Source organism: Cryobacterium sp. TMT4-31 (assembly GCF_004403385.1).
GTDB classification, from domain to species: domain Bacteria; phylum Actinomycetota; class Actinomycetes; order Actinomycetales; family Microbacteriaceae; genus Cryobacterium; species Cryobacterium zongtaii.
On record NZ_SOGI01000028.1, the window covers coordinates 1 to 95,126 of the forward strand.

Below are 95,126 nucleotides of genomic sequence, written 5' to 3' on the forward strand. Positions count from 1 at the left end.
ACACGTTACCGCCGGTCCACACCACCAAGCCATTGGCCGTCAACTCACCATGCAGCCGAGCGATATCCGCCCGCACACGCGCGATCGCGACCTCGATCTGCGGGCCGAAGGTGCTCATACCGACACCGCGGCAGCTGCAGGGTTGCCGATTCCGGAGGCGTAAGACTCGTCTGCAGCTGCGGCCTGTGCGGCGCGCTGCGCGGTGGACGTGCTCACAGAATCGACTCCCTTGTCTGAGGTGCTACGGGTGAAACTTCAAATGTGAACGGTCACATTGCTGACCTCATGTTAGTCGCATCTGGGAAACATCTGTCAAGTTCGGATTATCACCTTTGGGTAACAGCCTTGATCAGGGGCCCGACCTGGCGCCAGATGGTGCCGGTCAGAACGCCGGCGGGCCCGTGGACGCCCGCACGACGAGCTCGGGGATGATGGCGCCGCGGCGCTCTGGGGAGACGGCGCTGATGTCGTCGAGCAGCAGCGCCATGCAGCGTCGACCGAGTTCGGGGAAGTCTTGCCGCACCGTCGTGAGCGGCGGCCAGAAATGTGCCGCTTCCGGAATATCATCGAAGCCGACCACGCTGACATCGCCCGGGATGCTCAGTCCGGCATCCCTGATGGCATGCATCAGGCCGAGCGCCATCTGGTCGTTCGACGAGAAGATGGCGGTGAAATCGCGCACCCGCAACAGCTCGCGGCCGGCGTAGTAGCCGAAGTCGGCGGTCCAGTCGCCCAGGATGGGCGCCGTGGTCGGCACATCCATCGCCCCCATCTCGTCGAGGAAGCCGCGCATGCGGGCCTCGGCCTCGATCCAGTCCTGCGGACCGGCCAGATGGTAGATATTGCGATGACCCAGGTCGATGAGGTGCCGGGTCGCGGCCCGGGCACCGGAGATCTGGTCGAAAGACAGGCCGTGTTCATTCAGCTTCCCGGTGGACTGCAAGGTCACGTATGGCACGGCGATGGAGAGCTGTTCGAGGACGTCGAAGACCCGCATCTGCGGGGCGATGACGACGATTCCCTCCACGGACTGCAGCATCAGGTGGTCAAGGGCGGCCTCGATGGTGTCCGGGTCGACGGAGGTGAGATTGGCGGTGTTGACGTAGTAGCCGGCTTCGCGGGCGGCATCCTGGATGGCGGCGATGCTGCTGGCCGGTCCGTATTGCGAACTCGACGCCGCGAGTACCCCGATGGTGCGCGACGTGCCGCGGGACAGGGCACGGGCCGCCCGGTTGGGGCGGTACTGCAGGTCCTCCATGACCTGCTGCACGCGGGCCTTGGTCGAATCACGGATGCTCGGGTGGTTGTTGAGCACTCTGGAGACCGTCTGGTGCGACACGCCGGCAAGGCGCGCGACATCCCGGATGCTGGGTGCGCGACTCTTGGGCAGATCAGCTGGCACGGGAGGAGGCCTCGTTCGAATGTGCACGGTCACAATTGTGGACGCACCCCAATTATGCACGCGACGCGCCTTGACGAAGTGCACGATGTGACGGTCACATGCCCCAGCAATGGAGCCATGTGACAGTCACAAGGGCACCTTGTCGCGGAAGCGCACTCGACTCAGGCGCTCTCGCGCACCACCAGATCGGTGGGCAGCACGATGGCGGCGGGCCGTTCACCATCGATGACTCGCAGCAGCAAACGCACCATTTCCTCGCTGATCCTCTCGAACGGCTGGTGCATCGTGGTCAGACCCGGAATGGTCATGGTCGCCACTGGGGCGTCGTCGAAGCCGCCGACGGCGACGTCGTCAGGTACCCGGCGGCCGGACGCCAGCAACACGTCGATGGCGCCGGCCGCCATCATGTCATTCGCCGCGAAGACGGCGTCGAGGTCGGGCTGGCTCTCCAGGAGCTCGGTCATCGCCAGCGCCCCACTGACCCGGCTGTAGTCGCCGCGGGCCACGAAACTCGGGTCGAAGGCCGCCCCGAGTTCGTCGGCATATGCCTCGAACCGACGCATGCCTCCAGAGGTATCTTCCGGTCCGGCGATGGTCGCGATACGGGAACGGCCGAGCCCGTGCAGATAGCGGACCATTTCCCTGGCCCCCTCGTAGTCGTCCGCGGCGACGTAACCCATCTTCCTCTCAAAGCCCAGCGGCACGCCGCAGGCGATGGCCGGCACGTTCGCGGCGATGATCTCGGAGATCAGGCCGCGCCGGCCGCTGTGCGAGGACACGAGCAGCACCCCGTCGACGTGACCGGCGGTGATGAACTCGGTCGCCCGGCGCTGTTCGTCCTCGTTACCGGCCATGATCAGCACGAGCGAGATGTCGTGTTCGGACAGCGCCTTCGACGCCCCGCGCATCAGCACCGCGAAGTTCGGGTCTTCGAAGAGGCGGTCGTGTGATTCGGTGAGCAGGAACGCCACCGAATTCGCCCGGCTGGTGGCGAGGCTGCGGGCGTGCGGGTTGACCCGGTAACCGGTCTTCTTGATCGCGCTGTTGACAGAGGCCAGCGAATCCGGACTCACCCAGTGGCCGCCGTTGAGCACCCTGGACACCGTGCCCCTGGACACGCCGGCAGCGGCGGCCACATCATCGATGGTCGGCCGGCGCTTGGCGGGTGGCGGGGTCACGAGTGAAGCCTAGCGACCGTCAGGCCTTGACCGCACCGGCCGCGAGGTCAACCTTCCAGTAGCGCTGCAGAACGAGGAACAGGATGATCAGGGGGATGATCGACAGCAGCGCGCCGGTGATCACGAGGGTGTACATCGACGGTGCGGATGCGCCCTGGTTGAGCAGGCCGCTCAGGCCGACGGTCACCGGGAACAGTTTGTCGTCGCCGAGCATGATGTAGGGCAGCATGAAGTTGTTCCAGACCGCCACGAACTGGAACAGGAAGATCGTCACCAGGCCCGGGCCCATCATCGGCAGGGCGATGCGGTTGAAGATGTACAGCTCGCCGGCGCCCTCGGTGCGGGAGGCCTCGATGACCTCGGTGGGCACGGAGGCGGCGGCGTAGATGCGAGCCAGGTAGATGCCGTACGGGCTGATGATCTGGGGCAGCAGCACCGACCACATGGTGTTGGTCAGGCCCACCTCGGCCAGCAGGAAGTACTGCGGGATGGCCAGGATGACGCCGGGAACCAGCACGCCCATCAGAAGGATCGAGAAGACGACCTTCTTGCCGGGGAATTCGAACTTGGCCAGCACATAGCCGGAGATCGCCGAGATCCAGGTGGAGGCCAGGGCGCCGACGCCCGCGTAGATCGCGGTGTTGAGCACCCAGCGCCAGAACAGGCCGTCGCGGTACTGGCTGAGCTGCACGATGTTATCCCACAGGTGGGTGCTCGGCATCAGCGTGAAGGTGGAGAACAGTTCGGAGCTGTCCTTGCTCGACGCCATCAGGACCCAGAAGACCGGGAACAGGCAGTAGATCGCACCGATGATGAGGATGCCGGTGGACACCGGGCTGGCCTTCTGCCGGAAGGTGCGGGCCGAGGCCCGCTCGGCCTTGCGCTGGGCGCGGTCGGGCCGGGTGGGCGTGAGTGTGGTTGTCATGGGTCAGTCCTCCTGGCCGAAGGCGCGTTTCTGCACGACGCGCAGGAACAGGAATGAGAAGGCGAAGGTCACCAGGGCGATGACGATCGAGGTGGCGGCGGCGGAGTAGATGTCGTCGCGGGTGAACGCATCCCGGTAGACCAGCATCAGCGGCGACCAACTGGTGGACAGCGAGTTGGTGAGCGGGCGGAGCGTGGTGGGCTCGGCGAACACCTGCAGGGTGGCGACCATCGAGAACAGCGCGGTCATCACGATCGCCGGGGCGATGATGGGGACCTTGATTCGCAGTGCGATCTGGATCTCGCTGGCTCCGTCCAGTTTGGCGGCTTCGTAGATGTCGGACGGTACCGACTTGAGGGAGGTATACATCACGATCATGTTGAATCCCACGCCGCCCCAGAGGGCGATGTTGGCGATCGCGAAGGTGACCCCGCCGGAGGAGAGCAGCGAGGGCACGTCCCAGCCGAGCTTGTCGAAGACGAAGTAGAACGGGCTCACGGCGGGGAGGTAGAGGAAGCCCCAGAGCAGGGAGCTGATCACGGCCGGAACGGCGTACGGCAGGAAGATGGCGGTGCGGGAGAAGCCGGCGGCGCGGGTGCGGCGGGAATCCAGCAGCAGGGCGAAGAGCAGCGCGAGGCCCAGCATCAGTGGGATCAGGATGAAGCCGTAGACCAGCACTCGTCCGACGCTGGCGCCGAATTCGGTGTTCGTGAGGGTCGTGACGTAGTTGTCGATGCCGGCGAAGACCGTGCTGCGAGCGCCGGAGCCGAGGCCGAGGCCGGACACCTTGGTCTTCTGGAAGCTCAGGAAGAGCGTGTAGACGATGGGCGCGGCCATGAAGGCCACGAACAGGATGATGCCGGGGGCCAGCATGGCGTAGGGCACGAGCACCCTTGAACGAAAGGTGCCGCGTCCCCGGCGAACCGTCGGGGTGCTGCTCCGGGTGGCCACGGGGGCCTCTGTCACTGTCACGGGTTGTCCTCAATCGACACGATCTGGGGTGGTGATGGATGGTGGAGGGAGTCCGCCGGCCGGTGGGCCGGCGGACTCTCCGGGGCGAGACGCGACGGTACCCGACCGCGTCTATTCGACCGCGTCTATTCGACCGTGAAGCCGCTCTTCTTCATGTCGTCGGTGGTGATCTTCTGCATGGCAGTGACGGCATCGAGGAAGGCGCTCTGGGTTTTGGCGTCGGCCGCCTTCGCGAACTCGTCGTTGTAGGCGCTGTAGGCCACGTTCACGTTCGGTCCGTAGGTGAACGGGCTCACGGTGTCGGCCACCTCCGCGGCGACCTCGTAGAAGTCCGGCTGGTTGCTGAAGAACTCCGGCGGGGAGGTCAGCGCGGCCTTGGCCTGTTCGGCGTCGGCGGGGTAGATCCCGGCCGTGGTGACCAGGGCCTGGACGGCTTCGGCGTCGGTGTTCAGCCAGGTGGCGAACTTGGCGGCCTCCTCCGGGTGGTCGGACTGCGTGGTGACGGCCGTTGACGATCCGCCCCAGTTGCCCGTCGCGGGCGCGTCGACATCCCACTGCGGCATCGGCGCGGCCTTCCAGAGGCCGGCGGTGTCTGCAGCGTTGCCGCCGAGCACGCCGGGTGCCCAGACGGCGCTCAGCCAGCCCACCTGTTCGCCGTTGTTCAGGCCGGCGTTCCACTCGGGCGTGTACATGGGCTTGTTGTCGATGACGCCCTCTTCTACGAGGCCGCCCCAGTAACCGGCAACGGTCTCGGTGGGGGTTTCGGCGATGTCGACGCTCCAGGCCTCACCGTCGATGCCCCACCAGGAGGCACCGGCCTGCTGGGCCATGCCCGTGAACCAGCCGGCGTCATTGGACGAGAAGGTGCCCAGGTACTTGGCCGGGTCAGCAGCGTGCACGGCGCGGGCGACGGCGGCGTATTCGTCCCAGGTGGTGGGCACGGCCAGGCCGAGCTGCTCGAGGATGTCGGCCCGGTAGAAGAACATCATCGGTCCGCTGTCCTGGGGGATCGCGTAAATCGCGTCGGATCCGAGCGTGACGGAGTCCCAGACGCCGTCGGCAAAGGCATCCTGGACGTCGCCGGCGCCGTATTCGGACAGGTCGGCGAGAGCGTCGGAGGAGACCAGGGTGGGGATCTTCTGGTACTCGGCCTGGATCAGGTCGGGTGCACCGCTGCCGGCCTTGATGGCCGTGAGCAGTTTGGTGATGGCGGGGTCGCCGCCGTCCTGCTTCTGCACGGTGACCTGGATGTCGGGGTTCTCCGCGTTCCAGATGTCAACGACCTCTTCGAGGTTCGGGGCCCAGGCCCAGTAGTTCAGCTCGACCGGGCCGTCGTCACCCCCGCCCGTGTTTGCCGAACAACCTGACATGAGCAGTGCGGCGGCCGTGGCCATGGCCACTGCCCCTACCCGAATTGACGTGCGCATTCGTCCTCCTTGATGAAAGCTGGGTGCTGTGTGGTGGCGCCCAGCTGTCGTATCGAGAAAACTCGGGCTCGACTGGGAGCGGTACTAGTAATTCACACATTTCTAGCCTTGTCAACATGCGGTCTTGATCTGGATTATGCCAATCGGCTGTGCTAGAACTGGGAGCGCACACAGTTGAAGGAGCCTTAGACCAATGTCGATCCACACCCCATTCCCCGCCAGAGCGCCCGCGACAGACCGGTGGTTGAAGGGCACGACCGGGCTTCGTTACGGTGGCGACTACAACCCGGAGCAGTGGCCCCGCGAGACCTGGCTGGAAGACATCAAGCTGATGAAGCAGGCCGGGATCAACCTGGTCAGCATCGCGATCTTCGCCTGGGGCATCCTGGAGCCACGCGAGGGCGAATACGACTTCAGCAAGCTCGACGACATCTTCGGCCTGCTGCACGAGGCCGGCATCGACATCGACCTCGCCACGCCCACCGCGGCCCCGCCGGCCTGGTTCTGGAAGAAATACCCGGACTCCCGGCCGGTCACCCGGGACGGCATCACCCTGGGCAACGGTTCCCGCGGCATGGTCAGCCCGTCGAGCCCCGACTACCGCCGGGCCGCCGCGGCCATCACCGAGCAGCTCGCCCGCCGGTATGCGAACCACCCCGCCCTTGTGCTCTGGCACGTGCACAACGAGTACGGTGCGCCCATCAGCGACTCCTACGACGACCACTCCGTCGCCGCCTTCAGGGTCTGGCTGCAGAAGCGTTACGGCACCCTTGACACCCTCAATGAGAAGTGGGGCACCACCTTCTGGGGACAGGTGTACGGCGAGTGGGACGAGATCGACGCGCCCCGCCAGTCGGCCTCGGTGAGCAACCAGGCGCAGCGCCTGGACTTCCACCGGTTCACCTCCGACGCGTTGCTCGAGTGCTACATCAACGAGCGCGATGTCATCCGCCGGTTCACCCCGGACATCCCCGTGACCACCAACTTCATGGCCACCAATTGCCTCTCCCCCGACTACTGGAAGTGGGCCAGGGAGGTGGACATCGTCGCCAACGACCACTACCTGGTGGCCGAACGCGCCGACAACCATGTGTTGCTGGCCATGGATGCCGACCTGTCCCGGTCGCTGGCCGGCGGCGCCCCGTGGATCCTGATGGAGCACTCCACCGGCGCCGTCAACTGGCAGCCCCGCAACATCGCCAAGCGTGCCGGCGAGATGGCCCGCAACTCACTCTCCCACCTGGCCCGCGGCGCCGACGGCATCCTGTTCTTCCAGTTCCGGGCCTCCAGGTTCGGCGTTGAGAAGTTCCACTCCGCGATGCTGCCGCACGCCGGAGCCGAGACCCGGGTCTGGCGCGAGGTCGTCGCCCTGGGCGAAACCCTCGGGTCCCTCGAGGCCGTGCGCGGCTCCCGCGTGCAGGCTCGCGTCGCGCTGCTCTGGGACACCGAGTCGTTCTGGGCACAGGACTTCGAATGGCGCCCGAGCGCCGAACTGGGCCACCGCGAACGCCTCGAGGCCTTCTACACGGCGCTGTGGAACCGCAACGTGTCGGTGGACTTCGCGCATCCGCGCGACGACCTCACCGGCTACGACCTCGTTATCGCGCCCAGCCTCTACCTCGCCGGTCCGGCGGCCTCGGAGAACCTCACCGGCTACGTGCGGGACGGCGGCCACCTGGTCGTCTCCTACTTCTCCGGCATCGTCGACGAGAACGACACCGTCTACCCGGGAGCCGCGCCCGGCGCGCTCCGGGAGGTGCTCGGCCTGACCATCCCGGAGTTCCTGCCCCTGCACAAGAACGAGACCGTCACCCTCAGCGATTCCCGCACCGGAACCGCCTGGACCGACGACATCGAGGTCTCCACCGCTGAGGTGCTGGCCCGGTACGTGGACGGCCCGGCCGCCGGCGGACCGGCCCTCACCCGCAACGCGTTCGGTGCGGGGTCGGCCTGGTACATCTCGACCAAGCTCACCGGAACCGACCTGGACTCCCTGCTGCTGGACGTCCTCAACACCGCCGGCATCGAGGCGGCCCGCGGCATCGACGGCGTCGAGACCATCATCCGGTCCACCGACACCGACGAGTTCCTGTTCGTGATCAACCACACGGATGCCGACCAGTCCTGGCCGGCCTCCGGAACCGAGTTGCTCACCCAGGCCACGGTCGACGGCACCGTCCTGGTACCGGCCGGACTCACCCGCGTGGTGCACAGCGTCCGATAGCGGCTAACTGTTCCCCGTGCGGACAACTGTTCCCGGCGCACCGGGCGCACGTGTCCGCACGGGGAACAGTTGCAGGGTCAGGGCAGCCGGGCGAACGCCCGCACCGGGAAGGTGCCGAAGTCCCGCACCCGCGGTGGCACGGCGGTGAATCGGGCTCCCCGGTCGGGGAGCCCGCCGAGCCCGGTGAGGTGCTCGACCACGGGGATCCCCGCGGCCAGCAGAAGTGAGTGCGCCGGCCGCTCCCCGCCGGACTCGGTGTCGTCGATGTTGAGGGAATCGATTCCCACCAGGGTCGCGCCGGCGGCCACCAACGCCCTGGCGCCGTCCCCGGTGAGGAACGGCGCACTGCTCGCGTAAGCTGCCGTGCCAAAGTGGCGGTCCCACCCTGTGTGCAGCAGAACGGCGGTTCCACCGAGGTTCAGGCCGTCGAAGGCAGCCGCCGGGATCCCTCGCTCCGACGCCTGCTCGCAGCGGAACACGTGTGCGGGCAGGTCGGCGAGAGCCTCGAGCGGCAGCCCGGCCAGGTCGACCCCGCCCTCGTACCGGTGGAACGGGCTGTCGAGGTACGTTCCGGTGTTGCCGATCATCGTGATGGTGTCCATGGCGAACTCGGTGCCCTCCGCGTAACGGCTGCGCGAATCCGCCCTGGTGAGGTGCGGTGTGATCACCGGCGCCGGCAGTCCGGGGTAGGTCACCAGCCCCGCGCTGATCTCGTGGCTGAGGTCGACGAAGCTGGAGGCGGAAGCCGGCATAGGAGTTCTCTCTGATCGGTCACGGGGAGGGGAAAAAGACCTGGTTGGGAGTAAAACCGCTCCCTTGGGTCCAGTGTGCCCGATCCGCACGGCCCCGCCAATGGCAGAACTGACATGGTTCATCGACTTCCCGCCACCCCGGAGTGACCGCGTGCTGCCACAGCACCACCCGGCGCCGGCCTCAGGCGCTGGGCAGGGCCTGAGCGAGGTCGGCCAGCAGGTCGTCGATGTCTTCGATGCCCACCGACAGGCGCACGATGTTGGTGGCCACTTCGAGCTCGGTTCCGCGCACCGAGGCGTGGGTCATCTCGGACGGGTAGTTCACCAGCGATTCGACGCCGCCGAGCGATTCGGCCAGCTGGAACAGGTGCATCGACTCGGCGAACCGCCGGGCCGCGGTTTCGCCGCCGCGGAACGCCAGGGAGAGCATGCCGCCGAAGGCACTCATCTGTGCCTTGGCCAGCTCGTGGCCGGGGTGGCTTTCCAGGCCCGGGTAGTAGACCTTCTCGATGGCGGGGTGGGTCTGGAGGTACCGGGCGATGGTGAGTGCGTTGCTGCTGTGCCGGTCCATCCGCACCGCGAGGGTCTTGATGCCGCGCACGGTGAGCCAGGCGTCCAGCGGCGCGGACACCGGGCCGGCCGCGAACTGGATGAACTTGACCTTCTCGGCGAGCTCGTCATCGTTGATGACCAGGCCGCCGCCGATGACGTCGGAGTGTCCGCCGAGGTACTTGGTGGTGGAGTGCACGACGACGTCGGCGCCGAGGGCGAGGGGCTGCTGCAGGGCGGGGGACGCGAAGGTGTTGTCCACGACCACGAGCACGCCGTGGCGGTGGCCGATCTCGACGAGGCCGGCGATGTCGCTGATCTTCATCAGCGGGTTGCTCGGCGTCTCCACCCAGAGGATCTTCGTTTCGCCGGGGAGGATCGCGGCCTCGACAGCGGTCAGGTCGCTCATCTCCACCGTCGTGTTGCGCACACCCCAGGCGCCGTGCACCCGGTTGATCAGCCGGTGCGTGCCGCCGTAGACGTCGTTGCCGAGCACCACGTGATCACCCGGAACGAGGACCGCGCGCAGCAGGCTGTCCTCGGCGGCGAGGCCGCTGGCGAACGACAGCCCGTGCCGGCCGCCTTCGAGTGCGGCGAGCATAGTTTCCAGTGACGTGCGGGTGGGGTTGCCGCCGCGGCTGTACTCGTAGCCGCCGCGCAGTCCCCCGATGCCGTCCTGCACGTAGGTGGAGGTCTGGTAGATCGGCGGGATGACGGCGCCGGTGGTCGGGTCGAATTCCTGACCGGCGTGGATGGCGATGGTGTTGAACTTCTGGTTCTCGGACTGGCTCATGGTGTTATCGCTTTCAGACGCTGAGGTAGGTGAGGAGGTCGTGCCGGGTGATCACGCCGAGCGGCTTGCCGCCGTCGGTGACGAGCAGCGCATCGTGTTCGGCGAACGCGGCGCGCGCCGAACCGACGGGCTCGTTCACGCCGATCAGTGGCAGGGCGTCGCCCACGATCGAGCCGACCTTGTCGGTGAGCTGGGCTTCGCCGGAGAACACCCGGCCCATCAGGCTGCGCTCGTCGAGCGCACCGACAACCTCGCCCATCACGACGGGCGGCTTGGCCGTCAGTACGAGCAGCTGTGACACGCTCGCCGAGGTCATGGTCTCGATGGCGTCGCGCACGGTGTCGTTCGGGTGCACATAGACGAACGCCGGAAGGGTGCCGGTCTTGGAGTGCAGCAGGTCGGCGACGGTGTGACCGGCGGGCGCATTCGAGAAGCCGTAACTCCGCATCCAGCCGTCGTTGAAGATCTTGCCCAGGTAGCCGCGGCCGCCGTCCGGCAGCAGCACGACCACGACGGCGTCGGCAGGCAGGTCCTTCGCGGCCCGCAGCGCCGCGACGACCGCCATGCCACTGGAGCCGCCGACCAGGATGCCCTCTTCGAGGGCGAGACGGCGGGTCATGGCGAAGGAGTCGGCGTCGGAGACCGCGATGATCTCGTGCGGAACGGCCGGGTCGTACGCGCCAGGCCAGAAGTCCTCGCCGACGCCCTCGACGAGGTAGGGCCGACCGGTGCCGCCGGAGTAGACCGACCCCTCGGGGTCGGCGCCGATGATGCGCACGGCTTCGTTCGACACCTCCCGCAGGTAGCGGCCGGTTCCGGTGATGGTGCCGCCGGTGCCGACGCCGGCGACGAAGTGGGTGACCGTTCCGTCGGTGTCGCGCCAGATCTCCGGGCCGGTGGACTCGTAGTGGCTGAGCGGGCCGTTCGGGTTGGCGTATTGGTTGGGCTTGAAGGCGCCGGGGATCTCGCGGGCGAGGCGGTCCGACACGCTGTAGTACGACTCGGGGTCGTCGGGGGCGACGGATGTCGGTGTCACGACGATCTCGGCGCCGTAGGCGGTGAGAACGTTGCGCTTGTCCTCGCCCACCTTGTCCGGCAGCACGAATACGCACTTGTAGCCGCGTTGCTGGGCCACCAGGGCCAGGCCGACGCCGGTGTTACCGGAGGTCGGCTCGACGATGGTGCCGCCCGGCAGCAGTTGCCCGTCACGCTCGGCGGCGTCGATGATGCGGGTCGCGATGCGGTCCTTCGCGGACCCGCCGGGGTTGAGATATTCGAGCTTGACCAGCACGGTGGCGGACACGCCCTCCGTGACCTTGTGCAGCTTGACCAGCGGCGTGTTGCCGATGAGGTCGAGAATGGTGTCGGCGATTTTCATGATGGGATCCTTACGTCGATCGACGTGTCGCGGGACGATGCAGGCGTGGCCGCTGGCCTGGGTGGGCGGTCCTGGTACCGAGAGTGTGAGTGTGCGGGTCGGCTAGCGAAAGCAGCAACAGGGACACGACGTCAGGGTGATCACTCCTTCACTCTAGTCGCCGCCCGGGAGGCGCGGCCAGCCTGTGAAGCATCTGTGAGATCACAAACCGAGGAAGCCCACGCACCGGTGCATGCGTTCGAATAAGTGCACAGCAAACGAAAGAGGCCCCTCGTGACCCCTGCCCCGCCCACCGGCACATCCGGATCTTCGTCGCCCAAGCCCGGCGTCAAGCAGCAACGGGCGGCGCAGCGCGCCCAGAAGCTCGAGCAGTACCACCGCGATCAAAAACGCAGCGCCCGCAACCGGCGCATCGGCCTGATCAGCGGGATCACCGTGGCCGTCGCGGTCATCGGCCTGCTGATCACCTCGATCGTGCTGACCCCGCAGAGCGCGAGCTACTCCGCCGGTGGCGACGGTGCCGACATCGACGGTGTGGAAACGTTCGAGAACGCCTCGTTGCACGTGGAGACCCCCGTCTCGTACCCGCAGACTCCGCCCGCCGGCGGCGACCACAATCCCACTTGGCTGAATTGCGGCGTCTACACCGAACCAGTGCCGAACGAGAACGCCGTGCACTCCCTCGAGCACGGTGCCCTCTGGGTGACCTACGACCCCGCCATGTCCGATGACGAGCTGGCCACGCTCAAGCAGGCGCTCCCGTCCACCTACGTGATCCTCTCGCCGTTCGACGGCCTGCCCGCCCCCATCGTGGTGAGCGGCTGGAACGTGCAGCTGCAGGTCGACTCGGCCGACGATGAGCGCATCGCCGCGTTCTTCGAAGAGCACTGGAAGAGCAACAACGTTCCCGAACCCGGCGCGCTCTGCACCGGCGCCTACGATGCCCCCGGAAAGGCGTAGCTCGGCCCGGCGTGCCGCGCTGGTCGTCACGGCCGCGATTGCGGCCGTCGCGATCGGCCTGGTCGGCTTCTCCGTCGGCCGGTTGAGCACCATCGACAATCCCACGCCCACATCGACCAGCGCCGAGGCCGGTTTTGCGCGCGACATGCAGGTGCACCACCTGCAGGGGGTCGAATTGGCCATGATCATCCGCGACCGCACCGAGGCGGCGGATGTGCGCCTGCTCGGCTACGACATCGCCACTACCCAGGCGCAGCAGGCCGGCCAGCTCTACGGCTGGCTCACCGAGTGGGACCTGTCCCAGGCTGGCCCCGAACCCTCGATGACCTGGATGACCCGGCCCGGCCGTTCGGACACCTCTCACGCGCACCCCGAGGGAACCCACACCCCGGGCGCCCCGATGCCCGGGCTCGCCACCGACGAGCAGATCGCCGGCCTCACCGCGTCGACGGGAGTCGACGCCGAGCGCCGGTTCCTCACCCTGATGATCGCCCACCACTTGGGCGCCGTCGAAATGGCCGAGTCGGTGCAAGATCGCGCCAACAACACCTCGGTGCTCGGTTTTGCGAACTCGGTGATCATCTCCCAGGAGGCCGAGATCACCCTCATGGAGTCCATGCTCGCCGACCGCGAGCCGTGACCTCAGCACCAGAAACTCGAGGTTTTCTGGGCCTATCTCACAGTTCGCGAGCCTGCACGGGGGTCTGCTCGGCGTAGAGGGATGCGTAGGTGCCACCCTCGGCGAGCAACTCCTGGTGGGTGCCGGCCTCGACGACGCGACCGTGGTCGATGACGAAGATCACGTCGGCGGTCACAATCGTCGACAAGCGGTGGGCGATGGCGATGGTCGTGCGCCCCCGGGAAGCGGTATCGAGGGCGGCCTGCACTACCCGCTCGGAGATCGCGTCCAGGGCGCTGGTCGCCTCGTCGAGGATCAGCACCTCAGGGTCCTTCAGCAGCACCCGGGCGATGGCCACCCGCTGCTTCTCGCCGCCGGAGAGCCGGTAGCCCCGCTCGCCGACCACGGTGTCATAGCCGTCCGGGAAAGACGCGATGGTGTTGTGGATGTTCGCGGCCCGCGCGGCGATCTCGAGCTCGGCATCCGTGGCCTCGGGTTTGGCGTACCGGAGGTTCTCGGCGATGGTCGCGTGGAAGAGGTAGGTTTCCTGGCTCACGATGCCGATGTGGGAGACCAGCGACTCCTGCTCGAGGTCACGCACGTCGACCCCGGAGAACAGCACCCGGCCGCCCGTCGCCTCGTAGAAGCGCGGGATCAGGTACGACACCGTGGTCTTGCCCGCGCCGCTGGGCCCGACGAAGGCGGCGAACGCGCCGGGTTCGATCGTGAACGAGACCGCGTCGAGGGTCGGCCGGGCGTCGGCGTCGGCATCCGGGTAGGCGAAGGTGACGGCGTCGAACTGCACCCGACCGGTGACTGCGGGCACCGGGCGGGCACCGGGAGCGTCGCTGATGGCGGGGGTGAGGTCGAGGTATTGGAAGATTCGCGCGAAGAGTGCGCTGGAGGTCTGCAGGTCCAGGGCCACCCGCATCAGCCCCAGCAAAGGGAAGAGCAGCCGCGCCTGAACCGTGGTGAAGGCCACGACGGTGCCCGCGGTGATGTCGGTGGCGCTGTTCGTGAGGAGGAGGCCGGCCACCAAGTAGACGATGGCCGGGATGCTGGACAGGAAGATGCTGACCATGGCGAAGAACCACTGGCCGCTCATCTGCTGGCTGACCTGCAGGTGCACCTGGTTGTCGTTCTCGTGCGCGTACCGGGCGATCTCGGCCTTTTGCCGGGTGAAGCTCTTGGACAGCAGGATGCCGGACACGCTCAGGGTCTCCTGGGTGATCGCGGTCATGTCGGAGAGGGACTCCTGGGTCTTGCCCGCGATGCGGGCCCGGACCCGGCCCACCCGGCGCTGTGCGAAGACCAAGATCGGCATCAGGATCACGGCCACGATCGTCAGCTGCCAGTTGAGCAGCAGCATTGCCACGAACGCGGCGATCACCGTGACGGCGTTGCCGAGCACACTGGAGACGGTGTTGGTGAGCACGCTCGCCACCCCGCCGACATCGTTCTGCAGCCTGGACTGGATCACGCCGGTCTTGGTGCGGGTGAAGAAGCTCAGCTCCATCGCCTGCAGGTGGGTGAACAGCCGCACCCGCAGTTCACCCATCACCGAGTTGCCCACGGTTGCGGTGAGCCAGGTCTGCCAGACGCCCAGCAGCGCGGTGGTGAGATAGGCCGCGATCATCAGCGCCACCAGCACGGTCAGCCGCTGCAGGTCCGGGCCGCCAGAGGGCGGGAACAGACCCTCGTCGAACGCGCGCTGGATCAGCAGCGGCGGAAGCACCGACAGTGCCGCAGATATCAGCACCAGGATGACGGTGACGGTGAGCTTCCGGGCGTGCGGGGCGAACAGCGCCCTGATGCGGTCGAACAGGTTGGGAATCTCGGGCGCTTCGGCGTTCTGCGCCTTCTGGGCGGCCGGGTCGTCACCGCTGACGCGGTTGCGGCGGCCACGAAACTCTTCAGGGGGACGTCCGCCCGTGCCGTGCGATCCGCTCATGGTCTCACTCTAAGACAGCGGACCGGCCCCGGAAATCCGGGACCGGTCCGTCGCAGCCGAGTCCAGTGCCGGCCCGGCCAGGTGAGGAAGTTAGCCCTTCGTGGAACCGGCCAACAGGCCGCGCACGAAGTAGCGCTGCAGGCTGAAGAAGACGATCAGCGGAACCAGGATCGAGATGAACGCGCCCGCTGTGAGCAGGTGCCAGTCCTGGCCCCGGCTACCGGTGATCTCGGCCAGCAGCTTGGTCATCGGTGCCACCGCGCCATCCGCGAAGATCAGCGCCACGAGCAGGTCGTTCCAGACCCAGAGGAACTGGAAGATGGCGAAGGACGCGATCGCGGGCATGGTCAGCGGCAGCACGATCCGGAAGAAGATCTGCCCGTGACCGGCGCCGTCGACCCGCGCCGCCTCGATGACGTCGGCGGGGATCTCAGACACGAAGTTGTGCAGCAGATAGATGGCCAGCGGCAGAGCGAACATCGTGTGTGCGATCCACACCTGCGAATAGCCGCCGGCGTCACTGATCGAGGAGACCACCGGGAAGCCGAAGATCTCACCCCGTGAGAAGAACTGCAGAAGCGGCACCAGGGCCATCTGCAGCGGAACGATCTGCAGCGCGAAAACCGCGATGAACAGCACGTTCTTGCCGCGGAAGTTGATCCACGCGAACGCGTAGGCCGCGAGGCTGGCGATGATCAGGGGCAGCAGCGTGGCCGGCAGGGTGATCGCGATCGAGTTGATGAAAGCGCCGGCCAGGTTCAGCTGGCTGTTACCGGCCTGGAGCACCTCGCTGTAGTTGTCGAGGGTGAGGCCCCAGTTCGAGAAGAGCGTCCACCATCCGGTGGTGCGCACCTCCTGGGCCGGGCGGAACGAGGAGACGAAGAGACCGAAGGTGGGCACCGTCCAGAGCACAGCGATCACGAGTGCCGCGATCGTGGCGCCCCGGCTGGTCAACCGCTTCTTGGTGCGCTTGGCCGCGGTGAACTCCCCGCGGCGTTCGCCGCGGCGGAGCTGGTTTTTGGTGTTCTTGTCGACGGGGAGCTCCACCGGAAGAATCGCGCTCATCGGATTTCCCTCTGCTTCTGAATCTGGCGGGCGTTGTAGACGACGATCGGAAGGACGAGCAGGAACAGGATCACGGCGAAGGCGGCGGACCGGCCCTGCTCGAAGTTCTTGAACTGCGTGTACATCTCGTTCGCGATGACGCTCGTGTCGTTGGAGCCTGCCGTCATGGTCCGGACGATGTCGAAGACCTTGAGGGAGGCGATGGAGATCGTCGTCAGGACAACGATGAGGGCGCTGCGGATGCCGGGAACCGTGACGTTGGTGAACTTCTGCCACGCGTTGGTGCCGTCGAGTTCGGCGGCCTCCAGCTGCTCGGCCGGCACACCCTTGATGGCCGCGGAGAGCACCACCATGGCGAATCCGGTTTGCACCCAGATCAGCACGACGATCAGGAAGACCGTGTTCCAGGGTGCGACGGCGAGGAAGTCGACGGGGTTGCCGCCGAGCCACACCACGATCTGGTTGAGCAGGCCGATCTGATTCTGGTCGGCCGGACGCGCCGTGTAGATGAAGCGCCAGATGATGGACGCCCCGACGAAGGAGATGGCCATGGGCATGAAGACCATGATCTTGAAGTACTTCTCACCGCGGCTCTTGTCGATGAAGACCGCGTAGGCCAGGCCGGCGATCGTCGATACGAGCGGGGTGATGAGCACCCAGACGATCGTGTTGAGTACGGTGCGGATGGCCTCGGGCTGCGTGAACACCCAGATGAAGTTGTCGAAGCCGATGAACTCGGTTCCCCGCGAGTTCATAAACGCCTGCACCGTGGTCTGGATGGTCGGAATGACGAGGCCGACGATCAGGAGCAGGATGGCCGGCGCGAGAAAGCCGAAGAGTTGGAAGAGGTAGCCGGCGCCGGAGCGCGAGCGGTAGTCGACGATGAAGAAGACCCCACCGAGGACGGCAGCCGCGGCGATGGCCCACCAGTACGATCCGGCAGCGACCAGGATCAGCAGGGGTGCGGCGATGCAGACGGCGAGACGGATGACGGTGTAAACGGTGCCCGTTCGCGGGGCTATTTCGACGAAGAACAGGATCGCGGCCACCAGGGCCACGAACGCGAGAATGATGATGGGGACTTGAACCAGGGGCGGCAAGTCAGCCAGCCAGGCAAGGAATGCCGACATGTGAAACCTCTCGAGTACGACTGCGGACTCACAGTGTTTTGCTGGTGGGGCGGAATACCACCGCCCCGGTACACCAGTAGGGGGTGCGGGTCGCCCTCCTCAGAGGACGACCCGCACGGTTGGGCTGTTAGACGAGCCGGTTGTCGAACCAGACTAGTTGGAGGGCCAGCCGGCTTCGATGCTCGTGAGCACCTCACCCGTCGGGGCTCCATTGATCCAGTTGACCATTCCCTTCCAGAAGGTGCCGGCGCCAACGGAGCCGGGCATCAGGTCGGAGGCGTCGAAGCGGAAAGTGGTTTCCGAGTCCTGAAGGATCTTGATGGCTTCCTGCAGGATCGGGCTCTGCGCGTTGGCCGGGTCGAGACCCGAGTTGGCGCTGATGACCCCGCCGAGGCTGACGCGGCTGTTCGCCCAGTCATCGCTGGAGAGGTACGTCTGCACGGCCTGGGTGTCTGCGTCGTCCGAGAACGCTCCGACAATCTCGCCACCACCGGTGACAGCCTGGCTGCCGGCCTCCTGGGCCGGGGTGATGAAGGCCCACACGTCACCGTCGGGACCGACCTCGCCGCCGGCATCCGTGATGAAGCCGTCGAAGAAGGAGGCCTGGTGGTGCAGGGCGCAGGTGCCCTCGGCGAGCGGCGTGGCTACGTCACCGAACGCGATGCTGTTGATCGAGCTCACATCGCCGAAGGTGGCGTTGACGTAGGACGGGTTCAGCAGGATCTCGCCGACGGAGTCGAATGCGGATGCAATCGCCGGGTCCGTGAACGGAATCTCGTTGGCAACCCACTTGTCGTAGGTCTCAGCGCCGGCCTCACGCAGAACGAGGTCCTCGACCCAGTCCGTGCCCGGCCAACCGGTTGCGTCACCAGAGCCGAATCCGGCGCACCACGGGGCGCTGCCGGTCTTCTCCTGGATGGTCTTCGTCACGGCGAGGAGCTCGTCCCAGGTCTCGGGAACTTCGACACCCCACTCGGTGAACTTGGCCGGGGAATACCAGACGAAGCCCTTGACGCTGGCCATCAGCGGAGCGCCGTAGAACGTGTCGCCGACGGTGCCGTATGCCTTCCAGTCGGACGACCAGAACTCGTCGACGTTGTCTTCAACGGACGAGGGGGCCGGCTTGAGGAAGTCGCGACTGGCGAGGTCGGCCATCAGGCCGGGCTGCGGGAAGATCGCGAGGTCTGGAGCGCTGCCGCCCTGAGCACGGATGGCGATCTGAGCTTCGAATTCCTTCGACGCCTCGTACTGGATGTCGATGTCGTTCTCTTCTTCCCAAGCCTTCCAGGACTCTTCGAGAAGCTCGGCCTCGGTGTCAGCGATGGTGCCGTAGACGGTGACGACACCGTCACCCTCGGCTCCGGCTTCGGCGCTCGTGCTGCCGGGACCACCGGAACAGCCGGCCAATGTCAGCCCGGCAATCGCGACCATGGCGATGGGTGCTGTGATTCGGCGGTGGAATGACCGCATTCTTCCTCCTCGTTGAGTGGTTGCGGTGCGCCGGGATCCCCCGGACAAACACCAAGGTGCTGCAGGAACTGCTCGTCGTGCTGGAAACGGTTGCACAAGGAACCGGTTCCACACCACAAAGTACGGCACAGATTCGTTCGACACAAGCCCAATATGGTTACAGATTGACAAAGATCGCGCTCTCATGCCAACGACGCTTCAAACCGGTCACACTTCGGTGTCGAATTTCTGGAACCGATTCCAGCCCGGCCGCCGAGGAGATATGGTGGCCAGAGCGGTTCCAACGACGGGGAGGCTGGCATGAGCGCGATCGCGGATGTAGCACGCATGGCCGGCGTCGCCAAGGCCACGGCCTCCCGGGCGCTCAGCGGCCGGGGCTACGTGTCGGACGAAACGCGTCAGAAGGTGGTCGACGCCGCCGCCCTGATCGGCTACGTCGCCTCGCCCAATGCGGCCAGCCTGGTGACCGGCCGGACCAAGAGCATCGGCGTGATCATTCCCTTCATCAGCCGCTGGTTTTTCTCCGAGATCCTGGAGAGCCTCGAGCAGTCCCTGCTCGCCGAGGGCTACGACATGACGCTCTACAACCTCCCCGCACATTCGGCCGAACGGGAGCGGGTCTTCGATTTCTTCCTCGCCCGCAAGCGGTTCGACGGTGTCATCTCCGTGGGCGTCGAGCTCAGCGATGCCGAGGTGGAGCTCCTGCACCGGCTGGGCCGTCCTCTGGTGGGCATCGGCGGTGAGATCCCCGGCGTGCATACCATCGCGATCGACGACATCGCGGCCGCGCGCCTGGCCACCGAACACCTGATCAGCCTCGGGCACACCGACATCCGTCATGTCGGCGGTGATCAGGTGGACCAGATGGACTTTGCCGTGCACACCAAACGGCTCACCGGTTTCAACTCGGCCATGCACGCCGCCGGCCTGTCCAGGGATGGCCGCTTCGCCCCCTGCGCCTTCACGGTTCCCGGGGGGTACGAGACCGGTCTGGCGCTGTTCGGTAATCCGCACCGGCGGCCGACGGCGGTCTTCGCGGCGAGCGACGAGATCGCGTTCGGCCTCATTGTCGCGGCCAGGGAGCTCGGCATCCTGATCCCGTCCGAGCTCTCGGTGATCGGCATCGACGGCCATCCGTATGCCGAGATGTTCCGGCTCACCACCATCGAACAGCACCCGCGCAACCAGGCCAGGATGGCCGTTGAGTCCCTGCTGGGTGCGCTCGAGCAGCCGTCGGCGCCGGTCACACCCGGGCTCACCAGGGCGCCGACCAACCTGGTCATGCGCTCCAGCACCAGCGCACCCCGGTGACCCGGTGACCCGGTGACCCGGCTCCGCAACTGTTGCCGTGCGCAACAGTTGGGGTGGTCGCCCCAGACCGTCAGCGGCGCGGGTTAGCCTCGAGGGGATGATTTCCGACCCTTCAGACGACGCCAGCGCCGGCACGGACCGGGATGCCACCCCCCGGGCATCCACCCGGTACGCACCCCGGCGCCCGTTCGACCTGGCGGCCACCATGGCCCCGCACAGTCGCGGTCGCGGCGACCCCACCGCCCGCGCCGATGCCGCCGGGCTCTGGCGCACCCAACGCACCCCGCTCGGACCGGCGACCCTGCTGCTTCGGCAGGCCGCCGACGGCGGCGTCGACGCCAAGGCCTGGGGACCGGGCGCCGAGTGGTGCATCGCCCAGGTACCCGCCCTGCTGGGCGACGGCGACGACTGGACCGGACTCGACCTCGGCGGCCACGGTGTTCTTGCCGAGGTCCGCCGCCGTAACCCCGGCGTCTGGCTGGGCAGCTCCGGGCTGGTCTTCGAGGCGCTGATCCCGGCAATCATCGAACAGAAGGTCACCACTCTCGAGGCCCACCGTGCCTGGTACCGGCTCATCCGCCAGCACGGCGAGGCGGCCCCTGGCCCCGCACCAGCGGGGATGATGGTCTCCCCCGGACCGGAACGCTGGCGCCTGGTGCCGTCGTGGGACTGGCACCGGGCCGGCGTCGATCCGCGCCGCTCACGCACGGCCGTTTCTGTTGCGGCCGTGGCGGCATCTCTCGACCGGCCCGTCGACGCCGTCACGGCCTCACGACGGCTGCAGTCCCTGCCCGGCGTCGGCCGCTGGACCGCCGCGGAGGTGACTCAGCGCTCGCACGGCGACCCCGATTCGGTGAGCGTGGGCGACTACCATCTGGCCGCCCAGGTGGGCTGGGCCCTGACCGGATCCCCCGTCGACGACGACGGCATGCTCGAACTGCTCGATCCCTTCGCGGGACACCGCCAGCGTGTGGTGCGCCTCATCCTGGGCAGCGGCTACCGCGCCCCGCGCCGCGGCCCGCGCATGACCATCCAGGACCACCGCTCGCACTAACCGGGCCGGCCGCACACGCTGAATGGGCGGTCACCGGGGCTCGGAGGCCGGGCGGGGCGGCGCCGCCATCCGGTCCGGCGGCGTTACGCGGTGCGGTGCGGCCATCCGCTCGCCGGCCTCGACCCTGTCGCGCAGGATGGCGACGGCGCGTTCGAGGGTGCCGACATCGTCGATGGGCAGGTCGGCAAAGTAGGGCAGCAGGGCGGCGACCAGCTCGGTCCGCCAGGCGATCAGAGCCGCGACACCCGCCGGGGTGCTAGCGATGAGGCTGGCCCTGGCATCGTCGGGGTCGCCGGCGCGTTCGACCCAGCCTCGGTCGACGAGGCTGCCCACCAGCTTGGTGGCGGTGGGCTGCGAGACCCGGCTGCGCTCGGCCAGGTCGCCTAGGCGGATCGGGCCGCTGGAGAGCAGCACGCTGAGGGTGCGCCACAGAGCGGGCGATTCCGTGCCGCGCGCTGCACGGGCCGCGACGCGGGTGAGCCGGTGGTTGACGGACACGAGGTCCCCGAGGATGTCAGGAAGTGCTGCGGGCATCCCCCCACCATATACAGGCCGAATCGCCCGCGACCCGTGAGGAAAGCCCCAGAAACTCGAGAGTTTTGGTGCTTTTCTCACGGTTCGCGGGTTAACGGCAGCGGGCGCCGCATCCAATGGATGCGACGCCCGTGCGAGCAACTAACCCCTTGCGGGGCGAGATTACTTGAGGGTGACGGTGGCGCCAGCGGCCTCGAGGGAAGCCTTTGCCTTCTCGGCAGCTTCCTTCGCAACGCCCTCGAGGACGGCCTTCGGCGCGCCATCGACAACGGCCTTGGCCTCGCCGAGGCCCAGGCTGGTGAGCTCGCGCACAACCTTGATGACCTGGATCTTCTTGTCGCCGACGGCGTCGAGGATGACGTCGAACGCGCTCTGCTCTTCGACCTCTTCGGCAGCGGCGGCGGGGCCAGCGGCTCCGGCGACGGCGACGGGTGCAGCCGCGGTGACCTCGAAGGTCTCCTCGAATGCCTTGACGAACTCGGAGAGCTCGATGAGGGTGAGGCCCTTGAACTGCTCGAGCAGCTCTTCAGTGGAAAGCTTTGCCATGATTTTTCTCCTATTAGTTTCTTAGTTACTCACCGCGGTACAGGCAGATGCCTAGTTCGCGGACTCCTGCTTTTCACGCAGCGCTTCGATGGTGCGAACAGCCTTCGACAGCGGTGCGTTGAACAGATATGCGGCTCCGAACAGCGAGGCCTTGAAGGCGCCGGCAAGCTTGCCGAGCAGAACTTCACGGGACTCGAGGTCGGCGAGCTTGCCTACCTCTGCGGCGGTCAGGGGGTTACCGTCGAAGTAACCGCCCTTGACAACCAGGAGAGGGTTTGCCTTGGTAAAGGCACGCAGCTTCTTCGCGACGGCGACAGGGTCACCGTGTACGAAAGCGATAGCGGACGGACCAACGAGCTCCTCGTCGAAAGACGTGATGCCGGCGTTGTTGGCCGCGATCTTGGTGAGCGTGTTCTTTACCACGGCGTACGTGGCGTCCTCACTGATGGACGTGCGCAGCTCCTTGAGCTTCGCAACAGTGAGTCCGCGGTACTCGGTGAGCAGAACGGCGGTCGAGCTCTGGAATTTCTCCTGCAGCTCGGCGACCGTTGCTTCCTTGTTCGCCATGGCGCTCCTCTAAATATTCATGTGCCGGTAGCCCGGGGCGCAGACATGAAAAAAGCTCCAGCGCAAGCGCCGGAGCTGAGGCCAGTTTGACTGGCTAACTTCGAACACCTGCGCGGGCCGTTCACGTGAATGAACCTTCGATCGCTTTTCCATTTCTGGGCAGCGACAACCGGCGGTCTTTGGCTGTTCCCCACCATACGGGATCCCCCTGGCGGTGCGCAAATCGGGCCAACGCCCACCCGGCTTCGCAAACTAGTTGACAAAGGTCCACTATGTATTTATAGTTGACATCTGTCAATTATCTAGCTGGAGATTCATGTCACGCCGTTCTCGCACCACCACTCCCCCGAACCGGGCCATCACGGCCGACGGTTCCATGACCAAGCGCCAGGTTCTCGAGGCCCTGTCCGGCCTGCTGCTGGGCATGTTCGTGTCGATCCTCGCCGGAACCGTGGTCAGCACCTCACTGCCGATCATCATCTCCGACCTGAAGGGTGACCAGTCCGCATACACCTGGGTCATCACCGCCACCCTGCTCGCCACCACGGTGTCCACGCCCATCTGGGGCAAGTTCGCCGACCTCTTCAACCGCAAGTTGCTCATCCAGCTGGCCCTGGCCACCTTCGTGATCGGCTCGGCACTGGCCGGCTTCTCGCAGGACACCGGAACCCTCATCGGCTTCCGCGTGCTGCAGGGCCTCGGCGCCGGCGGTCTCGCCGCGCTCAGCCAGATCATCATGGCCGACATCATCAGCCCCCGGGACCGCGGCAAGTACGCCGGCCTGTTCGGCGGCGTCATGGCCCTCGGCACCGTCGGCGGCCCGCTGCTCGGCGGCGTGGTGACGGATGCCTTCGGCTGGCGCTGGAACTTCTTCATCGCCCTGCCCGTGGCCATCGTGGCCATCGTGCTCCTGCAGCGCACCCTGCACCTGCCCCCGCGGGTCAAGCGCGTGGTGAAGATCGACTACCTCGGTGCCGTGCTGATCGCCGGCGGCGTCTCGCTGCTGATGATCTGGGTCACCCTGGCCGGCAACAACTTCGAGTGGGCATCCGTCACCTCCTTCGTCATGGTCGCCGCCGCCGCGCTGCTGCTCATCGCCGCCGTGATCGTCGAGTTCACGGTGCCGGAGCCGATCATCCCGCTGACGCTGTTCAAGAACCGCACCTTCACCCTCGCCACCGTCGCCAGCATCTCGGTGGGCGTGTCGATGTTCGGCACCTCCGTCTTCCTCAGCCAGTACATGCAGCTGGCCCGCGGGGCCACGCCCACCCAGTCCGGCCTGCTCACCATCCCGATGATGGGCGGCCTGCTCATCTCGTCCACGTTGTTCGGCACCCTGATCAGCCGCACCGGCAAGTGGAAGGCCGTCATGGTCTCTGGTTCGGTCCTCGTCGTCGCCGGACTCCTGCTGCTCGGCAGCCTGCAGTACGACACCAACCTGATCCTGGTCGGTATCTTCATGTTCGTGCTCGGCGCGGGCCTGGGCATGGTCATGCAGAACCTGGTCCTGGTCGTTCAGAACTCGATCGAGGTCACCAACCTGGGTGTGGCCACCAGCGCTGTCACGTTCTTCCGCAGCCTCGGCGGCACGATCGGTGTCTCGGTTCTCGGCTCGGTGCTCGGCACCGTCGTGGCCCAGAACATCAAGGACGGCATCGGCACCCTCGCGCCGGCCGACCAGGCCATCGCGGTGAAGACGCTGGGCTCCGGCGTCATCCCGCACGTCAACACCCTGCCTGACGCCATCCGCGTCGTCGTCGAGTCGGCCTACGGCACCGGCGTCGGCACGGTCTTCCTGCTCGGTGTGCCGCTTGCCGTGATCACCCTGGTGATGGTCGCGCTGATGCCCAACGCGTCGCTCGGTACCCAGACCGCCATCGCCCTGACCAAGGCCCAGGCGACGAAGAAGGCACCCGAAAACCTCGAGGACAACGACCTGCGCGAACTCGAAGACGCCGAGGACATGCTGATCGAAGTGGGCGCTGCCGCCGTCGGCCTCACCCCGGTGGGCCTGGCCCACCCGACCGGCTCGATCCGCGTGCAGCCCGGCACCGACCCGTCGGAAAACCCGAGCACCGGTCGCTAGTGTGATGGTCATGACCGACCACGGCGAGCTTCCCCCGGTCCCCGAGCCCGGCGTCACGGCCGCCCTGTCCCCCGACACCGCGACCGAGGCCGCCGAGGCCTTGGCCGACGTCGAGGAGCAGATGATGCAATTGGCGGCCTATGTGCGCGGCGCCCTGCGCGATTCGGCTCTGCGCATCGACCCGGCGCTGCAACCGTTCGGCCTCAAGATCCTGCGCACCCTGCGACGCTGCGGACCCACGCACGCCAGCGCGCTGGCCGAGTTGCTCGAGGTGGACCGCAGTGTGATCAGCCGTCAGGCCCGGCTGCTCGAGGACCTCGGCCTGCTCGAACTGGCCGCGGACCCGGCCGACGGGCGCGCCAGGTTCCTCGCGGCAACCCCGTTGGCGATGGAGAAGATGGCGGCCGTGCCGGGAGGCGACAAGAGCCTGCTGCACGGCCGGCTGACCGCGTGGCCCGAAGCCGACCTGCAGCAGTTCGCCCTGCTGCTGAAACGGCTGAACTCCCCCGACGGCGCACGGTAGGTCAGGCCAGGGGCAGCGCCACGCGGAAGCTGGTGCGCCCCGGCCGACTGTCCACCGTGACTTCGCCGTCGTGGGCCAGAACCACGGCCTGCACGATGGCCAAGCCGAGACCGGTACTGCCGCCGGTGCCGCGGAACCTGGAGCTGTCGCCGCGGGCGAACCTCTCGAACAGGGTCTCCTGCAGGTTCTCCGGGATGCCGGGACCGTCGTCGGTCACGGTGACCACGGCGTCTGGCCCCTCGACGCTGAGCGCCACCTGCACCCGGGTGCCCGCGTCGGTGTGCACGCGGGCGTTGGCCAGCAGGTTCGCGAAAACCTGGTGCAGGCGCGGACCGTCGCCGGCCGCCAGCACGGGCTCTTCGGGCAGGTCGAGGTCCCAGCGGTGGTCCCGGCCGGCCGCATGGGCGTCGCTGACCACGTCGACGAGCAGCATGGTGAGGTCCACGGGTTCCCGTTCCAGCTCGCGACCCTCGTCCAGGCGGGCAAGCAGCAGCAGGTCTTCGACGAGACCGGTCATCCGCACCGACTCCGACTCGATGCGCCCGAGAGCGTGGATGGCGTCGGGCGGCAGTTCCTGGCCGCTGCGCCGGGTGAGCTCGGAGTAACCGCGGATCGACGCGAGCGGGGTGCGCAGTTCGTGGCTGGCATCCGCCACGAACTGGCGCACCTTGTTCTCGCTGGCCTGCCGGGTTTCCAGTGCGATATCGACGTGGTCGAGCATCCGGTTGAGCGCTGAGCCCACCCGGCCGACCTCGGTGCGGGGGTCGGTGTCTGCGGCCGGAACCCTGTCGACGAGCAGCACCTCGCCGCGGTCCAGCGGCAGTTCGGAGACCCGGGTGGCCGTGGCCGTCACCCGTTGCAGCGGACGCAGGGCCAGACGCACGATCGCGGTCGCGAGGAATGCCACCAGCACAATGCCGGCCAGCGACACGATCGCGATGATGAGCGCCAGCTGGGTGGCCGTTCCGGTCACGCTGGCGACCGGCAGGCCCACCAGGTACAGGGCACCGGAGCGCGCCGTTTCGGCCAGTACCCGGTACTCGCCGACGTCGCCGCCGAGGTTCACGCTGAACGGAACGGACGTGCCGCCCTTCTGCACGGCGGTATCGAGTTCGGTGATGAGCTGGGTGACCTGGTCGCTACTCAGCGCCACGACGGCACCGGTGTCATCGGTGTAGCCGGCTGTGACGGTCGTGCCGTCGTAGACCAGCGCGAGGGTGCCAGGGGGTTGGGAGGGCCCATTCAGAACATCACTGGCCGTGGGCGTGGCGAGGGTGAAGTCGCCGTTCGGCCGGCGGTCGAAGAAGACGCTGGAGCGTTCCGCGGCGCCCTTGACCTGCTGGTCGAGGCCGTCCATCAGGTTGGCGCTGAGGATGGCCACGCTCACCACCCCGATGACCAGGCTGACAAGGGCAAGCAGTCCCACCACGGCCACAACCAGTCGGCGGCGCAGGGTCCAGGGCGCCCGACCGCTGCGGGTCGGGATGATGGGGGTGTCGCCGACGGGTGCTCCGGGTTTCATCAGGCGATCTTCAGCATGTAACCGGCGCCGCGCACGGTATGGATCATCGGTTCGCGACCGGCGTCCACCTTCTTGCGCAAATAGGAAATGTAGATCTCCACCACCGACGACTTGCCGCCGAAGTCGTAACTCCAGACCCTGTCGAGGATCTGGGCCTTGCTGAGCACCCGGCGCGGGTTGCGCATCAGGAAACGCAGCAGTTCGAACTCGGTCGCGGTCAGCTCGATCTGTTCGCCCGCGCGGAACACCTCGTAGCTGTCCTCGTCGAGGGTGAGGTCGCCCACCGTGATGCGGGGATCGCTGGAGTCGGAGACGGCCATCGTGGAGCGCCGGATGAGGCCGCGGAGCCTGGCGACGACCTCTTCCAGGCTGAACGGCTTGGTGACGTAGTCGTCGCCGCCGGCGGTGAGACCGGCGATGCGGTCGTCGAGCGAGTCCTTGGCGGTGAGAAAGAGCACCGGCGTTTGATAGCCATCCGCCCGCAGCCGCTGGAGCACCTGCAGACCATCGATGTCGGGCAGCATGATGTCGAGCACGATGGCCTCCGGCCGGAACTCCCGCGCCAGGGTGAGCGCGGCCCGGCCCTCCCCGGCCGTGCGCACCTCCCAGCCCTCGTAGCGGAGGGCCATCGAGAGCAGGTCGGTGAGGGTGGGTTCGTCGTCGACGACGAGCACCCGGATCGGGGAGCCGTCGGCCTTGCGAAGGCGTGGTCCGTGGGCCGGCTGCTCGTTGGTTCGGGTGCTCATGCTCCGAAGTATCCCCGCCTTTCCTATGAACCGGCTATGCGCCGCCCACGACGATCCTGAGAGAGCGGGACCCTGCGGACTCCTGGGCTAATTCATAGGCAGGCCATAGTGCAGCCATAACCGGGCTCCTTAGCTTCGAAGGCAACGGCGGGAACCTCCCTGCCGCCGGACTGGAGAATCGATGTTTGTCACGTATCTGCGACGAGAGCTGGCGGGTCGCCGCAAGCAGACCGCCATCGTCGCCATCGGCATGGCCCTCGCCATCGCCCTGGTCATTATCGTCAACGCAGTGTCGAGCGGAGTACAGCTGGCACAGTCCACCGTGCTGGCCTCGGTCTACGGCGTCGGCACCGACATCACCGTCAGCCAGACCCCGGCCGCGCCCACCGAGGGCGAAGCAGGCGCCGGCGGGCCGGCGAACTTCGACTTCGGCGCGGATGCCGGCGCCACCGCCGACGGGACCACCACCGTCAGCCAGTCCAGGCTCTCCGTCGATCGGGGCACCACCGCGTTCGACGCCACGGCGCTGGACACCGTCGGCGGCATCGACAACGTCTCCGCCGCCGCCGCGACCCTGTCGCTGAGCAACACCACCTTCGACGGCGCCCTGCCCGATTTCTCCGCCGGGACACCGCAGACCGGGGACGACGCGGCCGGCGGAACCCCGCCCAGCGGTGGACCCGACGGTGCCGGCGGCAGCTCCTTCAGCGTCGATTCCTTCACAGTGCTGGGCCTGGACCCGGCCGCTGAGGCCGTCGGGCCCCTCTCGGCCGTGAGCCTCACGGACGGACGCAGCCTGGAGACCACCGACGCCGGCACCAATGTCGCCGTCCTCGACGCCGACTACGCCACCACCGCCGAACTCGTCGTGGGCGACACCGTCGCCATCGCCGACACCGACTTCACCGTGGTCGGCCTGGTCACGGCCTCCTCGGCGGATGCCGCCACGGCCTCCAACGTCTACATCCCGCTCGACGTCGCCCAGACCCTGTCCGGCCTGACCGATCAGGTCACCGACATCTACGTGCAGGCCGCGTCCTCCACCGACATCGAGCAGATCCAGGCCGACGTCGAGACCGCCCTGCCGGAGGCCACGGTGCAGACCCAGTCCGACCTCGCCTCGAGCGTGTCAGGGTCGCTCTCCAGCGCCGCCGACCTGGTGAAGAACCTCGGCCTTTGGCTGTCGCTCATCGTGCTCGCGGCGGCGTTCCTGATCGCCATCCTGTTCACGATCTCCGGCGTCACCCGGCGCACTCGGGAGTTCGGCACCCTCAAGGCGATCGGCTGGTCGAACGGCCGGATCGTGCGCCAGGTGGCCGGTGAATCCCTGGTTCAGGGCCTGATCGGCGGCGTCGTCGGCATCGCGGTCGGCCTGGCCGGCATCCTGGTGATCAACCTCGCGGCCCCCACGCTCACCGCGGGCGCGGCCACCGCCGACCCGGCATCCGCCATGGGCGGCCCCGGCGGCAGTGCCGGCGGATTCGGTCAGGCCATGGTGGAAGCGACCACCTCCGACATCGTTCTGCAGGTGCCGGTGACCCTGTCGGTCATCCTCATCGCCGTCGGTCTCGCCGTGCTCGGCGGTCTGCTCGCCGGCGCGATCGGCGGCTGGCGCGCCTCGCGCCTGAGCCCCTCCGAGGCACTGCGCAGCATCGCGTGACCCCCTCCGTCGAATTCATCACCAGAAGTGAGCTCCCATGTATGAACTGACCAATGTCACCAAGAAATACGACCAGGGCAAGCGCTCGGTCACGGCCCTGAACAAGGTCACCCTGTCCATTCCGGATGGACAGATGGTCGCCATCCAAGGGCCGACCGGCGGCGGAAAGTCCACGCTGCTGCAAATGCTGGGCGCCCTCGACCGGCCCACCGAGGGCACCATCGAGTTGGGCAGTGCGGATCTGTCCAAGCTCGGCCAGGGGCCGTTGGGGCAAATCCGGGCGCGCGAGATCGGCTTCGTGTTCCAGGGGTTCAACCTGATCCCCACCCTGACCGCGCAGGAGAACGTGGAGACCGCGCTGGCGCCGCTCGGGGTTCCCACGGCGGAGCGCATCTCGCGGGCCGCGGCGGCGCTCGACTCCGTCGGGCTCGGCGAGCGCGGCAGCCACCTGCCCGCGGAGCTCTCCGGCGGCCAGCAGCAGCGCGTCGCGATCGCCCGCGCCCTGGTCAAGGAGCCCACGGTGCTGCTGGCCGATGAGCCCACCGGGAACCTCGACGAGCAGACCCGTGACGAGATCATGGACTTGCTCGAGGGCCTGTGGCGGGCGAAGGGGCTGACCCTGATCGTGGTCACCCACGATTCGGCTGTCGCGAAGCGTGCGCAGAGGCGCCTCCTGATTCGGAACGGAGTTGTGCGCGACGTCGCCTGATCGGCGTCGCTGCTGCCGGACCGCACAGGAAACACCCCGGACGAGTAGTCGTCCGGGGTGTTTCCATGCGGTAACTACGTGGCAGTTGTGCCGGGTTATGCGCGGCGGAACCGGCGGGCCAGCAGCAGGCCGGCGCCAAGGAGCATCGCGAGGACGCTCGCCGCAACGGCCGGAACGCTCCAGGTCGAGACGCCGGTTTCGGCAAGCTCACGCGTTGACGCCGCGGGGGTGGGCGCCGGCGCCGTTACGGCTGCCGGCGTGACGGCAGTCGCCGTCGGGGTGGGCGTGGCGTTCACCGGCGGCACGATCGGTGCGGGCGTCTCGCTCACCGAAGGCACGATCGGCGTGGGCGTCGGCGGCACTGAGGGCGTCGGGGTCGGGCAGGCGACAGTCGTGTCGGCGAAGGTGCGGTCATACCCGTCGTGCGTGCCGAGAACCACCGAATAGGTGTGCGACGTCTGGCCGTCCAGTGCGATCGTCGAGGCATAGGTCTTACCGAACTTCACCGGCGCCGAGGCGACGCCGTCGATGGTGACGGTGACCGTGTTCGGCGTGGCGTCGGCCGCAACGGCCGGTTTGCCGCCGCTGGCCGGCTTCGCGGCGATCACATTGTAGCTCTCGAATTTCATCGACAGCGACGTGCAGTCAGTGGTCACGGCCGGAGTGTGGGCGAACGCCGGCACGGCAGTCAGTCCGAGTCGGCTTGGGATTTCCAACCCATCATCCGTTCCTTCGGGCATCGGCCCGGCCGCACAAATCCGGCCTCTGCGTGCGGCAGAATGGGCAGGTGCCCCATGACTTGCTCGCCCTGTTCGACCTGGGCGAGGAGACCGGCGACATGCTCGCAGCGCCGGCGCCGGCCGCGCCCGCCGCACGGCCCGTGAGCGCCCATTTACTGCGCATCGTCGCCGACTCCACCGACAGGGTCGCCTGGCTGCGCGCTCGCAGCCAGGGCATCACCGCCACGGATGTCGCCAAGCTCGCCACCGAGAAATCCGTGCACAACGCGGCGAGGGAGAAGATCAACGGCAGCGGCTTCGGCGGTAACCCGTACACCGACCACGGTCGGGCCCGGGAACCCGAGATCGCGGCGTGGGTGCTGGCGAACTACGGTATCGAACCGAGCACCAACCTTTTCCACGCCGCGGGTCAACCCCGCCACCTGGCCACTCCCGACGGCCTGGGCCTGGCGGGCAACGGGGTCTTCGAACTCGCCGAGATCAAGACCACAAGCAAGCCCTGGCGCAGCATCCCCCGCTCCTACCTGCGGCAGATCTGGTGGCAGCAGTACGTGCTCGGTGCCGACCGCACCCTGCTGGTGTGGGAGGAGCACGATAATTTCGTGCCTCGCAACGCTGTGCCGGAGTGCCGCTGGATCGACCGGGACGACGACCAGATCAGGATCCTGGTGGGTTTTGCCGACCAGCTGATCGATTTGCTCAACCACCAGCGCGAGCGCGAGCGTGCCGCCGCCCCGCCACCCTACGACTACGGCCGCTGAGCCGGCCGGGAAGACGCCAGGATAGTGGCGCAGAATAGGCACATGCCCTTTTCCCCGGTTATGCCCACCTCCATGCGCGCCCTGGTCATCGACCGCACGGGCGGCCCCGACGAACTACACGTGGCCGAGCTGCCACTGCCCATCGCGGTAGGCGACGAGCTCCTCGTGCGCGTGGTGGCCGCGGGCATCAACCCCATCGACGCGAAGACCAGGGCCGGGTCCGGCGCCGCAGCCGCAATCGGCGGTTACCCCACGGTGCTCGGCAACGACTTCAGCGGGGTCGTCGTGCGCGCCCCCTACGACACGTTTGAGTTGCAGCCCGGCGACGCCGTGTACGGCATGGCCCGGCCGCCGCGGATCGAGGGCAGCTACGCCGAATACCTCGTGGTGTCGAGCCTGTCCGTCGCCCGCAAGCCCGCCGCGGTGAGCCATGTCGAGGCCGCCGGCATCCCGTTGGCCGCGATGACCGCCTGGGGCATGGTGAACCTCGCCGAGGCCGGGCCCGGCCAGCGGATACTCATCCACGCCGGCAGCGGCGGCGTCGGCCACTTCGCCGTGCAGTTCGCCAGGCACCTGGGCGCCCACGTCATCGCGACGGGCTCCACGGCCTCGATCGAGTTCCTGCAGCGCCTCGGCGCGCACGAGGTGATCGACTACAGCACCACCCGATTCGAGGAGAACCTCACGAACCTCGACAGTGTCATCGACCTGATCGGCAATGTGCACGATGACACCGGCACCCGCTCGCTCGCGGTGCTGCGACCGGACGGCCTGCTCGTGAACGCCCCCACCGGCAGCTGGCCCACCATGCAGGCCGACGCCGCCGCCGCGGGCGTGCGCGCCACCGGCTACAAGGTCGCCGCCGACGCCCGGGTGCTCGACACCATCACTGCACTGATCGACAACGGCAGCGTGCGGGTGAACATCGACTCGGTCTTCGATCTCGAGGACGGCGCCGCCGCACACCGGGCCATCGAGGGCGGCCACACCCGCGGCAAGATCGTGTTGCGGGTCTCCGACGTCGACGAGAGTGCCGCGTGACCGGCGCAGGCGGTTCCGCGGCCCACACAGCCCCGGCCCATCCCGACGGGCCTTCGCTGGTCTGGTTGCGTGATGACCTGCGGCTGGGTGACAACCCAGCCCTCACCGCCGCGGTCGACCGCGGTCGGCCGCTCACGCTGGTCTATCTTCTCGACGAGGTATCCCCCGGCATCCGCCCGCTCGGCGGCGCCGCCCGCTGGTGGCTGCACCAGAGCCTGGTGTCCCTGGCCGCCGACACGGCGGCCCTCGGCGGCCGCCTGGTGCTGCGCCGCGGTGCCGCGGCGACCGTGATCGCCGAGCTCGTCGATGAGCTCGGCGCCGGCGCGGTGTTCTGGAACCGGCGGTACGGCGTCGCCGAGCGCGACCTGGACACCCAGATCAAGGCGAGCCTCACCGAGGCCGGCGTCGTGGCGCACAGCTTCGCCGGCTCCCTGCTCTTCGAACCGTGGACCATCCGCACCGGCGGCGGCACCCCGTACACGGTATTCACCCCGTTCTGGCGGGCCTGCACCGCCGGCCCACCGCCACGGACGCCCTACCCCGCACCGGCATCACTCGATCTGCCCGGCGACACCGACGCAGCCAGCCCAGCGCGCAGCGCCCCCGCCACCCTGCCCTCCGACGACCTCGACTCGTGGGAGCTGGAGCCGCGCCACCCGGACTGGGCCGACGGGCTGCGCGAGGCCTGGACCCCCGGCGAAGGCGCCGCGCAGCAGCTGCTCGCAGCCTTCCTCGACGACGCCCTGCCGCGGTACGGCACCGAACGCGACCTGCCGGCGCAACAGGCCACCTCGAGGCTCTCGCCGTACCTGCGCTGGGGCGAGATCAGTCCGCACCAGATCTGGCACGCCACCGACGTCGCCCGGCGGGGCCTCACCGGCGCAGCCGCCAGCAGCGCGACCCGGTTCCTCACCGAGGTCGGCTGGCGTGAGTTCGCGTACCACGTGCTCTTCCACGCACCCGATCTGGCCACGGCCAACCTGCGCCCCGGCTTCGACGCCTTCCCCTGGCCGCCGCTGGACGAGCGCGCCCTACAGGCCTGGCGGCAGGGCCGCACCGGCTTCCGGTTGGTGGATGCCGGCATGCGTGAGCTGTGGCGCACCGGCAGCATGCACAACCGGGTGCGCATGGTCACGGCGTCGTTCCTGATCAAGAACCTGCTCATCGACTGGCGGTTGGGCGAGCAGTGGTTCTGGGACACCCTCGTCGACGCCGACCCGGCCAGCAACCCGTTCGGCTGGCAGTGGGTGGCCGGGTCGGGGGCGGATGCCGCGCCGTACTTCCGGGTGTTCAACCCCGAACTGCAGGCGGCGAAGTTCGATCCCGCCAACGAGTACGTGCGACAGAACGTGCCCGAGTGGGGCACCGGGGCCTACCCGCAGCCCATCGTCGACCTCGGCGAAACCCGCCGGGCCGCCCTGGCCGCCTACGAGCAGGTCAAGAACTCGCGACCTGTGAGTTAACCCCCGGAATCTCGAGGTTTCCGGGGCTTTTCTCACGGTTCGCGGCTCTAGAGGGCGCGCTCCAGCACGTAGTCGTCTTCGTAGCGCTCGCCCACCAGGAACCGTTTGATACCCACCTGTTCGAAGCCGTGCTTGCCGTAGAAGCGCAGGGCGCGCACGTTCTCCTGGTTCACGCCGAGCCAGGAGCCGGCGGCCCCACGCTCCCGGGCGGCATCGAGAGTGGCCGCCATCAGGGCGGCGGCCGTGCCGCTGCCGTGCGCCTCGGCGCGCACGTAGCATTTGCTCAGCTCGGCGGTGGGGCGGATCCGGATCGCGCCGGCGGCATCCGCGTCGTGCGGTTCACCGAAGACGAGCATCGTGTAGCCGGTGAGGGTGCCCGCGCCGGTTTCGGCCACGAGCAGGAGCCGGTCCGGGTCGGCGAGGAAGGCCTCGAAGTTCGCCGGGGCGAGCACACGCGTAAGGAACGCGGCGATGGCGTCGGCGCTGGTGTGCGGCGGGCAGGCCAGGGCGAAGGTGGCCTCGGCCAGCTCGGCGAGCGCCGCGGCTTCGTCGGGACGAGCCGGGCGAATCCGCACCTCGGCGGCGGGCCGGGTCGGTGCAGGGGCGGTCGGTGCGGGGCCTGTCGGTGCGGGGCCTGTCGAAGCAGGGTCTGTCGGTGTGGTCTCGGTCACCGTCCCAGCTTCTCAGTCCGACCCCGGACGCGCAAACGGCCCGGCCGGGGGTACCGGCGGGGCCGTTCGCTGACGCCTGTCGCCTACAGGTAGCGGGCGTAGGCGGCGACGGTGAGGAAGGTCGGGAACTCGGGTTCGAGCGCCGAGGCCCTGAGCACCTCGAGGGCGTCATCGAACCTGTCCCCTGTCGTACGGGGCAACGCCGCCATCTCCTCGGCGACCAGCCCGGCCACCCAGTCCGCGTCGATCCGGCGACCGTCGGCGAGGGCCGAGTTGTCGTGGATCCACTGCCAGATCTGCGAGCGGGAGATCTCCGCGGTGGCGGCATCCTCCATCAGGTTGTCGATCGCCGCGGCGCCGACGCCGCGCAGCCAGGACTCGATGTAGCGCAGGGCGATGCGCACATTGCCGCGCACCCCGGCCTCGGTGATCTGACCGCCGGCCGACGCCACATCCAGAAGGTCGGCTGCGGTGACCTGGACCTCATCGCGGGTGCGCTCCAGCTGGTTGGTCCGGTCGCCGAGCACGGCGTCGAACTCGGCCCTCGCGGTGGGAATGAGGTCGGGATGCGCCACCCAGGTGCCGTCGAAGCCGTCACCGGCCTCGCGGCGCTTGTCCGCGGCCACCTGTTCCAGGGCTCGTTCGGTCACGGCGGGGTCCCGCCGGTTCGGGATGAAGGCGCTCATCCCGCCGATGGCGTACGCGCCGCGGCGGTGGCAGGTGGCCACCAGCAGTTCGGTGTACGACCGCATGAACGGCACCGTCATGGTGATTTCCTTGCGGTCGGGCAGCACGAACCGGCGGCCCCTGGCGCGGAAGGTCTTGATGATGCTGAAGATGTAGTCCCAGCGCCCGGCGTTCAGGCCCGCGCAGTGGTCGCGCAGCTCGTAGAGGATCTCCTCCATTTCGAAGGCGGCCTGGATGGTCTCGATCAGCACCGTGGCGCGGATGGTGCCGTGTCCGAGGTTCAGGTGGTCCTCGCTGTGGCTGAAGATGTCATTCCACAGCCGCGCCTCGAGGTGGCTCTCGAGCTTGGGCAGGTAGAAGTAGGGACCGCTGCCGTTCTCGATCAGCCGGTGCGCGTTGTGGAAGGCGTAGAGGCCGAAGTCCACCAGGCTGCCGGAGGCCGGCATCCGCCGGTTGGCCCGGTCGACGAAGGTGAGATTCTTCTCCACCAGGTGCCAGCCGCGCGGGCGCATGACGATGGTCGGGGTGGACCCCGGGGTGCCGCCATCCTGCCGGTCGGAGGGGGCGCCAGTGACCCGATACGCCTTGCCGTCTGGGCCGTCGTACGACAAGGTGCCGCGCACGGCGTCGTGCAGGGTGAGCTGGCCCTCGATCACGTTCACCCAGGTGGGGCTGGTCGCGTCCTCTTGGTCGGCCAGCCACACGGCCGCGCCGGAGTTGAGCGCGTTGATGGCCATCTTGCGGTCTGTCGGCCCGGTGATCTCCACCCGGCGGTTCTCCAGGCCGGGGCCCGCGCCGGCCACCCGCCAGGTCGGGTCATCGCGGATGTGCGCGGTCTCGGGCAGGAACCGCGGGTCGCGCCCGTTGGCGGCGTCCACCCGGGTCTGCAGCCGGGCGGCCAGCAGGTCGTGCCGGGTGCCGGCGAAGCGGTCATGCAGCTCGGCGAGGAACTCCAGGGCCGCCGGGGTGAGGATCTCGTCGTAGCGTTCACCGAGGGACCCGGTCACCTCGAGGTGCGGATGGATGGTGGCGAAGCTGCCGGTGCTGGTCTCACCGAAGGCCCGCCCGGTGGTGGGCGGTGTCGGCCGTTCGGCCGTCGCCTGGGTTGTCGTGGTCATGATCGTTTTCTCCTTCGAAGCGATGCGGATGTCTGGGCCGGGCCGGCTAGAACTGCTCGGCCTCGGTGGAACCGGCCAGCGCGAGGGTGGCGCTGGTGGGGTTGAGCGCGGTGGCGATCCGGTCGAAGTAGCCGGTGCCCACCTCCCGCTGGTGGCGGGTGGCGGTGTAGCCGTCGGCCTCCGAGGCGAACTCGGCCTCCTGCAGGTCGACGTATGCGCTCATCTGACGCTCGGAGTAGTCCTTGGCCAGGGTGAACATGGAGTGGTTGAGGGCGTGGAAGCCTGCCAGCGTGATGAACTGGAAGGCGTACCCGCAGGCCGCGAGCTCCCGCTGGAACGCGGCGATCTGCTCGTCGTTGAGGTGGGATTTCCAGTTGAACGACGGGGAGCAGTTATAGGCGAGCTTCTTGCCGGGGAACTGCGCGTGGATCTCCTTCGCGAAGCGCTGGGCGAGCTCGAGGTCGGGCTCGCTGCTCTCCACCCAGAGCAGGTCGGCGTACGGAGCGTAGGCCAGGCCTCGCATGATCACCACGTCGGGTCCGTTCGCGGTGTCGTAGAACCCCTCGGCGGTGCGGCTTCCGGTGAGGAATTCCTGGTCACGCTCGTCGATGTCGCTAGTGATCAGGGTGGCGGCGAGCGAGTCGGTACGGGCGATGATGATGGTGGGCACGCCCGCGACGTCCGCCGCCAGCCGGGCCGCATTGAGGGTGCGGATGTGCTGACCGGTGGGCACGAGCACTTTGCCGCCCATGTGGCCGCACTTCTTCTCGCTGGCGAGCTGGTCCTCCCAGTGCACACCGGCCGCGCCGGCCTCGATCATGGAGGCCATCAGCTCGTAGGCGTTCAGCGGTCCGCCGAAGCCGGCCTCGGCGTCGGCAACGATGGGCGCCATCCAGTCGATGCCGGGCTCGGCACCGGATGCGGCCGCCTCGGCGCCCTCGATCTGGCCGGCCCGCAGCAGCGCGTTGTTGATGCGCCGCACCACGGCCGGCACCGAGTTGGCCGGGTAGAGCGACTGGTCGGGGTAGGTCTGGCCGGACAGGTTCGCGTCGGCGGCGACCTGCCAGCCGGACAGGTAGATGGCCTTGAGCCCGGCGCGCACCTGCTGCACGGCCTGGTTGCCGGTGAGGGCGCCGAGCGCGTGGACCCACTCGGGGTTCTCCGGGGTGCCGTTCTGGTGGATGAGCTCCCAGAGCTTCTCGGCGCCGCGCCGGGCCAGGGTGCGTTCCTCACGAACGGCACCGCGCAGGGCGATCACGTCGTCGGCGGTGTAGTCGCGGCGCACACCCTCCCAGCGCGGGTCGGCCGCCCATTCCAGGGCAAGCTCCGCGGCCGTCTGGGTCTGGTCGCCGGGGCGGGCGGCGGGGCTGCCGGATGCGGTGGGGCCGGATGCGGTGGGGTTCGTCATGGTGTTCTCCTCGGTCAGCGTCATTGCGGAACTGGTGCGTGCACCCACTCTGCTGCGCGCCATCGACCGCACCCCGGGCCCAATCCGAAGAAGAAATCCTGTTCTTCCGGTTGTGTGAACAATCGCCGCATGTGAGCATGAGCACATGGTCACCGTCGATCCAGCTCTCCCGCCCCTAGCGCCAGCACCGAGCCCGTCAGCCGCCGGGTCCCCCGCACCGGGCGACGCCGAGCCGGGCGAGGGCGGCCTCGACGCGCTCACCCTGGGCCGGCGCATCCGGGACCGCAGGCACCGACTCGGCCTCACCCTCGATACACTCGCCGCGGCGGTGGACCGGGCGCCCTCGCAGATCTCGATGATCGAAAACGGCAAACGGGAACCGCGCCTGTCGATGCTGCGCCTGATCGCCGCGGCCCTGAACACCACCGTCGACGAACTACTGCGGACGGATGCGCCCACTCCCCGGGCGGCGTTGGAGATCGCTGTCGAACGCGCCCAGCGTGGGCCGGTGTTCACGGCGCTCGGGCTGCCCCGGCTCCGGGTCGGCCCCGGCCAGCCCGACGAGACCCTGCAGACCATCCTCACCCTGCACAACGAGATCGAACGGTTGCACCGGGAACGCGCGGCCACCCCGGAAGAGGCGCGGCGGGCCAACGCCCAACTGCGCGCCGAAATGCGCGCCCGCGACAATTACTTCCCCGAACTCGAGGCGCAAGCGCTCGAGCTCCTCACGGCCGTCGGGCACTCCGGCGGCCCCGTCTCGCATCAGGTCGTGGCCGACATGGCCGCACACCTCGGCTTCTCGCTGCACTACGTCGGCGACCTGCCGCACTCCACCCGGTCCGTCACCGACAAGCGCAACGGCCGAATTTATCTGCCCACCGAGCAGGCCGCGTCCCGTGACAGCCGCTCACCGATCCTGCAGGCCTTCGCCAGCCACCTCTGCGGGCACGTCGAACCGGGAAATTACGCCGATTTTCTGCGACAGCGGGTGGCGACCAATTACTTGACCGCCGCCATCCTGCTGCCGGAGACCGACACCCTGCGACTGCTGAACGACGCCAAGGCGGCCCGGCGTATCTCGCTCGAAGACCTGCGGGATGCCTTCTCGGTGTCCTACGAGACCGCCGCGCATCGGTTCACCAACCTCGCCACCGCGCGGTTGGGCATCCCGGTGCACTTCATGAAGGTGCACGAGTCCGGCACCATCATCAAGGCGTACGAGAACGACGACGTGCAGTTCCCCAGCGACGCGCTCGGCGCCGTGGAGGGCAGCACGGTGTGCCGCAGTTGGACGGCGCGCACGGTCTTCGACGTGCCGGACCGGTTCAGCCCTTGGTACCAGTACACCGACACCCCGGCCGGCACCTTCTGGTGCACCTCCCGCATCGAGAAGGCCAAGGAGGGCGACTACTCCGTCAGCGTCGGCGTGCCGTTCGCCCACGTCAACTGGTTCCGCGGCAGGGAGACCCCGAACCGGGCCGTGTCGCGCTGCCCCGACGAATCCTGCTGCCGCCGGGCGCCCGACGAACTCTCCGACCGCTGGGAGGGCCAGGCCTGGCCGGTCGCCCGCACCCCCACCAGCCTGCTAGCCGCCCTGCCGACGGGCACCTTCCCCGGCGTCGACCCCACCGAGGTGTATCAGTTCCTCGAGGCGCACGCCCCCGCCTGAGACAGAGTGTGCCGACGTGCCGCAATGTGCGCCTGGGGAGCGCCGGATGGAGAATTGTGCGGCAAGTCGCGAGCGTCCGTGCGGGCGGATGCGCACGGATGCGGGCGGATTCAGACGGCGGCGCGGGCCAGGTCGGGCAGGCGGTGCAGGGCGTCGACCAGGGGGCCGAGTTCAGGTTCCTCTTCGGCGGCGGCAAGGGCGCCAGCCAGGGCCTCGTCGTAGACCGGCCGGGCGCGGGCCAGCAGTGCCTCACCGGCCTCGGTGAGCTCGGTGTAGATGCCGCGGCGGTCGTCGGCGCAGAGGATGCGGGTGAGCAGCGCCCGGTCTTCCAGCCGGTTCACCAGGCGGGTCGTCGCGCTGCTCGAGAGGGCGGCGGCCCTGGCGAGCTGCTGCATCCGCATGTGCCAGCCGTGCTGGCGACTGAGGGCGTCCAGCACGGTGAACTCGACCACCGACAGGTCGAAGCCGGCCTGCAGGGCCCGCTCCAGCACGGCTTCGATGCGGCCATGCAGGGCGGCCAGGGTGCGCCAACCCTGCGCCCGAACCTCGACGGCGTCGTCTTCGATGCTCATTCGTGCTGCTCCATGCTCTTTCGACCCGACCCGACTCCGACTACACGACGCAAGTACACCGCGCTTGCAACTACCAGTCTATGCAGCGAGGCGGTCCGCGCCAGCGCCCGGCTACGACTCCCGGGTGATCTCCACCTTCACGAACAGCTGCGACCCGCTCGACCCCGCGTACACCCCGCGCAAGGGGGCGATGTCGTTGTAGTCGCGGCCGCGACCCACACCCACGTGCCGGTCACCGATGTCGATCAGGTTGGTGGGGTCGTAGCCGCGCCACTCGCCGCAGAACCACTCCACCCAGGCGTGGGATTCGCCGGTGACGGTCTCACCGATCAGGGCCTCCGGCCTGGGGTGAAGGTAGCCGGACACGTAGCGGGCCGGGATCCCCACCGACCGCAGCGCGCCCAGCGCCACGTGGGTGATGTCCTGACAGACGCCGCGCCTGTCGGCCCAGGCCTCACGGGCGTTGGTCTTGACCCCGGTGACACCCTGCACGTAGGCCATGTTCTCCCCCACGAACCGGCAGATCGCCAGCGCAGCGTCACACGGGTCCAGCCGACCGGCGATCTCGGCGGCTGTGGCCACCACGTCCGCCGGCGGTTCGGTGAGCGAGGTCTGCCAGGACTGTTCGACCGAAGCCGTCGAGCGGGCCACCAACGCCGCCAGGTCCGCCCAGGGCATCGGATGCAGCGCGTGCTCCCGCGGCGACACCTCCACGAGGCTGTTGGCCGTGAGGGTGAGTTCGGCGTGCGGGGTGAGCACCTCGAACGACGACACCCTGGTACCCCAGTAGTCCACGTAGTTGTGGTTGCTCGAGACCGGGCTGATGTCCAGGTTGGAATACAGCACGAACTGGTCGGGGGAGGTGACCGGCAGCATCCTGGCCTCGTTGTAGGAGGTGGCTACTTCGCCCTGATACCTGTAGCCGGTGGTGTGGCGAATCCGTAGGCGCTTCACGAGGCTTCTCCGGTCCAGGTCGGCACCGCGCTGGTCGGGAAGTACCGGTGCCCGATCGACTCCGACGCGGTGCTGGTGGCGTCCAGCACCATGTCCATGTGCCCCGGCAGGTCGTTCAGGATCTCCATGATCGGTCGGTATTCCAGCTGGCTGCGGATCTGGCCGAGCACCCGCTGCGACGATTCGGAGACGCCCAGCCGGTCTGTGCGGGGTTCGAGTTCCTGCAGGCACTGCTCGGCCCGGGAAATCGAGAACACGATCGACCGAGGAAAGAGCCGGTCCAGCAGCAGGAACTCGGCGGCGTTCCGCGCTGACGGCACGCCACGATAGGTGCGCAGATACGACTCGTATGCCCCGCAGGAGCGAAGGATCGTGGTCCAGGACGGTCCGCTGTTCTCGGTCAGTGACCGGGTGGCCAGCAGCCGCGCGGTCATGTCGGCCTGCTCGAGGCTGCGGCCCAGGGTGAAGAAGTGCCAGGCGTCGTCCCGGCTGGCGCTGGACTCGACGATGCCGACGGCCAGGGCCGCGCGTTCGCGCACCCAGCCGAAGAAGTCGTGGGTCTTGGCGCTCGCGATGTTCTTCGGCATCTTCGTGTAGGTGGTGTTCAGGCATTCCCAGAGCTCGGTGGAGACGATCTCCCTGGCCCGGCGGGCGTTCTCTCTGGCGGCACCGAGCGAATACGCGATCGACGCCGGATTGGTGCGGTCGGCCGCCAGGGTCGCCAGCACATCCTTGCGGGTGAGGTCACGGTCCGGGGGCACCGGGCTGCCCATCAGGTGCAGCAGTGACCGGCAGGCCAGGTTCTCTTCGATCCACGGGTCTTCCAGCAGCAGCTGCAGGTGCACATCCAGGATGCGCGCGGTGCCGTCGCTGCGTTCGATGTAACGGCCGATCCAGAACAGGCTCTCGGCGATGCGGCTCAGCATTCGAGGGTCCCGTCTGCGGTCGTGACCGCGGTCGCTGTGCGCTGTTGCTGTTGCTGTTGTTCCTGGTCCTGGTCGCCGCCCGGCGGGGCGTCCTGCGGGGAGTGGTCGGCGACCCTGGGCGGGATGATGGAGATCGACTGGGTATTCGCGGCCTGGTCGTTGACGAGGCCCTGGATGTTCCGGGCCGACCCCATGCTGTGGAAATCGGGCTCGAGACCGATCACCCAGGTGTCCTTGGAACCGCCGCCCTGGCTGGAGTTAACGACGAGCTCACCCTCGGGTAGAGCCACCCGGGTGAGGCCGCCAGGCAACACCCAGACGTCCGTCCCGTCGTTCACCGCGAACGGCCGCAAGTCCGCGTGCCGGGGCCGCATGCCGTCGTCGACGAGGGTCGGGATGGTGGACAACTGCACCACGGGTTGGGCGATCCAGCCGCGCGGGTCCAGGAGCAACTGCTTCCGCAGGGTCTCCAACTCGGCCTTCGACGCGGCGGGGCCGACCACGAGGCCCTTGCCGCCGGAGCCGTCGACGGGCTTGACGACCAGCTCATCGAGCCTGTCGAGTACCTCCTCGAGCGCGAGGGGGTCTTCGAGCCGCCAGGTGTCGACGTTGGGGATGATCGCGTCTTCGCCGAGGTAGTACTTGATCAGCTCGGGCAGGTAGGTGTAGACGAGCTTGTCGTCGGCGACCCCGTTGCCCACGGCGTTGGCGATGGTCACATTGCCCAGCCGCGCGGCCATCAGGATGCCCGGTGATCCCAGTTGCGAGTCGGCGCGGAACTGCAGCGGGTCCAGGAACTCGTCGTCGACCCGGCGGTAGATCACGTCGACCCGGGTGGGTCCGGCCGTGGTGCGCATCCACACCCGGCCGCCCGAGCAGAACAGGTCGCGACCCTCCACCAGCTCCACGCCCATCAGCCGGGCGAGCAGAGTGTGCTCGAAGTAGGCCGAATTGAAGACGCCGGGGGTGAGCACCACGATGTTCGGGTCGTCGACGCCGGCCGGGGCCGAGGCGCGCAGGGCCTGCAGCAGCTTGTTGGGGTAGTCGCCCACCGGGCGCACCCGCATCGAGACGAACAGCTCGGGCAGGGTCTGGGCCATCACGCGGCGGTTGGAGATGACGTAGCTGACCCCGCTGGGCACCCGCACGTTATCTTCGAGCACCCGCCAGGCCCCGATCTCGTCGCGGATGAGGTCAATCCCGGACACCTGGATGCGCACGTTGTTCGCCGAGACGATTCCGGCTGCCTGACGGTGGAAGTGTGTGGACGAGGTGATCAGGCCGGCCGGGATGACACCGTCGCGCACGGCGGCCTGGGGGCCGTAGATGTCGGCGAGGAAGGCCTCCAGTGCGAGGACCCGCTGTTTGATGCCGGCCTCGACGGTCACCCACTCCTGCTGCTCGATCACCCGGGGCACAGCGTCGAGCGGGAAAGGACGTTCCTCGCCGGCGAAGTCGAAGGTCACGCCCTGCGCCAGGTAGGAGCTGGCCAGCGCGTCCGTACGGCCCCGCAACTCTTCCTGGGTCATCCGGGCCAGAGCGCTGTACACGTCCTTGTAGGCGGCCCGCGCCTCCGAGGGGGCGAGCGATGACGGGTCAGGGAACATTTCGTCCCAGGCCGACGTCTGCCCTCGCTCACGGGGCGGTGCGGAGGTAGCGCCATAGCCACTGAAGAGGTCAACCATGTCTGGATGCTAACCGTCCGGTGTTGCCGGTTTGTTTCCTGACCGTGACGCCGCCGTGCGCCACAAAGGTTGCATACATGTTGCATCGATCAACCAGCCAAACGGGGCGACATGGGAACAGATGGCGCCCACAGACGTCTTTGTTGCATACAGTTAGCTCAAGTCCGATGCGAATACTCCGCAAGGCGGTGATGTGGCCGCACCAAGCAGATCCGAGCACTCATGCGCACAGTTGCAGGGCCCATACGGTTGGGGTTGCTGATCCTGGCCTGCCTGGCCGGCGCCGGCGTGCTGGTGGCGGCGCGGCTCAGTGGCGCCGACGGCGTGCTGCTGCATCCGCTCTCGGACCGGCTCCCCCTCGCGACCGCCGGCACGCTGGCCGCACCGATCCTCTCCGGCCTGCTGGGCCTGGGCGGGGGCCTGGTGGCCGCCCGTCGCAGCGGTTGGATCGACCCGAGGCTGCGGTCGCTGGTGGGGGCCGGTATCGGTGTCTGCCTGGCCTGGCTGGCACTCGTTCTGGTCTTCTGGTTCGCCGTCCAGGCCGAACTCATGCCGGTGCTGGAGGACGGTCCGGCGGCTCGTGCCGGCGCGAGCGCGCTGAGCTCCGTGCTGCTGCCCGCCACCGTGATCGTGTTGGGGGCCGCCACGGCCATCACGGCGTCGGTGCGCGCTGCGACTCGGGTGGCCGCGATCGAGGGACACGTGCAGACCGCCCGCAGCCGTGGCCTTCCCACCACCGCACCGGTCATCCGCCGGGTGTTCCGTCGTACGCTGCCCACCATCCTGGCCGTCCTGCTCGTCGAGTTCCTGGTGCTCTACGCCAGCGCGCTGACGGTCCAGGCCGTGTTCACCACACCGTCCCTCGCGACCATGCTGCCGTTGTTGCCCGCTGAGAGCCTCCCGTTCGTGCTCGGCGCCTGCCTATTGTGCGTAGTCGGAGTGATCATGACCGGCGTCACGGTCGCTTCGGCCGTACTCGGCCCCGCGGCCCCGCGGCAGACCCGGCCCACGCCCGGCGGACTCGCCGCCGCGCTTCTGGCGGACTCCCGTCAGGTCAAACCGGCCCTGCCTTCCACGACGTTTCGTTCGACCGACCTCCTCGATATCAGGAACCTCTGCCTGCACGACGGTTCGGCGCAGGAGCCTCGAGACGCGCTGCACGGCATCAGCCTCACTGCGACGCGCGGTCAGGCGCTGGCGGTCGTCGGCGGCGGCAGTGACGCCACCTCGTCGCTGTGCCACGCCATCGCGGGTCTGCTCCCGCTCGACAGTCCGATCCGGTCCGGGTCGATCCTCTTCGACGGCACCGAACTCGTCGGCCTCGCGGAAGGGGAGTTCCGGCACCTGCGCGGGCAGCAGATCGGGTTTCTCCCGGCACCGGCAGCGGATCGTCTGGACCCCGACGTCCGCATCGGCCACCAACTCGCCGGGATCCTAGCCGGACGCGCGGGACACTCCCGATCCCGCGCCCGCTCCGCCGCCGCCGCGCTTCTCACCGCCGTCGGCGTCGACAACGTCGAGGCCGTGTTGTGGGCGTACCCGCATCAGGTCTCGGCGCTGATCAGCCAGCGGGTGCTGCTCGCCGGTGCCCTCGTTCGCGAGCCACAGCTTCTCATCGCCGACAATCCGACCGAGGGCCTCGACACGGCCGATGAGGAGAGCTTCCTCGACTCTCTGCATGCGCTCCAAAAGCAACTTGATTTCACTCTCATCGTGGCATCGCCCAGAGCTGAGATCATCGCCAGGTGCGACCGCGTCGCGGTCATGAGCAACGACACCATCGTCGAGCACGCTTCGGTCCCCGAGTTGCTCATCGACCCCCGTCACCCGCACAGTCAGCGGATTCTCGCCGACCGCTCATCAGGGCCACGGCCGATCGGCCGCTGACCCGACGGTGCCGGCTGGACGGTGCCGGCCAGGCGGCGCCGACCAGATCAGCCCTCGGTGCCCGAGACGGCGTTGCGGGCTCCGAGGATATGCCCCCGCATCGCCACCTCGGCCCAGATCGCGTCTCCGGTGCGCAGCGCGGTGAGGATGTCGCGATGCTGGTGGTTGCTGCGCGCGCGGTACTCGGCGCCGCGCCGGCGGAAGGCGGCCGCCATCAGCGGCACCCTGGCGACGGACGAGGTGAGGGTCATCAGTTGGTGGCTGCGAGAGGCCGCAACCACGATGTGGTGGAATTCGGCGTTGAGGCTGCTCAGCGCGGCGAGGCCGGCGTCGTCATCCGCTGTCAACACGGGTTCCATGGCGTCGATCAGCGCGGCGAGCCTGTCCAGTTCCTCCGCCGTGATGCGGCTGGCCGCCAGCCCGGCGGCGCGGCTCTCGAGTCCGGCCCGCACCATGTACGTCTCGCGGACCTCCTCGACGCTCCAGGCCACGACCGTGGCACCACGATTGGGCACAAAGGTCACCAGCCCGGCCTCGTCCAGTCGGCGGAGAGCTTCTCGCACCGGGGTCCGGCTGACTCCGAGTTCCTCGGCCAGAGCCTGTTCTCTCAGCATGGTGTTGGCGCTCAACTGGCCTGACAGGATGCGGGCGCGCAGGGTCAGGTAAACCGTTTCACCGCCTGTTGACGCCACGGATTCCTCCCCCTGGGCAGAGGCACACCCCGCCGCACGTCGAGCTTTACACACCGCGGCCCCTAAAAGAGGGATACGGCGGAAAATCAGGATCGGTCGCCTCGTACTGGGGGTAGCGAGGTCATCAGGGCGCGAAAAAGGGCCCGTCTTTCGACGGGCCCTTCCTTCACGAAGGAATCCTTAGATGCTGTTCACATCGAGCGGGATGCCGGGGCCGAACGTGGTCGACACGGCGCCCTTCATGATGTAGCGGCCCTTGGAAGAGCTCGGCTTGAGGCGAACGATCTCCTCGAGTGCGGCACCGATGTTCTCGTTGAGCTGGTCGGCGGAGAAGGAAGCCTTGCCCACGACGAAGTGCACGTTGGAGTGCTTGTCGACGCGGAAGGCGATCTTTCCACCCTTGATGTCGTTCACGGCCTTGGCCACGTCGGGCGTCACGGTTCCGGTCTTCGGGTTGGGCATGAGGCCGCGCGGGCCCAGGACCTTTCCGAGACGACCGACCTTGCCCATGAGCTCGGGGGTCGAGACTGCAGAGTCGAACGAGGTGTAGCCGGCGGCCACCTTCTCGATGAGCTCGTCGCCACCGACCTCGTCGGCGCCGGCAGCGATGGCTGCGTCGGCCGCGGGGCCCGTTGCGAAGACAATGACGCGGGCGGTCTTGCCGGTGCCGTGAGGAAGAATCACGGTGCCGCGGACCATCTGGTCTGCCTTGCGGGGGTCGACGCCGAGCTTGAGCGCGACCTCAACGGTGGAGTTGAACTTGACGGAACCGGTCTCGCGGGCGAGGGTGACGGCTTCGGTGGGGGTGTAGAACTTATCGGCTTCGATCTTCTCGACCGCAGCGCGGTAGGCCTTTGACTTCTGTGCCATTTGAATCTCCTGTAGATGCATGTGCTGAGAGCGTGGTTTTCGTGAGCCTGGCTGGCTCTTCCACTTGGTGCCTGTCGGCAGATCGAGATCGATCATGCCCGTCGGCTGGTGTTCGACGAATCGAACGAAGGGGTATTAGCCCTCGACCGTGATGCCCATGGAGCGAGCGGTTCCGGCGATGATCTTCGACGCAGCGTCGAGGTCGTTGGCGTTGAGGTCAACCATCTTGGCCTCGGCGATTTCGCGAACCTGCGCCTTGGTGAGCTTGGCAACCTTGACGGTGTGCGGCGTTCCGCTGCCCTTGGCAACTCCGGCGGCCTTCTTGATGAGCTCCGCTGCGGGCGGGGTCTTCAGGATGAACGTGAACGAACGGTCGTCGTAAACGGTGATCTCAACCGGGATGACGTTGCCGCGCTGGGATTCCGTCTGGGCGTTGTATGCCTTGCAGAATTCCATGATGTTGACGCCGTGCTGTCCCAGCGCCGGCCCGATGGGCGGTGCGGGGTTGGCGGCGCCGGCCTTGATCTGAAGCTTGATCAGACCAGTAACCTTCTTCTTCGGTGCCATTGTTCTTCCTTCGTTATTGATGTTCGAGCAGCCGCGAAGGTCGCTCTCCCGGTGGCCCGGATGGGCCCCGGTGGTTCAGGGCTCTGCTGGCTGGAGGCCGGCGGAGCCTAAAGCTTGGTGACCTGGTCGAAGCTGAGCTCGACCGGGGTCTCACGCTCGAAGAGCGATACGAGCACGATGAGCTTGCCGCTCTCGGGCTTGATCTCGCTGATCGAACCGGGCAGGCCCGCGAACGAGCCTTCCTTGATCGTGATGGTCTCGCCGATTTCGTAGTCGATCTCGGCGGGCAGAACGCGCTGCGCGGCCTTGCCGGGAGCACCGGACTTGGTGGCCGGAACATCCTTGATCTCAACGAGGCCCTTGAGCATGCCGAAGGCCTCTTCGAAACGCAGCGGGGTGGGGTTGTGCGCGTTGCCCACGAAGCCGGTGACGCCGGGGGTGTGACGCACGACGGACCAGCTGTCTTCGTTGAGATCCATGCGCACCAGCACGTAGCCGGGGATGCGAACACGGGTGACCATCTTGCGCTGGCCGTTCTTGATCTCGACGACGTCTTCCATCGGGACCTCGACCTGGTAGATGTAATCTTCCATGGCCATCGACTGCTTGCGGTTCTCGATGTTCGACTTCACGCGGCGTTCGAAACCGGCGTAGGAGTGGATGACGAACCACTTGCCGGGCTGGAAACGCAGTTCCTTGCGGAAGGCCTCGTAGGGGTCTTCGTCTTCGGCGTCGACCTCTTCTTCGTCTTCGACGGCTTCGACGGCGGCCTCGGCCTCGTCGGCGTTGTCGATGTCGAGGGCGTCCTCGACGATGGCGTCGGCTTCGGGGTCGGTCGACTCGGTGAGAGCGTCCAGGGCGGCGTCGAGATCGACTTCGATGTCGGCGTTCTCGTCTTCGACGTGCAGGGCGACCTGCTCGGCGGCTTCGACGGACGTTTCGTCGGCGGCGAGGGTGTTGCCCTCCTGCGCCTCATCGTCGTTGGCAGACTGCTCGGCGGCGGTGGCCCAGTCGACGTCGTCGCGATTGGTCTCAGTCACTAAATATCAATCCTTCTTCTATTGCGTGGGCGTGAGGCCGCACAGTGTTGTTCACAGCTGTGGTGCTGGCTCACCGATCCACGTGCATGATCAGTCTGGATGCCGCTCTCGCGGCACCGGTCAACTGGGAGTGCCGAATACGTACGTGACGACGAGCGCGAACACCCAGTCGAGTGCCGATACCAGCGCCATCATGATCACGACGAAAATCAGAACCACTCCGGTGTAGCTGAGCAGTTCCTTGCGGGTCGGGGTGACGACCTTGCGAAGTTCGGCCAGGACCTGCTTGATAAACAGGGACACCCGAGCGAATGGTCCGCGCTTGGTTTCGCGGGCCACTTTGGCGTTGGCGACGATTTCCTCGCTGGGTTCGTCGATAACTTTTCGGGCCACCTGTTACACCTTTCGTGGGCCGGCGGAAAGACCACCGACTTGCAGGGCGGACAGGACTCGAACCTGCAACCTGCGGTTTTGGAGACCGCTGCTCTACCAATTGAGCCACCACCCTATGAAGCGAAACCGTCCAGCTTCAAACGACCAAAATAGGCGCAAAAAAGCTTGGCAGATTTCAACTACCGGACCAAGTCTAGGTCACGGCGAGAGCCCTGTAAAGCCAGCCCCTCTGTTCCTCGAACACGACCGCCCCGTATGCTCGTACCGTGGCACACGACATCAAACGGATTTCCACCAGAATCGGCTCCATCGCGGAGTCCGCGACCCTCAAGGTCGACGGCAAGGCCAAGGCGCTGCAGGCGGCCGGCCGGCCGGTGATCAGCTTCGCTGCGGGCGAGCCCGATTTCCCCACCCCGCCGCACATCGTCGAGGCCGCACTGGCCGCCGTGTCCGACCCCCGCAACCACCGGTACACCCCGGCGGCCGGTCTGCCGGACCTGCGCGAGGCCATCGCCGCGAAGACCCTGCGGGACAGCGGCCTGGCGGTGCCCCCGTCCCGGGTCCTCGTGACCAACGGTGGAAAGCAGGCCGTCTACCAGGCCTTCGCCACCCTGCTCGATCCGGGCGACGAGGTGCTTCTGCCCACTCCGTACTGGACCACCTACCCCGAGGCGATCCGCCTGGCCGGCGGCGTTCCCGTTGATGTGTTCGCCGGCAGCGACCAGGGCTACCTCGTCACCGTGGAGCAGCTCGAGGCTGCCCGCACCGACAACACCAAGGTGCTTCTGTTCGTCTCGCCGTCCAACCCCACCGGCGCCGTCTACTCCGAGGAGCAGACCCGCGCCATCGGCGAATGGGCCCAAGAGCACGGGCTCTGGGTCATCAGTGATGAGATCTACCAGAACCTCACCTATGACGGTGTCAAAGCGGTCTCGATCGTCGAGGTCGTCCCGGCGCTGGCCGACCGCACCATCCTGGTCAACGGCGTCGCCAAGACTTACGCCATGACCGGCTGGCGGTTGGGCTGGATGGTCGGGCCCCAGGATGCGATCACCGCCGCGGCCAACCTCCAGTCACATCTCTCCTCGAACGTGTCGAACATCTCCCAGCGCGCCGGTATCGCCGCGCTGAACGGCCCGCAGGACGACGCAGAGGCCATGCGGGTTGCGTTCGACCGTCGGCGCAAGCTCATCGTCGCCGAGCTCAACAAGATCCCGGGCATCCGCACGCCCACCCCGCAGGGCGCGTTCTACGTCTACCCCGACGTGACCGGACTGCTCGGCCGCAGCTGGGGCGGGGTCACCCCCACCTCCTCGCTCGAGCTGGCCGACCTGATTCTGGATCAAGCCGAGGTGGCCGCGGTTCCCGGTGAGGCCTTCGGCCCCAGCGGCTTCCTGCGGCTGTCCTACGCTCTCGGTGACGACGCTCTCTTGGAGGGTGTCCAGCGCCTGCAGAAGCTGTTCTCCTAGGCCCGGCTCACTCCGGACCGACTTTCCCCGGCCCGTCGATGATGACGGCGAGACCGGCCCGCAGCTCCTCGAACGGGCTGCCGCCGGCGTCGACCAGCGAGGTCGGGCACCGCACCACGATGTACATGAACGATTCCGACAGCGGCATCGCCCTGGCCGCGATCTCGTTCGTGTAACTCACGCCCGCTTCAGGATCCACGTAGTCGATACGGGTGGTGAGGAACTCGATGCGCTCCGCGGCGCCGGGCAGGTTGATGCCGAAGTCGGTGAATCCGAGTTCGCCGACCAGTGTGGCGTCGTTTCCGGCCGACAGCAGCTGCTGCTCAAGCGCATCCACGGTTGCGAGAGTGTCGGTCAGATCGTCCGTCGCGCCGGCGTCGTAGGCGCTCTGCACGTTCTGGGATGACGTCAATTGGCAGCCGAGCTCCGAATTCTCGGACTGGTTGATGCCTTGCTCGTCGAACACGGTGACCCCCCAGCCGTCCAGGATCGGGTATCCCCACGCCGGGAAGGTGCCCCCGAGGTCGACCTGGTCGTCGAGGGATACGGTGCCCTCCTGCCCGGCCAGATCGGCGCCGGAGGTTGACGCGGGCGTCGGTGCGTCGGTCGGCTCCGCGACGTCGGTGGCGGCCTCCGTCGGCACCGCGAGCACTCCGGCCCGGCCCGCGTTCACCCCGTCGACCACGCTGCCGCCGACCAGGAAACCGCTGACCACCGCACCCGTGATGGACAGCACCGCGAAGCCCGCCACCGGCAGCCACAGCCACGGCCGCAACGCGCTGCGACGTTTCTCTGGCGCGCCGCTCACCGGAGCGCCGGCCACTGCCGGGTCCCCCTCCGCTCCCGCGGGCTCCTGGTGCGTGTTGGCTCCATTGGCGTCGTTCATGGTGTTTCTCCCCCGGTTTGTTCCCCGAACCCTATCGACCTTTGGCATCCACCGGGTGGTGGATAGGCAGGTCGGTCGGGAGGGTGTTGCCCAGAATCGGCACTGGGACGATTGTGGGTACATGACTACTTCACCTCCGGCAGTGCGCGTCTCGCGGCTGAGTAAGTCGTACGGCGCGTTCGATGCCGTCAACGACATCAGCTTCGACATCCGCCCCGGCGAGACCTTTGCGCTGCTCGGACCCAACGGGGCCGGCAAGAGCAGCACCATCGAAATCCTTGAGGGCTACCGCGACCGTTCAGAGGGCGACGTCACGGTCCTGGGCGTTGACCCGCAGCACGCCGGTCTGGACTGGAAGGCCCGCATCGGCATCGTCCTGCAATCCAGCGGTGAGAGCGGCAACGCCACAGTGCTCGAGCAGCTGCGGCACTTCGCGAGCCTGTACCCCAACCCCCGACCGGTGGAGGAGGTCCTCGCCGCGGTCGGGCTTGAGGAGAAGGCGAAGACCCGCATCCACCGGCTCTCCGGCGGTCAGCAACGACGGGTGGATGTTGCGCTCGGCATCATCGGCCGGCCGGAACTGCTTTTCCTGGACGAACCGACCACCGGATTCGACCCCGAGGCCCGGCACCAGTTCTGGGATCTCATCCGCACCCTCAAGGGTGAGGGCACCACCATTCTGCTGACCACCCACAACCTCGACGAGGCGGCGGAGCTCAGCGACCGCGCCGGCATCATCGTGGGCGGCAGGCTCATCGACATCGGCACGATCGGCGAACTCGGCGGCCCCGCCGCCCGCATCCCGATGGTGCGCTGGCGGGACGCCGACGGGGTGCAGCGGGAGGCGCGCACCGAGACCCCCGCCGGCCTGGTCGCCCAGCTGGCCAGGGACCTCGGCGGCGAACCCGCCGAACTGCAGGTCATCCGACCCAGCCTCGAAGACATCTACCTGGGCCTGGTGCGCGGTCACGCGGCCGGCAGCACCAGTGACACCGCAAGCACGGAGGTACTCGCATGAGCGCGACCCTGACCCCGCAACCGACCCCACAGTTGCCCCAACCGGCCGGTCACCGCACTACTCGGCACGGGCTGTTCAGCCTGGGCCTGGCCCGCATCGGCTTCGAGATCAAGCTGTACTTCCGCTCCACCGACACCGTCTTCTTCACGTTCCTGTTCCCGTTCATCATGCTGGGCATCTTCACCGCGGCGTTCAGCGCCCAGGGCAACATCGGCACCAACCCGGACGGCTCCGGCGGCATCAGCGTCGGCGCGTATTACCTGCCCGGCATGCTGGCCGCGGGCATGCTGCTCTCCGGCCTGCAGAACCTCGCGATCGACATCGCCGGCGAGAAGGGCGACGGCACCCTCAAACGGCTCGGCGGCACCCCGCTGTCGCCGCTGAGCTACTTCATCGGCAAGATCGGCCAGGTGCTCGTCACGGGCATCCTGCAGGCCGTTCTGCTGCTGATCGTGGCCCGGTTCGCCTTCGACATCGCCCTGCCCACCGAGCCGGAGAAGTGGCTCACCTTCATCTGGGTGTTCCTGCTGGGCGTGATCACCTGCGCGTTCCTGGGCATCGCCCTCTCGGCACTGCCACGGTCGGGCCGCAGTGCGTCGGCCGTGGTGATCCCCATCGTGCTGGTGCTGCAGTTCATCTCCGGCGTGTACCTGCAGTTCAACGCCCTGCCGGACTGGATGCAGAACGTCGCCAGCCTGTTCCCACTCAAGTGGATGGCGCAGGGCATGCGTGCGGTGTTCCTGCCGGACAGCTTCGCCGCCCAGGAGCAGAACGGCGCCTGGGAGTTGGGCCTGGTGGCGATCGCGCTGCTGATCTGGCTGGTGGTGGGGCTCGTCGGCAGTCGGCTCACCTTCCGTTGGATCCGCAAGGACTCCTGATGCCCCGTGGGCATGGGATGCTTAGCGCATGAATGCCAGGCGGTGGTGGGACCTGATCGTGGCCGGCTCCCTCACCGTTCTGACCGTGATCACCATCGACCATTCCTGGGTAAGCGTGGGGGAACGCGCCGGCGGGCTCCTTTCGCTCGCGGCGATCGGCCTGGCCTATCTGGGCTTGGGTCGGCGGATGCTCCGTTCTTCGAACCCGTCGGCAAGCGCCGGTGACTCTGGATTCGACTACGCGGCATTCCCCGCCTCGGCCCGGCTCTTCCAGATCACCCTCATCGTGTCCTGCGGCGCGGCCACAGCGTTCGACCCCAGCCTGGCCACCGCGCAGACGCTGGCTTTTCCGATTCTCTGGGCCCTGTCTACGTCGTTCTCCGGCGCCGTCGTCTTGAGCGCCCTGCTGTCGGTGTCGGTCGGTCTGGGCATGTGGGTCGGCATGGGGAGCACCCCGGGCGCGGCCGTTCAGGCCGCCGCCATCGAAGGAATCTCGTTCGTCTTCGCGCTGGCGATGGGCACCTGGATCAGCCGCATCGCCGATGCCGGCGCCTACCAGCGCCGGTTGGTGGAGGAACTCACCCTGGCCCAGGACGAGCTGGCGGCGGCGCAGCGGGATGCCGGCAGCGCGGCCGAGCGTGAGCGGTTGGCCCGCGAGATCCACGACACCATCGCGCAGAGCCTCACCAGCCTGGTGATGCTCACCCAGCGCACCCGCTCCGAGCTCGCCGCCGTTCCCGGCGACACGTCGGCCGTTGCCGACAGTCTCGACCTGATCGAGTCGACCGGGCGCGACGCCCTCACCGAGGCCCGTGCCCTGGTGGCGTCGATGTCGCCGGTGCGCGCCGCCGACGGCGACCTCGCTCACACCGTGACCCGGCTCGCGGAACGCTTCGAGAGGGAGACCGGGATCCAGGTGACCGTCGAACTCACCGGCCTCGACGCGGCGGGCGCTGACCCCGGGACCGAATTGCCCCCGCTGGACCGCGCCCTCGAGGTGGTCCTGCTGCGCTGCGGCCAGGAGGGCCTCGCCAATGTGCGCAAACACTCCGGCGCCGGCGCCGCCCGCATCGCCATCGCTCGCACACCCCAGGAGGTCGCCCTCACCGTCACCGACAACGGCCGGGGCCTGGGCGCTTACCGCCCGGAGTCCGAGCACGGCTTCGGGCTGACGGGTATGCGCGACAGGGTCGGCCTGGTGGGCGGCCGGCTCGAGGTGACCGACTCGGCGAACGGCTCCGGCACGGTGCTGCGGGTGACCCTGCCTCTGTTGGTGACGGCGCCCAGCACCGGCGGGCGCGGATGATCCGGGTGCTGGTCGCCGACGACCATCCGATCGTGCGCGGCGGCATTGTGGGCCTGCTCGGCGGCGCCGACGACATCGAGGTGGTCGGCGAGGCCGCCGATGGAGCCATGGCGGTGCGTCTGGCCGGCGAGTTGCGGCCCGACCTGGTGCTGATGGACCTTCGGATGCCGCACCTGGACGGCGCCGCAGCCACCGCGCAGATTCTGGCGCAGAACCCGGCCACCCGGGTGCTGATCCTCACCACGTACGAGTCCGACGACCAGATCCTCGGCGCGATCGCCGCCGGCGCCAGCGGTTACCTGCTCAAGGCGGCCCCGCAGGCGGAGATCATCGAGGGTGTGCGCTCGGTATACGGCGGCCAGACCGTGCTCGCGCCCGTGATCGCCGCCAGGCTGGTGCAGCGGGTGCGGGCGGATGCCGTGCCGGCGCCTCGGCTGTCGGCCCGCGAGCTGCAGGTGCTGCGTCTGGTGGCGGCCGGCGAGAGCAACCCGCAGATCGCCAGGTCGCTGTTCATCGGCGAGGCCACGGTGAAGACGCACCTGCTGCACGTGTTCGAGAAGCTGGGCGTGGGCGACCGCACCCGGGCGGTCACCCTGGCGATGGAGCTGCGCCTGCTCTGACGCATCCGCTCGCCCTGGTGCCGCCTGCCAGCCAGCCGAATTATCCCGCCCACGCTCCCCAGCGCCGACATGCCGCAAAACGCCCATTGCGATGCTTCCAAAGGGACTTTTCCCGCAAGTCACGCAAGGGGTTCTCACCGACTTGCCGCAGAATCCCCTCTGGATGCCTCCGAAGGGGTTTTTCGCGCAACTCGCGGCGCCGCGGCTAGAGCAGCGAGAAGCCCACGAAGACGGGTTCAGGGTGCAGGATGACGCCGAAGTCGGCCTGCACGCGCTGCTGTACGAACCGGGCGAGCTGGCCGATCTCGTCGGCGGAGGCGGTGCCGGTGTTGGTGATGGCCAGGGAGTGCTTGCTCGAGATCGCCGCGCCGGAGCCGGGCAGCCGGAAGCCACGGTGGATGCCGGAGTTCTCGATCAGCCAGGCGGCGCTGAGCTTCACCGTGCGCAGAACCTCGACGCCCGGCATCGGCCCTACACCGGCGTACTCGTCGAGCGGGATCACCCGGTCGGGCAGCTCGATCTCGGCCTGCTTCCAGCGCGGGGCCTCGTCGGGCAGGGTGCGGGCGAAGCTTTCGGTGACGATCGGGTTGGTGAAGAACGACCCGGCGCTGTAGGTGTCGGAGTCGGCGGCGTCGAGCACCATGCCCTTGCCGGCCCGGAGGCCGAGCACGCTCTGGCGCAGTTCGGCCAGCGGCACCCGGTCGCCCAGCTGTACCCCGAGGGCATTGGCCAGCTGCGGGTAGGTCACCGGCTGACTCAGGGCGCTGCCGAGCACGGCGGCCTGTGCCGACATGTCGCGCAGCTCGAGTTCGATGGCGAGCACCACTCCGCGGCGGCCCTGCTTGAGCACCGAGGTGCGGTAGCCGAGGCCGAGTTCGGCGGCGCTGAGCCGCTCCACCTCGCCGGACTCGAAGTCGAGGAAGTCTATGGCGGCCAGGCTGTTGGCCAGTTCCTGGCCGTAGGCGCCGATGTTCTGCACCGGGGCCGCACCGCTGGTCCCCGGAATACCGGAGAGCGCCTCGATGCCGGCCCAGCCGTTGGCCACCGTGAGGGCGACGAGGTCGTCCCACGGTTCGCCGGCCTGCACACGGATGCGCACCGGGCGCCCGTCGACATCCGCGTCGGTTTCCGCATCGGCGCCGGTCTCGGCCGCCGGGGCGAGCACCTCCACACCCCGGGTGCACACGCGGATGACGGTGCCGTCGAAGCCGGCGTCGGCCGCGACGGTGTTCGAGCCACCGCCGAGCAGCACCCACGGTTCGTCGGAGCCCCAGGCATCCAGGGCCGTCTGGATCAAGCCGGCCTCATCGGCCGGCGCGACGAGGTGCGCGGGGGCACCGCCGACCCGCAGTGTCGTCAGGTCGGCCAGGGTCACGGGCACCGGAACAGGCGCGGCTACAGGGTCGGTCATGGTCGCCTAGACCAGCGAGACGCGCGCCTGCGCCTTGCCGAGAACGGTGACGGAGTTGAAGGTCACGGTGAGGTCGATCCGCGCCACGCCGGCATCCGCGTCGAGCGCGCCCACCTTGGCGACCACGGTCACCACGGCGCCGAGGTCGGGGTCCACCGGCACCGGCCGGGTGAAGCGCACCTGGTAGTCCAGAACCCGGGCCGAGTCGCCGACCCAGTCGACGACGGGTTGGATAGCCAGGCCCATGGTGAGCATGCCGTGCGCGAGCACGCCGGGCAGCCCCACCGCGTGGGCTACGTCGTCGCGGTAGTGGATGGGGTTGAAGTCGCCAGAGGCACCCGCGTAGCGCACGAGGGAGTCCCTGGTCAGTGGGAAGCTGCTCTCGGCGACGATGTCGCCCACGGTGAGGCTCTCGAGGCTGGGCGTGACGGGTGCGCTGGTGGTCATTCGTCTCCCCTGACGACGAGGGTGGAGGTGGCGGTGACCACGTGGGCGCCGGTGGCATCGACGATTGTCGACTCCGCGGTGACCATCGAGTGGCCGCCCAGGCTCTTCACGCTGGCGACGCGCAGCGTTGCGGTGAGTTCGTCACCTGCCACGATCGGGCGACTGTAGCTGAACCGCTGGTCGCCGTGCACCACCCGGGTGAAGTCGATGCCGGCGTCGGGCTCGGCGAGCAGCTGGGCGAGGGTCGCCTCCTGCACCACCACGGCGAATGTCGGCGGCGCGACGATGTCGCTGTGCCCCGCGGCACGGGCGGCGTCGGGGTCGAAATTGATCGGGTTGGTCGCGAAGACTGCACGCGAGAACTCGCGCACCTTCTCCCGGCCGACCAGATACGGCGGCACGGCGGGAAAGACCCGACCCTGGATTGCTGGATTCACGGACACGTATCGAGTGTACTTGCGCCCCGCAGAATTGTTCGGTCGGGCCGGTTAGGGCAGACTTGGCCCAGTGGATTACGTACAGGTCGCACTGACCGCCCCCGAGGTTGCCCCCCTGCTCACCGGCCTGCGCCAGGAGTACGACGCCCGCTACGGGCACGGCGCCGGCGAGTCGGTGCTGGATGTCGACGCCGGCGAGTTCGAGGCGCCGACCGGAGCGTTCGTGGTGCTCCTGGACGACGGCACGACGGTCGCGGGCGGCGGCATCCGGCGCATCGACGACACCGTCGTGGAGATCAAGCGCATGTGGACGAACCCGGACTACCGCCGCCAGGGCTACGCCAGCCGGATGCTGCGCGAACTGGCCGGCCTCGCCCGCCAGCTCGGTTATCAGACGGTGCGGCTTGAAACCGGGCACGCCCAGCCGGAGGCGCTGGCGCTGTACCGTCGGTTGGGATTCGCCGAGATCGGCAGCTACGGTCCCTACGAGAACGCGACGGCCTTCGAGCTCGACCTCGACGCTGTCACGACGAAGCCCCGCCACTGAGGCCGTAGCGGCCGGCAGTGACGGGGCGTGCGTGCGCCGGGCCGTCAGGGTCAGACGGCGGGGATGACCAGTCCGCCCCAGGTCTCCTCCATGTAGGCCTGCGTCTCGTCTGAGAGCAGCAGCTCCGTGAGCTTGACGATGCGCGGGTCGTTCTCCAGCTCTGGCGTGGTGGCCAGCACGTTGAAGTACGGGCTGTCCGAGCCCTCGATCAGGATCGCCTGGTCGGCGGAGAGGCCGGCCGGCAGAGCGAACGAGATGGTGACGAACGCCACGTCGACATCCTGCACGGCCTGCGGCAGGGTGGCGTTCTCGATCTCGCGGAACTCGTACTTGTTGGGGTTGTCGGTGATGTCGGCGAGTGAGGTGGGCTCATCCGTCGTCTCGATCAGGCCCTCGGCGGCGAGGATCTTGAGCGCGCGGCCCTCGTTGGTCGGGTCGTTGGGGATGGCGATGGTGGCGCCGTCCTTGAGGCCGTCGAGGGAGTCCACGGTGTTGCTGTAGAACGCGGCGCTGGGCAGGTAGATCTCGCCGACGCTCACCAGGCTGCCGCCGGCCTGCTCGTTGTAGGTCTTCAGGAAGGTGGCGTTCTGGAACAGGTTCGCGTCGATCGAACCGTCGGACAGGGCCACGTTGGGGGTGTTGTAGTCGGTGAAGTCCTGGAAGGTGATGTCCAGCCCGGCGTCGGCGGCCAGGTTGTCCTGCACGAACTTGAGGATGTCGCCGGCCGGGGTGGCCAGGGCGCCCACCGTGATCGTGCCGAGGTCGTCGCCGGCTCCGGTCGTGGCGGGCTCGTCGGTCGTTCCCGCGCAGGCGGTGAGGGCGAACAGGGCGGAGAGGGTGACGGCGGCACCGGCAAGGCGCGTTCCGCGGGAGGTGAACTGCATGGGAGGGCTCTTCTCGTGGGTGGTGGTGGCCACGCCGTCATGCTGACGCGGCGCGGTCGGGTGGGGTCGGGGTTACGCGCCGGTGACGGCGCTGGCACGCAGGGCCGGCACGGTCTTCTCCGCGCGAGTCGGCCGGGACCTGTGCGCGAATCGCTTGGCCAGCATCGTCGCCAGCCCCTGCAGCACCATGACGATCACGAAGATCACGATGATCACGGCGATCATGTGGATGGTGCTGTAGCGCTGGTAGCCGTAGCGCACGGCCACGTCGCCCAAGCCGCCGCCGGCGACGGTGCCGACCATGGCCGAGAAGTTGATGATGGAGGTCACCGTGGTCGACAGGCCCAGGATCATCGGCGAGAGCGCCTCGGGCACGAGGACCTTGGACACGATCTGCCAGCGGGTCGCACCGAGCGACTCCGCGGCCTCGATCAGACCGGTGTCGACCTCCTTGATCGCGATCTCCACCATGCGGGCGAAGAACGGGATGGCCACAACGGCCAGCGGCACGATGGCGGCGGTGGGCCCGATGAAGGTGCCCACCACCAGCCTGGTGAACGGGATCAGGGCCACCATCAGGATGATGAACGGCACGCTGCGACCGAGGTTGACGACGAAATCGAGCACCCGGTTGACCACCCGGCCGAGCCGGCGGGAGCCGAACGGGCTCTCGAACAGGCCGCCGGGTTCGGTGCCGACGAGCACGATGCCCAGCGGCAGGCCCACGATGATGGTGATGAGCAGCGAGACGCCGACCATGTAGAGGGTCTGCCCGGTGCCGATGAGCAGCACCTGGAACAGGTCAGACCAGAATTGCGGCAGCGATGGATCCAGAAGCACGGTTACTCCCCCACGATTTCGACGAGCATGCCCTGGCTGCGCAGGTCTGAGATGGGCGCGGCATTGCCCGCCGCGCTGCCCGGCAGCGCCAGGCGGGTGCGGCCGGCCTGGTTGCCGCCGATGGTCTCGATGGCCGCGCCGAGGATCGACACGTCCAGACCGTAGGTGCGCGCCAGCTGCGCGATCACGGGGCGGTCGGCCGACCCGCCGCTGAAGGTGATGTCGATGACGGTGTCGCCCGGCAGCGACGGCACGGCGCCGAGCGGGAAGAGCTCGTGCGCGAGGCGGGATCCGGCGGTGGAGATCAGCGAGACGATGCGCCCCTGCTCGACGATCCGGCCGTCCTCGATCAGCGCGGCGGAGTCGCAGATGCGCTTGACGACATCCATCTCGTGCGTGATCAGCAGCACCGTCAGGCCCAGGTCGGTGTTGATGGTCTTGACCAGGTCGAGGATCGACCGGGTGGTTTCGGGGTCCAGCGCGCTAGTGGCCTCGTCGGAGAGCAGCACCTTGGGGCTGCCGGCCAGCGCCCTGGCGATGCCCACCCGCTGCTTCTGACCGCCGGACAGCTCCGCCGGGTAGGCGCCGGCCTTGTCGGCGAGGCCGACCAGGTCGAGGATCTCGAGGGCACGGCGTCGGCGGGCGTCGCCGTCGACGCCGATGATCTCGAGTCCCAGTTCCACGTTTCCGCGCACCGTGCGGCCGGCCAGCAGGTTGAAGTGCTGGAAAACCATGCCTATCTTGCGGCGGGCACGGCGCAGATCGGCGGGCGAGAGCGCGGTGAGCTCGTCACCGTCGACGGTCACGGTGCCGGAGTCCGGCCGTTCGAGCAGGTTGATCGCGCGGATCAGGGTGCTCTTACCGGCACCGCTCTGACCGATCACCCCGAAGATCTCCCCTTCGGCGACCTCGAGCGAGACGTCCTGCAGGGCAGCGGTGACGGTGCCGCCGGAGCGGAAGGTCTTGGAGACGTGCTGTACGGAGATCACGGTGGTCCTGAGGGTTCGCGCGGCCTTGTACCGCAGTGATTCCGAGTGTGTCAATCGCAACGCCGCGGGCCAAATCACTGTGACGAAATAAGTCGCCGGGCCTCCGGAAGCCGCGCCGACCCTCCGCGCGGGATAACGTTGACTCGTTATGCATAACAAATTGACCCCACACCCCGATCTTCCGATCGACCTGCCCACGGCCGAACGACTCGCCAAGGCCGTCGAACACTACGGCGAGTCCACCGTCGTCGACCACTCCGTCGCCCTGATGCGCGGCAAGAACGCCGGCAAGGACTTCCTGCTCTACGTGGGCGGCCGGCACGCGCTCGGCATCCTCGAGGGAGCGCCGGCGCTGTACTGGCCCGAGCTGTGGGGAGCCCGTGCGCTGCTGCACGTCTGGAACGACTCCGCGGCCCCGTACGTCGTCGTTGGCCTGAACAACGAGGCCTGGCGCATCCGCGAGATGTGCGCGAAGGTCGTCATGCTGCGCAAGCTGGATGTCGCGCCCAAGCTCGTGAAGGCCACCACCGACGAGGTGCCCCGCGTGCGGGTCGCCGCCCTCAACGCCCTCGCCGAGCAGGGTCGCGAACAGGACATCCCCACCATCGTGGTGCGCCTGCGCGACCCCGACAAGGATGTGCGCCGCGCCGCCCAGCAGGCCCGCGATGCCATCATGACCCGGCTCAACCTGCCCAAGGAGTAACCCACGAACGCCATCCCCACTCCGAATCAGAGCACCCCGCACCGAAACGCACAGCCGTACCGACGGTATGTGGCGATCGGCGACAGCTTCACCGAGGGCGTCGGCGACGACCTGCCCGACGGCCAGGTGCGCGGCTGGGCCGACCTCGTGGCGATCGGGCTGGCTGCGGCCACCCCCGAACCGGTCTCGTACGCGAACCTCGCCATCCGCGGCAAGCTGCTCGGTCCGATCGTGAGCGACCAGCTCAAGCCGGCTCTGGCGCTGAAACCCGACCTGCTCACGGTATGTGGCGGCGGCAACGACATGATGCGCCCGCGGGTGGAGATCTCCTACGTCGTCGATCTGCTCGACCACGTCGTCGAGAAGGCCGTGGCCGACGGCATCCACGTTGTGGTGCTCAGCGGCGGCAACCCGTCCAGGCACCTGCCACTGGGCTCCCTGATGCAGAAGCGCGGCGACAGGCTCGCCGAGGCCGCCAGGGAGACCTTCGGCAAGCCCGGCGTGACCCTGGTCGACAACTGGATCGATACCGAGCTCATGAACGGCCGGTTCTGGTCGGCCGACAAGTTGCACCTGAACGCCCGCGGGCACACCAGGGTCGCGACGAATGTGCTCACCGCACTGAACGTGCCGATTCCCGCCGGGTGGGCCCAGGGCGCGGCCGGCGAGGCCCCGCCGCGGGAACGGATCCAGGACACCGCCGCGTACTACGCCGCCTACGTGCTGCCCTGGATCGGACGCCGGCTCACCGGCCGGTCATCCGGTGACGGCCGCCCGCCCAAGCGCCCCGAGCTCACCGTCGTCGAGACACCGTAGGGCGCAGGACGGGCCGTGTGGTTGCCCACGCGGCCCGTTTTTGGTGTCGAGGACGAATCAGACCTTGCGGCCCGAGATCGTCCGGAGCAGGAAGACGATGACGGCGATCACTGCGAGGACTACACCGACCCAGAGCAGGAATTGCAGGGACTCGACGAGCCCGCCGGTGATGAGCAGGACCACGGCCACGATGGCGATGATGATGACTAGAAGATTCATGTGTCAAACCTTTCCTAGAACCGAGGGTTTCCTCGTGTTCGAGATGTTAGACCCCTCACGGCGCTGATCGCGAGCTATTTCTGAGTTTTCGTCAGCGTGTCATCACCTGGTCGGCGAGGTAGCCGCCGAATCCGCCCGGCACCCGGCCGCCCAGCCGACCAGAGGTGAGCACCGGGATCAGCGCGGTACGGCACTCCCGCGCGCCGAGGGTGCGGAGCGCCTCCACCAGCAGCACGTCCTCGTCCGAGTCGACGTCGCTGAACCCATCGGCCTGCAGGTAGCGGTCGGCGCGCACACCCAGGTTGGCGCCGTGCACGTGCGGATGACCGTCGACCAGGGTGTGCGACCCGTGCCAGCGGGCACGTTCCTGCACCGGCAGTTCGTCGTCGGGCAGCACGGTGCCGAGCACCAGTTCGGTGCCGGCCTGGGCCAGGGCCAACTGTGCCGTCAGCCAGCGCCGGGGAACCGCGGAGTCGGCATCCGTCGTGGCCACCCAGGTGTGCGCCGCCGCCGCGTCGGTCAACAGGTGGGCCACGCCCTCCCGGCGGGCCGAGCCGACCGATCCCGCCGAGCACTCCAACGCCCTGAACTGCGGCCACTGCGCCACGACCTCGGCAGACCCGTCGGTGCAGCGGTCGAGGACCACGACGACCGAGATGGCCGGGGCGTCCGTGCCGAACTCGTCCTCGACGGCCTGCACGGCGTCGGCGAGCGCGGCCAGGCACCGCGGCAGCCGGCTCTCCTCATCGCGGGCCGGGACCACCACGATGAGTCTGTCGATGCGAGTCGTCACTCCGTGAGCCCCTCTCGCTGCGCCACGGAGGGTGCCGGGGACGGCTCGTAGACCTCCAACACGAAGTCGCGCTCCACGTGCTGCACGGTGCGGTCGAGTCCGGGCAGGGCGGCGAGCGCCGCGTGCACCTCGTCGCCGCCGAGCGGGTATTCCCCCACCGGGTGCCGCCAGTGGCAGGCCACCAGAGCGCCGTTCGGGGTGAGACTTCGCCGGCACCGTTCCAGCAGCACGGCCAGGTCAGCGGGTGAGCAGTAGTAGCCGATCTCCGACAGCACCACCAGGTCGAAGGTGCCGGCCGGCCACTCGGTCGGCAGGGCGCGCCGCTCCACTGTCACGCCTGGCAGGCCGGCCAGCCGCTCGCGCGCCACGGTGAGGGCCTGTTCGTTGATGTCGGTGGCCAGGAGGGTGTCGCAGCGCTCGGCGAGGTCCCGGCTGAGCACGCCGATCGAGCAACCGAGTTCGAGGGCGGCGCCGTAGCGCGGCAGCGGCAACGCCGCAAGGGTCACGGCGCGTTTGCGGGCCTCATACCAGCGGGTTTCGAATCCCCAGGGATCCGCCGACCCCGCGTAGAACTCGTCGAAGAAGCCGGCCGTGAGGCTGGCCAGGGGCGACCCGGCGACCGGTGCTGCCGGGAGGACGTCGGCCGCGGCGCCGACGAAGACTTCATGGTCCCGCTCGAAGTGGGCGGCGAAACCCGGTTGCACGATGGCCTCGTCACCGGGCCGGTCCGACAAAGGCTGCACCTGGCTGGTGTGCGCCGCCATGGCGGTGTTCTTGCGTTCCCGGGCCGCCGCGTCGAGGTCGAGGCGGCACAGTGCCGTGCCGTCCGCACCCGTGGGCCAGACCGGGTCCTCCGGCGACGACCAGTGCCACGCCCAGATCGGGTACTCCAACAGCCTGGCGCCGGTGCGGCCGGCGACGAGGGCAGCCGCCTCGCCAGCTGCCGCGTGGTCCGGATGCCCGTCCAACCGCCACGGGGCGACGATCCAGGTCCCGCCGGCCGGCCCGGGGGCCGCCTCGTCCGCCGCAACCACCTGCGACACCGCCTCCTCCAGGCTGTTGCGGTGCTGGGACAGGTCACCGTCGGGCAGGTCGAGCAGGCGCACCGTCGCCGTCGGCGCGAGCGCCCGCACCGCGTTCACCATCTCCACCCGGCGTACCGCGGCGAGATCGGCGGGGGTCAGGGTGGGCGAACGCGGATGCGAGGCCTCACCGTTCGTGGCGGCGATCACCGTGATCGCCAGCCCGAGCTGCCCGGCGACGGCGATCAGCCCACCGGCACCGAGGGACTCGTCATCGGGGTGGGCGGCCACCACGATCAGTCGGGCACAGCCCTCCAACGTGAGCGGCCGGTTCCGGTCCGACCAGTCGGCCTCGTCCCAGCGCCGTTCACTGGTGCCGCCGGTGTCGTGCGTGAAGCTCACCACGAGGCCGCCTCCTCCGCGAGCAGCCGGCGGCCTAACGCCGCATCGTCTCGCTCCGCGTGGTGCTGGCGAACGTACAGAGTGAGATCGGCCACCCGGCGGGCGTGCCGGGCATCCAGGGCGAGCGGAGCCGGGCCGAGCGCGTGCCCGATCCTGCCGAGCACCTCGTCCACGGTACGCGCGACGAGGCCGCGCACCCGGGCGGCGAGCAGCCCGCCGGCCGTGCCTTCTGCCTCACCCCGATCGATCGCCGCGGCCGCGTCAGCCAGCGCCGCGCCCGCGCCCATCAGGGCCAGGTCCACGGCGCCCAGCTGGGACAGCAGGATCTGGTCGGGTTCACGCCGCTCTGCCGCCTGCCGCAGCTGCCGGGCCACGCCAACGGCGCCGCCCCACCAGCAAGCGGCCACCTGAATGCCGCCCCAACTGAAACCCGGCCGAGAGAGGTACCAGCCGTCGTCACCGACGGGCACCGCCGGGACACCGGTGAAGTCCACCGGACCGCTGGGCACCTGGCTGAGTCCGGTCGCGAACCAGGCGTCCTCCTGCACCGCGACGCCGGCATCGGCCAGGTCCACGGCGAAGAGCCGCCGACGGGCCGGCTGCTCACCGTCCGGCGTGGTGTGCGCGGTCACGAGCGCGTGGCTGAGCGATCCGGCCAGCGAGCACCAGGGCTTCCGGCCGCTCAGCTGCCAGCCTCCCGGGCTGCGGGTGGCGCCGACCCGCAGGCCGGGGCCCTCCGCCGCGAAGACGCCCCAGCTGCTCGGCTCCGCGCCGCCCGCGCCCGGCAGGGTGGCGACCGCCTCGGCCGTGCCGCCCGGCGCCTGCTGCATGATCGTGAGGGCATCGGTATGCGCCTCGAGCACCCGGGCGGCCGTGAGGTCGGCGGCCGCCACGGTGGCGAGCGCGTCGAACAGGGCATCGGTGCGGCCGGAGCCGGGGTGCGGCAGGGTCCCGGCCGACGCGACGGCGAACCGGATGGCCCGCTCCGCGTTACCGTCCACCGCCCAGGCGGCCTCGACGAGGTGGGCCAGCCGCTCGATATCCTCCGGCGGCCGGGAGCCGCGGCTCCTGCTCACTCCCCCGACGGTCAGCACTGCGGGTGCGGCCGCGGGGCCTGGCTGCGTCGTCATGGCTCTCCCCCTGATCCGGCACGGCGGCAGCCCGGAGCATCCGGGGCCGCGTGGCGATACGTGTCAGATCATCCTGCCAAACATCACACCATGCGACGGCAGGAATCCGTGCCCGACACCTTTCGAAGACGGAAGAACGGGGATACCATCCCCCCATACGGGGGTGTTCCCCGAAGTGTGACCCTGAGGCACCGTTGATAGGGCCCGACCGAGGTCACACCCGAAACACCACCGCATGGGGCGGGCCGTCATCGGGGTGGCCTGCCCCTTCCTCTGCCCATCGGGGCTTCCGCCCCCGTTGAGCCCCACCCGGCGACTCCGAGGCGAGCGCGGCGGGTGGATGCGCGCGGCGGCGAGTGCGGAGGCGCGGGAGGATGCCGCTCACGGGCGGGCGGGTCACGCGCCGCTATGCGGGTGGCGTGCCACCCGCATAGCGGCGTATGACCCGCACACCTCAGCCGACGCCGCGAAGCCGCCGTGCCGGGCGCGCCGCCGCCACCCCGCCGCTATACCGGCACCGCCGCGGTCCCCCGCGTGAGCTCAGTCACCCGCTCGATCTGGCTCTGCACCAGGCGAGCATCCGCCACCGTCACACGGTGCACGGCACCGGTGATGGTGATCTGCGCGAGGGTCTGCTTGTCGGCGCAGGAGGCGCCCACCCACAGGTCCACCTGGCCGGGCTCGACGATGCGCTCGTGCCGGAGGCCGGTGAACGCCAGCCGGGCCGTCGGAACGGCGAAGCGCACCATGACCTCCTCGCCGGGCTCGAGAGTGACGCGGTGGTAGCCCAGCAGCTGGGCGACCGGCCGGGTGACGCTGGCGTGCACATCCCGCGCGTATAGCTGCACGAGATCGGTGCCCGCCCGCTCGCCGGTGTTGCGGATGCGCACACTCGCCGAGAATGTACCGCCGGCCGCGACCTCGGCGTCGGCCACCAGGCCGGTGCGGTCGAAGGTGGTGTAGCTCAGCCCGTGCCCGAACGGAAGCACCGGGGTGCTGTCCACACTGGTCACGTCAGACGGGCCACCCAGGATCGGGTGCAGGTAGGAGTAGGGCTGCGCGCCGGCAGACCTGGGCAGCGACACGGGCAGGTGCCCGGTCGGCGAGACCGCGCCGGACAGCACCGACGCGATCGCGACTCCACCCTCTTCACCGGGGAAGAACGCCTGCAGCACCGCCGCGGGCGCGTGCGGGCCGTCGACGGCCCACGCCACGGCATACGGCCGGCCCGTCATCAGCACCATCACCACGGGAGTGCCCGTCGCGACCAGCGCCTCCACGAGTTCACGTTGCACCCCGGGCAGCTCGAGGCTTTCCGCGTCGTTGCCCTCACCCACGGTGCCACGACCGAAGAGGCCGGCCCGGTCGCCCACGACGACCACGGCCACATCGGCGGCGCGCGCCGTCTCGACGGCGGCGGCGATCGCGGATGCGTCGGACCCCTCCACCTCGCAGCCCGGGGCCCACACGACCTCCGCCGAGGGGAACTCCTGCTGGAGCGCCTCCAGCACCGTGGGCATGGTCAGGTCCGCCGGCACGTCAGGGTGGTGCGCCAGCACGTGGTTCACGAACGAGTAGCAGCCCATCAGGGCCTCGGTCGAGTCGGCGTTCGGGCCGAGCACCGCGATGGTGCCTGGGCCCCGGTCGCCGGCGCCCAGGAGCGGAAGGACGCCGTCGTTGGTGAGCAGGATCAGGGATTCCTCGGCCAGAACCCGCGCCACCCGCCGGTGCTCTGGCGAGTCCAGGTCGATCTCGGTGGGCGCCATGGTGAAGGTCTCATCGAGCAAGCCCAGGTCCTCCTTCTGCGAGAGCACCCGCAGCACGGCCCGGTCGATGAGCGCCTCATCTGTCAGCCCGGCACGCACCCGCTCGGCCAGTGGCGCGAGGAAAGCGTCGCCGGTGGGCAGCTCCACGTCGATCCCCGCGGTCAGGGCGAGTTCCGCGGCCTCACCGCGGTCGGCGGCGACGGCGTGCATCAGCTGCAGGAATGCCACCGAGAAGTAGTCGGACACCACGACACCGTCGAAGCCCCACCGGTCGCGGAGGATCTCGGTGAGGTACTCCGGGGTGGCGCCCACGGGTGCGCCGTCGATCTCGGCGTACGAGTTCATCACCGACCGCACCCCGCCGTCGAGCACGGCCATCTCGAACGGGGGCAGGAACACGTCGTTGATCTCCCGCGACCCGGCGTGCACCGGGGCGTGGTTCCGGCCGGCCTGCGTGGCCGAGTAGCCCACGAAGTGCTTGAGGGTGGCGTGCACCCCGGCCGACTGCAGACCGGTGACGTAGGCGGTGCCGATGGTCCCGACCACATAGGGATCTTCGGCGATGCACTCGTCGACCCGGCCCCAGCGGGGGTCGCGGATCACGTCGAGCACCGGGGCGAGCCCCTGGTGGATGCCGAGCTGCTTCATCGATCCGCCGATCAGGCGGCCCATCTCCTGCACCAGGGCGGGATCGAACGCGGCCCCCCAGGCGAGCGGGGTGGGGAACGTCGCGGCTTTCCACGCCGCGAGTCCGGTCAGGCACTCCTCGTGCACGATGGCGGGGATGCCGAGCCGGGTCTCTCCGGTGAGGCGGCGTTGCTCCGCCCAGAGCCACTCGGCCCGCTCCACGGGGTCGACCGGCCGGGTGCCGTACACCCGGGTGAGGTGGCCGAGCCCGTGCTGCGTCGCCTCGTCGTATTTCGTCGAGGTGGCCATTTCCCCGGCGAGGGGGGCGACGACCTCACCGCCCTGGTCGACCCAGTAGCCGACGAGCTGGGCAAGCTTTTCTTCGAGGGTCATCCGAGCGTGCAGTTCGCGCACGCGGTCGGATGCCTGGGGCAGTTCTGGGTTAGTCACAACGATCTCTTTCTACTTCTTCAACGTCGACGAATCAGGCTGCACGTGTCGCGGGCAGCCGATCAACCCTTGACCGCGCCGGTCAGCCCGCCGACGATGCGGCGTTCGAACAGGGCGAAGAACACCAGCGCCGGAATCATGGACAGCGAGGTGAAGGCCAACACCTTTGCGGTATCCACCGAGTACTGCGACGCGAACGATTGCACACCCAGCGGCAGGGTGAACACGGCGTCGTTGTTCAGGATGAACAGGGGCAGCAGGTAGCTGTTCCAGCTGGCGATGAACGCCAGGATTCCCACGGTGATGACGCCGGGCATGGCCAGCGGCACGATCATCCGCCAGAAGAAGCCGAGCCGGCTGCAGCCGTCGATGAACGCGGCCTCCTGGATCTCATCGGGGATGGCCCGGAGGAACGGCACCAGGATGATGATGGTCGTCGGCAACGCGAACGCGATCTGCGGCAGGATGACGCCGCCGAGCGAGTTCATCAGGCCCAGGTTCTTCACCACCAGGTAAAGCGGGGTGATGGCCACCGTCATGGGAAACATCAGACCGGCCGCGAAGGTGGCGTAGAGGATGCCCCGGCCGCGGAACTTGTACCGGGCCAGCACGTAGCTGGCCATCAGGCCGAGCACCACGACGCCCAGAGTCGTAGCGAACCCGGCGATCAGGGAGTTGCCCACCAGCCGCCAGAACGTGCCACCGGTCAATACGTCGAGGTAGTTGCCGATGTTCCAGACGCTCGGCCAGCCGGACGGGTCTGTGGTGATCTGGGCGTTGGTGCGGAACCCGCCGATGATGATGAAAAGCACCGGGGCGAGCATCAGGCCGATCACCAACACCGCGACGACGTAGGCGACGGGAGTGCCCCAGCGCCGGCTCGTCTTGATCGGGGCCGGCGGGTTGGCCGGCGGCAGCGCCACAGCGGGCGTCGTGAGCGCGGTCATTTGCTCGTCCCCTTCTCGGTGATTGCGCCTTCGGTGTCCCGACTCAGCACGAAGCGCTGATAGATCAGCGCGACGACGAGGGAGATCAGGAAGAGCACGACGGCGACGGCGTTTCCGTATCCGTAGTTGCCGGCGTTCCGGCCGTTGGCGACGAGGTAGGTCGCCATGGTCGACGTGCCCGCGGTTGACGCGATGTACTGACCCCAGATGATGTAGACGAGGTCGAAGAGCTGCAGGGCGCCGATGATCGACAGGAACGCCCAAATACGCAGGGTGGGAGCGAGCAGCGGCAGGGTGATGTGCCGTTGGATCTGCCAGAACGAGGCACCGTCGATGGCCGCGGCCTCCGGCAGTTCCTCCGGAATGCCCTGCAGACCGGCGAGGAAGAGGATGACGGCGAAGCCGACGTACTTCCAGGTGATGATCACCATGAGGGTCCAGATGGCGATGTCAGGGTTCGACAGCCAATCCTGGGTGAAAGCGCCCAACCCGAGCTTCTCCAGCATGCCGTTGACCGCGCCGTTGGACTGCAGCATCAGGCTCCAGCCGGTGCCGACGACGACCTCGGAGATCACATACGGCACGAAGATCAGCACCCGGATGAGGGACTGCCCGCGGAGCTTGCGGTTCAGAAGCAGCGCGAGGAGGATCGCGACCGGCCCCTGGAGCACGAGGGAGAGAACGACGATGACGCCGTTGTGGGTGAGGGCTTCCTGGAACGTGGGGTCCTGGAGGATCGTGACGTAGTTGCGGAACCCGACGAAGTCGGTCGGCGGGCCGTAGCCCTGCCAGCTGAAGAAGCCGTAGTACGCCGCCATCACGACGGGGAAGATCACGAAGCCGAGGAAGACGATGAGAGCGGGACCGACGAGGACCGCGATCTCGACTCTGGCCCCGACCGAACTGCTGCGGCGGCGCCGCACGGGCGGGGCCACGGGCGTGGTGCCCGTGGCCCCACCGCTCGCGAGATCCACCTCTAATCGCGTCGGAGTGTTCTCGCGAACTGACATGAGTGGTGCCTAGGCCTTCTTGGCCGCGTCGTTCACAGCCTGGATCAGCTGCTCCGGGCTGCCCTTGCCCGCCAGCAGGTCGACAACGCCGACGTTCAGCGCGTTTCCGACGTTCTGGCCGTAGACGGTGTCAAGCCACTGCGAGACGTACGGGGCCGCGTTGTAGGCCGCGATGATCTCCTGCAGGTAGGGCTCGGTGACGGCTTCCTGCGCCACGGTGTTCACCGGCGGGGCGTTGAATGCCGCGTAGTACTCCTTCTGCACATCGGCGCTGCCGATGTAGTTGAGGAAGTCGAGGCACTCAGCGGGAGCGTCGACCGAGCAGGAGTAGCCGTCCACGCCACCGAGGATCGAGCCGGGCTCGCCCTCGCCGCCGTCAACCTCGGGGAACGCGAACCAGGACAGGTCGGCCAGCGGCTTCTCATCCGGGGTCAGCGATGCGATCACGCCGGGGTTCCAGGCGCCCATGAGTTCCATCGCTGCCTGGTGGTTGGCCAGGAGGCCGGCGGAGCTGCCGGCGCCCTGCTGGGCGGCGGTGGTCAGGAATCCTTGGTTGTAGGGCTCGGTGGCGGCGAAGCTCTCGAGGTCTTCACCGGCCTTGATCCAGCAGTCATCCGAGAAGTCCTTGGTGTCTGCGGCCTCGGCCAGGACATCGGGGCTGCATTCGCGCAGCGCGAAGAAGTAGAACCAGTGCGCGGCGGGCCAGGCGTCCTTGGCGCCGAGTGCGATCGGGGCGACCCCGGTGGTCTTGAGCTTTTCGACCGCGGTTTCGAGGTCGGTGATCGTGACCGGCGCTTCGGTGATACCCGCGGCGTCGAAGAGGTCCTGGCTGTAGAAGATGCCGCCGGGGAGCACGGCGACCGGCATCGCGTATACCTTGTCTTCGAGGCTGTTCGCGATGAACGAGCCATCGGGGATCTCCTCATGCACCTGGTCGGAGATGCCATCGGTGATGTCCATCAGCTGGCCGGCCGCGACCATGGCGGCCATCTTGCCGCCACCGCGCTGCAGGAAGATGTCGGGTGCGTCGCCGGAGTTCAGCGCGGTCTGCAGCTTGCCGTCCAGGTCTTCATTCTGGATCGCCTGCACGTCGATGGTGACGCCGGGGTTGTCGGCCTCGAAGTCGGCGACGGTCTTGTCCCAGAATTCCTGGCCGGGGCCGGTGGTGGAGTTCTGCCAGAGGCTCATCGTGACGTCGCCGCCCGAAGACCCTTCGTTCGAATCGGCGCTGCAGGCAGTGAGGCCCAGGGCGCTGAGGCCCAGGACCATCGTTCCCGCGAAGATCCTCTTCGCCGTGGTGGTGTGGTTCACCTTCATTGGTTCAACCTTTTCTCTTCATTGAGGGACACCATCGGTGGCCGATGGTCTTGGTGTGAAGCCGCGCCCTGACGGGCTGCTGTTCGGTTCGGACTCCGACAGGGCTGCCCTGTAGGTTCCGGATGGCCTCAGTGTCACAGCGGAAAAATAGGGTGTCAAACGTTTTCGAAATCATTTTCCAAATCGCCCTATGCTGAACCCATGACTCCCCGTGCCACGATCCACGATGTCGCCGCAGCGGCCGGCGTTTCGGTAGCGACGGTCTCCAAGGCCGTGAACGGGCGGTACGGCATCTCGGCCGCGACCACCGCCAGGGTGCTCGATGTGGTGCAGCAGCTGGGCTATGAGTCCAGCCTCGTGGCCAGCAGCATGCGTTCCCGCCGCACCAGCGTCATCGGCATCCTTGTCGCCGACTTCGAGCCGTTCAGCGCCGAGATCCTGAAGGGCGTCGGCGTGGCCCTGGCGGATTCCCGCTACGACCTGCTCGCCTACAGCGGCTCCAGGCAACGGGAGACCAACGGCTGGGAACGGCGCTCCCTGAGCCGGCTCAGCGGGACGCTGATCGACGGGGCCATCATGGTCACGCCCACCGTCGACACCACCTCAGCGGAAATCCCCGTGGTGGCGATCGACCCGCACACCGGCCGGGCCGACCTCCCCACCGTGGAGTCGGACAGCTTCGGCGGTGCCCTGCAGGCCACCCGTTACCTGATCGAGCTCGGCCATCGCCGGATCGGCTTCCTGGCCGGCCGACCAGACCTCCGCAGCGCCACCCTCCGCGAGGCCGGATACCGGCAGGCCCTCGCGGATGCGGGCATCCAATTCAACCCCGCCCTGGTTCGGGTCGGGTTGTACAAGCGGGAGACGGCCAAGGCGCCCGCCGCGTCGCTGCTGTCGATGACGGACCGCCCGACGGCGGTGTTCGCCGCGAACGATCTCTCGGCGATCGCGATCATCCAGGTCGCCGCGGAGCTCGGACTCGACGTGCCGCGCGACCTCTCGGTGATCGGTTTCGACGACATTCCAGAGGCCTCCCAGATGAACCCGGCGTTGACCACCATCCGTCAGCCGATGAAGAAACTCGGCGCCACCGCGGCAGGGATGCTCGTCTCGCTGCTGAACGGCGAGATACTGCCGCAGAACCACATCCGGCTGCCGACCGGGCTCGTGCGCCGGGCGACGACGGCGCCGCCCCAGATCTGAGTGCTCGACGTCATGGAGTCCCTGCAACGCGCGGCCTCGGAGGGCCGCCGCGTGGACGTAACAACCGCCGCCGTCCGACCTGCCTCCGTACCGCTGACGCCCCGTGCCGAGTGGCTCGGGGCGGTCCAGAAGGGGCGCCGAGTGTGAAACCCGAGGTGGCCGACGTGGAGCTCTGGCATCCCCTCGAGTCGAGCCGTTGCCACCGGCCCGGGCCGTCGGAGCCCCTCGTAGTGGGACCTGACCCGACGCGCTCGCGTCGGTAGCGTGAGGAGCATGTTCGGACGACGTAAGCCACCCCCACGGGAACAGCCCGCAGAGTCGCTCGAAAGCCCCGGCACCCAGGCGCTCATGCGCCATGTGCAATCGCAGCTCGCCGAGAAGCCGCTGCTCGGTGCGCAGATCGCGGGCAAGGAGATCTATCAGAACATCCTCACCATGGTCAAAGACGAACGCGGGGTGCAGATCGAGGTCGTCGCGACAATTCTCGGCGGCCTCGCCGGGCGCGCGTGCCTGATCGCCGGCCTTTCGGGGCAGGCGGGCACCGATCCGACACTCAACAGGCTGACCCTCAACACCATCAGCACCAAGGACGGCGGCACCTACCTTGCCGGCGACGCGATAAACCGGCAGCTCGCCGAGCGCCAGTACTCGGTGTTCGCGCTCATCGTTGGGTACCTGCGAAGCGTGGGAGAGCCGATCCCCGAGGCGCGCGAGTACTTCGTGCACAGCGCGCAGTCGTTGGGTGGGCCGGCCTTCGGGGTGCCGCGTTTCGCTCCCGGGACGGGAGTCCCCTCCACGCCTCTCGAGTACGCCGACGCACTGTGGCCCAACGTCAGCGGCTCGCTGCGACGCTACGCTCCCGACCCGCAGCTCTGGCCGACGTCGTACGGCATAGCTATCCAGCTGATGCTCGAGATGGCCAAGACTTCTGGCCTCGACCTCCAGGTGCTCGTGCGCGTCGTCATGGATAGCGCACTCGCCGTCTCCAAGGTCCCGCTGAAAGTACCTGCCGCGTAAGGCAGCGCCCGCCTGGGATCCGCCGCGGTACCGGACGAAACGCCTGCGGATCGCGGGTTCTGTGGCGGGCTCCCTGGCTGCTGCTGCGAGAATGCGCGAAAAGAAGAAAGGCCCCGTGACCGGACAAATTCCTGGTCAAAGGGCCTTTATGTGTAGCGGGAGCGGGAATTGAACCCGCGACACCACGATTATGAGCCGTGTGCTCTAACCAACTGAGCTACCCCGCCTTAGACCTTCAGAGCCTAGCTCTCAAGCCTGAGCCCCCTGTGGGAATCGGACCCACTACCTCTTCCTTACCAAGGAAGTGCTCTACCAATGAGCTAAGGGGGCAAAACCTCAAACATCTGAAGCTGAACCGTGCTTTTGGCAACCGGTAAACATTATCACCTCGCGAGACCCCTCGGTGACACAGCGGGGCCATCCGGGGCAATTATGACGCCGGGCAGCATCCAGGCCGTGAAGGATGCGCCCGTGGCGACCAGCCGGACCCCGGTGTCGGAGACCGTGCAGACAGCCGTTCCGGCCTCGGGCGGCAGCTCGCCGGCGCGGCCGCCGACCGGCAGCACCCAGTCGGGCAGGGTCACCTCTGCGGCGGCCCGGGTGGCCAACAGCAACACCGACTCGTGCCCGGTCTCCCGCACGTAAACGAGCGCGTCATCGCCCACGTGCAGCCAGCGCAGTCCGCCGGTGCTGAGTGCCTCGTGGGCACGGCGCAGGCCGATCAGTGACGCGTACAGGTCGATGGTCGCGGCGACGGGCGGCTCGGCCGCGCTGGGCCACGGCATCGGGGTGCGGGAGTGTTCGCCGTCGACGCCGGTCAGGCCGAATTCGTCGCCGGCGAAGACCACCGGGATGCCCGGCAGGGTCACCGAGAGGCCCAGGGCCACCGGCACTGCGTCGGCGTCGGCGTGGGTGCGGAACCTGGCCGTGTCGTGGGTGTCGAGGGCGTTCATGGTGGCCAGCCGGGTGCGCCACGGGAACCCGGCGGCGAAGCGGGTGTGCGCCCGGTGGAACTGCTCGCCGGTGTGCACCGGGATACTGCCCAGCGGCAGCCCGAAGAAGGAGGGCACCGGGTCGGGCCGGCACAGCCACGACCACAGCGGCCGGGTGAAGTTGGCGTAGGTCATCGCACCGTGCCAGGCGTCGCCCTGGAAGTCGACGGAGGCGTCGTTGGTGAATTCGCCCAGCAGGATCGTGTCGGGGTTCACCTCGATCATGGTGCGGCGGATGGCCTGGCGCACCTCGGCGTTGAGGTCTTCGTCGCCGAGTCGGCCGGTCATGTTCGCCACGTCGATGCGCCAGCCGTCCAGATGGAATGGCGGCTTGAGCCATTTGGCCACCACCGAGTCGGGCCCGTCGATGAACCGACGGCGGAGCTCGGTGGAGGCCCAGTTGAACTTGGGCAGCTCTGGCACCCCCAGCCAGGACTGGTAGTCGCGCTGCTCGGGGTCGAGCCAGTAGTAGAAGGCGCTCTCCGGAGCCGCCGGGGTGTGGTGCGCGGCCTGGAACCACTCGTGGCCGTGGCCGGAGTGGTTGGCGGTGAGGTCGCCGATCACCCGCAACCCGCGGGCGTGCGCGGCTTCGACGAGCCGGATCAGGGCCGCGTCGCCGCCCAGCTGCGGGTCGACCTCGGTGAAGCTGGCCGCGTCATAGCGGTGGTTGGAGCGGCCGGGGAACACCGGCGTGAGGTAGAGCAGGGTCACACCGAGACGCTCGAGGTGGTCGAGGTGCTCGGTGATGCCGTCGAGGTCGCCGCCGTAGAACTGGTGCGAACGGCCTGGCGGGAGCTGGTCGACGGCGTCGTTCCACTCGGCCGGAATCGCCCAGTCCGGCGCCTCGCGGTGATCGGCGGCGGCGGACCGCGCGAACCGGTCGGGGAAGACCTGGTACATGATGCTGGTCGCCGCCCAGTCCGGCGGGGCCGGGTGGGCGACGAGCTTGAAGTCCTCGGAGTCGAGGGTTTCGATGTCGTGCAGACCGCTGGCGTTCAGCCACCAGTGGCCGCCGTCGGCCATGCCGAGCAGAAACCTGTAGCCGTGCACCGGGTTCTCCACCACCAGGTCCGCGGCCCACCAGGCGTAGCCGTGGTCCGGCGCGCCGGCGCCCCCGAGCCGCCGGGCGTCCTCGAAGCGCGGTTCCCGGTCGGGGTTGGCCCGGGTACGCACCGTCGCCACGTCCCCGAAGGCGGTCGGGATGCGCAGCCGCACGGTGACGGTGTCGCCGAGGGCCGGCGCCTGGGTTGAGACGTAGAGCGGCGAGCCATCATGGTGCGGAAGGGCGAAGAGCGGCTTGGGGCTGTGCGGGAGCAGGTGGTGCGGGAGCGGCTGGTGCGGGAGCATCCGGCGGTTACTTGACCGATCCGGCCGTCAGGCCGCCGACGATGTACTTCTGCAACCAGAGGAACAGCGCCATCACGGGCAGGGCCGCGAGCACCGCGCCGGCCGCGAAGACCGAGTAGTTGCTCGAGAACTCCTGCGAGACGAACTGGTAGAGGCCCACCGCGAGGGTCTGCTTCTCGGGCGTGATCAGCACGATGCTGGCGATCACGAACTCGTTGGTGGTGCCCACGAACGACAGCAGTCCGACCACGGCGAGGATGGGCGCGACCAGGCGCAGGATGATGGTGAAGAAGATCCGGGCGTGGCCGGCGCCGTCGAGCTTGGCGGCCTCGTCGATGGAGGCCGGGATCGTGTTGAAGAACCCGTACATCAGGTAGGTGTTCACGCCGAGCGCGCCGCCGAGGTACACCATGATCAGGCCGATCTGGGTGTCCAGGCCGATGGCCGGGAAGATGTCGGAGATGCCGTTGAGCAGCAGGAAGATCGCCACCACGGCGAGCAGCTGCGGGAACATCTGCACGAGCACCAGCATCAGCAGGCCCGCCCGGCGGCCGGTGAAACGCATCCGCGAGAACGAGTATGCGGCCAGCGCGCCGAGAAACACGGTGCCGGCGGAGGTGATGCCGCCGATCAGCAGGGTGTTGCCGTACCAGGCCGCGTACGGCTGCTGCGGCAGGTTGAACAGGGTGACGTAACTGCCCAGGTCCACCTCGCTGAACAGGCCGTTGGCGGTGATCAGGGTGCCGCCGGGGTGCAGCGACGCGGAGAGCACGTAGAGCAGCGGGAAGGCGGAGAAGACCACCATGACAGCGCCGACCAGGTGGCGCCAGCCGGTGGCGCGGAACCACCGGCCGAAGTTGAAGGGCTGCTTGACGGGGATGTATTCCTGGTTGTCCGGGGCTGCGATGTTCGGGGCGATGGTCATCTCAGTTCAACTCCTCTAGCGCCTTGGTCTGTTTGAAGCTGATGATCGACACGAGGGCGACGAGCACGAAGATCAGGATCGAGAAGGCGCTCGCGAGTCCGTAGTCCCGGTTGGCGCCGACGAACGCAACCTTGTAGACCATCGAGATGAGGATGTCGGTGGCTCCGACGTTCACCCCCGCTGTCACGTCTCGCGGCCCACCGTTGGTGAGCATGTAGATGAGGTTGAAGTTGTTGAAGTTGAATGCGAACGAGGCGATCAACAACGGGGAGACCGAGACGAGCAGCAGCGGCAGCTTGATCAGCCTGAACACCTGCCAGGGCTTGGCGCCGTCGACGGTGGCCGCTTCCTGCAGTTCGTCGGGGATGGATTGCAGTGCTCCGGTGCAGACCAGGAACATGTAGGGGAAGCCCAGCCAGAGGTTCACGAAGATGATGCTGAACTTCGCCAGCCACTCGTTGGTGAGCCAGGGAATCTCCGCCCCGCCGAACAGGACCTGGTTGATGAAGCCGAACTGCGGGTTGAGCATGCCCGCCCAGACCAGTGCCGAGAGGAAGGCGGGGAAGGCGTAGGGCAGGATCATGACGACGCGGTAGACGTTGCGGCCGCGCATCCGCAGGTCGTTGAACACGATCGCCAGGAACAGGCCGAGGGCGAAGGTGGTGGCCACCGACAGGAACGCGAAGGCGAAGGTCCACAGGGTCACGCTGATCAGCGGACCGCGGATGGAGTCGGTGCCGAATGCCTTGGCGAAGTTGGCCAGGCCCACTTCCACCTTCCAGCCGGGCTGCAGGTCGGCGCCGTCTTCGGCGATGAACGAGCCCTGGGAGGGGTCTTCGGTGTAGACGACACCGGTGCTGGCGTCGGTCATGGTGCCGGCCGCCTCGTCGTAGACGAGGTCGGAGAGGTAGAGGTAGGCGGCGGAGCCGTCCGGGGTGCGCAGGCTGCCGTCGTTGGGGTCGTCGGAGACGGGGACCGCGAGAGCGGCGATGGCCTCCTGGTTGTTCACGATGTCGGAGAAGTTCAGCGTGGTGTAGCCGGGCAGGGCGATGGCCTGGCCGGAGGCATCCGTCTCGGCATCCGAGACGCGCTCAAGGGGCGCGTCCGGGTTGCCGACGCTGATCTCGCCGTCGGGGTCGGTGACCAGGAAGCTGTAGGCGCCGGCCTGTTCGAGCACGGTGACGGCGTAGCTGGGTGAGTCCGGCACGCGTTCCTGCGAGGAGAGGATCAGCGAGTTGACCGCGTCTTCTTTGGTGCTGTTGTGGCCCGTGCCGTAGTTGGTGAAGGCGATGTAGCCGGAGTAGCCGATGACGAAGATCTGGAAGATGATCAGGAAGATCAGACCCGGCGTGAGGTATTTGGCCGGGAGGCCCTTGGCGCGGAAGTAAATCCCGTTGACGACGATGGTGACCAGCAGCACGAGGCTGAAGACCAGCCAGTCCTGCTTGATGAAGAGCACGAAGAGCGCGTAGACGCTGATCGCGTCGACGATGCCGAGCAGCAGTACCTTGACCAGCAGCACCTTGATGCCCGCGGATGCGGCTTCGGCGATGCGGCCCGCCTGCCGGGATTTCTTGGCGGCGACGATCTGGGCCCGATCGCGCTCGGTTCCGGGGGTAGTCATCATTGTCTGCTCTCTAGCCGCCAGGCGGTGATCGTGCGGGTGCTGCGTGCGGATGGTGCGGTGCGCCCGACCCGGTGGGGCCGGGCGCACTCGGTGGTGCTGGTTATTCGATGGCGGAGGCGATGTCCGCGGTCATCTTCTGCCACAGCTGCACCGGGTCACCCTGGTTGCTGATGATCGCAGCCTCGGTGACGCCCCAGAACTGCCAGACCTTGCCCATCTGCGGGATGTTGGGCATCGGCACGGCGGTGGCGCCGACGGCGCCGAATCCGGCGGTGATGGGGTCGGAACTGGCGGCCTCGAACGCGGCGGTCAGTGCCGGCGGACGTCCACCGACCTCGTAGAGTGCGGTCTGCACGTCTTCGCTGCCGATGTAGTTCACCAGGAACTCGTTCGCCGCGATGGCGTTCTTGGTCTTGGCGCTCACCATGAAGCCCGCCACGCCCACGAAGGGCTGGGCAGCCTGGCCACCGGCCGACGGCACGGCGTCAACGGACACGTCGATGCCGGCAGCCTGGGCGTCCGGCACGTTCCACGGTCCGGTCAGAAGGAACGGCGAGGCACCGGCGTAGAACTTCTCCTTGGCGATGTCGCCCGTGAGGTTCACGCTCATGCGGCCTGCCGCACCCTCGGCGGCGAGCCAGGTGGCGAAGGCCTCTCCGCCGGCGTTGCCGACGGTGAGGTCATCGGGGTTGTAGCTGCCGTCGGCATTGGTGCCGAACACCGGGGCCCCGAAAGAGGTCTGGAACGGGTACAGGTGGTACGGGTCGGCCTCGGGGCCGATCTGTACCAGGTAGGGGAATTCGGTTCCCGCGGCGACGCCGGCGGCGGTCATCTCGTCGAAGGTGGCCGGGGCGGTGGGGGCCAGCGCGGTGTTGCGCAGCAGGGCGATGTTCTCGATGGAGTACGGAACGCCGTAGGTCGTGCCCTCGTAGCTCATGGCGGTGACGGCGACCTGCTGGTAGTCGGCCGCGGTGTCGCCGAGCTCGACGGGCTGCACAACGCCGTTGCTGACGAAGTTACCGAGCCAGTCGTGCGCGGCGACGGTGATGTCCGGCCCCTTGCCGGTGGGGACCTGGGCGATGAACTCTTCCTGGATCTTCGCGAAGTCCTTCTGCACCAGCTTGACCTCGACGCCGGACTCCTTGGTGAAGGCCGCGGCGGCGTCCTTCAGCACGGCGGCGCGGTCGGCGTCCACCCACACTGTCAGGGCGCTGGAGTCGGCCTCCGACGAGGTGTCGCCCGAGTTCGAACCGGCCGAGCAGCCGGCCAGGGCCAGGGACGCTGCGACGGCAATTGCGCCGGCGGCCAGCAGGCCATTCTTCTTCACCATCATTGGTGTGCCTTTCATAATCAACATTGACATTTTGTGCAAGCGGTTACATGTATACCTGCCATTTCCTCGATTGGCAACCCAGTGTGTGGTTATCGACAGCTCTGATGCCACATTCGCCAGCGACGTTTGTGGAAGCGCTTGCATGCATCCCAAAATGCCGTAGTGTGTCCGTCATGACAGGCACAGAGTGGTGGCGTAACGCCGTTATCTATCAGATCTACCCACGGTCGTTCGCTGACGCGAACGGCGACGGCATGGGCGACCTCGCCGGCATCCGCTCCAGGCTGCCGCAGCTCGCCGAATTGGGGGTGGACGCCATCTGGCTGTCACCCTTCTACACGTCGCCGCAGCGCGACGCCGGCTATGACGTCTCCGACTACTGCGATGTCGATCCCCTGTTCGGCACCCTGTCCGACTACGACAAGATGCAGGCCGCCGCGCACGACCTGGGCATCCGGGTGATCGTCGACATTGTGCCGAACCACTCCTCGAGCGACCACCCGTGGTTTCAGGCCGCACTGGCCGCCGGCCCCGGCAGCGAAGAGCGCGGCCACTACATCTTCCGCGACGGCCTGGGCGAGAACGGTGAGCTTCCGCCGAACAACTGGGAGTCCGTGTTCGGCGGCAACGCCTGGACCCGCACGACCGACCCGGACGGCACCCCCGGCCAGTGGTACCTCCACCTCTTCGACACCACCCAGCCCGACTTCGACTGGGACAACGAGTGGGTGCGCGCCGAGTTCCGGGATGTGCTTCGCTTCTGGCTGGACCGCGGCGTCGACGGATTCAGGGTGGATGTCGCCCACGGCATGATCAAGGCCAAGGGCCTGCCCGACTACACCCCGCCCGTCGACGGCGGCAGCATGGGCGGCGCGACCACCGCGCTCGAACCCGGCGTTGTGGCGGAGCCCGTCGCCGGAGCCCCGTATTGGGCCCAGGACGGCGTGCACGACATCTACCGCGACTGGCGCATCGTGCTCGACGAGTACGACGGTGACCGGATCCTGGCCGCTGAGGCCTGGGTCGACCCGCTCGAGCGGGTAGCGCAGTGGGTGCGTCCGGATGAGATGCACCAGGCCTTCAATTTCGCCTACCTGGAGACGCCGTGGCAGGCTCCCGCGCTCCGCCGCGTGATCGACGATTCGCTCGCCGCGTTCAGTTCCGTTGGCGCGCCGAGCACCTGGGTGCTCTCCAACCACGATGTCGTGCGCCACGCGTCCAGGCTCGCGCTCACCGCCGACAACCTGCAGGGTCACGGCATCGGCCCGAACACCGTCGGCCTGCCGGACACCGAGGTCGGACTGCGTCGCGCCCGCGCCGCATCCGCCCTGATGCTCGCGCTGCCGGGGTCGAGCTACATCTACCAGGGCGAAGAACTCGGCCTGCCCGAGGTCATCCACCTGCCCGATTCGTCGCGGGAGGACCCCACCTGGTTCCGCACCAACGGTGAGCGCTACGGCCGCGACGGCTGCCGGGTGCCCATCCCGTGGGAAGGCGCCGCGCCGTCGTACGGCTTCGGGCCGAGCGCACAGAGCTGGCTGCCCCAGCCCGCCGAGTGGGCCACCCTGGCCCGCGACGCGCAGGCCGGTGTGGAGGGCTCGACCCTCGAGCTCTACACCGATGCCCTCGCCCTGCGCCGCGCGAACGAGCTCGGCTTCGGCTCGGTGGACTGGCTGCCCTCGCCCAGCGAGGACGTGCTCGTATTCCGCAACCGGAATGTCGTGGTGGTCGCCAACACCGGCGACCAGCCCATCGAGCTGCCCGCCGGCGATGTGCTGCTTTCCAGCGCCACCCTCACCGGGCGCACGCTGCCGGGTGACACCACGGCCTGGCTGCAGGGCTGACCACCTCGCATCACCGAGTAGTCGCCACTCCCCCGCTCGCAGCTCGCTCCCAGCGAGTACCGATGCGGGGGATGGCAGACTCGAGGTGGCCACCGGCGTTCGCTGGGCCGCCGTTGATTGGGGAGCGCTCGTGACTGACCAGGTTGTCGAATGGCCCAGTGACCTCCGGGAAATCCGGACCGAGCTCACCCGGTTCATGATGTCGTACAAGTTCGCGACCGACGAGATGATGACCAAGGTCAACATCCTCAAGGAAGAATTCAGCGCGATCCATGACTACAGCCCGATCGAGCACGTCAGCCACCGGCTCAAGTCGCCGGAGGGCATCCTCAAGAAGGCCAACCGCAAGGGTTACCCGCTGGACCTCGAGGGCATCCGCGAGAACATCCAGGACATCGCGGGCATCCGGATCACCTGCAGCTTCATCTCGGACACCTACAGGGTGCTCGAGATGCTCACCGGTCAACGGGACATCACCGTGCTGCAGGTCAAGGACTACATCAAGAACCCCAAGCCCAACGGCTACAAGAGCCTGCACCTGATCGCGGCGATCCCGGTGTTCATGTCCGACCGGGTGCAGCCCGTCACCGTCGAGGTGCAGATCCGCACCGTGGCCATGGATTTCTGGGCGAGTCTCGAGCACAAGATCTTCTACAAGTACGACGGCGCGGTGCCGACCGCGCTGGTGGGTGAGCTCAAGCAGGCCGCCGACGTCGCCAACCGGCTCGACATCGACATGGAGCGCCTGCACGACCAGGTCGTGTCGTTGGGCGAAGCGTCCGAGCCGGTGACGCCGCGAGAGGCACGGCCGGCCCAGCACGGGGCGGACGGCGTCGCACCGTTCCCGCTCCCCCGGTCGCTGCTCGAGGCGTTTCTCGCAAAAGAAGCCTGACCCGGACCTCGCGAAAGCGGGCTTCTGGTCGCCTCGACGCCCGCGAAGCGGCCACCTGACCGCTCTCGCGGGATGCCTGGGGCGCGAGACCGCCGTTGATCGAGCCTGTCGAGATCAGGCGAAGCGCGAGCTAGTTGGTGTTGGCGTAGAGCCAGGCGAGCGGGTCGGTCTTGGTGCCGTTGATACCACCGAGGCGGATCTCGAAGTGCAGGTGCGGGCCCGTCGACATGCCCGTGGAGCCGACCTTGCCGAGGACCTGGCCGACCTTGACGACGTCACCGGTCTTCAGCAGCATCGAGCCGTGGATCATGTGCGCATAGACGCTGGAGACCAGCTTGCCGTCGATCATGTGATCGATGATCATGTGCACGCCGAGGCTGCCCTCGCCGTCCTCGGTGAAGCTGACCACACCGTCGGCGATTGCCTGGGTGGGGGCGCCGAGGCCGGGGTTGAAGTCCTGGCCGCCGTGGTTGACCGAGCAGCCTGCGCAGTTGCGGTAGCCGAACTGGTCGCCCACGTGCACGCCGACCGCGAACGGCCACTGGATGGTTCCGTTCGGGTTGTTGCTGAACGTGTCTTCCATACGGATGCCGCTCGCCGCCGCGACCTCGGCGATGGACTGCGACTGGTAGCTGTCCTGTTCGACGGTGATGGTGTCTGTGCCGTTGGCCAGGTTGATGACCTGGGCGGGGTCGGCGCCGCTCGTGGGCTTCTTGGCTTCGAGGGCCGCGGCCTGCACGTCGCTGGAGGACAGCAGCGCCTCGGCGGGGATCGAGGTGGCGACGGCCATCAGTGCGACGAAGGTCATCGCGATGATCGACCCACCCTTGGTGGCCAGCATGCGCATGCGGTGGTGTCCCGAACGTGCCGATGCCACACCGGGCTTGGCGGAGGACGGTAGGGCCCGGGTGCGAGGAACGAAGGCGGGCAGCGTGTGCTCCGGCTCACTCGGCTCCGTGCGGGCCTGTGACGCCGCAGCAGGCTCGCCGGCCGGCGCCTGGTCGTCGATCGCCTGCACGGCGCGCAGCTGGGCACGCAGGGCCGCGCGAGACGGCAGGATGATCGTCGTGGTCGTGGTGTTCGGGGAAACGTCGCTTGGGATCTGCTCGTAGGCCGGCTCGGCAGGCAGCGCCAGATCGCGTTCCTTGAGAACGACGGTCTCGAGGTGAGGTTCGGCCAGTCCGGCACCGACCAGGAGGTGCGCCGCGGGCGACAGCTCGGTGACCGGCTGGGGTTCCACGTCGGAGACGGCAACAAAGTCGGCGGTTTCGGTGGGTGCCGGCTCGGTTACCGGCGTCGGTTCGGCGGCCAGCTCCGCGCGACGCTCGAGCTCGCGCTGTTCGCGACGCGTGAGCGTGCGGTGCGGTGCGAGGGCCGGCTCGGTCGAATCGGTGCTGCCGAGGTCGCTCTGTGAGAGGTCACTGGAGTCGGCTGCGGGGGCATCCGACAACGGGGTGTGACGTGACAAAGGACGGGTACTTTCGGCGCGTTGGACAGGGCTAGAGGCTCGCGTTTTGACGTGAGCCAAAGTAACGAATAGATAAAGGCTAGCTTGCGGAGCGCCGGATGGCCATTTGATGTCGGCAAATCACACCCGAACACGGGGTGTATCCCTCCCTGTGGAGGATGCGCAAGGAGGGCCAGGCGTGATAGCGGATCGGGCGTCTGCCCCGCCATCCAGCGGGTGCGGAGCCGTCAGCGGCACTCCGATTCTCAAATGTCGTCGTCGGCCATAAATTGCTCGAAAAGATTCGCGAGCAGCGGCTCGGCGGTGGCGTACAGATCGGGCGCGGCCGCGATGAGAAGGCTGACGCCTTCACGGTCCGCGCCGAACGCGCCCACCCGGGCGCCGGCCTCCGTGGCGACGAGGGCCCCGGCGGCGTGATCCCAGGGGTGCAATCCGCGCTCGTAGTAGAGGTCCAGCCGGCCGGCGGCCACCGAGCACAGGTCCAGTGAGGCCGCGCCCATCCGCCGCACGTCACGGACCTGGCTGATCAGACCGTGCAGGACCTTCGCCTGGCGGGTTCGCCGGACCGAGTCGTAGGAGAATCCGGTACCGAACAGGGCTAACGACAACGGCACCCCGCTCGTCACCTGCAGCGCGCGCCCGTTCAGGTGCGCACCACCGCCGGCGCGGGCGGAGAACAGTTCGTCGATCGCCGGGTTGCGCACCGCGCCGGCCAGGGCGCTCCAGCTGGCCGGGTCGGCGTCGCCCTCGACCACGGCGATGCTCACGGCGTAACAGGGGATGCCGTAGAGGTAGTTGACGGTTCCGTCGATGGGGTCGACGACCCAGGTCAGTCCGGAGGTGCCCGCGGTGGCGGTGGACTCCTCGCCGTAGAAGCCGTCGTCGGGTCGCGCATCCGCGAGCAGGCCGCGGATGAGCGCCTCGGTCTCCCGGTCCGCGAGCGTGACCACGTCCTCCGGGGACGACTTCGACGCGGCGATCTGCACGCCTTCCGCCCGCCGGCGACGGGCGAGCTCTCCGGCCACCATCGCGGTCTCCTGGGCGAGGGTGAGCAGTTCGGTCGTGGCGGAAGGGGTCATCTGACCACGGTACGCCCGAGCGGTAACGGGCGGGTTAACGCACAAACGCGCCGGAGGCCCGGCGCGTTGTGGTGGTGCTGGTAGTGCTGGTCTTGCCCCATTCTTGCTGTGGCGAGTGCGAGATTCGAACTCACGAAGGCTACGCCGTCTGATTTACAGTCAGATCCCTTTGGCCGCTTGGGTAACTCGCCAGTGCATACCCGGCCATATGTAGCCACGTGACCGGAGACGCTCAGACAGAATACAAGCCGAAGGGCCCAAGTGCGAAATCAGGGTGGGCGGCCGGGCGCCGAACCGGTGGATATGATCACTTCACACCCCCTCTTGCACGCCGGTTAGGAACCCGAATGGTCGGAATCGACGAGGTCGCCCGTCGCGCGGGCGTCTCCACCGCCACGGTTTCGCGCGCCCTGAGCGGCAACGGCCACGTGTCGCCCACGACCAGGCTCAAGGTCAAGGCCGCGGCCCTGGAGCTGGGCTACGTGGTGTCGTCGAACGCGTCCAGCCTGGCGTCGGGTCGCATGAAGAACATCGGCGTGGTCGTGCCGTTCCTGAATCGGTGGTTCTTCTCCAGCGTCGTCGAGGGCGCTCAGAAGGAACTGCTGCACAACGGCTACGACCTCACCCTCTACAACCTCACCGGCGGCGGCGACGAGCGCCGCAGCGTCTTCGAGCACTTCCTGCTCCGTCAGCGGGTGGATGCCGTGATCGCGATCTCGCTGGAACTGACCGAGAGCGAGGTGGCCAGGCTGCACGCGCTCGGCAAGCCGCTCGTGGGCGTCGGCGGCCCGATCACGGGCGTGCGCACCCTCACCATCGACGACGCGGCCGTGGCCCGGCTCGCCACCGAGCACCTGCTCGCGCTCGGCCACACCCGGATCGCCCACATCGGCGGCACCAAGGACTACGACCTCGACTTCCACCTGCCCACCAACCGGCGCTTCGGCTACGAGGCTGCCCTGGAAGCCGCCGGTATCGGCGTGGCCCCCGAGCTGTTCCAACCGGCCGACTTCACCATCCGTGGCGGTTACCAGGCGGCGAAGCAGCTGCTGGGCAGCCCGCACGACCGTCCGACGGCGATCTTCGCCGCGTCGGACGAGATGGCGATCGGCAGCATCCTGGCCGCTCGGGACCTGGGCCTGGTCGTGCCGCGGGACGTCTCGGTGATCGGCATCGACGACCACGAACTGGCGGACTTCTTCGGCCTGAGCACCATCGCGCAGTTCCCGCAGGGCCAGGGCGCCAAGGCCGTGGAGATCCTGATGGACCAGCTGCATCCTGGCCAGCACGACCAGGCGGCCCTGAACACTCCGATGCCGTTCGAGCTGATCGTGCGCTCGAGTACGGCACGCCCCGGCGACTGATCAGAGCGCCGTCGGGCGGCATCCGGCCCTTCTCGGTAACATGGCTCTCATGGCAGATTCTACGTTCGACATCGTCAGCAAGGTCGACCCCATGGAGATCGACAACGCGCTCAACCAGGCTCACAAAGAGGTGGCGCAGCGCTACGACTTCAAGAACGTCGGGGCATCCATCGAAATGAGCGGCGAGAAGGTGCTCATGAAGGCGAACACCGAGGAGCGCGTCAAGGCGATCCTCGAGGTGTTCGAGTCGAAGCTGATCAAGCGCGGCATCTCGCTGCGCAGCCTCGACGCCGGTGAACCGTACCCGTCGGGCAAGGAGTATCGCATCGAGGCCAGCATGAAGGCCGGAATCGACCAGGAGAACGCGAAGAAGATCAACAAGATCATCCGCGACGAGGGCCCCAAGGGCGTCAAGAGCCAGATTCAGGGCGACGAACTGCGCGTGAGCTCGAAGAGCCGCGACGACCTGCAGTCCACGATGGCCCTGCTCAAGGGCAAGGACCTCGACGTGGCCCTCCAGTTCGTCAACTTCCGCTAGTTCCCCTTCCGCGAACTATGACCTAGGCCCCAGAATCTTCCGAGATCTGGGGCTTTTCTCACGGTTCGCGGATGGTCAGGGCGCGTAGGCGCGGAGCCACCGGGTGAGGGCGGCGTAGGCCGCTTCGCGCGGCACCTCGGCGGAGAGGACGACGTCGTGCAGGGCTCCCTCGATGCGCGCCACCGTCACCGTCGTACCCAGCCGCACGGCGGCCCTGGCGATGTCGTTCACCACCAGGACGCTGTCGCTGTGCCGCATCTGCTCGCTCCAGCGCGGCAGGATCGTGGACCGCGCCGACAGCAGCGTGAGGATAGGCACCTCGATGCCCAGTCCGGCCGCCACGGCGGCGTGTCCCTCGAGCACCGCGTTCAGCCAGGCCCGGGGCGGTGGGAAACCGCGCGGCGGGCGCCAGCGTGGTTCGTAGGACCACTCGCCGTCGAACTCGGACGAGACCGAGCGGCTGTAGAAGCCCAGGTCCACCTGGGGCAGGGTGCCCAGCGGCTGCACGCGGGCGCCCAGCTGCACGAGCGGCGTGATGAAGGCCCGGCCCACACCGCCGGCCTGAAACTCCAGCCACGGGCTGTTCAGCACGAGCGCATGGGCCCGCCCCGGGTGCCTGGAGGCCCACAGGCTCAGGGTGAGGCCGCCGGTGGAATGCCCCATCAGCACCAGCCGCCGCCGCGAGGGCCGTTCGGCGTTTTCGCCGTGGCCCATCGCGGCAAGGGCGGCTTCGATGTCGGCGTCGTAGGTGGCCAGGTCGGCCACGAAGCCGGGTGTCTGATGCTCCCGCAGGCTGCGCCCGTACTTCCGCAGATCGAGGGCGTAGAACCGGGCGCCGAGACCGTGCCAGTGCTCGGCGAGGCCGGTCTGGAAGAAGTAGTCCGACCATCCGTGCAGGTAGAGCACATCGGTGCCGTGCGCCGGGGCCGCCGGCGACACCAGGTCGGTCAGGGGCGGGCGGTGCCGCACCAGCGTGGCGACGACCTCCCCTTCGCCGTCGCTGCCCAGCGGCAGGGTAGCTGCCTGGTAGTCACTGCCCAGGATGTCGTCCTGCCAGGCCACAGCACGCGCGCCGTGAGCTAAGCCCCCGAATCGTTCGATTTTCGGTGCTTTGCTCACGGCTCGCCGCTTGCCTACAGTTCGGCGGGGACTTGGGCTCGGGAGACCTCGACCATTTCGTGGCGCGGGACGACCTTGACGCGCACACGGCCCTGCTCGGCGCCGAGCGCCAGCTCGTGCTGGTCGAGGTGGTGCCAGCCGTCGAGGTTGGTGTACGCCACGCCGCGGGACTCCAGCAGCTCCACGATGCTCTGCTCCTCGGGCGCTTCTGGCCGCCACCAGTTGCCGACGTCGTTGATCAGGTGCCGCACGGTCTCCATCGCGTCGGACTTGGTGTGCCCGATCAGGCCCACCGGTCCGCGCTTGATCCAGCCGGTGGCGTAGACGCCGTACATCTGCTGGCTGCCGGTGCTGGACTCGAAGCCGGGCTCACCCTTCCAGAGCACTTGGCCCTCGCGGTTGGGGATCACGCCGCGCTTCTTGTCGAACGGGATGCCGGGCAACGACGAGCCGTAGTAGCCGACCGCCCGGTAGATGGCCTGGATCGGCAGCTCGCGGATCTCGCCGGTGCCGTGCACACCGCCATGGCCATCCGGTGCGGTGCGCTCGTACCGGAAGCCGCCGACGTGGCCGTTGCCGTCGTCGGTGACCTCCACCGGTCGGGCGAAGAAGTGCAGGTGCAGCCGACGCGATGCCTGGCCGGTCTCGCGCTTCCGCCACTGGTTGAGCACCTTGTCGATCACGAAGACCTGCTTGTTGCTGGCCACCGCCGCGCGGGCGGCGTCGTCGTAGTCGAAGTCCTCGTCGTAGACGATGATGTCGACGTCGGGCAGCTCGCCGAGTTCGCGCAGCTCCAGCGGGGTGAACTTCACCGAGGTGGGGCCTCGGCGCCCGAACACGTGCACATCCGTCACCGGGGAGGCCTTGAGTCCGTCGTAGACGTTGGCCGGGATCTCGGTGGGCAGCAGGTCGTCGGCGTGCTTGGCGAGCATGCGGGAGACGTCGAGGGCGACGTTGCCGTTGCCGATCACCGCGACGGACTTTGCCTCGAGCGGCCAGGTGCGCGGCACGTCGGGGTGGCCGTCGAACCAGCTCACGAACCTCGCGGCGCCATAGGAGCCCTCGAGTTCGATGCCGGGGATGGGCAGGTTGGCGTCGTGCACGGCGCCGGTGGCGAAGATGACCGCGTTGTAGTGCTTCTTGAGGTCATCGAGGGTGATGTCGGTGCCGTAGCGCACGTTCCCGAACAGGCGGATGTCGCCGCGGTCCAGTACGTCGCGGAGCGCGTTGATGATGCCCTTGATGCGGGGGTGGTCCGGCGCCACGCCGTAACGCACCAGCCCGTAGGGGGCCGGCAGGTGGTCGAACAGGTCGATGGAAACGTCGAAGTTTCGCTCGGCCTTCAGGAGGATGTCTGCGGCGTAGATGCCGGCGGGGCCCGCACCGACGATGGCCAATCGCAACTTGGTCATGGAAGCCTTTCTAGCTGGATCGCTCGACGATGGTCTCGGCGAAGCGGGTGAGCGCCTTCTTGACCGAGCCGTTCGGCAGGGGGGCAAGGGCGGCAACGGCATCACGGGCCCAACCGTGGGCCTCCGCGAGGGTCTGGGTGGTCACGTCGTGTTCGCGCAGAGCCGTGATGGCGGAGTCGGCGGCCTCGGTAGCCACGCCGGCGCTGCTCATCACATCGGCCTCGAGGCGGGCGGCCAGGTCGGCGGCGCGCACATCCGTTGCCGCACGCTCACGCAGGCGCAGCAGCGGCAGGGTGGCGACCCCGGCGCGCAGATCGGTGCCGGGCACCTTGCCGGTCGCCTCGGGCTGCGGCGACAGGTCGAGCACGTCGTCGATGAGCTGGAAGGCGACACCGATCCGCTCGCCGAAGAGCACGACGGGCTCCTCGAATTTCTCGGGAGCGTTGGAGAAGATGATCCCGGCCTGGGCGGCGGCGGCGATCAGGGAGCCGGTCTTGTCGGCGAGCACCTGGATGTAGTGCTCGATCGGGTCCTCGCCGTCCTTGGGTCCGACGGTCTCGTGCAGCTGGCCGAGCACCAGGCGTTCGAAGGTGTCGCCCTGCAGGCGCACCGCGCGTTCGCCGAGCCTGCCCATCAGCTGGTTGGCGCGGGAGAAGAGCAGGTCGCCGGCGAGGATGGCGATGGAGTTGCCCCAGACCACCTGGGCGCTGGGCACGCCGCGGCGCTTCTCGGCATCGTCCATGACGTCGTCGTGGTACAGCGAGGCGAGGTGGGTGATCTCGATGGCGGCGGCCGCGCGGACCACGTCGGGGATGGTGCCGTCGCCGAGGTGGGAGGTGAGCAGCGCGAGCATCGGGCGCACGCGCTTGCCGCCGGCGTCGAGCAGGTACCGGCTGGTCACGGCGGCGATCTCGTCGGCGAAGACGAGTTCACCCAGCAGGGTCGTCTTCACCTCTTCGAGGCCTTTGTCGATGCTGGCAGCCAGGCCGCGGTCGGCGGGGGTGGAGAAGATTCGATCGCTCAGGCCCAGCTGCGACGTTACCGACGGGCTCCGGCGGGCCACGGGGGCGGTCAATTTCACTCTGTCAGCCTAACGATCGGATCTGGGAGTTTCAGGAGGTTGAAGCGGGGGCGTGCTCGGTCTTGATTCCGCGGTGCAGAGCCACGATACCGAGACTGAGGTTGCGGTACGCCACGGCATCGTATCCGGCGTCGCGCAGCCAGGCGCTGAGGGTGGGCTGGTTCGGCCAGGCCGCGATGGACTCGCCCAGGTAGTCGTAGGCCTCGGCGTTGGAGGACGCCAGCTTCACGATGCGCGGCATCACATGATTGAGGTAGGCGAAGTAGCCCACCCGGATGGGCGCGACGGGCGGGGTGGAGAACTCGCAGATGACCACGCGGCCGCCGGGCTTGGTGACCCTGTAGAACTCCGCGAGGGCCTTCTTGGGCTCCACCACGTTGCGCAGGCCGAACGAGATGGTGACGGCGTCGAACTCGCCGTCCTTGAACGGCAGCTGGGTGGCATCCGCCTGCACGAACTCAACGTTGGGGTTGTCTGCGTGCCGTTCGCGGCCCACCTTGATCATGCCCGCGGAGAAGTCGGCGGCCACCACGTGCGCGCCGGTGTGCGCGAGGGCCACGCTGGAGGTGCCGGTGCCAGCCGCGATGTCGAGGATCCGCTCCCCGCGGCGCGGGTTGACGGCCCTGGTCGTGGCGACGCGCCACAACGAGGCGTTGCCCACCGAGAGCAACGCGTTGGTGCGGTCGTAGTGGGTCGAGACCAAATCGAACATGGCGGCGACCTGCGCGGGCTGCTTATTTAGATCTGCTCTACTCACCGGTCCAGTCTAGATTGCGACGCGCGGCCCGGGTATCCGCGGGCGCGGGCTTAGGGTAGACAAGTGAATGCGCCAGCTCTAACGGTTGAGACCTCCCCGATTGCCGACATTCGCCAGCTGATCCTGCTGCTCGACGAGCGGCAGCCGCTGCTCTGGATGCGCCGCAACCAGGGCCTCGCCGGCATCGGCACGGCCCTGCGCCTCGAGTTCTCCGGGCCCACCCGCATGACGGATGCCGCCGCAGCCTGGCGCGATGTCGTCGCGGCCGCCACGGTGACCGACCCGCTGGCGCGCACGGGCACCGGCCTGCTGGCCTTCGGCACCTTCGCCTTCGACGACTCCTCCAGCCAGACCAGCGTGCTCATCGTCCCCGAGCTGATCGTGGGCCGCGAGGACGGTCAGTGCTGGGTCACCCGGATCTGGCCCACCGGCCAGGCCGCCCCCGAGATTCCGCTGGCGCTGCACCCGCTCGGTGACGAGTACCGCATCTCCCTGCTGCCCGGCGCCCTGAAGCCGGCCGACTACCGGGCGGCCGTCGCCGCCGCGGTGGACCACATCGGCGCCCAGGAGCTGAGCAAAGTGGTGCTCGCCCGCGACCTCGTCGGCCGGCTGCCCGCCGAGTCCGACCTGCGTCTGCTGCTGACCGAACTGGCCCTGGGCTACCCGGACTGCTGGACATACGCCGTCGACGGACTCGTCGGTTCCAGCCCGGAGACCCTGATCCGGGCCGACCACAACGAGGTCAACGCCCGCGTGCTGGCCGGCACCATTTCCCGCGGGGCGGATGCCGCGGCCGACCTCGAGGCCGCCCTCGCGCTGGCCACCTCGAGCAAGGACGGCGACGAACACGAGTTCGCCGTGCAGAGTGTGCTCGCCGCGCTGCGTCCGCACACCTCGGTGCTCACCACGAGTGAGATCCCGTTCACGGTGAAGCTGCCCAACCTGTGGCACCTGGCCACCGACGTCGAGGGCACCCTGAGCGACGGGTCCACCTCCCTCGACCTGATCGCGGCGATGCACCCGACCGCGGCGGTCGCCGGCACCCCCACGCTGGACGCTCTCGCGCTCATCCGCGAGTTGGAGCCGTTCGACCGCGGTCGCTACGCCGGCCCGGTGGGCTGGGTCGGCGCGGACGGCGACGGCGAGTGGGCCATCGCGCTGCGCTGCGCACAGGTGTCCCCCACCGGCAACATCACGGCGTACGCCGGCTGCGGCATCGTCCTGGACTCGGACCCCGACCGTGAGCTGGCCGAAACCAAGATGAAGTTCCGCCCCGTTGTCGAGGCCTTCGGCTGACAGCCGCTCGGGCGCTCGGGCATCTGCCCCCCGTGTCGTAGCCCGCAACTGTTCCCGCTCCGGACAAATGGTCCCGGCACACCGGGCGCACTTGTCCGCTTCGGGCACAGTTAGCGGCTGTTCCCCGCGGCCCGGCCGGTGCGGACCGGCCTAGGCGGGCAGGTTGTTGGCCTGGGTCACCATGAGGACGACCACGATCACGTCGACGACGATGTTGGTCAATACCGCCAGGATCGAGAGGATCAGAGCGGTCAGGCCGAGCTCCGGACGGTTCGAGCGCCGCCTGGCCAGGAGGCCGAGGATCACGCCGACGCTGCCGATGATCAGGCCGAGCACGGGCATCCAGCCGCAGAGGAATGCGACGACGCCGACGATCATGGCGGACAGGGCGAGCGTGTCTGCCTTGACCCTGGCCGGCGGAGAGGCGGCGGGTGCGGGTGGTACGGTCCTACCGGGCATGGGGCACTCCTTGGCCGTTCCCGCACGTCTGGCACGGAACGAGTGCAACGGTACCAAACCCGCCAACGCCCCGCACCGCCTGTCGCGCAGAGCGCAGCCGGGCGCACGTGTCCGCACCGGCAACACAAAAGGCCGGCTTCCAGTTAGCGGGCCAGGGGGACCTCGAGCAGGGTCGGGCGGGCCACCGGCGCCGTCAGGGCGCTCTCCAGGGTGCTGCGGGTCGCCGCCCGCGCGTAGTCCCAGCCGTAGGCGGTGGCGAGAGCCTCGAGATTCACTTGCTGCGGGGTGAAGAGCACTCTGTCGATGGCAGACGGGGCGGCGGTGGTCGCCACCTCGAGGCCGTCGAAGATGGTGCCGCCGCCGTCGTTGCCCACGATCACCTGCAGCCGCGGTCGCACCTCACCGGGCGCAATCAGCAGTGAGCCGGCGTCGTGCAGCAGGGTCACGTCGCCGACGAGCAGCCGGGTCGTGCCCGTCGACAGCGGCTGAGGGCCCGCCTGGCTGGCCAACGCGATGCCCAGCGCCGTGGCAATGGTGCCGTCGATGCCGGCCAGACCACGGTTGGCGTGCACGGGGATCTTCTTGCCCGCCACCCGGCTGTCCAGCTCGCGGATCAGCCGGGACGCGCCCAGCACCAGGCGGTCGTGCGGCCAGGAGGCGCGCCACACGGCGTCGGCGAGCATTGCCCGGGTGACCGGGGCCTTCATCGCCGCGAACTCGGCCTTGGACAGGCCGTGGGTGTTGAAGGCCGGGGCGTCGAGCTCGGTGTCCTCGGCCAGGATGCTCCGGCTCGCCATCACCCACCGGCCCACCCAGGCCCTGGCCTCGCGGGTTCCCGCTACGGCGATCGCCTCGTCGGTGGCGGCAACGGCGCGCGCGAACCTCGCTACCCGGTGCCCGGGGTTGTACCACTCGAGGCCGGCCGGGGCCACGACGATGGTCTGTACGGCTTCACGCAGCACGAGCGCCGGGATCTCCCGGCTGAGGGTGGGGTGGCCGAACACGATCACGCGTTGAACCTGGCCGCCGAAGTCGGCGTCCCCGAGCAGTTCGCGGTAGGCCACGACGAGGTTCGGGCCGAACCTGGCGCCGCTGGAGACCTCGGCGATCAGCGGCCAGCCGGCGAGTCGGGCCAGCTCCTCCGCGGCCGGCCCGGCACCGGCGCCGGCGACGACGACGGTGCGGGGACCCGGCGGCACCGGATGCGGCGGATCGGCGGGCGCCGCCGCATCCGGCCGG

At 68.3% G+C, this 95,126-nt stretch carries 85 protein-coding genes, 4 tRNA genes and 1 pseudogene; 29 read left to right on the plus strand and 61 right to left on the minus strand.

What is annotated here, in order from left to right:
- Window positions 1-382: 382 nt before the first annotated feature.
- From E3T19_RS06150 to E3T19_RS06170, 5 genes are all read right to left on the minus strand, one after another.
- Complete coding sequence (locus tag E3T19_RS06150) at window positions 383-1,402, minus strand: LacI family DNA-binding transcriptional regulator (protein WP_103460502.1); 1,020 nt, start codon at window positions 1,400-1,402, stop codon at window positions 383-385.
- A gap of 161 nt (window positions 1,403-1,563) precedes the next feature.
- The gene (locus tag E3T19_RS06155; RefSeq protein WP_088455056.1) at window positions 1,564-2,580 is read right to left on the minus strand and encodes a LacI family DNA-binding transcriptional regulator; all 1,017 of its coding nucleotides are present in this window, start codon (window positions 2,578-2,580) and stop codon (window positions 1,564-1,566) included.
- 19 nt (window positions 2,581-2,599) lie between these two features.
- Window positions 2,600-3,505 (minus strand): carbohydrate ABC transporter permease, encoded by a 906-nt coding sequence (locus E3T19_RS06160; protein ID WP_088455055.1) that lies wholly within the window; start codon window positions 3,503-3,505, stop codon window positions 2,600-2,602.
- 3 nt (window positions 3,506-3,508) lie between these two features.
- Complete coding sequence (locus E3T19_RS06165) at window positions 3,509-4,378, minus strand: carbohydrate ABC transporter permease (RefSeq protein ID WP_088457822.1); 870 nt, start codon at window positions 4,376-4,378, stop codon at window positions 3,509-3,511.
- Between the two features lie 224 nt (window positions 4,379-4,602).
- On the minus strand, window positions 4,603-5,904 hold the full coding sequence (locus E3T19_RS06170) for an ABC transporter substrate-binding protein (RefSeq protein ID WP_134408358.1): 1,302 nt from the start codon (window positions 5,902-5,904) through the stop codon (window positions 4,603-4,605).
- A 193-nt stretch (window positions 5,905-6,097) separates the two neighbouring features.
- Between E3T19_RS06170 and E3T19_RS06175 the strand changes: the two genes are divergently transcribed.
- On the plus strand, window positions 6,098-8,128 hold the full coding sequence (locus E3T19_RS06175) for a beta-galactosidase (RefSeq protein ID WP_134408359.1): 2,031 nt from the start codon (window positions 6,098-6,100) through the stop codon (window positions 8,126-8,128).
- Window positions 8,129-8,205: 77 nt separating this feature from the next.
- Here the strand turns inward: E3T19_RS06175 and E3T19_RS06180 are convergent, their stop codons facing one another.
- From E3T19_RS06180 to E3T19_RS06190, 3 genes are all read right to left on the minus strand, one after another.
- The gene (locus E3T19_RS06180; RefSeq protein ID WP_241980044.1) at window positions 8,206-8,880 is read right to left on the minus strand and encodes a cyclase family protein; all 675 of its coding nucleotides are present in this window, start codon (window positions 8,878-8,880) and stop codon (window positions 8,206-8,208) included.
- Window positions 8,881-9,061: 181 nt separating this feature from the next.
- Window positions 9,062-10,222, minus strand: a complete 1,161-nt coding sequence (locus tag E3T19_RS06185) for a cystathionine gamma-synthase (RefSeq protein WP_088455051.1) — start codon at window positions 10,220-10,222, stop codon at window positions 9,062-9,064.
- Between the two features lie 13 nt (window positions 10,223-10,235).
- Window positions 10,236-11,600 (minus strand): cystathionine beta-synthase, encoded by a 1,365-nt coding sequence (locus tag E3T19_RS06190; RefSeq protein ID WP_088455050.1) that lies wholly within the window; start codon window positions 11,598-11,600, stop codon window positions 10,236-10,238.
- A gap of 273 nt (window positions 11,601-11,873) precedes the next feature.
- On the opposite strand from E3T19_RS06190, the gene E3T19_RS06195 reads away from it, so the two are divergent.
- Together E3T19_RS06195 and E3T19_RS06200 are read left to right on the plus strand one after the other, a co-directional pair.
- Window positions 11,874-12,560, plus strand: coding sequence for a DUF3105 domain-containing protein (locus tag E3T19_RS06195; RefSeq protein ID WP_088455049.1), 687 nt, complete (start codon window positions 11,874-11,876; stop codon window positions 12,558-12,560).
- Window positions 12,541-13,200 carry a DUF305 domain-containing protein gene (locus tag E3T19_RS06200; RefSeq protein ID WP_134408361.1) on the plus strand — a complete coding sequence of 220 codons (660 nt, stop codon included), beginning with the start codon at window positions 12,541-12,543 and terminating at the stop codon, window positions 13,198-13,200. The genes E3T19_RS06195 and E3T19_RS06200 overlap by 20 nt, the downstream gene beginning before the upstream one ends.
- A gap of 37 nt (window positions 13,201-13,237) precedes the next feature.
- On the opposite strand, the gene E3T19_RS06205 is transcribed toward E3T19_RS06200, so the two are convergent.
- The 4 genes from E3T19_RS06205 to E3T19_RS06220 all read right to left on the minus strand — a co-directional run bounded on the left by E3T19_RS06205 (window position 13,238) and on the right by E3T19_RS06220 (window position 18,795).
- Entirely contained in the window at window positions 13,238-15,130 is a 1,893-nt protein-coding gene (locus E3T19_RS06205) for an ABC transporter ATP-binding protein (protein ID WP_134408362.1), read from the minus strand.
- A gap of 90 nt (window positions 15,131-15,220) precedes the next feature.
- Window positions 15,221-16,195 (minus strand): carbohydrate ABC transporter permease, encoded by a 975-nt coding sequence (locus tag E3T19_RS06210; RefSeq protein ID WP_088455046.1) that lies wholly within the window; start codon window positions 16,193-16,195, stop codon window positions 15,221-15,223.
- Entirely contained in the window at window positions 16,192-17,325 is a 1,134-nt protein-coding gene (locus E3T19_RS06215; RefSeq protein ID WP_103460512.1) for a carbohydrate ABC transporter permease, read from the minus strand. Before E3T19_RS06215 ends, E3T19_RS06210 begins: the two co-directional genes overlap by 4 nt.
- A gap of 153 nt (window positions 17,326-17,478) precedes the next feature.
- Window positions 17,479-18,795, minus strand: coding sequence for an ABC transporter substrate-binding protein (locus E3T19_RS06220; RefSeq protein ID WP_088455044.1), 1,317 nt, complete (start codon window positions 18,793-18,795; stop codon window positions 17,479-17,481).
- 300 nt (window positions 18,796-19,095) lie between these two features.
- On the opposite strand from E3T19_RS06220, the gene E3T19_RS06225 reads away from it, so the two are divergent.
- Together E3T19_RS06225 and E3T19_RS06230 are read left to right on the plus strand one after the other, a co-directional pair.
- On the plus strand, window positions 19,096-20,106 hold the full coding sequence (locus E3T19_RS06225) for a LacI family DNA-binding transcriptional regulator (RefSeq protein ID WP_088455043.1): 1,011 nt from the start codon (window positions 19,096-19,098) through the stop codon (window positions 20,104-20,106).
- 97 nt (window positions 20,107-20,203) lie between these two features.
- Window positions 20,204-21,160 carry a DNA-3-methyladenine glycosylase gene (locus tag E3T19_RS06230; RefSeq protein ID WP_088455042.1) on the plus strand — a complete coding sequence of 319 codons (957 nt, stop codon included), beginning with the start codon at window positions 20,204-20,206 and terminating at the stop codon, window positions 21,158-21,160.
- A gap of 30 nt (window positions 21,161-21,190) precedes the next feature.
- On the opposite strand, the gene E3T19_RS06235 is transcribed toward E3T19_RS06230, so the two are convergent.
- From E3T19_RS06235 to rplJ, 3 genes are all read right to left on the minus strand, one after another.
- Window positions 21,191-21,694, minus strand: coding sequence for a MarR family winged helix-turn-helix transcriptional regulator (locus tag E3T19_RS06235; RefSeq protein WP_134408363.1), 504 nt, complete (start codon window positions 21,692-21,694; stop codon window positions 21,191-21,193).
- Window positions 21,695-21,856: 162 nt separating this feature from the next.
- Window positions 21,857-22,240: a 50S ribosomal protein L7/L12 gene (gene rplL, locus E3T19_RS06240; RefSeq protein ID WP_066592329.1), complete on the minus strand. Its 384-nt coding sequence runs from the start codon at window positions 22,238-22,240 to the stop codon at window positions 21,857-21,859.
- A 51-nt stretch (window positions 22,241-22,291) separates the two neighbouring features.
- Window positions 22,292-22,807 (minus strand): 50S ribosomal protein L10, encoded by a 516-nt coding sequence (gene rplJ / locus E3T19_RS06245; RefSeq protein WP_088455040.1) that lies wholly within the window; start codon window positions 22,805-22,807, stop codon window positions 22,292-22,294.
- A 316-nt stretch (window positions 22,808-23,123) separates the two neighbouring features.
- On the opposite strand from rplJ, the gene E3T19_RS06250 reads away from it, so the two are divergent.
- Together E3T19_RS06250 and E3T19_RS06255 are read left to right on the plus strand one after the other, a co-directional pair.
- Complete coding sequence (locus tag E3T19_RS06250) at window positions 23,124-24,893, plus strand: MDR family MFS transporter (protein WP_370294255.1); 1,770 nt, start codon at window positions 23,124-23,126, stop codon at window positions 24,891-24,893.
- Between the two features lie 10 nt (window positions 24,894-24,903).
- Window positions 24,904-25,416 carry a MarR family winged helix-turn-helix transcriptional regulator gene (locus tag E3T19_RS06255; protein ID WP_240632342.1) on the plus strand — a complete coding sequence of 171 codons (513 nt, stop codon included), beginning with the start codon at window positions 24,904-24,906 and terminating at the stop codon, window positions 25,414-25,416.
- 1 nt (window position 25,417) lies between these two features.
- On the opposite strand, the gene E3T19_RS06260 is transcribed toward E3T19_RS06255, so the two are convergent.
- Together E3T19_RS06260 and E3T19_RS06265 are read right to left on the minus strand one after the other, a co-directional pair.
- Window positions 25,418-26,938 carry a cell wall metabolism sensor histidine kinase WalK gene (locus E3T19_RS06260; RefSeq protein WP_088455039.1) on the minus strand — a complete coding sequence of 507 codons (1,521 nt, stop codon included), beginning with the start codon at window positions 26,936-26,938 and terminating at the stop codon, window positions 25,418-25,420.
- Window positions 26,938-27,684, minus strand: a complete 747-nt coding sequence (locus tag E3T19_RS06265) for a response regulator transcription factor (RefSeq protein WP_134408364.1) — start codon at window positions 27,682-27,684, stop codon at window positions 26,938-26,940. The genes E3T19_RS06260 and E3T19_RS06265 overlap by 1 nt, the downstream gene beginning before the upstream one ends.
- A gap of 181 nt (window positions 27,685-27,865) precedes the next feature.
- Between E3T19_RS06265 and E3T19_RS06270 the strand changes: the two genes are divergently transcribed.
- Both E3T19_RS06270 and E3T19_RS06275 read left to right on the plus strand, forming a co-directional pair.
- The gene (locus tag E3T19_RS06270; protein WP_088455037.1) at window positions 27,866-29,344 is read left to right on the plus strand and encodes an ABC transporter permease; all 1,479 of its coding nucleotides are present in this window, start codon (window positions 27,866-27,868) and stop codon (window positions 29,342-29,344) included.
- A gap of 37 nt (window positions 29,345-29,381) precedes the next feature.
- A complete protein-coding gene (locus E3T19_RS06275) occupies window positions 29,382-30,053 on the plus strand; it encodes an ABC transporter ATP-binding protein (protein ID WP_134408365.1) in 672 nt (223 codons plus the stop codon).
- A 95-nt stretch (window positions 30,054-30,148) separates the two neighbouring features.
- Here the strand turns inward: E3T19_RS06275 and E3T19_RS06280 are convergent, their stop codons facing one another.
- Window positions 30,149-30,709, minus strand: a complete 561-nt coding sequence (locus tag E3T19_RS06280) for an LPXTG cell wall anchor domain-containing protein (protein ID WP_134408366.1) — start codon at window positions 30,707-30,709, stop codon at window positions 30,149-30,151.
- A gap of 182 nt (window positions 30,710-30,891) precedes the next feature.
- Here E3T19_RS06280 and E3T19_RS06285 point away from each other — a divergent pair, with 182 nt between their 5' ends.
- The 3 genes from E3T19_RS06285 to E3T19_RS06295 are packed head-to-tail and all read left to right on the plus strand — an operon-like array spanning window position 30,892 to window position 34,058.
- Entirely contained in the window at window positions 30,892-31,554 is a 663-nt protein-coding gene (locus E3T19_RS06285; RefSeq protein ID WP_088457818.1) for a YqaJ viral recombinase family protein, read from the plus strand.
- 42 nt (window positions 31,555-31,596) lie between these two features.
- Window positions 31,597-32,595 (plus strand): NADP-dependent oxidoreductase, encoded by a 999-nt coding sequence (locus E3T19_RS06290; protein ID WP_241980045.1) that lies wholly within the window; start codon window positions 31,597-31,599, stop codon window positions 32,593-32,595.
- Window positions 32,592-34,058, plus strand: coding sequence for a deoxyribodipyrimidine photo-lyase (locus E3T19_RS06295; protein WP_088455028.1), 1,467 nt, complete (start codon window positions 32,592-32,594; stop codon window positions 34,056-34,058). The genes E3T19_RS06290 and E3T19_RS06295 overlap by 4 nt, the downstream gene beginning before the upstream one ends.
- Before the next feature lie 47 nt (window positions 34,059-34,105).
- On the opposite strand, the gene E3T19_RS06300 is transcribed toward E3T19_RS06295, so the two are convergent.
- The 3 genes from E3T19_RS06300 to aceA all read right to left on the minus strand — a co-directional run bounded on the left by E3T19_RS06300 (window position 34,106) and on the right by aceA (window position 37,942).
- Window positions 34,106-34,729, minus strand: a complete 624-nt coding sequence (locus tag E3T19_RS06300) for an N-acetyltransferase family protein (protein ID WP_370294256.1) — start codon at window positions 34,727-34,729, stop codon at window positions 34,106-34,108.
- An 83-nt stretch (window positions 34,730-34,812) separates the two neighbouring features.
- Entirely contained in the window at window positions 34,813-36,534 is a 1,722-nt protein-coding gene (aceB, locus tag E3T19_RS06305) for a malate synthase A (protein ID WP_088455025.1), read from the minus strand.
- Between the two features lie 46 nt (window positions 36,535-36,580).
- On the minus strand, window positions 36,581-37,942 hold the full coding sequence (gene aceA / locus E3T19_RS06310; RefSeq protein WP_134408367.1) for an isocitrate lyase: 1,362 nt from the start codon (window positions 37,940-37,942) through the stop codon (window positions 36,581-36,583).
- Between the two features lie 145 nt (window positions 37,943-38,087).
- Here aceA and E3T19_RS06315 point away from each other — a divergent pair, with 145 nt between their 5' ends.
- Window positions 38,088-39,614 (plus strand): helix-turn-helix transcriptional regulator, encoded by a 1,527-nt coding sequence (locus E3T19_RS06315; protein WP_134408368.1) that lies wholly within the window; start codon window positions 38,088-38,090, stop codon window positions 39,612-39,614.
- A 110-nt stretch (window positions 39,615-39,724) separates the two neighbouring features.
- Here E3T19_RS06315 and E3T19_RS06320 read toward each other — a convergent pair whose 3' ends face one another.
- The 4 genes from E3T19_RS06320 to E3T19_RS06335 form a co-directional block, all read right to left on the minus strand.
- A complete protein-coding gene (locus E3T19_RS06320) occupies window positions 39,725-40,186 on the minus strand; it encodes a MarR family winged helix-turn-helix transcriptional regulator (protein ID WP_088455023.1) in 462 nt (153 codons plus the stop codon).
- 111 nt (window positions 40,187-40,297) lie between these two features.
- Window positions 40,298-41,140, minus strand: a complete 843-nt coding sequence (locus tag E3T19_RS06325) for a transglutaminase family protein (protein WP_088455022.1) — start codon at window positions 41,138-41,140, stop codon at window positions 40,298-40,300.
- A complete protein-coding gene (locus E3T19_RS06330) occupies window positions 41,137-42,066 on the minus strand; it encodes an alpha-E domain-containing protein (RefSeq protein WP_088455021.1) in 930 nt (309 codons plus the stop codon). The genes E3T19_RS06325 and E3T19_RS06330 overlap by 4 nt, the downstream gene beginning before the upstream one ends.
- Window positions 42,060-43,751 carry a circularly permuted type 2 ATP-grasp protein gene (locus tag E3T19_RS06335; RefSeq protein WP_134408369.1) on the minus strand — a complete coding sequence of 564 codons (1,692 nt, stop codon included), beginning with the start codon at window positions 43,749-43,751 and terminating at the stop codon, window positions 42,060-42,062. Before E3T19_RS06335 ends, E3T19_RS06330 begins: the two co-directional genes overlap by 7 nt.
- Window positions 43,752-43,973: 222 nt before the next feature.
- Between E3T19_RS06335 and E3T19_RS06340 the strand changes: the two genes are divergently transcribed.
- Window positions 43,974-45,638 (plus strand): ATP-binding cassette domain-containing protein, encoded by a 1,665-nt coding sequence (locus E3T19_RS06340; protein ID WP_134408370.1) that lies wholly within the window; start codon window positions 43,974-43,976, stop codon window positions 45,636-45,638.
- A gap of 47 nt (window positions 45,639-45,685) precedes the next feature.
- On the opposite strand, the gene E3T19_RS06345 is transcribed toward E3T19_RS06340, so the two are convergent.
- From E3T19_RS06345 to E3T19_RS06370, 6 genes are all read right to left on the minus strand, one after another.
- On the minus strand, window positions 45,686-46,330 hold the full coding sequence (locus E3T19_RS06345; RefSeq protein ID WP_133159693.1) for a GntR family transcriptional regulator: 645 nt from the start codon (window positions 46,328-46,330) through the stop codon (window positions 45,686-45,688).
- Between the two features lie 180 nt (window positions 46,331-46,510).
- Complete coding sequence (rplA, locus tag E3T19_RS06350; RefSeq protein ID WP_088455017.1) at window positions 46,511-47,200, minus strand: 50S ribosomal protein L1; 690 nt, start codon at window positions 47,198-47,200, stop codon at window positions 46,511-46,513.
- A gap of 135 nt (window positions 47,201-47,335) precedes the next feature.
- Window positions 47,336-47,767, minus strand: a complete 432-nt coding sequence (rplK, locus tag E3T19_RS06355) for a 50S ribosomal protein L11 (protein ID WP_066592266.1) — start codon at window positions 47,765-47,767, stop codon at window positions 47,336-47,338.
- Between the two features lie 107 nt (window positions 47,768-47,874).
- Window positions 47,875-48,807 (minus strand): transcription termination/antitermination protein NusG, encoded by a 933-nt coding sequence (gene nusG, locus E3T19_RS06360; protein WP_088455016.1) that lies wholly within the window; start codon window positions 48,805-48,807, stop codon window positions 47,875-47,877.
- Window positions 48,808-48,927: 120 nt separating this feature from the next.
- Complete coding sequence (gene secE, locus E3T19_RS06365) at window positions 48,928-49,200, minus strand: preprotein translocase subunit SecE (RefSeq protein ID WP_088455015.1); 273 nt, start codon at window positions 49,198-49,200, stop codon at window positions 48,928-48,930.
- Between the two features lie 42 nt (window positions 49,201-49,242).
- A tRNA-Trp gene (locus E3T19_RS06370) sits at window positions 49,243-49,315 on the minus strand.
- A 151-nt stretch (window positions 49,316-49,466) separates the two neighbouring features.
- Between E3T19_RS06370 and E3T19_RS06375 the strand changes: the two genes are divergently transcribed.
- Window positions 49,467-50,669 carry a pyridoxal phosphate-dependent aminotransferase gene (locus E3T19_RS06375; protein WP_088455014.1) on the plus strand — a complete coding sequence of 401 codons (1,203 nt, stop codon included), beginning with the start codon at window positions 49,467-49,469 and terminating at the stop codon, window positions 50,667-50,669.
- Between the two features lie 7 nt (window positions 50,670-50,676).
- Here the strand turns inward: E3T19_RS06375 and E3T19_RS06380 are convergent, their stop codons facing one another.
- A complete protein-coding gene (locus tag E3T19_RS06380; RefSeq protein WP_134408371.1) occupies window positions 50,677-51,555 on the minus strand; it encodes a hypothetical protein in 879 nt (292 codons plus the stop codon).
- Between the two features lie 121 nt (window positions 51,556-51,676).
- Here E3T19_RS06380 and E3T19_RS06385 point away from each other — a divergent pair, with 121 nt between their 5' ends.
- Genes E3T19_RS06385 through E3T19_RS06400 form a run of 4 tightly spaced genes read left to right on the plus strand, consistent with a single transcriptional unit; the run spans window position 51,677 to window position 55,377 of the window.
- Window positions 51,677-52,573: an ABC transporter ATP-binding protein gene (locus E3T19_RS06385; RefSeq protein ID WP_103460540.1), complete on the plus strand. Its 897-nt coding sequence runs from the start codon at window positions 51,677-51,679 to the stop codon at window positions 52,571-52,573.
- Window positions 52,570-53,451, plus strand: a complete 882-nt coding sequence (locus E3T19_RS06390; RefSeq protein WP_088455011.1) for an ABC transporter permease — start codon at window positions 52,570-52,572, stop codon at window positions 53,449-53,451. Before E3T19_RS06385 ends, E3T19_RS06390 begins: the two co-directional genes overlap by 4 nt.
- A gap of 28 nt (window positions 53,452-53,479) precedes the next feature.
- Complete coding sequence (locus tag E3T19_RS06395) at window positions 53,480-54,757, plus strand: sensor histidine kinase (RefSeq protein ID WP_134408372.1); 1,278 nt, start codon at window positions 53,480-53,482, stop codon at window positions 54,755-54,757.
- Window positions 54,754-55,377 carry a response regulator transcription factor gene (locus E3T19_RS06400; RefSeq protein ID WP_134408373.1) on the plus strand — a complete coding sequence of 208 codons (624 nt, stop codon included), beginning with the start codon at window positions 54,754-54,756 and terminating at the stop codon, window positions 55,375-55,377. Before E3T19_RS06395 ends, E3T19_RS06400 begins: the two co-directional genes overlap by 4 nt.
- 205 nt (window positions 55,378-55,582) lie before the next feature.
- On the opposite strand, the gene E3T19_RS06405 is transcribed toward E3T19_RS06400, so the two are convergent.
- From E3T19_RS06405 to E3T19_RS06415, 3 genes are read right to left on the minus strand one after another with little or no spacing between them, the layout of a single operon-like run.
- Window positions 55,583-56,788, minus strand: coding sequence for a UDP-N-acetylmuramate dehydrogenase (locus E3T19_RS06405; protein WP_134408374.1), 1,206 nt, complete (start codon window positions 56,786-56,788; stop codon window positions 55,583-55,585).
- A 6-nt stretch (window positions 56,789-56,794) separates the two neighbouring features.
- Window positions 56,795-57,235 carry a MaoC family dehydratase gene (locus E3T19_RS06410; protein ID WP_088455007.1) on the minus strand — a complete coding sequence of 147 codons (441 nt, stop codon included), beginning with the start codon at window positions 57,233-57,235 and terminating at the stop codon, window positions 56,795-56,797.
- Window positions 57,232-57,678 carry a MaoC family dehydratase N-terminal domain-containing protein gene (locus E3T19_RS06415; protein WP_088455006.1) on the minus strand — a complete coding sequence of 149 codons (447 nt, stop codon included), beginning with the start codon at window positions 57,676-57,678 and terminating at the stop codon, window positions 57,232-57,234. The genes E3T19_RS06410 and E3T19_RS06415 overlap by 4 nt, the downstream gene beginning before the upstream one ends.
- Window positions 57,679-57,742: 64 nt before the next feature.
- Between E3T19_RS06415 and E3T19_RS06420 the strand changes: the two genes are divergently transcribed.
- Window positions 57,743-58,219 (plus strand): GNAT family N-acetyltransferase, encoded by a 477-nt coding sequence (locus E3T19_RS06420; RefSeq protein WP_088455005.1) that lies wholly within the window; start codon window positions 57,743-57,745, stop codon window positions 58,217-58,219.
- Window positions 58,220-58,269: 50 nt separating this feature from the next.
- Here the strand turns inward: E3T19_RS06420 and E3T19_RS06425 are convergent, their stop codons facing one another.
- Genes E3T19_RS06425 through E3T19_RS06435 form a run of 3 tightly spaced genes read right to left on the minus strand, consistent with a single transcriptional unit; the run spans window position 58,270 to window position 60,932 of the window.
- Window positions 58,270-59,136: a MetQ/NlpA family ABC transporter substrate-binding protein gene (locus E3T19_RS06425; protein WP_241980046.1), complete on the minus strand. Its 867-nt coding sequence runs from the start codon at window positions 59,134-59,136 to the stop codon at window positions 58,270-58,272.
- Window positions 59,137-59,175: 39 nt separating this feature from the next.
- The gene (locus E3T19_RS06430) at window positions 59,176-59,943 is read right to left on the minus strand and encodes a methionine ABC transporter permease (RefSeq protein WP_255416763.1); all 768 of its coding nucleotides are present in this window, start codon (window positions 59,941-59,943) and stop codon (window positions 59,176-59,178) included.
- 2 nt (window positions 59,944-59,945) lie between these two features.
- On the minus strand, window positions 59,946-60,932 hold the full coding sequence (locus E3T19_RS06435; RefSeq protein WP_088457815.1) for a methionine ABC transporter ATP-binding protein: 987 nt from the start codon (window positions 60,930-60,932) through the stop codon (window positions 59,946-59,948).
- 148 nt (window positions 60,933-61,080) lie between these two features.
- On the opposite strand from E3T19_RS06435, the gene E3T19_RS06440 reads away from it, so the two are divergent.
- Together E3T19_RS06440 and E3T19_RS06445 are read left to right on the plus strand one after the other, a co-directional pair.
- The gene (locus E3T19_RS06440) at window positions 61,081-61,635 is read left to right on the plus strand and encodes a HEAT repeat domain-containing protein (protein ID WP_088455003.1); all 555 of its coding nucleotides are present in this window, start codon (window positions 61,081-61,083) and stop codon (window positions 61,633-61,635) included.
- Between the two features lie 69 nt (window positions 61,636-61,704).
- On the plus strand, window positions 61,705-62,451 hold the full coding sequence (locus E3T19_RS06445) for an SGNH/GDSL hydrolase family protein (protein WP_241980048.1): 747 nt from the start codon (window positions 61,705-61,707) through the stop codon (window positions 62,449-62,451).
- Window positions 62,452-62,508: 57 nt separating this feature from the next.
- Here the strand turns inward: E3T19_RS06445 and E3T19_RS18900 are convergent, their stop codons facing one another.
- The 8 genes from E3T19_RS18900 to E3T19_RS06480 all read right to left on the minus strand — a co-directional run bounded on the left by E3T19_RS18900 (window position 62,509) and on the right by E3T19_RS06480 (window position 72,086).
- Window positions 62,509-62,670: a hypothetical protein gene (locus E3T19_RS18900; RefSeq protein ID WP_165787843.1), complete on the minus strand. Its 162-nt coding sequence runs from the start codon at window positions 62,668-62,670 to the stop codon at window positions 62,509-62,511.
- A gap of 91 nt (window positions 62,671-62,761) precedes the next feature.
- Window positions 62,762-63,463, minus strand: a complete 702-nt coding sequence (locus E3T19_RS06450; RefSeq protein WP_240632337.1) for a glycosyltransferase family 2 protein — start codon at window positions 63,461-63,463, stop codon at window positions 62,762-62,764.
- Complete coding sequence (locus E3T19_RS06455) at window positions 63,460-64,890, minus strand: bifunctional PIG-L family deacetylase/class I SAM-dependent methyltransferase (protein WP_134408375.1); 1,431 nt, start codon at window positions 64,888-64,890, stop codon at window positions 63,460-63,462. Before E3T19_RS06455 ends, E3T19_RS06450 begins: the two co-directional genes overlap by 4 nt.
- The gene (locus tag E3T19_RS06460; RefSeq protein WP_134408376.1) at window positions 64,884-66,017 is read right to left on the minus strand and encodes an acyl-CoA dehydrogenase; all 1,134 of its coding nucleotides are present in this window, start codon (window positions 66,015-66,017) and stop codon (window positions 64,884-64,886) included. The genes E3T19_RS06455 and E3T19_RS06460 overlap by 7 nt, the downstream gene beginning before the upstream one ends.
- A gap of 506 nt (window positions 66,018-66,523) precedes the next feature.
- Complete coding sequence (locus E3T19_RS06465; protein ID WP_134408384.1) at window positions 66,524-68,803, minus strand: beta-glucosidase; 2,280 nt, start codon at window positions 68,801-68,803, stop codon at window positions 66,524-66,526.
- 119 nt (window positions 68,804-68,922) lie between these two features.
- Entirely contained in the window at window positions 68,923-69,807 is an 885-nt protein-coding gene (locus tag E3T19_RS06470; protein WP_088454998.1) for a carbohydrate ABC transporter permease, read from the minus strand.
- Window positions 69,804-70,817: a carbohydrate ABC transporter permease gene (locus tag E3T19_RS06475; RefSeq protein WP_088454997.1), complete on the minus strand. Its 1,014-nt coding sequence runs from the start codon at window positions 70,815-70,817 to the stop codon at window positions 69,804-69,806. The genes E3T19_RS06470 and E3T19_RS06475 overlap by 4 nt, the downstream gene beginning before the upstream one ends.
- Window positions 70,818-70,826: 9 nt before the next feature.
- Window positions 70,827-72,086: an extracellular solute-binding protein gene (locus E3T19_RS06480; RefSeq protein WP_166788809.1), complete on the minus strand. Its 1,260-nt coding sequence runs from the start codon at window positions 72,084-72,086 to the stop codon at window positions 70,827-70,829.
- A 249-nt stretch (window positions 72,087-72,335) separates the two neighbouring features.
- Here E3T19_RS06480 and E3T19_RS06485 point away from each other — a divergent pair, with 249 nt between their 5' ends.
- Entirely contained in the window at window positions 72,336-73,337 is a 1,002-nt protein-coding gene (locus tag E3T19_RS06485) for a LacI family DNA-binding transcriptional regulator (protein WP_103460550.1), read from the plus strand.
- Window positions 73,338-73,610: 273 nt separating this feature from the next.
- Window positions 73,611-74,354 (plus strand): hypothetical protein, encoded by a 744-nt coding sequence (locus tag E3T19_RS06490; RefSeq protein ID WP_133159695.1) that lies wholly within the window; start codon window positions 73,611-73,613, stop codon window positions 74,352-74,354.
- A gap of 153 nt (window positions 74,355-74,507) precedes the next feature.
- Here the strand turns inward: E3T19_RS06490 and E3T19_RS06495 are convergent.
- The 6 genes from E3T19_RS06495 to E3T19_RS06520 all read right to left on the minus strand — a co-directional run bounded on the left by E3T19_RS06495 (window position 74,508) and on the right by E3T19_RS06520 (window position 80,578).
- Window positions 74,508-74,581: transfer RNA gene (locus E3T19_RS06495), tRNA-Met, on the minus strand.
- A gap of 31 nt (window positions 74,582-74,612) precedes the next feature.
- Window positions 74,613-74,684 (minus strand) — tRNA-Thr (locus tag E3T19_RS06500).
- 53 nt (window positions 74,685-74,737) lie between these two features.
- Entirely contained in the window at window positions 74,738-76,693 is a 1,956-nt protein-coding gene (locus E3T19_RS06505) for a glycoside hydrolase family 13 protein (RefSeq protein WP_134408378.1), read from the minus strand.
- 7 nt (window positions 76,694-76,700) lie between these two features.
- Window positions 76,701-77,618: a sugar ABC transporter permease gene (locus tag E3T19_RS06510; protein WP_088454992.1), complete on the minus strand. Its 918-nt coding sequence runs from the start codon at window positions 77,616-77,618 to the stop codon at window positions 76,701-76,703.
- Between the two features lies 1 nt (window position 77,619).
- On the minus strand, window positions 77,620-79,245 hold the full coding sequence (locus E3T19_RS06515) for an ABC transporter permease subunit (protein ID WP_088454991.1): 1,626 nt from the start codon (window positions 79,243-79,245) through the stop codon (window positions 77,620-77,622).
- 100 nt (window positions 79,246-79,345) lie between these two features.
- Window positions 79,346-80,578 (minus strand): maltose ABC transporter substrate-binding protein, encoded by a 1,233-nt coding sequence (locus E3T19_RS06520; RefSeq protein WP_088454990.1) that lies wholly within the window; start codon window positions 80,576-80,578, stop codon window positions 79,346-79,348.
- 173 nt (window positions 80,579-80,751) lie between these two features.
- Between E3T19_RS06520 and E3T19_RS06525 the strand changes: the two genes are divergently transcribed.
- Window positions 80,752-82,422 (plus strand): glycoside hydrolase family 13 protein, encoded by a 1,671-nt coding sequence (locus E3T19_RS06525; protein WP_088457813.1) that lies wholly within the window; start codon window positions 80,752-80,754, stop codon window positions 82,420-82,422.
- Window positions 82,423-82,552: 130 nt separating this feature from the next.
- Window positions 82,553-83,314 (plus strand): GTP pyrophosphokinase family protein, encoded by a 762-nt coding sequence (locus tag E3T19_RS06530; RefSeq protein ID WP_240632336.1) that lies wholly within the window; start codon window positions 82,553-82,555, stop codon window positions 83,312-83,314.
- 130 nt (window positions 83,315-83,444) lie between these two features.
- Here E3T19_RS06530 and E3T19_RS06535 read toward each other — a convergent pair whose 3' ends face one another.
- From E3T19_RS06535 to E3T19_RS06545, 3 genes are all read right to left on the minus strand, one after another.
- A complete protein-coding gene (locus E3T19_RS06535; RefSeq protein ID WP_133159696.1) occupies window positions 83,445-84,782 on the minus strand; it encodes a M23 family metallopeptidase in 1,338 nt (445 codons plus the stop codon).
- A gap of 245 nt (window positions 84,783-85,027) precedes the next feature.
- On the minus strand, window positions 85,028-85,861 hold the full coding sequence (locus E3T19_RS06540) for an inositol monophosphatase family protein (protein WP_134408379.1): 834 nt from the start codon (window positions 85,859-85,861) through the stop codon (window positions 85,028-85,030).
- Between the two features lie 109 nt (window positions 85,862-85,970).
- Window positions 85,971-86,052: transfer RNA gene (locus E3T19_RS06545), tRNA-Tyr, on the minus strand.
- A 156-nt stretch (window positions 86,053-86,208) separates the two neighbouring features.
- Here E3T19_RS06545 and E3T19_RS06550 point away from each other — a divergent pair.
- Both E3T19_RS06550 and E3T19_RS06555 read left to right on the plus strand, forming a co-directional pair.
- Window positions 86,209-87,225, plus strand: coding sequence for a LacI family DNA-binding transcriptional regulator (locus E3T19_RS06550; protein WP_088454987.1), 1,017 nt, complete (start codon window positions 86,209-86,211; stop codon window positions 87,223-87,225).
- 49 nt (window positions 87,226-87,274) lie between these two features.
- Window positions 87,275-87,763 carry a YajQ family cyclic di-GMP-binding protein gene (locus E3T19_RS06555; RefSeq protein ID WP_088457811.1) on the plus strand — a complete coding sequence of 163 codons (489 nt, stop codon included), beginning with the start codon at window positions 87,275-87,277 and terminating at the stop codon, window positions 87,761-87,763.
- 75 nt (window positions 87,764-87,838) lie between these two features.
- Here E3T19_RS06555 and E3T19_RS06560 read toward each other — a convergent pair whose 3' ends face one another.
- The 4 genes from E3T19_RS06560 to E3T19_RS06575 form a co-directional block, all read right to left on the minus strand.
- Window positions 87,839-88,825, minus strand: coding sequence for an alpha/beta hydrolase (locus E3T19_RS06560; protein ID WP_134408380.1), 987 nt, complete (start codon window positions 88,823-88,825; stop codon window positions 87,839-87,841).
- Between the two features lie 71 nt (window positions 88,826-88,896).
- Window positions 88,897-90,294 carry an FAD-dependent oxidoreductase gene (locus E3T19_RS06565; protein ID WP_088454985.1) on the minus strand — a complete coding sequence of 466 codons (1,398 nt, stop codon included), beginning with the start codon at window positions 90,292-90,294 and terminating at the stop codon, window positions 88,897-88,899.
- Between the two features lie 10 nt (window positions 90,295-90,304).
- Window positions 90,305-91,375 carry a polyprenyl synthetase family protein gene (locus tag E3T19_RS06570; protein WP_088454984.1) on the minus strand — a complete coding sequence of 357 codons (1,071 nt, stop codon included), beginning with the start codon at window positions 91,373-91,375 and terminating at the stop codon, window positions 90,305-90,307.
- 31 nt (window positions 91,376-91,406) lie between these two features.
- Complete coding sequence (locus E3T19_RS06575; protein WP_241980050.1) at window positions 91,407-92,132, minus strand: class I SAM-dependent methyltransferase; 726 nt, start codon at window positions 92,130-92,132, stop codon at window positions 91,407-91,409.
- Between the two features lie 63 nt (window positions 92,133-92,195).
- On the opposite strand from E3T19_RS06575, the gene E3T19_RS06580 reads away from it, so the two are divergent.
- Window positions 92,196-93,428, plus strand: a complete 1,233-nt coding sequence (locus tag E3T19_RS06580; protein ID WP_241980052.1) for an isochorismate synthase MenF — start codon at window positions 92,196-92,198, stop codon at window positions 93,426-93,428.
- 150 nt (window positions 93,429-93,578) lie between these two features.
- Here the strand turns inward: E3T19_RS06580 and E3T19_RS06585 are convergent, their stop codons facing one another.
- Both E3T19_RS06585 and E3T19_RS18905 read right to left on the minus strand, forming a co-directional pair.
- Complete coding sequence (locus tag E3T19_RS06585) at window positions 93,579-93,887, minus strand: hypothetical protein (RefSeq protein WP_103478486.1); 309 nt, start codon at window positions 93,885-93,887, stop codon at window positions 93,579-93,581.
- 143 nt (window positions 93,888-94,030) lie between these two features.
- Window positions 94,031-95,126: pseudogene (locus E3T19_RS18905) on the minus strand (2-succinyl-5-enolpyruvyl-6-hydroxy-3-cyclohexene-1-carboxylate synthase); the annotation flags it as partial.

Bases quoted from the DNA above. Each gene is read 5' to 3' on its own strand.
- E3T19_RS06250 (WP_370294255.1), top strand. From the start codon at position 23,124: ATGTCACGCCGTTCTCGCACCACCACTCCCCCGAACCGGGCCATCACG.
- E3T19_RS06330 (WP_088455021.1), bottom strand. From the start codon at position 42,066: ATGCTGAGCCGCATCGCCGAGAGCCTGTTCTGGATCGGCCGTTACATC.
- E3T19_RS06390 (WP_088455011.1), top strand. From the start codon at position 52,570: ATGAGCGCGACCCTGACCCCGCAACCGACCCCACAGTTGCCCCAACCG.
- E3T19_RS06275 (WP_134408365.1), top strand. From the start codon at position 29,382: ATGTATGAACTGACCAATGTCACCAAGAAATACGACCAGGGCAAGCGC.
- aceA (WP_134408367.1), bottom strand. From the start codon at position 37,942: ATGACGAACCCCACCGCATCCGGCCCCACCGCATCCGGCAGCCCCGCC.
- E3T19_RS06520 (WP_088454990.1), bottom strand. From the start codon at position 80,578: ATGATGGTGAAGAAGAATGGCCTGCTGGCCGCCGGCGCAATTGCCGTC.
- E3T19_RS06265 (WP_134408364.1), bottom strand. From the start codon at position 27,684: ATGAGCACCCGAACCAACGAGCAGCCGGCCCACGGACCACGCCTTCGC.
- E3T19_RS06180 (WP_241980044.1), bottom strand. From the start codon at position 8,880: ATGCCGGCTTCCGCCTCCAGCTTCGTCGACCTCAGCCACGAGATCAGC.
- E3T19_RS06235 (WP_134408363.1), bottom strand. From the start codon at position 21,694: ATGCCCGCAGCACTTCCTGACATCCTCGGGGACCTCGTGTCCGTCAAC.
- E3T19_RS06160 (WP_088455055.1), bottom strand. From the start codon at position 3,505: ATGACAACCACACTCACGCCCACCCGGCCCGACCGCGCCCAGCGCAAG.
- E3T19_RS06220 (WP_088455044.1), bottom strand. From the start codon at position 18,795: ATGCGGTCATTCCACCGCCGAATCACAGCACCCATCGCCATGGTCGCG.
- E3T19_RS06505 (WP_134408378.1), bottom strand. From the start codon at position 76,693: ATGCTCCCGCACCAGCCGCTCCCGCACCACCTGCTCCCGCACAGCCCC.
- E3T19_RS06290 (WP_241980045.1), top strand. From the start codon at position 31,597: ATGCCCTTTTCCCCGGTTATGCCCACCTCCATGCGCGCCCTGGTCATC.
- E3T19_RS06270 (WP_088455037.1), top strand. From the start codon at position 27,866: ATGTTTGTCACGTATCTGCGACGAGAGCTGGCGGGTCGCCGCAAGCAG.
- E3T19_RS06525 (WP_088457813.1), top strand. From the start codon at position 80,752: ATGACAGGCACAGAGTGGTGGCGTAACGCCGTTATCTATCAGATCTAC.
- E3T19_RS06170 (WP_134408358.1), bottom strand. From the start codon at position 5,904: ATGCGCACGTCAATTCGGGTAGGGGCAGTGGCCATGGCCACGGCCGCC.
- rplJ (WP_088455040.1), bottom strand. From the start codon at position 22,807: ATGGCGAACAAGGAAGCAACGGTCGCCGAGCTGCAGGAGAAATTCCAG.
- E3T19_RS06210 (WP_088455046.1), bottom strand. From the start codon at position 16,195: ATGAGCGCGATTCTTCCGGTGGAGCTCCCCGTCGACAAGAACACCAAA.
- rplL (WP_066592329.1), bottom strand. From the start codon at position 22,240: ATGGCAAAGCTTTCCACTGAAGAGCTGCTCGAGCAGTTCAAGGGCCTC.
- E3T19_RS06165 (WP_088457822.1), bottom strand. From the start codon at position 4,378: ATGCTGGCCCCCGGCATCATCCTGTTCGTGGCCTTCATGGCCGCGCCC.
- E3T19_RS06320 (WP_088455023.1), bottom strand. From the start codon at position 40,186: ATGAGCATCGAAGACGACGCCGTCGAGGTTCGGGCGCAGGGTTGGCGC.
- E3T19_RS06410 (WP_088455007.1), bottom strand. From the start codon at position 57,235: ATGACCACCAGCGCACCCGTCACGCCCAGCCTCGAGAGCCTCACCGTG.
- E3T19_RS06550 (WP_088454987.1), top strand. From the start codon at position 86,209: ATGGTCGGAATCGACGAGGTCGCCCGTCGCGCGGGCGTCTCCACCGCC.
- E3T19_RS06465 (WP_134408384.1), bottom strand. From the start codon at position 68,803: ATGACCCTCGAAGAAAAGCTTGCCCAGCTCGTCGGCTACTGGGTCGAC.
- rplA (WP_088455017.1), bottom strand. From the start codon at position 47,200: ATGGCACAGAAGTCAAAGGCCTACCGCGCTGCGGTCGAGAAGATCGAA.
- E3T19_RS06335 (WP_134408369.1), bottom strand. From the start codon at position 43,751: ATGGTTGACCTCTTCAGTGGCTATGGCGCTACCTCCGCACCGCCCCGT.
- E3T19_RS06510 (WP_088454992.1), bottom strand. From the start codon at position 77,618: ATGACCATCGCCCCGAACATCGCAGCCCCGGACAACCAGGAATACATC.
- E3T19_RS06380 (WP_134408371.1), bottom strand. From the start codon at position 51,555: ATGAACGACGCCAATGGAGCCAACACGCACCAGGAGCCCGCGGGAGCG.
- E3T19_RS06285 (WP_088457818.1), top strand. From the start codon at position 30,892: ATGCTCGCAGCGCCGGCGCCGGCCGCGCCCGCCGCACGGCCCGTGAGC.
- E3T19_RS06200 (WP_134408361.1), top strand. From the start codon at position 12,541: ATGCCCCCGGAAAGGCGTAGCTCGGCCCGGCGTGCCGCGCTGGTCGTC.
- E3T19_RS06340 (WP_134408370.1), top strand. From the start codon at position 43,974: ATGCGCACAGTTGCAGGGCCCATACGGTTGGGGTTGCTGATCCTGGCC.
- E3T19_RS06255 (WP_240632342.1), top strand. From the start codon at position 24,904: ATGACCGACCACGGCGAGCTTCCCCCGGTCCCCGAGCCCGGCGTCACG.
- E3T19_RS06515 (WP_088454991.1), bottom strand. From the start codon at position 79,245: ATGATGACTACCCCCGGAACCGAGCGCGATCGGGCCCAGATCGTCGCC.
- rplK (WP_066592266.1), bottom strand. From the start codon at position 47,767: ATGGCACCGAAGAAGAAGGTTACTGGTCTGATCAAGCTTCAGATCAAG.
- E3T19_RS06190 (WP_088455050.1), bottom strand. From the start codon at position 11,600: ATGAAAATCGCCGACACCATTCTCGACCTCATCGGCAACACGCCGCTG.
- E3T19_RS06215 (WP_103460512.1), bottom strand. From the start codon at position 17,325: ATGTCGGCATTCCTTGCCTGGCTGGCTGACTTGCCGCCCCTGGTTCAA.
- E3T19_RS06555 (WP_088457811.1), top strand. From the start codon at position 87,275: ATGGCAGATTCTACGTTCGACATCGTCAGCAAGGTCGACCCCATGGAG.
- E3T19_RS06490 (WP_133159695.1), top strand. From the start codon at position 73,611: ATGTTCGGACGACGTAAGCCACCCCCACGGGAACAGCCCGCAGAGTCG.
- E3T19_RS06225 (WP_088455043.1), top strand. From the start codon at position 19,096: ATGAGCGCGATCGCGGATGTAGCACGCATGGCCGGCGTCGCCAAGGCC.
- E3T19_RS18900 (WP_165787843.1), bottom strand. From the start codon at position 62,670: ATGAATCTTCTAGTCATCATCATCGCCATCGTGGCCGTGGTCCTGCTC.
- E3T19_RS06405 (WP_134408374.1), bottom strand. From the start codon at position 56,788: ATGACCGACCCTGTAGCCGCGCCTGTTCCGGTGCCCGTGACCCTGGCC.
- E3T19_RS06185 (WP_088455051.1), bottom strand. From the start codon at position 10,222: ATGAGCCAGTCCGAGAACCAGAAGTTCAACACCATCGCCATCCACGCC.
- E3T19_RS06315 (WP_134408368.1), top strand. From the start codon at position 38,088: ATGGTCACCGTCGATCCAGCTCTCCCGCCCCTAGCGCCAGCACCGAGC.
- E3T19_RS06540 (WP_134408379.1), bottom strand. From the start codon at position 85,861: ATGACCCCTTCCGCCACGACCGAACTGCTCACCCTCGCCCAGGAGACC.
- E3T19_RS06395 (WP_134408372.1), top strand. From the start codon at position 53,480: ATGAATGCCAGGCGGTGGTGGGACCTGATCGTGGCCGGCTCCCTCACC.
- E3T19_RS06565 (WP_088454985.1), bottom strand. From the start codon at position 90,294: ATGACCAAGTTGCGATTGGCCATCGTCGGTGCGGGCCCCGCCGGCATC.
- E3T19_RS06475 (WP_088454997.1), bottom strand. From the start codon at position 70,817: ATGTCAGTTCGCGAGAACACTCCGACGCGATTAGAGGTGGATCTCGCG.
- E3T19_RS06460 (WP_134408376.1), bottom strand. From the start codon at position 66,017: ATGACGACGCAGCCAGGCCCCGCGGCCGCACCCGCAGTGCTGACCGTC.
- E3T19_RS06205 (WP_134408362.1), bottom strand. From the start codon at position 15,130: ATGAGCGGATCGCACGGCACGGGCGGACGTCCCCCTGAAGAGTTTCGT.
- E3T19_RS06470 (WP_088454998.1), bottom strand. From the start codon at position 69,807: ATGACCGCGCTCACGACGCCCGCTGTGGCGCTGCCGCCGGCCAACCCG.
- E3T19_RS06175 (WP_134408359.1), top strand. From the start codon at position 6,098: ATGTCGATCCACACCCCATTCCCCGCCAGAGCGCCCGCGACAGACCGG.
- E3T19_RS06230 (WP_088455042.1), top strand. From the start codon at position 20,204: ATGATTTCCGACCCTTCAGACGACGCCAGCGCCGGCACGGACCGGGAT.
- E3T19_RS06585 (WP_103478486.1), bottom strand. From the start codon at position 93,887: ATGCCCGGTAGGACCGTACCACCCGCACCCGCCGCCTCTCCGCCGGCC.
- E3T19_RS06400 (WP_134408373.1), top strand. From the start codon at position 54,754: ATGATCCGGGTGCTGGTCGCCGACGACCATCCGATCGTGCGCGGCGGC.
- aceB (WP_088455025.1), bottom strand. From the start codon at position 36,534: ATGACCACGACAACCCAGGCGACGGCCGAACGGCCGACACCGCCCACC.
- E3T19_RS06440 (WP_088455003.1), top strand. From the start codon at position 61,081: ATGCATAACAAATTGACCCCACACCCCGATCTTCCGATCGACCTGCCC.
- E3T19_RS06385 (WP_103460540.1), top strand. From the start codon at position 51,677: ATGACTACTTCACCTCCGGCAGTGCGCGTCTCGCGGCTGAGTAAGTCG.
- E3T19_RS06480 (WP_166788809.1), bottom strand. From the start codon at position 72,086: ATGGTCCTGGGCCTCAGCGCCCTGGGCCTCACTGCCTGCAGCGCCGAT.
- E3T19_RS06485 (WP_103460550.1), top strand. From the start codon at position 72,336: ATGACTCCCCGTGCCACGATCCACGATGTCGCCGCAGCGGCCGGCGTT.
- E3T19_RS06260 (WP_088455039.1), bottom strand. From the start codon at position 26,938: ATGAAACCCGGAGCACCCGTCGGCGACACCCCCATCATCCCGACCCGC.